Raw genomic sequence first — 115,343 nt, 5'->3', positions numbered from 1 at the left:
TTGCTGCTTTATGATATTTGAGAGCTTCACCTTTTTTTATTGGGCTGTCGTTTACTAAAAAGGCAGAGTCAGCAATTTCAACTCTTTTGATCAGAGCAAGTTCTGAAGCCGGCATGTTATCCAATTGGCCTCCATGTTGTGTATTATTGCAGGCCGAAAACAAAAGTAACGCAGGAATCAGTCGTGATAATTTCATGTTGTAGGTTTATTGATTTACGGTAAAATAAAATGCTAATTTTTTTGGTAAATATACTATTTATATAATATGGTACAAGCTATATTTAACAATTAATAGTTATCATCCCAGTTTTACCAATTCAACTTTTGTTGGTTGTCCCTTACGCCAACTGTCAATTTTATTAATGTAGTAGTAAGAACTGTCTTGTTCAAGGTATACCGGAATAAGCAGATCAAGTTCCAATATATCGCGTGACGTGAGCAAAAAATATCTGACCACCTTTTTTGTTTGTGTAAGTATTTTTTCGAGCTGAGGATAATATTGTGTTTTCAAACCTGGTAATACATTGCCATTGATCCCTGGCTTATCGCAAAAGCAGAGATTGAACTCTCCATCGGGTTTGTAAAAATAGGGCACGGATATAATATAATTTACCTCTACGGTCTTTTCTCCGTCGGTAAATTTTACAGTGGGCGAGTCTTTGAGATTGAGTAGGTTTAATTTCTGATCAATCAATATCCTTGGCGATGTATTGATACTAAAATCATTGCTATCACTGTCCGGATCAAGCTTTTTAATCTGGGCTATGGTTCCACCGGTAAAAGCCCGGTTAAGGGTAGGGGCAAACTGGCTTTCAAACAAATCTGCACTGGCGGGCAAGGTTTTATCTTTTACTATGATTTCAGAATCAGCTAATTTTTTAGGCAGTACGTTATCATCATCCCTGTATTTCATATAATTAACCTGCGCATAACCGCCGAGTTGAAAACTTATGGTTTTACCCTGATCAATACATTTAGTTGTCCAGTTTTTTGCGATAGGAATATTGTCAACAATATCTGCAAATGAGTTAAAAGAAACGGTTCGGCTGCTGTTGTCTGTTTGGCAAACTATCCCAAATCGTTGCAGCGTATCCTTCAATAAATCTTTCTGACTTATGTCCGGAAAAATACGTTCGCATTGAACCTGTTGGCCATACAAAACCGGTTTTTGATCAACATCAAACCTAAATGCCGCGCCCTTGTGAATAAATACCGTAGTGTTATAACGATGCAGGTGGTAAGTGATAAATACAGAATCGCCTTTGTTGAGTTCGAAATCGTACGTCAATTTTAAGTTTTTGACGGTTTCCGTACGTTCGCGGGTATTTGGCGGATATGCCTTATCGGTAAAGTTTATGGTTTGCCTGGTTGCCTCGCTTTCGTGCCCGCTGGCATCGCGATAATTGATAATGAGTTCAAAGTAGCCGTTGTCGCCCGTATTGGCCACACCATGCATGTCCAGGTCAAGAATAAGGCTCGCAGTACCATTAACCCGGTCGGTTGCATGGTATTCCTGAAATCCTATTGGCAATGTTCTGTCTGTATTATCATTGGCGTGCATACCTAACTGTCCGCCGTCAATTACAAGCTCCTTGTTGGTTACATACAATAACGAAGCTGATTTACTTAAACCATCAACAGAATTCTGAAAATCCGTACCATGTTCAAACTCGTCATTGGCAAACTGGCATATGAGTTTAGGATATAACTCGTTTTTAAGCAAAGAGCCGCTTGCCTTATAACCGGTATTGCCGATCATGAGTTCAATTGCTGTTTTAATGAAAAAGCCGGGGCGCATAGTATAAACATCCAAAGGTTTATCAAAGTCAATCTCATTGATCGACCCATAGTCAACAACAGGCCAGATCCAGCCTTCTTCTTTTTTTTGCGATGCAACAATGGTTTCCAGGTTCCAGGGATGGTCATAAACCTGCCATGGCAGGTTTTTTCCTAAATTAGTAACCGAGCTGGTGCTGTCGCCCATATCGTAAATTTTACCTTCCAGCGCGTCAAAAAAATCAACATTACCGCTTAAGATGGTTACGTTAGCCATATCTTGCTCAATACCGTTGAGCACAGCCAGTCCGTAGGGGATAATTTCGAGCCCATCTTGTATAACTTTTGCCTGGTAATTATCATAGGGCAGGGCAGAGGTAAAAGCTATATCATCCGGAAAGCCAAGGATTTGCCGGTTACGTTGCGTTAAAGGGAGTTGAAATTGATTGCTGGTATTGCCCTGCTGGTTTTTAACCTCGGCCAGGTTATTGATCTGGAAGGTAAGCGCTATAGGGCTATCATCGCTCAAGTCGACCAATTGATCATTAATATAAAGTTGAATCTGGTTCATAGGACTGTTAGTAGAGGCTGTTTAAAAACAATTGGTTTGTTATCAATAATTTATTAAGTTTATTTGTTGCTTCCGGCTCAGGGAGCAACCCTAAAATTGCATTTCAATGCATATGAAATTTTTCTTTGTGGTTGTTGCATTGGCGTGCTGCCTGTTATCATGTAAAAAGGACAATGGTGCCGCCAATCCTGAGGTTACTATTGTGGGCAAATGGTATCTGAAAAAATACCATACCCGCAGCTACAAGAACAACGAGCTGCTGAGGGATACAAGTCGGTCCAATTATAGCACTACTGATTTTGAAGTTTTTGATGCTGACGGCTCTGGATACACGTCAAATCTTACCCCAGCGGGCGAAACAGCCCTGATAAAATACAATTACACCTTAAATGGGAAAGTGTTAATAATAAGCCGTGATACGCCTGCTTTTTATGCCGGTACCTATACGGTTATTCAGCTTACAGAAAATACACTTGAGGTTACCTATGAAAGCTCAACCGTTTTTAATGGTGATCATTACCACGGAATTGATAACATACTTTTTAAAAGGTAGCCATTATTTACTGGGTTTGAATATTTATTGATGGCATATTGAACGTAACACTAAAAGGAGCCTGTCCGTTGCGTGTTTCATACTCACTGTAGGTTGCCGTATTGATTACTATGGTTTGCCATTTAACAGGGTTTTTATTCATCAACATTTGAACTTTTGGAGAATATTTTATGGATTGCAGCCCACGGATATCATTTACCGACAGGTCTTCGGCCATAACTTTCATTTTTTGCCCTGCGCTTTTGCTAATCACTTCTTCAATCCCTTGTTGGGTTTGCCAGTTTTGCACAAAGTTTTTGATGATGACCGCGTTCTGAACATCCAGGCTTACTTCCTGATTAAATACAAAACGATAGTAGTTCCAGGCGCCGCTCAGCCCGATCCATCTCAGATATACTGAGTTATCATCAACCGCGTCATCAATCCTAACGGTTTGTACCTGCGTTAAGGAATGTGTGCCCTTTTCATCGTCATACCTGATCTGGAGGTTGAAATAATATGCCTCAGTTGGAAAATTTGCATTGATGACTAACCGGTGCAAGCCCGCAAGACCTGTTAATGGCATTGTGAAAGAGGTTTGATTGCCGATGCTAAACCTGCTGCCATCTTCATTCAGGATCCATGAATTATCTTCATTTTGCAGATAATCCGGTTCTGAACCGCCGGGGAGTTGGTTCCGGTTGATATCAAGCAAAGTAAGTTGGCAATAGGGTTGAAGCGTTGACATCTCATCGGTATAAAGAAATCCGATATCAAATGGATATCCGGTGGAGTAAGCAGGTTCTTTAAAATCTGTTATCCACTGTGCGGGCGAATTGATATTGGGTACATAGGCGGCAAGGTTCCCCCCGTATTTATCTCCGAGCTGTTTGGCGGCATAAACTACGTAGTACGGATGCTGAATTTGGTTGAAGCTGCTTGTAAAACCTTCGGCTGAGCCATCATCATAATGTTGAGCATATTCAACCATAAAATCGGCACAGAGATTTGTATCGCGGTAATCAATCTGGTTGTAATTATTGCTGTCAAAAGGGCGTAATAGGCTTTGTAAAAAGTTTGACAGGTCTGCCTTAATCAGTCCTGCATTATCCGGGCGGTTTACTGATTTTATTGTAGCCGACACGTTAGTTAACGGATCGGTATAGATAATACGGGTATGCAGTTCGTAATATGGATACATGCTATTTATATTGATAAAGCCGGTATTATCGCTGCCTGTAAATGGTGTGTTAATCACAATGGTGCTTGTACCGATGATTTTCTCTACAACATAAACGCCTTTATATGTCGGCGTATTCAGGTAAACTTTATCGCCTGCCTTTACTTTTATCAATCTGGTATTAGGGTCGTCAAAATTTGCGTTAACGCTGATACTCGCGTAGCCTTTTTCACTATCGGCCGTTATACTTTTTATGGTAAGATCTTTCCGTTGATAGGTAAACACTATGGGATTAAATGCGGCGTTCCAGCGGGAAATAGATCTATCTGGTAGTGTTACTGAAGGATCACCGGTTAATAGGTTGGTAGCTGTTGAAATACTTACATCAGCAGTATCGGTGCAGCCCAGTGGATTACTGTCTTTAACCATTACATGTTTTAATCCACCGCTTAACCCTGTAAAAATGGCTGAACTTTGCCAGCTTACACCCATGTCAATACTATACAATATCGATGCAAAACTTGAGCTTGCATTAACTGTGATCTGGGCGTCTGCAGCTCCGGGAGCAGATTCGATCTTATTAATATCGAGATAGTTTATCTTCAGATCGCAAACAGAAGGGTTAACAGGCGGGGTGCTGCCTGCCTTTACAGAAATTAAAGTGAACGATACGTAATCACTTCGGATCATATCGCCCTGGGGACTGTATTCAAAATCCCTAATCACTCCCGAATAAAGTGGGAACGATTGCCCGGCCACTATAACCGTGTAATTACTTGTTACCCCGTTTTGGTTACGCTGATAAGTTACTTCGCAATTGTTGCCATTAGTAGGTTGCCGGGTGTCTGCGTCAATAATACTTATGAATACATCGCCTTGGTCTATTTGTCCGCCGTTTTGATCGGGGTAGGTTGTTGAGCTGATGATTTCATTTATTGTAGCTGTAATATTCATTTATTTACGAGTTTGTTTTAAGGAGGGAATTAATTAAAAAATGTCGAAGTACATGGTTGATAGTGTTATAGTTAAACCAACTCCTGTGGTATTAACATCAAACTTGTTATAAACCGGTACACATTTGGCTTTTTGCCCTGCCTTGATCCTAAAATATCTGCCCTCACCTTCGCGGTATTTGGAGGCCTTTACTACAAACTGATTGGCCATTTGCTGCGCCTGCGCTATGTAGGTTTCATTGTCGGCGGTATACTGTCCAAAATCCGTTTTAAACAGGAACTCCATATAAACGGTAAATGTATTATCGACAGAACCATTAACCTGCGGACTAACCTCAATGGGCTGTGGTGGATAAAGAAATACGCATGGAAAGGTAATGTCATCTGCAAGGGTATTTAATTCGGCCTGGGTACCGTAGGCAAATGACGGATGGCTGTTAAGTGTTTGTACAACAGCTTCTATTTGGTTACGCATAATAATTATAAGGCCCAAATCCCCGGTTTGGGTGGGTTAAATGTGTTAATAGCCTTGCCAGGGATAAGGCGCTTAAATTGAGGTTTGAGATAGTTCGCTGTACCGTTTTTGATACTCGGCCTCGGTTTTGTTTAACAGGAGTTTGGTGAGTACCCGCTCATACGGCATACTCATGATCAGGTGCCATTTGGTAATATCGCCACCGGCTAATGAGTTTACGGTATTGATATACTTGAATTTTTCGAACGATTGGATCCCCGCCCGTTTTTCAAGCGCGGTAGGAGCCGAAGCCAGAAGTTTGTTTTCGGTATCGATAAGTTGGGATAACATGTAAAAAAATGTTTGGAAATGGGCAGTGCCTCCGTTACCCTCAACTTTTTTACTTCATCCACAAAGCTTTCAACCTCATATTCATTGTATTGTTTGCCTGTTGCCCGGCAGTAAAAATATTGCGCCAAAACCTGGCAGCATGCATTTAGTGAAGGGTTAAATTGCTCCTGCCAATCATCTTCGCCATGGGTTTTTATATGCGTGTTTATTTCTTCGGTAATGATATCGCGTGCCGCCATAAAAGCGCCAGCCGGTTCAACCGAAAGGTTTTGCATTACTTTTACCATTGTTTCTTTGGGCGACGATCCGTTGATGCCTGGTAATGTGAAAGTTACCTCTTTCGGGATCACATTGCTACTGTATAGGTATTTGATCTGGTTCGACAATGAAAACACTGTGTCGCCAAACTGGTGCAACTCATCATAGTTTTTGATATTCTGAAGCTCAGGAACGGGTATACCGGAAAGTATGCTGATCGCTTCAATGTCTGTTATATCAGTCTTTGCCTGCAGGTACATCATTTGACCAAGGCTTATTTCATTTAGTTGCGTTGGCATCTGAATGCAAAGCTTACCCACTGTGGTTTTTACTATTCGTTCTATCATAATTAAAATTTGTATCGGTTTAGATCAAAATGCTCAGATCAGTCCGTGTAACGCGTTTGTTTGTTGGCTGCTTTGGTGTTGAGGCAGGCGCGATTGAAGTTTTCCGGTATTGCTTATTCTTAATTTATTAAGAGCGATATACCTTAAGGGATCTATCAAGTGGTTCCATGAATCAACCGGTTCATTAACGGTTTTGCCTGTTGTATCTACACGCCATTTGTAACGGTTAAGCTCATTACGAAGGTTTACACTGTTACGTGTTACATTTATTTTGTAACGCCTCAGGATATCAATAGAGTTCTTGACGCTGTCGGCGCCTTTTTTTGCGGCCGTGGTACGCCAACCCAGGCGTTTTAGTTCTTCAATTGATTTTGGTTCGGCGCTATCGGCAATGATCTCGTTGTTGATGCTTACCCCCGCTGCTTTTAATTTTGCAGATATATCGGTATTGGTTAAACCTGTTTCGTAAAACAATTCATTGGCCCACAACTCACCATTTTGCTGGTATAGCTCGATACAGCCGGTTTCATCATTGGTAAAACCGAAATCCAGGCCCAAGGCTATTAAACGTGCATCTGACGGGATAGATTCGCAGATATGCCAGTTGTCAAATATCAGCCCGGTTATTTTGCCGGTTAGGCCGCGGGCGTATACCTTCCACAGCTCAATATCAACGGTTTTTAAGGCTTCTATTTTGTCACGCACTTCCTGTGCTAAAAACGGGTTATGCCTGTGATCGGAGACAATAAGTTGTACCCCCGGTTTCCCGATCAGGTGTTCATGTACCCAAAAGCCTGAGTTAGGGTTATAGTCGATAAAAATGCGCTTTTTAGTACGAAGGGCCAGTTCGGTATATACATCCCATGTAAGGCCATTAGCTTCATTTATAAATAAATAGTCACGCTTCCCAGACTTAGCATCCTGGCTATTATCGTAACTTTTGAACTCGATTATGCTACCGTTAGCGAACTCAAAAATACGATCACTTTTATTATAGTTTTTAATTTTTGCCTGTAAAACCGGCGAGGAGTTGTATATATTCAACGCATCGCGCATAGCGCCTGCTTTAAGGTTAGGGATATCCTGGCCTACTATAGTGATTACCTGCTTGGGGCTTTCGCCGGCGATACAAAATAGAGCCTGTTCAATGGCAAATGTTTTGCCGCTGCTGGTACCGCCCTGATTAATCACTATGTGCGCGGTTGAAAGATAATTTTGTTTAAACAGGATTGAACACTGAAAACCTTCTGGTTCTTTAAGTGTAATTTCGGTACTTATTTCGTCATTGGTCATGATTGTTAATTGTTAATCTGCAGGCGGAGGTGTCCTTAGTATACAAGTGTTATAACTTTACATCTTTTTCGCTGCAGGCAGGGGGAGGACCGGAGTTAACGATCTCTACTTTGAGGGTATTTTCAGTTTCTGTATTCGCTGATGCCGGGTCATGTTTCTCGCTCCATCCCATGCTTTTTAACGCGAACATTGCGCCCGTTGTATTTTGATGTAAATGAGCTTCATAGCCTGCTTCTATACGCAAAATTCCCTGTTTAATAGCTTGGGAGAAACGGCCATGTTGCACATAATCCTGAAATTCCTGGCGGCTGTTAAAGCCAAGGGCGATGGCCAATCCAGAGAGGGTGGCAGGTTCAGGCTCACGGTCCCAAACTTTGTGTTCAATTGTTTCTGCATTGTCTTTGTTGCTTTTTAAAGGTTTTTGTTCGAGGTGATATTCACCTTTTATAGTGTCGAAATAATTATCAATAAGCCGCCTAACCTGGGCGACACTATTGCAGGAAGATATATCGGATTTCATTATGTTATCAATGCCGAATGGCATAAAAGAATAATCAAATGTCGGAAATATATTTTACAATTACTAATTTTATTGGTAATAATTTTTGTGCTGATAAAAGCCCAAATGGTAAGTGGTGATTATGAATAAATGTAAATATTTTCTTTTTTAATAGAAAATATTTACATTTGTATATGAGCAAAGCAATCAAACACCGTAGTACGGCTATCGAAGCCAGGCAAGGGCAGGCGGCATCCCGTCCTTATGTATTTACCGATGCGCCTATGCAGGTTTTTAATGATCTGCTGGTGCCTTATGAAACCTATTTTAAATCGCCTTTAGCTAAACTTGGGGCTATAAAACAAGGGTTGCATTCCAATTCCATCACCGATTTACTAAAAGTAACCGGCGCAACTCAAAGTGATATTGCCAAATGGCTGCATATTACTGAGCCTACCTTACGTAAGCATCTGCAAAGCGCCCATGAATTAAACCAGGGGCTTAGCGAGCATATTATCCAGCTTTTTGAACTTTTTGATAAAGGCCTTGATACATTTGGTGCCCTTGATCAGTTTAAAGGCTGGTTAAAACAATACAATCCGGGTATCGATGCTGTTCCTTATGACCTGCTTGATACCATAACAGGTATTAGTATTGTGATAAGTCAGCTGATCCGCATTGATTATGGCGTGCTTGCTTAATATTAAATATTGAATTAATGATTTAGTGAATTGTTGATTACTATCAACCGAACTGTATTTTTGATCACTAAATAGTTTATTAATCTATCCTTCTATCTTTTGAACGTTTACCGGATAAGTCAAACTAAGTATGCGCATGACCGCAAAGGTTCAGGTATTGACGGTCGCTGGAATTCATTGGGGCAATACATGATCTATACAGGAGGTTCCCTGGCTCTTTCATGTCTCGAAAAACTGGCTCATTCCCCTGGTACAGCTTTGTACGCCGGCGACTTTTCCGTAATTATATTTCAAATACCCGATACTCTGCCCATATTTGAGATCACTTTAAACCAGCTTCAAAAGCTTAATGCCAATTGGTATAAGGTAATCAATTACCCGGCTACCCAAATGCTTGGTGATACCTGGCTTCGTAAAATGGAAACAGCTGTTTTGAAGGTACCCTCGGCAATTATCGATCTGGAGTATAATTACCTGTTCAACCCGGCCCATCCCGATTACGACAAGATAACCATCAGCGCCGTAAATAAGTTCACTTTCGATCCCCGGCTCAAGGCGCAATAAGACTTTGCACAAACAAATAACTTAAATAATTATTTTATAATTGCACGGATATAACCTTTACACATCCTGCATCGAATAATTATAATGGGTATTAACAAAACAGGCATTTTAATATTTGCAGGCTTGCTCATAGGCATACGGGTGCATGCCCAAGATCAAAAATACATCCCCATAGGGCATACTAAATATAAGGATACAATACTTGTCACCCATCCCGATACCACCTTTGATAAAGATATTTTTGATGTTATAGGATCCATTTTTGGCGAAAGCAAGAAGCCAGGTAAGGTTGACTCTGTAACTTCAAAACCTGTAATATCAATTATCCCTGCCATAGGATATACTTTGCAAACCGGCCTGGCCGGTACCATATCCGGCAATGTAATTTTCAGGTTAGCGCCAGATACGCGTATCTCCACAATCACAGTAAATCCTGCGTACACTCAAAATAAACAGGTAATTATCCCCATACAATCAAACATCTGGTCAAAAAACAATAAGTATGATTTTATCGGCGATTTCAGGTTTTACAAATATCCGCAAAGCAGTTTTGGTTTGGGCAGTAATTCTGACAGGGATAATGAGAATCCTTTAGTTTATAGCTTTTTCCGTTTTCATGAGACTGTATTGCGCAATGTAACCGGAAATTTTTATGCCGGTTTGGGCTATATTTTTGATGATAGGTGGAATATGTACGAGAAAGGGCAGCTCAATGGAAAGGTATCGGATTATGAACGATACGGCCCCGTTAGTCATGCCATATCGACAGGGATAACATTTAGCGGATTGTATGACAGCCGCGATAACCCGATCAATGCATCGCGTGGGTTTTACAGCTCATTGCAGTACCGGGACAATTATACTTTTTTAGGAAGTACAACCGCCTGGCGTTCATTAATTGTTGACGTGCGTAAGTATTTCAGGTTTCCTGAAAGTTCAGATAACGTGCTGGCATTTTGGTCATACGATTGGTTGGTACTACACGGCCGCCCGGCCTACCTTGATTTGCCAGCCACCGGGCATGATCCAAGTTTTACTACGGGCCGTGGGTATATACAGGGCAGGTTCAGAGGTGCGCAAATGGTTTACCTGGAAAGTGAGTACCGGTTTAAAATAATGCGCAATGGATTATTGGGCGGCGTGGCCTTTGTAAACGGCGAATCGTTTTCGGCAGCGCCAGGTACGGTCTTGCAAACTATGCAGCCCGGTTTTGGCGCGGGTTTAAGAGTAAAGCTAAACAAAGTGTCTAAAACCAATATTGCCATCGACTACGGTTTCGGGCGTGAAGGATCAAAAGGCCTGTTTATTAATGTGGGCGAGGTGTTTTAATTGCTGTATATTAATTTGACTGACAGTGTATTGTATACACGTCGGATTTTAATTTTTGTATTTATTACAATTAAAAGTCCCTGAAAACGGCTTGTTGTTTATTTGTTTTTTGCATTTTTATTAAAAGTGCGTTGTGGCACAATAAAATAGCAACTTTTGCATGAATATTGACGTATATCATACAAAGGTTAAAAAAAGTTAAAAAATTAATTTGTTTAACTACAATTAATGAAATTTGTAATTATTTATTGCTATGTTTATTCGCCAATAAGCCTATGATCCGTACCAGTTTTACTAAATGGTTTGTTTTACTAAGTTTGTCCATTTCGGTGGCCTTAACTTCCTGCCAGAAAGATGAGGAGGTAAAGGATATTAACGCGGTTAAAACAGCTACAAGTAAAGACAGCGTATCATCAGTAAACATTATCAATACCCCGGGTAACTTCCTTGCAGGAAAAGGTACTTTAAAAGTTACTATCGAAGATTCAACTTACACCTTTGATGCCAGCCAGGATTCAATAGCTTTCATAAACGTGCATAACGGTGATGATAAATATTTTGGCATTACAGCAATAAACAAGGCACACAACATGAGTTTTGGTATCAGCTCGTTAGGGTTAGCTTCGGTAAAAAACAGCAGCGATGTAGCCGGAAGCCAGTTCCTGTTTAAAGTTGATGACAAAAAACCTTTATTGCAATACACACTTACCAGGTATGCAGGTCAGCAGGATTTTGGTAAGATAGATATGGATCAATATAATCATGACAACATCATCGCTAAAGGCACCTTCTTTACCTTTTTAGCTAAAGATGATAAATCAGACTCTCCGTTTTACCGTGTGGAGGGCAGCTTTGAGTTGCAGCTTAAATAAAATACCCTTCTGGTTTTGGGCTGATTTGAAAAGCTTTTCTTCAGTAATATTAAGGTAAAAAAGCCATTACCAAATTGTCATTAGTGCTTTAAAGGGCGGTAATACGGCTCTTTTTTTGTACCTTTACGCAAATTTTAAAAACATTGATGAAAGTATTTATTGCAGGTCTTCCTTTAGAAGTAGATGAGGCCGAATTAACAGCTGTTTTTGGTGATTTTGGGCCTGTTAAATCGCTCAGGATCATTAAAGATCGTGAAACAAAAGAGAGTAAGGGTTTTGGTTTTGTGGAGATGGTTAACGAGGATGAAGCGAAAGAGGCAATACGTTGCATGAATGGAGCAAGTTATTATGGCCGCAGGATCACGGTTAACATAGCCGAAGATAAAGGTCCTGGCTTTAACGGTGGCGGCCAAAAAGGTGGCTTCAGGCGTAATTAATACCAAATAAAACATTATTCTTCTTTTTCAAAATATTAGCCGGCATCGCCGGCTTTTTTTTTGAAGTATTAGGCCCGTATATTTCATATAAAATTGCTGATTGATTACGCTTTACCTGAAAAAACTTATTTTAGTATACTTACCAGTTGTTGATGAATTTTCGAATTAAAACAGATTATAAAAGCCTTACCCGCAATTAAATGCTCCGTTATTATCCTTATTGCCTTAATGTTTCCGGATGCCTGAACTTGTTTAACATTTAAAATAATAGTGTTGGGCGCTTTTTTGAAATCCGTAATAACAGCACTCGTGCTTTGGTTAGTTGCTTTTTCAACTTTTGCCCAGGCTATGGATCCTACTATTGTTGTAAGCGGTGCTGAGGGTAGTATAACCTCTTGTTTGGGCTCGGAATCGACAAGTCATCAGCAATTTACAGTAGGGGGTACCAATCTTATAAATGATATTATGATTAATGCCCCGATTGGTTTTTAGGTTTCATTATTTCCAGATGTAGGTTATGTCAGCGCATTACCACTTCAGTTAGCAACTTTAGATCCGGATGGGACCGAGATCTACGTACGCGTAGCGGCTACTGCTGCAGTTGGAGAGCATACAGATAAAGTTGTTTTAAAATCCGATGGTGCTATTGATGCCACGGTAACTGTGAGCGGCGAGGTAAAACCGATAGTTACACCAGCAGTGACTATTGCTCAACAGAATGTAGGTTGTCCTGGTGATGAAATGTCATTTACGGCAACTTCAACAGATGCTGTGCCGGGTTCAATTTATCAATGGCAGATAAATCATGTAAATACAAGCGAAAGTAATAGTACTTTCACCAGCAGCTCGCTATCAGCAGGCGATGTGTTAACCTGTATAATAAGTATTTCTTCTCCATGTTGTGTTCCGGGAAAAAGTAGCGATTTTGTAATTCAAACAAACGTAGCACCTGTTGTTTCGTTTAGCAGTGACGACGTTACCATAAAAAAGGGAGAAAGTATTACGCTGAATCCGGTGTTGCCTGCAGGGGTGTTTGTCTATAACTGGTCTCCGTCTTCAAGTTTAAATGACGGCGCTGTATCGAATCCAGTCGCCTCGCCAACACAGACACCAGCTACACTTTAAAAGTTACAAATACGGCAGGAGGGTATCCTGCATTTGCGAGCATCAGGGTTAATGTGGTGTCTCCTATGATTATTCCGAATGCTTTTACGCCAAACGGCGATGGGGTTAATGATACCTGGCGCATAACCGGACTTGCCGCCTACCCAAACTGCACCGTGAACGTGTTTAACAGGTACGGTGCCGGGATATTCCGTTCGGTAGGCTACAGCAAAGATTGGAATGGATCTTTTAATGGATACGTGTTGCCTTCAGGTACCTATTATTACGTAGTTGACCTTAAGAATGGCAGCAAGCCATTATCAGGATACGTTGTACTCTTGAAATAATCGTGAAGGAATTAAGAGGCCTGCGCCAGCGACACTTTGTCCGGATCGAGATTGTTAAGCAAATTATCCAGCTTAAGGTTAAATTCCTTTAATTGGATATCGCCTTTCTCAAAAGCTTTAGTTAATTGTGTTAGTTCTTCTTCAAGGTGCTGAACATCGGTGTTATTGGTGGTGGTACTATGCTTTTGATGGTCTTCAATAACTTCTATTTTATATTCGGCAGCTTTAAGCAGGTATGCTTGTTGAACATCAAAAGTAATATGACTGTTATCTGTCACTTTTGCTTTTTGTTGTTTATTAAATTCTACTAAAATTATAGCAGCAATAATAGCAGCAATTACCAGCATCATTATAGGATCCATCTTCTTCTCTCTTTATTGTTACAGGTTTATGATTCCGGACTCAGGGCCGGCGGCTTATAATTGAACTAAATATACCTGAATAAAAAATAAACTAAAAGGCAATTGTTGAAAAATTGCTCATTTGTGAATAACTATTGAGAAATGACTGTATGTTTTGTGTAAAAGTGTGAAATTTCAAAAGAAATAAAATGGGAAATTTCGTGCAAATACTTTCTTTATCGTTAATTGTGGTTTATCCGTTTTTCATAACACAAAAATCTTAGCCCGGGTCTTAAATCTAAGTTGATTTCTCCCGCCAAAACGTAGCCTAATTTGGGGAATAGTTTTTGAGTTGCCTGATTGGCGATATTGGTGTCAATTCGTAATGTATTAATTCCACGCCTGATGGCTTCTTGTTCGGCTTGTATTAAAAGCGCTGCCGCAACACCGCGACCCTGGTAATTGATGTTTACAGCAAGGCGATGTGTAACGATGGCGGCTTCGGTGATGTCAAGCCCGGCCTGGGCATATTCGGTATCCTGATCGGTAGTGATGGCAGCTAAACCCGCAATAGCGCTATCAATTTCGGCTACCCAAAGCTGATTAAGGTCAATATCTTTAGTAAATACCTCTTTATTGGGATAGTCATCATCCCATTGAAAGTTACCCGCTGCTTTCATAGCTGGTACTACGTCCGAAATAAGTGTTAAGATCTGTGGTATATCGTTGAGGGTGGCCAGTCTGATTATCATTCTATCTGTCGAAAAAGACGCCGCTAAAATATGGAAGTTTAAGGCCGGAAGATTTGCATTTTGCAATAAATTTTATCTGCTACTTCAAAGCGCGGCGCTTTCTAAGTGTAATTTTTGAAGGAGATTGTATTTGTCGGATAACTGTACAGAATAATAGCAGGAGCAGGGTATAAAATGCAAAGTTTTGTACCCAGTTGCCAACACTGAGTTCATTAACTATAAGTTTTAACATCTCACTTTGCATCGCTTAAAAATTTAGCCTTGCTTAATACTATAATTTTGATTCGCGGCATCTTCAAACGTTTAAAAGTGCTGCGGAATAATAAGCAGGGCGTAGATAAATTAATATGTACTACATTAACCGTATGCGCGTAAGAATGTTGTTAGTTATATGATGTTTTTAATATTAATGGCGGAATAATGACAGCTGCATTTTATTGCTGTAATAACAAAATGCAGCTGTTATGAGTATTAGTGGTTGTGCTTTTTGTGGATATCTTTAACGAGGCAAAGCTTTTTGATATCGGCTACTTTTATAATGAACGGCGCGTATTTTAACCGGTTGCCTACCATTTCGGTTGTATTATCTGAGTGGGCAATTACCTCGTCGGGGCTGTCGCCGGCAAGCAGGCGTTTGTACATACGATAGTCTCCCCATTCAATATAATATACCTCTCCTGGCAGGATCTTTTTATCATGGATTATTTTTAGCGCCACCCAGCATCCGTTTTCAAGATATGGATACATGCTATGCCCCCAAACCGGCAGCGCGAAATCGCAATCCTCGATACCCGGGAAATTCATATGGCCAACGGGCTGGGAATCATTAATATCATTATATACTTCCACGCCGGAAGCGGTAGCAGAAATTTCATACATCGGTATGCCTTCGCTGTGTTTGGATACAGGTTTTGATTCAGAATAATTCTGGTTTTTTTCTCTAGATATGTATTCTATGTATTTTTCTTTAAAAATACGGAGTTTTTCTGGATCTATGTTTTGTCTGCTCTTTATTATCTCTGTGATTGAGCTTGGAGAGTTAAAGCCCAGGGTTTCGGCTAACTGTGCATTGCCGTTAAATGCCTTTCCTTTAAGCTGATTGTAAAGGATGATGAACTCCAATGTTTCTGGACGTACAATCTTTATTTTGTTGGGTTTTGATCCGTCTTCCATGGTTAAAAATAATTAAAGATTATTCTTGATTTTGATAAAGATTATTCTGTATATTTGTTCCGTTGATAATTGCTAATGTAAGTCAAATTATTCACAAATCAAAATATAGAACTTTGTTTATCAAGAGTATTCTTTTGTTGAACTATGGTATTCTGTATTTTAAAATCAAGAAAAATATAGATAATAATCAATAATAACGGAACCATGTATATAGCATTTTCGGCGCTCAGGCAAACAGCGCAAGGCAGTATCGACGAATATAAAACTGAGGTAGTAAATGAGCAGGAGGCATTGCAACGCATAGAAGGGTACAGGATGGCATGTGAAAAGTACCAGAACGAAATTGCCGCTATTCAAAAATATATGCCCGGATGGCTGCCTTCATTTACGCGGTAATAACACGCCATAAACCTTATTGAATTAAAATAATATACTAATTACCATGATAAAAATTTCTCAAAAACTTAGAAGCCAGCTTTGGTGGCTTATTATTTCAGTTGATTATGACTATAGCAGGATCACCATAGCCGATCATGACTTGACAGATGAAGTACTTACTTTATGGCTGGAGGATAAACAAGATTTCAAAAATTCGATTGATGAATGCCTGCAGGTAGATATCCGCGTGCGCGATATGGCCCGCATAATTAAGACTGAAAACCTGAATAGTTATGAAGGTACCAGGTTGCACCCGACTAAGAACTTTGCTTATAAAACCCGCATAGAAATTAATACACCTGTGCAGTGGTACAGGGATGATGCATCAATACCAGAACAGCAATGGACGCGCGAGGCTATTTTAAAAGCACTGCTTACTCAGCTTGTAGAAGCAGGTGCTGCAAGTGATTACGCCTATTGAATCAGATTTTAATTATGCTTATTGGCATTTATTTCATAATAAACAAGGTGATAAAATATGCTTTAAATACTATTTAACGGTGTGTGAATTAGTTAAATCTGATTAATAGCCTGTTGTAGAAGCCTGTTAAATTCAACCGGTTTTTCAACCATAGGGAAGTGCCCGGTGGCATGTATCTGTAAGAGTTGATAGGGGATACCGGCCTTAATAAACCCTATGGTATCATTGGGCGTATAGTCGCTGTTAATGAGATGGAGTTTTATTTTGGTGGCCTTAAGTTTGGCTACGGTATTAAAGCCATTATCTTCCATACTTGCTATGGCTATGGCGCTATCCGCATTAGCCACATCTTTGAGTATTCGTTTCCTGATGGCAGTGTCTGTTGTTTTATAAAAAAGGTCCTGGTTAAAATATGCTGTAGTAACCGCCTTAAAATGCTTTTTCAATTCGGCTATTGCTTTTGCATAATCAGCTTTTGCTTTCGCGCTTTCAGGTTTTCCGTCAAAGCCTTTAAAGTTATCAATACCAACCAGGCCTATAACTTGGCGTGGGGCATTGAGCTTGGCTTGTACAATAATTTCGCCCGCCATGGAGTGGCCAATAAGTATAACGTTTTTTAACTTAAGCGTATTTATTACAGCGGTTACATCGCCTGCAAAATCATTTGTTGTCCACGAGTTGCGGTTTTTACCCGATTGGCCGTAGCCTCCCAGATCCATGGTAACCACCCTGTATTTTCTGCCGAAGTACTTTACCTGGTTGTCAAAATAGCTTTTATTAATGCACCAGCCATGCACAAAAAGTAACGTAGTATCACCTTTGCCGGTATCTGTATAAGCGATGTTAACACCATGATTGCTGACTTTTAAATCAGATCGAAGAGTCATTTTTTTGTTTTGAGGATGTTGGACACAGGCATACCACAAACCAATTGATGCTAATAATGAAAACAGCGCAGGTAGCTTTTTCATAAACGGATATTTATATACGGCGGTTTCACTATATAAATATCGGTTTATGAACGGGTTACGCCAAATGTTTAACTTATTTTAACAATGCAGGTATTGCGCCAAGGGCAACGCCGGGCGCAGGTAGTACTGTTACTTTGCTTTTACCTACTGCTGTTCTTTTTCATTTGGCTCAACAAGTAAAAGTTCTTCGTTAACTTCTTCTTGTGCCTGCTGAGTAGCATAATTTAATTTCCTGAAACGCCATTGTGCAAAAGCCGGTTCCTGGAAACGGTTTATCAGTTTGAAGAATTTTGGGAAGTTGTGTACCTCTTCCAATAGTAAGCCGGTTACTATGCCATTGTTATCAAGTATTTCGCGTATGGTGTATTCCTTGTCTTTGGTGATCCATATCTCGAAGTCCTGACGTATTTCGGCCATCTTTTCAGGGTCTATTTTGTCATTTATACAAATTACCTTATCGCCCGGTTTCATAATAATTTCAATTTTAAGTGTCCCTTTTGTTAAGAGATTGTAAACGTAAAGTTCGGCTTTTTAAGCATATTTTAAAATTTATGCGTAACGTAATTTTTAGGCAAAAAAATATTCGAAAAAGTTTTAAATATTACGCAACTTTATTTTATCGGCTTCGTATTAAAATGTATAATGAACCTTTAATATCAGGACGTTATAACTGCTCGCTGCTTTAACCTAAGCTTATTTTTATTGTCATATATAGTTTTTGTTGGTTAGTTTTACTTTAAGGTCATTTGCTGTTGGGGCATTTGACCTTTTTTATTTTCTGATACTTGTCAATAAAGTAATTATATGTTGCATGGATAAACAAAATGATTATTATTGCAGTCACTTATGTCTGACGAAGCGATTATAAAACGGTTAAAGGTTGTTGTGAAAGAGCACGGCGGTCAGCTGGGACTTGCCGGAGCTATTGGTGTTGACCAGGGTTTTATTAGTAAGGTGATCAATAAAAAGCAGGATATCAGCTATTATCTAATCCGGAAGCTTTGTTTTCAACTTAAATATTCGCCCGAATGGTTGATCCTCGGCACCGGCGAAAAAATGATCAATAAGCCCGAATCGGCTAAACTAATTACCGAAATACAGATGATGCGTACCGAGGTTGATATTTTGCAGGCCCGTATGCGTGCCTACGAAATGGAATTAAAGGAACTGCGCGAGCAATTGCATATAGAGGATAAGAAAGCGGTATAACCGCATTAAAATCCGTTTAAATGTAAAAGCCCCTTTCGGGGCTTGGTTGTTACTTATAGATCAGTTAATAGTTACTTATTTTACGAATATTGTAAATAAAAAGTTATACTTATTTGCAATATTTTGATATTAAATCCGGTGCTTCCTTCGAGCCCATGCTTAACGCTTTGTTCATGTCGGCGCAGCCCTCTGTTTTATCGCTGAGCGCTAATTTGGCAAGGCCTCTTTGTAAATAAGCCCTGCTGTTTTTCGGATCGAGGCTTATAGCAGTGTTGCAATCCAAAACAGCCCCGTTGGGGTCTTTTAAATTTATTTTGGCAATTGCCCTGTCAATATATAAATCCGAATTGTTTGGCGCTATTTTAAACGCGGCGGCAAAATCATCTTTTACGCCCTGGGCATCGCCAAGGTAACTTTTAGCAATTGCACCTCGGGAATACGCTTTTATGCTGGTATCGTTCATGTAGGCCGCGTTATGAAAATCATCTGCCGCGCCGGCATAATCTTTAATAGCCATTTTAACATCACCTCTGATTAAGAAAGTTTCATCGTTAGAGTAAATGGATACAGCACGATCAAGATCAGCAAGGGCTCCTTTGTAATTTTTGAGTTTGGCTTTTACAAAACCCCGTGCCTGCCATACCAATGCGGTAGAGTCGGACAAAGAATCGATTTTGAGAGCATTGCTCAGGTCGGCAATTGCGCCGTTGTTATCTTCGGCGTCGACTTTGGCTAAGGCTCGTTTTAATAGCAAGGTAATATTTTTAGGGGCTTTGAGTACGCCTGCGTTATAATCGGCCATAGCCCCTTTGGTGTCACCGGTGGCCGCTTTTGCCTCACCACGGTAAAGATAGAAATCAACGTTTGCAGGGTTGAGGGCTATTGCCGCAGTAAACAGCTGAACGCCGTTACTGGTATACTTATAAAAATTATTGATTTTGCCCAATCGCGCGTAGGCATTTTGCTGCTGAGGCGAAATGCTGATCAGTTTTTCAAGATCTTTTACCGCTCCCGGATAATCGCTTAATTTGTTTTTTTCAATAGCACGGTTTAAAAAGGCATAAGTATAAACAGGGTTTATGGCAATGGCCTTAGTGTAATCATTAATAGCCGCCACGGGAACACCCAAATCGCGATAGGCATCGCCGCGCGCGAGGTAAGCCTCGTCGCTTTTGCTATTGAGGCTTATTGCTTTGGTTAAATCGGCAATAACCCCAACGGTATCCTTCATGGCCATTTTAGCTTTACTTAAGCTTATGTATGCGCTAATGCTATTGGGATTAATATCAATTGCCGATTGGGCATCATCTTTTGCACCTTCATTATCTCCTAATGCCAGTTTTGCAAATGAACGGCTTTGATAGGCCTCGCCGTTTTTGGGGTCGAGTTCAATAGTTTTATTAAAATCGTCTAAAGCACCCTGGTTGTCTTTCTTGCCACTTTTGATAACTCCGCGCGACATATACAGGTTGGCATTTTGAGGCGATTGCGCGATAGCTTTATTGAAGTATTCAAGCGCGGTATTGGTATCTCCCGTATTGCTTTGCGCATTGGCCATATAAAGCAAAAGATTTTTAAGGTTAGGGTTTATGGCCGCGGCTTTCTTATAATCTTCAATAGCACCTTTATTGTCATTTAATTTAGCCCGGGTATTCGCCCTGTAAAAATAAGCTTCGGCATTATTAGGGTTAAGTGCGAGCGTTTTGGTATAATCTTCAATAGCGCCATTATAGTCATTTAGGCTGGCTTTGCTGCCTGCCCGGTATTGATATACCTCGGCGCTGTTGGGGCTAAGTTTTATGGCCAGGCTATAATCTGTAATAGCACCGGTAAAATCGTTGTTATTGTTTTTGGCAAGTCCCCTGTATTTGTACAGTTCGGCATCGTTAGGCGTAAATTGAAGCGCGGTTGTAAAATCAGCAATAGCGCCTACATTATCGCCCATATTACTTTTGGCATTGCCCCTGTAATGGAACATGTCTGCTGTTTTTGGCCCCCGTGCTATGGCCTTATCAAAATCGGCGATAGCTGCCTGGTAATCCTGTACGGCTGCTTCTGCGTTAGCCTTGTATAGGTAGGCGTTAGTTAGTTCGGGCTTTAGCGCAAGGGCCTGGGTATAGTCATTGATAGCCGCCTTGTAATCTTTGATATTACCATAAGCATTTGCCCTGTAGTAAAAAACTTCAGCGTTTTGATTGTTAAGTTCTATGGCGCGCGTAAAATCCTGGATGGCCCCCTTATAATCTTTGGCGTTGGCTTTTGAGTTGCCTTCCTGGATGTATGAGCCCGTAGTTTGGGCGAGTGAGTATAGTGGCAGAAAAAGTAGAAATAGAATTTTTTTCATGAACGCGATAGCGGTTTACCAAATATCAATAAAAAAACTATTATTGAACATGGCAAAACCTATACCATCATGAAATACTGTATAACTAATAAGAAATTAAGGGTAATATTGTGGGGCTTTAAAGTAAAATTGGGGCATAAAAACCCCAATTTTAAAGCAGGCTTTAAAAGCCCAACCTAAATACTTTTATTTTTTGTATAGACTGTTCAGGAAAAAGAAGCTTCGTTAGCTGGAGCTTGATTACGTTTTTTTCCGTATGCAATAGCCGCGGTGCAAAGTGAAATGCAAAGTAATAATGTTACTTCAATCACCATATGAGCTACCGGAATTTTGCCCGGGAAATTTGATAATAAAATGCCGGCATCCGGAAGCAATAAACCCACAAGCGGGAAGCAGAAGAACATTCTTAATATTATTAATTTTTCCATAATTATTAACATTTAGTATGACAATGCTAAGGTAATGATTATTTCTTTATAGTTTAAGTAAAAATAATTAATTATTGTTTCGAAACTCGAAATCGCTTATTTAAGTTGCTTCATCGTCGTTTTGTAAAGATGGTATCCATTGTTGGTAATTATTAGTTAATCAGAGTAAGAACAGGTGATTTAGATTATTGTTTTTAAGGGAGATGGCTTTTATTGAGGTTACACGGTTAAGTTGTAGGATTTAAGTAATTTAGGCGTACAAAAACCTTATTGCAAATAATGATGGAAGCTCAAAAATTTAAGATTGGTCAGGCAGGGTATGAAGAGTCGAAGAAAAACACATTAATTTGGTCGATAGCAACCATTGTTATTGTTATAATGGGCTTAGGTTATTATACTTACGAGCCTCGTAATGGAGCCGATACAACCTGGATTGGTTTCCTTGTTTTTTTAACGCTGGTTTACATGTTTCTTGTTTACCGGATATTAAAAAAGCTGAAAGTAGCATATGACAGCTATATTATTACTATCGACGACTTAGCAATCACCAGTGAGCGAAAAAATTTATTGCCAAGATCAATTCCTCTTGCTGATATAACAGCTATTATAAAAAGTACTAACGGCGCTTTTACGATCAAGGGTAAAAGTAATGCCCCGGCCGATATAATAATTATATCTAAACTGGTAGACGACCGGGAGCAGTTAGAGTTATTATTAGACGATATAATGCCGATAACTATTAATACTCAACCCACGTTTAAAGAAAAATATGGCCGGTGGGTTTCCATTGTTATTTTAATTCCACTCATAGGTGTATACCTTACAGATAATAAAGTAGTGGTCAGTATTTGTGCCGCTTTCTCGGTGGTATTGTATGTAGCGGCTTTTTTCAATGTGCTCAAAAATAAGGAAGGGGTAAGCAGGGCCCAAAAGGCGTTTGGCTTATATAGTGTGGTTGCTGCTGTTGGTTTTAATTATATCTTACTTTAAACTTATCGCGTAGATAATCTCCACTCAGGAAAGCATGATTGTTAACGCTTGTTTAAAATATTTATTTTTAAATAAGCGAACGCTCACTTATATTTGTATTGAAATGAGACCCCGCGACGAACATAAAGAGCGACAGATACGTCAGAAAGCTATTGAAATGATAGTTGCCGAAGGGCTTGATGGCTTTGGTATCAATAAGCTTGCAAAGGCTGCTGGGGTATCGCCGGCAACTATTTATATCTATCATAAGGATAAGGAAGAGCTAATCAGCAGCCTTTGTGTTAGTGTAGCGGAAAAGATGATGGCTTTTAGCCTCCAGAATTTTTCGCCCGATATGGATTTTGCAGAGGGATTAAAGGTGCAATGGCGTAACCGGCTTGAATATTTTATGGAATGCCCGTTGGATATGGAGTTTATCGAAATTATGCGTTACACTCATTTTTATGAGAAGGTAACAGCCATGCTTACCGTCAGCTTCGGGCAAATTTTAGGCGTGTTTATGCGTAACGCCGAAGAAAAACAACAATTGGTGCCATTACCTTTTGAGGCGTACTGGGCAATTGCTTATGCGCCGCTTTATCAGCTCATCAAATTTCACAACCAGGGTAATAGCTATGTTAACAGCAGTTTTACGCTTGATGATAAACTGATGGAGCAAACACTTGGCCTGGTATTAAAAGCATTAAAACCCTCATAATTATGTCCATTACCAATATTAAGCTTAATCACATCAATTTGCCGGTAACGGATGTGCAGGCAAGTTCCTTGTTTTTTGAGCAATACTTTCAATTTAAGTGCACCGGCGTAAAGGGCAATAATATGCTGGCTATATTGGAAGGTAAGGATGGGTTTATCCTGGTGCTTATGGCCGATACCTTTAACCGTAATGGCAACAACAGTTATCCCGATGCCTTTCATATCGGTTTTTTAGTTGATAGCCATGAACAGGTAACCGAGGTTTACGATCGCCTGGTTGCAGGTGGGATTAATGTGACGCAGGCCCCGGCTTCTTTGCGTGGCGGCTACGGGTTTTATTTTAACGCTCCGGGTAATATCCTTACCGAGGTTACCTGTTTGGCTTCATAGGTTTAGTAATTAAATATCTGCGATAAGAAAAACAATTTTATGGTACATGCATCAGCCTATAAAGATCCGCATCACGTGATGCTGTTTTTTGAAGAAATTAGCAACGCCACCAATAGCCAGCAATGTTTAACCGATAGGGTAGGTTATTATGATGAGCTTAAAAGCAATGGCAAAGTGGTTATAAGCGGTAACTTCTGGAACCAGGATAAAAATTTTGTAATTGTTTCAGTATCAAATGATGATGAGCTTCTGCATATCATCGAAAATGATCCGGCAATTAAACAAAATGTACTTGAACTGGTAAAAGCAATGCCTTTTTAACCCTTTTAAATAGGTATAAATACGTAGTGCAAAATGGGTGAAAATACGGGGTGTATCCGGCTTGCATAACTTGTATATTGCGCAATAGTTTTGTGTAACTAATGCCTATGGAACCTTTTGAACTAAAAGTTAATACGCGAACTTATAAAATTATTCCCTCAGTTGCTAATCACACTACCTTTAGTGTGTTAAACTACTCCGCTTTTTACACCATAACCAGGTTAACAAAAGGTTATTGGGAGATCATTGAGCACCGTTTTGGGGATCATTTAATTCCTTTGCAGGAAATTGGCCGTTCAATAGAAGAGTACTATCAACTCTGATCCATTCAAGACCGGCAAGAAGATATTTTTAATCATATCGAAAATAAATGTTTACTAAAAGGAAATATTTATTTTTTATTATTCGCAAAAGTTGTAAATTAGACGTATTAACTGACACCTATCTCTTATGGAAAAATTAGCAATTTTAAGGTTGTTTGCAGGCTTTCCATTGTTTGGCTTGTTGCTGCCTGATATCGCCACTTTTATTGTTGGCTCTTTTAAAAACATTTCACCTTTTCATATTTACATTGAGTGCTCTTTGCTGGTTTTTATAATCGCCTGCACACTGGGCATAGCTTACCTGCGAAAGTTGAGGGATACAACTGATTCACAGTTGCAATAGTAATTTGTCGGCTTTAAGCTGATACAAACAGATCATTATAAACCTATATATAGTTTAGTACCCCTTAATGCGCCATTGCCCGGTTTACAAAGCCGGGCTTTTTTGTGGTTTTGTATTGTTATGAAATTAATTTAGTGTTTCTGATTAACTTAATTTTCTTATTTTTACGGGTAAATGACCCCTAAACACCATTATCCAAAATCTCCCCAAAGGTTTTCCCTGCTGCTCATGAAAAATCCTGTTTTCTTTTTTAAGCTATCATTAATAGTTGTTTTGTTTTTGTGCTTTAGTAATGCCATTGCTCAGCATCGGTCTAACCGGGCTTTAACTTATGGCGGCGGCGGGAGTGGTGCTGTTAACTTTAGCGATGGTTGGGGTATAGCAGTGGGTACGGGGGCCGAGATACCTACAGGTAGTTTTAATTCTACTTTTAAATCTGCCATTAATTTTAATGCCAGCGTTTACAGGTTTTTGGGCCCGTTAACTGTGAGCTTAAACGGTGGATACACCAATTTTAGGCCGCACGAATATTTTATTTCTGAAACAGATGAAGCAAGCGGAGTAACTGCCAATACCTATTATGCCGATATGCCTGTAATCTCCATTTATGCAGGAGCGGCTTATAACATTGATATAGCAGATAACTTCAGGGTTTATGGTGGCGCTAATTTAGGGGTGTATTTTACCGATTTTGCGGTAGCTTATGAAATTGATGGTATCGATCCTTTTGTTTACGATAAATGGTCGCAGTCATTATATTATGCTCCAAAGGTGGGGATAGCATTTCCTTTAACGCCTAACTTGGGTATCAATATTGAATCTAAGTATAACTTCTTTTCTCAGAAACTAACTTTGGGCGATGCATCCGGCTCAACAAACTGGAACTCGCTTTCGCTTGGTGCCCAAGTGGTGTTTAAGTTTTAATATACAAGTTTTAAACGGACAGCGTAACAAAGCGGGAGCTGGTGTGTTATGTATCTCAATTTATTGATATTATGCACCATAACATTTTGTATTAATGAAAGGCTTGCGTACTGTTTCGTTCCTGTTTATATCCAACACCTTCATGACATTTGCCTGGTACGGACACCTTAAGTTTAAGGAGTACGATTGGGGTAAAAACCTGAGCTTGATAGCCATTATACTAATAAGCTGGGGGCTGGCTTTTTTTGAATACCTGTTCCAGGTGCCGGCCAACGAGGGTGGCTTTAAGGAAAACGGCGGACCTTTTACACTGGTTGAGCTGAAAACTATTCAGGAGGCTATTACGCTTACCGTATTTATGATATTTACCACCTTGCTTTTCAAAAACGAAAAACTGGGCTGGAACCACCTGGTTGGTTTCGGACTTATTGTGCTGGCTGTGTTTGTCATTTTCAAAAAATGGTGATCAGGCTATACTAATTATTCCTGTAAAGTTATTTCCATTTCATTTCGGCTGGACTACCTGCTTTATTAATTCTGGCGTATTGGTGTAGTGCAGTTGCTGCTTACATTTGATGTATAAGCAGGTAAACAAATAAACAGCAATATGGAAATAAATTACAAAACAGGAACAATACCAACAGCCCAACAAGTGATAGAACTTTATGATACCGCCGGACTGAAACGCCCAACCCACGATGCAGAACGAATTGCCAAGATGTACCAAAATTCAAACCTGGTAGTAAGCGCATGGGACGGCGATAAACTGGTAGGCATATCGCGCGCACTAACTGATTTTTGCTATAGCTGCTATTTATCAGATTTGGCGGTTACTAAAGATTATCAAAAAGAGGGCATTGGGAAAAAACTTATCGAATTAACCAAGGAGGCTATAGGGGATGAAACCATGCTTTTGCTACTTTCGGCTACCACGGCTATGGAGTATTATCCTAAGGTAGGTATGGAAACCGTTCATAACGGGTTTATTATCCACCGTACAAAATAAAATGAGGGCAGGGCAATGACAAAACTTTTATTGCCTTGCTTAGAATATTTACATTTCCAGATTAAGTAAAGCGGAATAAGGATCACCAATTAAACCAAGCGCCTTTGCAAATGCCGGTTCGGTTTTATAGCCTTGGTTTTTCAGATCCACTACGTGTTTCCTGAATAATTTCCCTTTTTGCTGAAGTAGTTGATATTCTACTATCATATGCCGATAAGCCATTTGTTGTTTTACCGGGATGTTTTGTCCGAATATTTCAATTGGCCAACCATCTGCTGTAAATGAAGCCAATATGGCTTGTTCCTGGTTTATCAGCAGTTCCTGCAAACTAAAACCCGTAAATGTCGAAAAGTGTTGTATTAAACATGTCCTGAAATCATCTTTACTTTTATAATAGCAAATAATGTCAAGATCGCTGCTTTCAATATCAATGTTAAGGGGAATTGTACCTGCTAATAGGGGAGAGAACCCGGAGAGTAACTCTATAAACCGGTAGTTTGTAAGCAATTGGTAGGCTTCCTGCTGGCGTACGGTTCCATCGGCCAGATAGGTGATGGTGTCAAATTTATCGGTTACTGTAGTTGTCAAGGATCAGTTTCCTTCCAGGTTATTACGATATTGCTTTAAGGCAGTTAATATCGAGCGTACAATTTCATTTTGCCCGCTGGCCGAGTTTAGGTATTCTTCGTCCGACGGGTTATTGATAAAGCCGGTTTCAACCAGTACTGCAGGCATACCGCTTTGAGCTAACACTAACACTCCCTGCTCTTTTACACCCAAACTATGCCTGCCGTTGGTTTTGCGGAATTGGTTATCTACTAAATCGCCAAACTGGATACTCTGTTTACGATATTTTTGTTGAAAGGCGTTTAGCACTATGGTGTTCACCGCTGCGTTATCGCCATATCCATTGTATTTTTCCTTATAATCCTTTTCAATAAAAATCGAAGCGTTTTCGCGCAAAGCCTCGCGCTGTTCCTGGCTACGGTGAAAACCGTAAACAAGTAAGAGTGTACCCCTTGATGATCCTTTGCGCTGAGGCGAGGAGTTGCAATGGATAGAAATAAACAGGTTGCCGTTATTATCGTTAGCAATATCGGTACGTTTATGCAGCTCAATGAAAACGTCGGTACTGCGGGTCATAACCACTTTAATACCGCCCATTTCGTCGTTTATGGCATCTCTTAGCTTTTTGGCGATGCTTAAGGAAACGTTTTTCTCCTTTGAGTAAGCGCCGTGCGACCCCGGATCTTTACCCCCGTGTCCGGCATCAATAATTACCGTTTTAAACTTAAAATGATTGGCTGATGTGGCGGCATTTTGCTGGCCAAAACAATTACCCGTTGCAAACAGGAATATCAGTAAAAAGAAGGGAGCAGTTATTAAAAGTTGCTTAGGAAAGGCTGCAGGCATGAACAATATATGTATACGGTTTATAAACATTTCATTCTATAATAGTTACAGGTATGATATTGTTTTGACCGTATGGTTTAAAAAGTACTTTTGTTAAAGTGCACAAATATAATACATGTTTGATTTACAGCATTATCTAAAAAATAATTAAAGTACACTGCAACCGGTGGCCGAATTGTACATTATAACTGTATATTTAATGAACTTAAATCGGGCCGATCATGATATTAAAAAAGCTATTGTTAGTAGTATTGGTATGCCAGGCGTTTATGGCCTGCAGTCAGCAAAAAGGCATTGTTTATGGCGATAACGTTGCTGCCGGTAAATATTACGACGTTAGGGGGATAAAACTTTATACGGAGGTTTATGGCAAAGGCAAACCTTTGTTAATGATACACGGCAATGGTGGCAGTATCAACGCTTTTGAAAAAAATATACCCTATTTTGCTAAAAAATACAAGGTGATAGCTGTCGATAGCAGGGCACATGGCAAATCAACCGATCCGCGCGACTCGCTTACCTTTGAAATGATGGCCGATGATTTTGCCGCTTTACTCGATGTAATGCATATCGATTCGGCTTATGTAATAGGCTGGAGCGATGGCGGCATCAACGCGTTGGTATTGGCTATGAGGCATCCTGAAAAGGTAATAAAGCTGGCTTCTACAGGTGCTAATCTATGGCCCGATTCTACAGCGCTTATCCCTTCGTTATGGAAAGATATGGAGAAGGAGTATACCGCTAAAAAGGACTACCATTTCACAACCGCTAAGGAAAAAAACGACAGGAAGATCTTTATGCTTGACTATAAGGAACCCAATATCAAGCTATCCGCCCTGAAAGCTATTAAATGCCCTTCGCTAATTATTGCGGGCGATCATGACCTTATCGTAACTACACACACTGTTCAAATAGCTGAAAATATTACTAATTCCTATTTATGGATCCTGCCCAATTCAGGCCATGGCACCCTGGTTGAACATGCCGATGAGTTTAATAAAAAGGTAGATGAGTTTTTTGAGCAGCCATTTCATCGCCATTAAGGTAACCTCAAAAAAGATAGCCCGACTTTTACGCCGGGCTATCGTGCATAATTACTTTAATTTTTGGTAAAATCTCAATTATAGCTAAATAACAACCGTATTTGTTTTAGGTTTTATAAAATTTAAGTTACATATGTTTTTTTATCTAAATGCCTTATAATAATAAAGAAGGAGCGTCGTTTTCACCATATTCAATTATAAGCTAACCTGCGGCTTTTACTGTTTTTAATTAATAGTAATATGGAATCAAAAAAACAAAGGTTGCTTGTTGACACGCTTTTAGCCATCTCTTTTCTGTTAATAATTTTACTTGCCGTAATTATGGTGCTTCAGCCCGATATATTGCCCCAGTAAATGTTATCTTTAGCCGTAAATCAACCGATACCAAAGATCATGCTTAAAGCTGGCGAACATATTGAAGGTACCCCTGCCGAATTACAGGTACTGCTTGACAGCGATGCAGAAGCCAACGAGTTTTTTGAGAACCTGGCTAAATCATACAAACAAGGATATTGCGACTGGGTAGGTTCGGCCAAGCAGGAAGCTACCCGAAAAGTAAGAGCTGATAAGGCCATGACCATGCTCCGAAACAAACAAAAGACCTTAAAGACCTAAAGGCAAAAACTCCTCAAAAATTGCTGATTAAGCTTGCATATTCTACTAAATTGGTAGTATATTGTCATCCGATTTTAATAAAAAGATGTTTAAACATCTTTTTTGTTTGAAGTCCCGATCATTTGTATACTTTTGAACCATAAATCAAAAACAAAAAAGAAATTTAAAGATTAAAACAATGAAAAAGATTCTTATCCTGTTAGCAGCAGCATTCACTTACACAGCAGCATCAGCACAAACTACCTGGTCGGTAGACAAAGCGCATTCAAACGTTAAATTTACTGTAACCCACTTAATGGTATCTGACGTTGACGGTATATTTAAAAACTATGATGCAACCATCACCGCCGCTAAGCCGGATTTCAGCGATGCTAAATTTCAGATCAGCATACAAACAGCTTCAGTAACTACTGACAACGATCAGCGCGATAAACATATCACCAGCCCTGACTTTTTTGATGTAGCTACTTACCCAACCATTACTTTCACCAGCACTGCTATCACCAAAACATCTGATAAGCACTACAAACTTACCGGTAACTTAACTTTACACGGTGTAACTAAACCGGCTTCATTTGATTTATGGTACCGTGGTACTATCCAAAACCCAATGAGTAAAGCTGACGACGCAGGTTTCCAGTTAACCGGTACTATCAAACGTTCTGACTTTAACTTCGGTTCAAAATTCGGTAACGCTATGGTAAGCGACGAGGTAACTATTAAAGCTAACGGTGAGTTTGGCAAAGCCAAATAATCTGAAAAATATATTAACAGGAACGGCGCGGATAACCCGCGCCGTTTTTTTGTTTTATTAAGGTATGGGACGTCCGGTTTTAGGAACGCTGGTACTGAACTTTCAGGTCCTGTTTTTTTTGACGACGGATTATCAATGTACAAATACCGATGATGGCAACAAGGGCCGCTCCGGAAACGATATGAATAAAAGGTATTTTAAAGTCAGGGTTAATAAACGTTTCGGTAATATCCGGAATAATGATGGCGATGAGGGGTAAACAAGAGAATAGCCTCAGGAATCCGAGTTTTTTCATAAAAAGTGATAATAGGTGTTAAGTGCAATTCAGCATTGCAAATATGCCATTATTCATACTTTTATGAAATACCTGTAATGAGGTATATTCACAACCTGTATTGCTAAACTGTTGATTAACTGAATGTTTTGGGAACGCTGTTTTCGACGCCCGGGAGAAAATAGCTTCAATTAAGCGTTGCGGGATACCAATTGTTTCAGGATATTAAACCAAAGCTGGTTTTTTGCGCCAAAAAGGGTATGGTCAACAATAAGATATAATGTCTTTAATTCTTCTTTAAGCCTGTAGCGCAACCTCAGTGGTTGCCAGAATAAACCGTTGCTGCGCACCATCGAGCGTTTGTAAAACTCATCGAATCCTAAGTACAGCTGCTCCAGGCTGTCGAGCGGGATATGCTCATAGCCATCGCCATCAAGTACAATACTTTTAGGGGTAAGTATAATTTCGCCGGTATGGTGATGTGGCGGTGCGGTAAATGCAAATAATGCGCCTCCGTCGTTAGCCACCCCTAATGTGCCCAGGTCATAATCATGACTCCACATTACCTTTCCTATTCTCAATATCTGCATGTTATAAACTTCGGCAATATAAACGGCAATTGCAATAGATTGTTATCATCATAGTTTCATTTTGTTACAATAATGTTAATAAAGCCCGGCATTACTGTTTTTATATGCTAAACGTAAATTCCCTATCTTTGGTTTCCGGGAAAAACTTTCCTCATAAATAATAATATGGCTACAGAAGTTAAGTGTCCAAGTTGCGGTTTCGGTTTTCCGATAGAAGAGGTAATGGCCGAAGAGTATAAAAAACAACTCAGGGTTAAAATGATGGATTATACCCGTCAAAAAGAGGAGGAATACCGCAAAAAGGATGAGGAGTTTTTAAACAAGGAGCGTCAGCAACAGGTTGCTTTTGAACAACGGCTTAACAACGAAAAAAAGCAGTTGCAGCAAACACTTGAAGATAACCTGCGCAAAACCATAAGCGAGGATTTTGAGAACCAATTGCTTTTACTCAAAAACTCAGCTACTGAAACTGAAGAAAAGCTAAAGCAAGCCCGACAGAAGGAACTGGAGTTTTTACAGCGCGAAAGTCAGTTGAAGCAGAAGGAAGAAGAGATGGAACTGGCTGTACAACGTAAACTGCAGGAGCAACGGAACGAACTTACCGAGCAGATCCGCAAGCAGGAAGCCGAACGCCATAATATAAAAGATACTGAATATCAGCTGAAGGTTAAGGAACTGGAGAAACAACTCGAAGACCAAAAGAAACTGGCCGACGAAATGAAACGTAAAGCCGAACAGGGCTCGATGCAGCTGCAAGGCGAGGTTCAGGAACTGATACTGGAAGAAGCGCTGCGTAATTATTTCCCGTTTGATATCATTAGCGAGGTAGGGAAGGGCGTGCGTGGTGCCGACTGCGTGCAAACGGTACGAAATCAATTTGGGCAGGAGTGCGGCAAAATCATTTACGAAAGTAAGCGTACCAATGCTTTTTCGATGGATTGGATCGAGAAACTGAAGAAAGACATGCGCAGCATGGGCGTTGACGTAGCCGTTATTGTAACTCAATGTTATCCTAAAGGAATGGATTGCTTTGGCGAACGTGACGGTGTGTGGATCTGTAGTTTTGACGAGGTGAAAGCCGTGTCGTACATTTTAAGGGATGGGGTAATGAAGCTCTCGAACCTTGCTAAATCGCAGGATAATAAAGGCGATAAAATGCACTTGCTATATGATTACCTTACCAGCAGTGAATTTTCGGAACAATGGAAAGCTATTCGTGAAGGCTATATGAGTATGCGCCAGTCTATTCAACGTGAGCGTGATGCCATGGAGAAACTCTGGAAAGCCCGCGAAAAGCAATTGGATAAGGTACTGTTAAGCGCGGCCCACATCCGCGGCAGCATTGAAGGTATAGCAGGCAACGATACTATTCAGCTTAATCTTACTGATGATGAGGATGCGCTGTTGCTGGAATAATGTTGCTTTTATGTCAAACTATCATAATCGTTGATTAATACCATTGCTTACCTGAAAAGCACCATAGTTACAGGTTACTAACTGCTAATTTTGACTAAAAAAGAAAAGCAAAATGAACAGAGTAATCGCCACTGAAATCATCATCAGGCAGATCAAAAATAAACAGGTTAAATACCAGGCATTGGCCGATGCCATTGGTCGGAGCCTGGTATGGACAACCCTTGCATTGCACGGGCAGGCTGTAATGGAAAAACACGAAGCCGAGAAGATTGGCGAACTGCTTGACCTTGATGCCGAAATTATAGCTTCTTTACAGGAGATTCCGGACAGGGGTTCGTTAGACCAGATGCCGCCTAAGGATCCAACCCAATACCGTTTTTATGAATTGCTGCTCGTGTATGGCACAACGCTGAAAGCTATCATCAACGAGCAATTTGGCGACGGTATCATGAGCGCTATTGATTTTACCATGGATATCAGCAAGGTTGAAAACCCTGCCGGCGACCGTGTTAAAGTGGTTATGGAAGGTAAATTCCTGCCCTTTAAGAAGTGGTAAAAGCCTTCTGTTTGAGTGCTTAAACCTATTAGGTTTAATTTTTATTATACCGTTTGCTGTGAATGTGTTAATTTTACACAATAATTTCTGAGTGCCCCAAGCACTCATTGATTTGTGATAAGGTTTAGGTTTTAAAGCCCCATGCAGCGAGTGCTATGGGGCTTTTATTTTGACTTTACCACGTTTATTGATTGTACTATTCAATCAGAGTTTTCCGACAATGAAAAAGATATTGCCGCTTAAAAGCGCATTTGGATACGCGCTGATATTTATGATGATTGGCGCATCCCTTATATTTAACGATAAAGAAATTATACTGCCGGAAATGGCAGCGCTTGCCGTTGGCTGCCTGATCCATGAGCATCAGGCATGGTTAGCTAAACCGCTACATATTTTCCTTTTGCCTTCTATAACCGCCATAGGTGGCTTCATGATTAACAGGATGGATGTTAACCTTGCGGCAAAACTCATATTGGCTGTGATGTTTGTATTGTTAACGCTTCGGGTGTTTAAGAGCGGTCTGGCCCCGGCGTTGGCAACCGGTCTGCTGCCTGTTATCACCAATGCCACATCGGTGTATTTTATAGTCTCTATTCTGACGCTGACGTTCATACTGGCTATAAGTCTCTATGCAAAGCGCCAAGCATTGCCGGCTCCAATGGTTTCAAAGCGACAAAGACCGCAGGATAATATCCTATATATCATTTTTGTATCGGCCTGGGTGCTCATCTGCGCGCAAAATGGCTGGATGTATATTGCCGCTATTCCGCCGGTTTTGGTGGTGGGCTATGAATCAATGCATAAAGAGGAGTACACCTTCAAGATGTTTTATAAGCAGGTAATTTGCCTGAGCCTGGCTGCTTATATCGGCATTCAGAGCCTGTATTTTTTAAATAACCTGCTGTTGGCTGCATTGGTAGATATTATAGCCGTATCGCTTATGATGCGGTTGGTGTCGTTTAAACTAACGCCCTCGTACGCCATGTCGTTATTGCCGATGGTGTTACATCACCCATCGCACCAATATTTTTATTGGAATGTTTTGGTGATGGCAGTTATTGTTTTGGGTGCTATTTACTCCTATAAAAACTTCAGGTTACACGAGCAACTTCGGGTGAGGTTGGCCCGGGTAATTGATAAAGGTGAAGAGGTTTAGTTTGATTGAGACTATTAAAGGCTATTGCAAAAGCAGTAATCATAAGTTACTTTTATGCTATAAACCAAATCACAAATGAAACCTACCCGAAAAACGATTATCCTGACAATCGGTTTATTGTTACTAACGGCCTTTTTTGTATCGTCCAATTGTGGCGATGTTTATGCCTTGACGAGCGGCAAGCCACCGGCAGATTCAATTCTTGTTACGGAGAAAGTACGGCAAGTATTGATTTCGCAGCAATTATTTGTGGTGAAAATATCAAAGATTAAAACCACCAAAAAAAACACCCCCAAAAAAGTTAATGCCAACTTTAAAGCGGAGCTCAGGGACGCCTTTATGATAATACGTTACGATAACGGAAAATCCCATACCGAACAAAACTGGGCTATGTGTCCGAATGGCGTTTGTCCTGTTCCCGGCACGTACCGGTTTGGTACACCCGAATATAAGCAACTGGACGTGGCCATAGCGCAGGCTAAGCAGGCTAATATCAAATTTCAGAAGGAAACGGCGGCTTTAATGCAGTAATGTCAATGGTGTACAAAACCTCACTTATCTTTGGCTCCGGTAATTGATATGGGATACAAAAAGGAACAATTAAATGGCGGTTATATAAAACTTTCACTGGGTGGCTTTGATATTTATGATAGTCCTGATGACGTAATTAAGCTCAAGGATATCTTCTCAAATTTGTTTGTTGAAGGGGATACGCTGTTTTTCTTTTTGATGAGGGAAGAGGACCTTACGGCAGAAAATGAATTAATAAGGTTAAGAAAATCTGTAATCAATCATTTTGAAAGCCATGGGCAATACTATTTGGTAGATCAGCTTGACAGCAGGCGTTTCGCAAGCATAGCTGCGATTAAGTTTGATTCATCTATTCCGGACTTGATTATTGATAGCTGGAAATTGTTTTATGCCTGTGATTTTTTTGTCCCTCGTTTTCCGTTTTCATTAGATGATTATTTAACCTACCTGTTTGAGCATGGAAAAAGGGGTATAGATGGTATAAAACATCTGAGAAATGAGCTCACCGATATGTTTTGTATAAAAGGATATGATAGCGAAAGTCTTTACTTGTGTTATAATGAGGATTCGGAGGATGTAGCTGATCGTATAGCACGGGTATTAAATATGGCCATCTAATCGCGCGGAACAAGTGGGGAGGTTGGGAGCAGCTTTAGCCTTTAAACCTACGCTGCTACTCGTGCCAGTTGGACAAAAACGCTCTTCCCAAATGAATGTAATAAAATATTATCGATACTACCTGTTAATAAGGCCAGTTCACGTGAAGCGGTTTTGGCATCCATGGGTATTTGATTATCGAAAAGGAAAACGGAGAGCAGGAAATTAGCAGGTCGTATGCGCGTTTTTTAACTGTAAGTTCCCATCGTTCTTCAAATTCTCTAAGCAAACCTTCTCGTATCAGCCAGTTTCCTCTGAACCCCTCGATAGACGTGTTTCCTATTTCCGGCCAGTAGCCAATAATCGCTTGCATTAGGCTTTCAATTAGTTGTTGTTGCCCTTCGTTGATGTTGATCCCTGGTAATAAAGTTTCCGACAACTGAATCCCACATAACACTTTATTAACTGCCAATAAATTATCCTCCGTTTCTCCAAAGCCGGTCACTAAGAATTGCAGGTAATGAGGAGCGTCTGTACGTGCTGTATCATTAATAAAAGCCTTTTCTTTGGTGAGGCCAATACGTTCAAACAACATGGGGATATAGTTATTAAGCAAGACTATTCCCGCATTTTTCACAGATATGTATTCGTTTATATTTACGTTTTTCATAGTTTTCGATAAGGGTTTAAGAATATAACCTTCCCTTATAGCCAATCCTTTTTGATTTTCTGCCTCTGGGAGTATGCTAATGTCACAAGGCTAATTTAATCATAACATTTATTCCTTTCTATGCCGCAACGTTCCGGACGAAATTTATTGACCCATATATTCCGTTGCTGGTGCACGCGTGTCGCGTGTACTTTACTCATTTTGTTTTGAAATAATATTTAGCAAGATAACTTTATTTAACTGAGGTCAAGGCAAGTTTGAGAGGGACACGCGGCACGCGTGCACCAACGCTGTGCACCATCGAAGGGAAACTAACTACCTTTTCCTTAAATAATTTTTATACTCATCTTGTATCATCCCCGCCGGAACAAACCTGCTTTCTGAGGCCTCATATTTATCTATTGCAAAGATTAAGGCTTCATCTATAGTGCTAAATGAATTGATGATGAACGGTTCGTCAGGGTCTAACGGTGCAAATTCGTAGATATCTAAAAAGTCTTCATCTCCTTCATCAAAGCACTCCATATAACTCACACTATAGGTCGAGTCTTTTTCTTTATCAATCCTCAACCATTTTAAAATGGTATAGTCACTCTGCTTTTGGTAAGATAACCATTGTTCAATTGGCTTACCTGATGATAAATTGGTTTTTAGTTGTTCTGATGATAAATATTTCATTTTTGAGTAACAAATGTCATTCTATAGATCTAAGCAGCAGATCAAGTTCCGTATAAGCCTGTATCAATCCTGCACGATCATCAAGCAAAATGTTATAATAAACTTTAGGACTATCACATTGAAAGAACGGTGGATTTTCATTAATCGCATTGTAAGGTATATCATTAGCCTTTAAATAATCAATAATAGCAAGGGTGTCGCTATTAGCCGTGAAACAGATCAGATAAAAGCCTGCTTTATTGCATCTTCTTAACAGATCCGTCATATACCGATAACTGTTACCGGTACCATGAAAATCGTAAACAGTATTGTCAAAATCAAAAGCTACGATCAATGTGCCGTGCTTTTTGTAATCGTCAACTAAGCGCAGGTATGATTGATTGGGTTGTAGATATTGATCCATTTCTTTATTTAGTTTTGTTTTAATCTGGACTTTTAACATGATTTCTTAACTTCAAAAAGGCTGAAGTAAAAAATCTCTCCAAGCTTGTGCAATGATTTTTAAATGGTCTAAAGGGACAGTTTGTAAGTGTTCAAAATTAGGTAGGCCATAAAAATGGGCACCATCTGCTTGGACAATTAAAAAGTTGTCGATGCCCTCAATATTTGCATCAGTTTCATTCATAGGAGGGTTGTTACCGTCTATAAAATGCTGAAGTGTCGGAATTATAATTTCATTTAAATCTGCAACTGTTTTACAATAAACCCCAAAAAAAGATTCCATTTCGCCGCCGCCTGAAAAAACTTTCGTATTATAATTAGGATTCCCATTTGCAGATGGAACCAGGTAATTTATCATTTCTACCTTGTATGCCTTTAATATATCTTGTGTTGTCATTTTATTCATATTCAAAAGGCTTGGCTTATGGGTATATAACGACCGAAAATTCCCATTGCTGGTGCACGTGTGTCGCGGGTACTTTACTCATTTTGTTTTGAAATAATATTTAGCAAGATAGCTTCACTCAATTGGGCGTTCAAGGCAAGGTTGAGAGGAACACGCGACACGCGTGTACCAGCGGAGGAATTTATTGGTGAGTAATTTTATATGCGAAGTCTTTTAACTTTTCTGGGTTAGGATGGTTGTTTTTTATAGCTACAGCTATATTTTGATCAAAATTCCAATCAATACTTCTAATACCTTTACTTAATAACTCTTCAATTTTATTTTCTGCTTCTAATAAAAAATCCAAATAGTGGGCATATCTGTAATACCATATTTCAATTAGAATACCATTTTGGTTTGCGTAAATGATTGCCCTCTTTAAATAAGCTTCGGCTTCTTCCATTCTACCTTTTTCTAATAAGATTTGAGCATAGTTACAACTGTTAGCCGAGTTTGTGGGATCGATTTCTAAAGATCTTAAAAGGTACTTTTCAGCCGAATCAACGTCATTTTTAACATCTTTTAGGAAATCAGCATACGCAGCATTGCCGTTTACATCGGATGGAGCAAGTTCAAGCGCCTTTAAAAACATTTTTTCAGCGTCCGTGAATTTTTTTGCTATCCTATGTAGAAATATAGCATAATTTACAATAAAAGATCCCTGATCTTTATTTAATTCAAGGGCCTTGATGTAATAATTCTCAAGATCTGAATAATCGTTTTTATCGAAATGGAGAAAATAAGTAAATCTCCACCATAGCCAACCAGTTGTCGGATACTTTTCTAATGCTTGTAAATATATCTCTTTGCGTTTTTCCAAATCAGGTTCTGCGTTAGCTAAATTACCATATTCTAAGGCTGATAATTCTTTAGGTTTATCTATTGCCAACTGTTGTTCCGTGACTTTAACAGATGTTAATTGATTTAATTGTTCTGTTACTATTTGAATTCGCTGATTCGTTATTTCGTTTAATTCATCATTAACTGGTTTTATTTCATCAAATACCCAAAGCAGTTCGTGCATTAGCTCATCAAATCCTTTGATTTTAACGAAACTTCCCCCATGGCTTCCTATAAGGTCGCTGAGCCTCGGTATTATGTCGCTTTCATTTCTTATGCACCAAAAGAAGTTACTTGGCCTATTCATATTTTCAAAATAACTCATTAAACTACCGTCATTGCCACCATAACCAACCACAATTGGAATATGGGTGCTGAAAATGTGATCGAGAGGCTCTTTCCATCCTGCATCAAGTTGATTTATTTCGTCAGGATCACTTTTGGGTGATAGCAAAAGATCTCGATGTATTTTTATAATAAGAGGGTGAGTTTGAGATGGGCGAGCGTAGCCACTTAAAGATTCATGCCCGCATACCAGGGGGCTTTTATTAGTAAATTGATATACAGATGATTCTACTAAACTATCAAAATTGGTCGTAAGGACGCAATGACCTGGGGTACGACTCAGAATTTGGGCTATCACAATATGTCAAAAGCTTGGTTTTGCATTTTTCATTGCTTGGACTAAGAATTCATAACCGGAGGTTTTATCATTCTCAAAGCGCTTTCTGTAGACGCTCCCATAGGATATTGCTAAATTTTTTTTGTCGATTTTTTGCTCCTTAACCCAAGTTTCTAACTCATCACTGCTTAATCTATCTTTAATTTCTGAAAACCATTGTATTGCTAATTCACCTCCTGTTGGAATTCCACTTTTTCGACTCGTCCCCGCCCCCAAAACAAAGCAGAATTTGCGATTTTCGGTGTTTTTATGAATATCTTTAAGGGTATGTTTGAATGTTAGTGTGCTTATTATTTTCATGATTGGGATTTAGGTAAATGCAATTTAATTATTAAAAATATGATTAAATATTTTATGACAAAAGCATTTTTTATAGCTATCATTCAACTTCTACCCCTTCACCCACAAATCAACCCCGCCACAGTCCTCACTTCCACAAAATCATCATTTTCTAAGTCGCGGCAATTCACGTGCGTATCGGTACAAATCAGCTTTTTAATAGCCCCACAAGCTTTTAACTTGCCAATGCCATCGTTTACAAACAGTCCGTGGGTGGTTATTACATAAATATCCCCGGCACCGGCATTTTTATAAGTTAAGGCGGCGTTTACGATGCTGCCGCCCGAGCGGATCATATCGTCATAAATAATAACCGTTTTTCCGGCTACGTCGGCGTTGATGGCGCTTACTTCGGTATGGTCGCCTTTGAGGCGGCGTTTGAGGATGAAGGCGGCATTTACGCCCATGTCGTTAGCCAATGATTCCACCCATTTGGCGCGGCCTGCATCGGTACTGGCCATTACAAAGTTATCGCCGCCGTAGCGGGTGGCTGCTTCAATTACAATATCCTTGCAGTATACGTGTACAGGGTACAGGTCCTGCTCAAAATAGTACTGGATGCCCTCGCTATGCAGGTCGAACAGCATAACCTTATTGCCCCGGTTTGATTTGGGGATAGCCGAGAGCAGGCGGGCGCGGGTTTTGGCGGTCACAATTTCGCCGGGTTTTACGGCGCGTTCCATAGTGCTGTAACCAAAGTAGGGGATCACTAACGTAAGCGAATCGGCGCCATAGCTCACCAGGGATGAAGCCAGGTCGTACAATTCAAGCGTGGCGCTGTCACTCACGGTGCCGCCTATCAGCAGCACCTCACGGCCTTCAACGTTTGATAGGATGCGCTGGTAACGCTCGCCATCGGTAAAGTGGCTTACTTCAATTTCGCCGCGTTCGCAGGTGCCAAGGGCAAGCACTTTTTCGGCAAGGTATTCATAGTCGGTTATGGCAAAAAGTAATTTTTTCATTGTATCATAAAGCTAAAAGCTGAAAGCCAAATGCTTAAAGCTTTTTTCGGGTTACTTGGTTTATTGGTGCTGCAAGGTATCAATCACCTGCTCAAAAGTAAATTCTTTAATAATATGACCGTTCTCGAAAACGGTTTGCAGTTGGTCCGCCAGTTCGGGTTGTTCACCCTCATGAATGGTTTTATAGCCCTCTGCGGTTTTTACCAGTTTCAGCCTGCCGCCTTTGCTCTTTTTAAAGCTGGTTGTAATGTTACCATTGGCATCCATTTCGGCAGGGCTTTTCTCTACAGCTACCTCTTTACCATTTATCACGGCACTGCTGCATTTCAGGGCAAATTTTTGAGTGTCGCGGTCTACCTTTTGCAATAAGGCCCCGCCCATCCCCAGTACCAGGTTTTCGGCACTGATGCCGTTTGCTTTAAGGGCTTTATAAATTACGCTTATCTCGGTATAATTAACGCCGTCGCCCTGTATCACCCTAACCTGCGGCGGTAATACTTTATAACCTTTAGCATTGGTGGTAAAACCGAATTTATCAAACAGGATCTTAAAAATCTCCAGCAGGGTCATCACCGGGTCGCCGCTATCCGGGCGGATCACCAGTGTACCATCGCGTTTCAGGATCTCTTCTTTCAAATCCTCGCCCCAATATTCACTGCAGGCACGGAAAATATTAAAACTATCGCTCACGCAGGCTATAACACCGGTAGGGAAGCTGCGCAGCACGTGTTTAAATACTTCCAGTTCGCCCTCTTGCCCGAGCAGGGTGCAAATGCTGTGTTCGGTAGCTGGAATGCTCAGGCCATGTACTTTATCTGCATGGTAATATTTAATAGCCATGCCAGAGCCGGCCAGATTATCGCTGCCTGCAAAACTAAGCAGGTGGGCGGCTCCGCCCAGTTTAGCGCTCTCCACGCTGCTCACTCCTCGGAAACCAAAATCATTCAACACAAAACCAATCCCGCCAAAGGCTTCGGGTGTGGCGGTTTCCTCGTAATATTGGGTAACTACTTTTTTAACCTCGTGGCTCAGTGTGGCCACGGTACAGGGGTACCAAACCTGCATCAGCAGGGTTTCTAAAAAGTTGGTGAGCCAGTAACATTCAGGGTCGGTATTTTCAATGATCATGAGCACGTTGCCGGTGGGTACGCTGGTGCCCTCGGCTACGGCTTTAATGCGTACCGGCAGTTGGCCGTTATATTTATCTAATATGTACTGAAACTTGCTGCAATCAAATACATCATCGCGACCGAATACCTGTTTCATAAATTCGTCGGCCTCATCTAAATCAACCTGGTTAAAGGCTGGTCCCTGCAGGTATTCCTTCAAAAAATATTGCAGACCGAAAAAAACGGTTTCGTTGAACATTCCGCCGCGGCTTTCCAGGTAACTGTAAATATTGGTGGTGCCGGGGTAGTAAAACTTATGGTGGGCGTATTTATATGCGTCGGCTAAAAGAATCAAATTCTCTTTTTTCATGGCTTTAGTTTTTAAGGTATTTGCCGGTGATGAAATTAAACAATTCAATGTGTTCTTCGCTAATGGAGCCGTCTTTTATCATTAAAGGCAGATCGGTAAGCTTAAACCAGGCCAGGTCGGCAATATCATCCTGGGCCTTTGGCTCACCGCCAATAAAATCACAACTAAACAGCAGGGTAATGATCTTGTCGGCTTCGCTGCGGTAGCGCCAGTCATTTATTTTGGCCGATGTTTCGTACTGCATAGCGGTGGTTTGCATTTCACCGCATTCTTCGGCAAGCTCCCGTTCGGCGGCATCTTCGTAGCAGGTATCTTCCGGGTCGGTAAAACCGCCTACAAAGCGCCATTTATTGTTGATGGCTTTTTTGCCAAGCAAAATCTCGCTGCGGTTATTCCTGAACAGGGCTACATCAACCGTAGGGTATACCTTGGGATATTGATTGTAGTAAGCGTACAGGATGCCAGCGCGAAAATCGTTTGAATCAAAAACCTTATCGGCGTATTGTTTGCGAAGCTCGGTAGCGTTGTAATCGCCATGCTCGGGGAGTTCGATGGTTTCAAATTTGCCGCTGTAGTAGGGGATGAAACTATCGCGACTGCCGTACAAACAAAACTGCTCTGCATTGAAAACACTTTTCAGCAGGTTGTCCAGATTATCCGACCATATTTTATCGCTCGGGTTATCGCTGATGGGCAATACCACAATTTCAGGATAATCCTTTTTTATCATTTTTTCACGCGTGTAGTAGTCATAAGGGTTTTTGCGACTGCCTTTTATGGGGCTAACGCCCAGCAGTATAATCAGTTTGGCATGATTTTGCTTAACCTGTGCTATCAGTTGCCTATGACCCTCATGCAGGTACGGCGTTTGACAGCGTGCTATAATTACTCCTGTCTTCATTTCTATTTTGCGTTAATTACACACAAATATAAATATGTGTTTTTAATACGCAAATTATTTTTTTAATTTTTTTAAGCGATTTTTATGATGTTGGCAAACTAACCGTCATGCTGAACTTGTTTCAGCACCCCATAAGGAGAGGCGCAAGCATAGCGGAGATTTGGCAGGTGGGATTCCGAAATAAATTCGGGATGACGAATGTTGGGTATGGGTAACTTGTTTCAACACCCACAAGCAGGGCGGCTTGCGTAGCGTCCACTTAGCGTGTGGGATCCCGAAATAAATTCGGGATGACGGCAGAAGGTAGATTTAGAACCAGTTATATCTCAAAACTAATCCCCTCTTTTTGTAGCTGATAATACTTTTCCTCGTTAAAACGGAAAAGATTACCCGGGCGACCGGCACCTTCGAGGGCTTGTTTTTCGGTGGTTTCTTCAAGGAAGCCGTATTTGGTGATCTTCTTTTTAAAGTTCCGGCGGTCGATAGGGCGGTCGAGCACGGCGAGATAGAGCTTTTCGAGCTCGGAGAAAGGGAATTTCTCTTCAAGCAACTCGAAGCCTACCGGTTGATAAAGCATTTTACTTTTAAGGCGTTCTCGCGCCACACTTATAATAGTAGTATGATCAAACGCCAGGGCGGGAAGCTTTTTGATATTGAACCAGTTTACATCGCTGGCATCGGTAGCGGCTTTAACAACAAAGGCGTCGGGCCGTACCAAACCGTAGTAAGTTATGGAGATCACCCTGTTCCGCGGATCACGCTCTGGCTGGCCGAAGCTGTACAACTGTTCCAGGTAGGTGATATTTACGCCGGTTTCCTCCCTTAGTTCGCGCTGAATGGCTTCCTCTAACGATTCATGGTCACCCACCAAACCGCCGGGTAATGCCCAGCTGTTTTTAAAAGGTTCTATGTTCCGTTTTATGAGCAATACGGATAACCCTTCTTTTGAGGTATATCCAAATACTACAGCATCAACGGCAACCTTTATATTTTGGGTAACTGGCATATTACAAAGTTAGATATTGAGAAGTGGCGGGGCAAGCATTAGCGAAATTAATCAATCGTATAAAGCAAGCGTATCAAATACCATTTTCCGGTATTTAATCCCGGTAGTTGAAAAGTAACCTATTGTTAAGATTTAGGTAATATTTTATCTTTATAAAGTATCTTAATAAGTATCATATAAGGTTTCATATGATGTGGTAAACAGGCTAACCTCTAATCTCCAACCTCTATTCTCTCTTCTTGATCGTTCATTTCGTTCATTATGTAATAGGCGTTCACTTTGTTCATAACCGTTCATATGTGCTTGCAAACGGCTTTTCTGCCTTAACTTTCGGGTAAAATAATAGCGTAGTCAAATCGTTGCCCTGATCATTATAGCTGCTTATTATTTCTACTTATGGAACTGATAGCTTTATCGTGATTATTGGCATTTTAATAAATGTTGATATGGATAAATTGGACCTTTTAGCTGACAAGCTCGATTTCGTTTACAAAAAGGAGGAAGCCCCCGGCGATATTCGAAGCCTTGTTGCCATTTGCCTTAATTACTGGTACCTTTTCTGTATTGGTATAGTGGTGTGTGTTATAGCCACCTTTGTATATATCCAATACGAACCCAGTAAATGGAACATCTCCAGCAAAATTATTGTTGAGGATGAAAAAAACTCACCCACCAAAGCGCTTACCAATGGTGTAAATTCCGATCTGGCATCCTTGTTTGATATCAAGAGCAATGCCGATAACGAGGTTAAGGTGCTTAAATCGCGAAGCCTGATTAAAAGGGTGGTTTACCTGCTCGATCTTAATATCCATATCTATGATAACAACGGCTTTCGCAAAGCCGAGCTGTTTGATGAAGCCCCTTTCAAAATCAACATCGGTTACAAAACTGATAAGCTGGCGCTGGCCAATTATACTTTAGAGGTACTGAACAGCAATACTTTCAGGTTGGTAAATGATAAAAGCGCCGAAAGTGTTACCGGTAGTTTTGATAAGCCGGTAAGCCTGCACCAGTATAACCTTACTCTTCACAAAACGCAATACTTTAAGCCCGAAGGCGAGTACAAGATAGGCGTCCAAACCCCCAAACAGGTTGAAAAAGAGCTGGATGAAAACCTGGGCGTGGGCCTTGATGATAAGCAGGCTACCGTTATTGACCTTAATCTGAGTTACAGTAACCCCGAGCGTGGGCGGGTGATCCTTCAGAAGCTGATGGATGTTTATTTACAAAATAACCTGGCCAACAAAATTCGCATTGCCGACAGTACCATGAAGTTTATTGATAAACGCCTGGTAGTTGTTGGTGCCGAACTGGGTAAGGTTGAAAAGAACCTGGAACAGTATAAAGTTAAAAATGGCATTTCGGATATTAACGCACAGTCGAAAGCCCTGATTGAAGGTGCCAACGCCTATCAAAGTAAACTGAACGACAATGAAGTGCAGCTTGCCATAGCTAATGATCTTTATAAATATGTAAGTGATGAAGCCAACCCCCAGGTGGTGCCAAGCTCTTTAATTACTAAAGATATGGCCTTTGGTACCGCGATAAACGGCTATAACGAAATGCTGCTGCGCAAAGAGCAATTACGCCTTACGCTTACCGATAACAGCGTGATCATTAAAAATCTCGATCAGCAAATTGAGCTGGCCCGCCAGGCCCTGGTAACCAGTTTGAGCAATTATCGCAATAGCCTTCATGTATCGCAATCGGCATTCAAAAAGCAGAATGCTACTATCGAGAACAAAATTACAAACGCGCCGGTAAAAGAACGGATCTACCTGGATTATGCCCGCGAGCAAAGCCTTAAGCAGGATTTGTACCTGTTCCTCCTACAAAAGCGTGAGGAAACCGCTATTTCGCAAACCGCCACGCTTTCAAGCTGCCGTATTTTGGATGATGCCGATGCGGACGAGAAACCCTTCGCTCCAAAAAAATCATTGCTTTACCTTATTGGTGCAATTGCAGGCATTTGTATCCCTGCAGCCGGACTTAGTATTAAAGAATTGCTCAACACACGCATCAATACCAAGGCCGATATCAATAAACATACCAGCGTGCCTTTGTTTGGTGAGATAAGCCGGGGCGATAAACGTTCAAAATCGCTGGTTTATAATGATTCCCGTTCGGCTGTAGCCGAGGAGATCAGGGCGCTCCGAACCAGTTTAAAGTATGTTACCGATAATAAAAAAGGTTCAAACGTGATCATGTTTACTTCAAGTATGAGCGGCGAGGGCAAATCCTTCATCTCGCTTAATCTTGGTAATTCCATAGCGCTTACAGGTAAAAAGGTTGTGTTACTTGAGCTTGACCTGCGTAAGCCTAAGCTGCTTAAAAATATAGGAATGAAGGATGACTATGGCTTTACAAACTATGTCATATCGCCCGAAGGTTGTGTTGACTGCCTGGTTAAGCCCTTTGAAACTAATCCCAATTTCTTTTATATATCATCGGGCCCTGTACCGCCTAATCCGGCCGAGCTGCTGATGGATGGCAGGCTTAAAACCCTCATTGAAGATCTTAAGAAAAAGTTTGATTACGTGATTATTGATACCGCCCCGGTAGGACTGGTATCCGACGCACTGATCATTGAGGAGTTTGTTGATGTTACCTTTTACGTAGTGCGTCAAAACTATACCCTCAAAACACAACTGGGTATTGTAAATGATCTGCATCGCACCAAAAAAGCCAAACACATGTACCTCATAGTTAATGATATTGAAATGCGTACCAATACCATTACAGGGTACGGACACGGCTATGGCAGTTATGGCTACGGATCGCCCTATGAAGACACTAACAGCAGCAAAGTTGCAGACTGGTTGAAGAAAATTAAAATGAACGTTTGGTAGAGTAAGCTTTTTAATCTGCCTTGAATCCCCCTAAACCCATTTTATGTTGCAGGTATTAACAGTTGGTATTAACAGGTTTTTTAATAAAGGTCATGAACGCTCGGTAAGGGCGCGGAAAAATATTTTCCGTTCCATCATACTGAAGGGTGGTAGCGTGGTTATAACGCTGGTCATGATCCCGCTTACCATCAGGTATGTAAATCCAACCCAATATGGTATATGGCTTACGTTAAGCTCGCTCATAACCTGGGCAGCTTTGTTTGATATGGGTTTGGGTAACGGCCTAAAAAACAAACTGGCCCAGGCCATAGCCCTTAATGAGCCCGAAAAGGGACGTGTTTATATCAGCTCTACATACGCCATTATGGGCGTTATCGGGATACTGATGTTCGCGGTTTTCTACTTTATTAATCCTTTTATTAAGTGGACAAGCATTTTAAATGTTCCTGATGATGGCAGCGGTTACCTGAACCAGGTGGTGTTGATCATCTTCGGCTTTTTTTGCTTTCAGTTTGTGGTGCAGTTGATTAATACCGTGCTTGCGGCTAACCAGGAGCCGGCAAAAACAGCACAACTGAACCTTGTAGGGCAGGTACTTTCGCTGCTGGCCATATTAATATTGATGAAATTGATGCCAGGTTCGTTAACCTGGCTGGTGATGGTGATGGCGGGTGTGCCTTTGTTAGTAATGCTTGGGGGAAGTATGCTAATGTTTAAAGGCGATTACAGGTCACTGGCACCCGCCATCTCCGTAGTAAATTTTAAAAGCGCTAAACAAATGCTTGGCGTTGGCAGCACATTTTTTATTATCCAGATCTGTGCGCTGGTTATGTATGAGTCGGATAATATTGTTATTACCCAGTTGTTTGGCCCTAAGGAGGTTACCACGTTCAATATCGCCTACAAATTATTTTCGGTTGTGCTGATGTTTTTTGTGGTGGTGATAACGCCTTTCTGGAGCGCCTTTACCGAAGCTTATACTAAAAACGAGTATGAGTGGATCAAAAATGCCCTCGCCAAAATTAATAAGCTTTGGCTGGGCCTCAGTTTATGCACAATAGTGCTCACGGCGCTGTCGCCCTGGCTGTATGATGTGTGGGTTGGTAAAAGCGTTTCCATGCCGCTGAGCCTTTCAATAGCCATGTGCATTTATATTATAACGCTTATATGGCAGGCTATCCATGTGCAGTTTCTGAACGGCATAGGTAAGATTAGGCTGCAGTTGTATTTGGGTGTGGCAACATCGCTGGTGAATATTCCGCTTTCTGTTTTATTAGGGAAGCTTATAGGCGTGGCAGGCATCCCGCTTGCAAACGCTATCATTTTTGTGGTGATGGGAATAGTTTTCTCAACCCAAACCAACAGGATCATTAACCGAACGGCAACGGGAATTTTTAACAGGTAAGGAGAACAGTAAGATGACACCAGGCTATATCATCAGGAAATTTTACAGGGCTTTAAGGGTAGTTTACTTCAAATCGGCCAAAAATTATTCGCATGTGGTTACAACGTTCAAATTCTGGTTGAACGGGGTAAGTTTCAACAGTGATTTTACCGGGTACGGCATTCCTATTCTTGATATTAACATGAAGGGGAAATTCTCCATCGGAAAAAAGTTCTGGTTTAACAGCGGTAAATACCATGCCATGGGTGGACGTCAGCAGCAATGTTATTTTGTGGTAGCCGCCGGCGGCGAACTAACCATTGGCGATTATGTAGGCTGCACCTCGGTAGCCTTCATCTGCCACGATAAGATCAAGATCGGCAACCATGTAAAAATTGGTATCAATACCGTGATCTATGATACCGATTTCCACTCGCTGTACGCCGAAGCCCGTAATGATATCCCCGAGCGTTTAGACGGTTTACGCACCAAGCCGGTGATCATTAAAGACGGGGCTTTTATTGGCGGTCATACCACAATTCTTAAAGGGGTAACCATCGGAAGAAATTCGATAGTAGGAGCGGGTTCGGTGGTTTTTCAAAGCATACCTGATGAGCAGATCTGGGCCGGAAATCCGGCGGTTTATATACGTGATACTTATAAAATGGAGTTGGAAGTATGCAGCAGGTAAATCAAGCAGTTTATGCCCTTTTGTTTTTGGTGATGGTACTGGCATCGTTCTTCCATATGCAGGCACCTGTACTTGGTTTGGCTGTGCTTATTATCCTGCCACCGGTAAAGCATCAGTTTGCGGCTATTAAAATGGCCGGGGTTTTTGCTGTTTTACTTATTCCGGCCATACTTGGGTTAATTGTAGGTTATCGCAATAGCACTTATCTCATCTTTAAGGATTTTTATTATTTCTCGATACCCATATTATTTACCCTTGCGGGTATTATGCTGGCAAGGCGCATAGAGGTTGAATTGTTCCTGAAAACGGTAGTTATAGCGGGCGTGCTGGTTTCTTTTCTTGTAACAGGCATATCAATATCATATATGGGCGTCGGGGCGCTGACGGATCCGTATTCGGCGCATTACGCTATTGGGATCGTAGGCACACCTGCGCCTCCCATAGCATTGGCCTGTTTGCTATTTACCTGGAAGTTTAATATCAAGTTGTTTCAGCGCAATTTGTTCAGGCTCTTTTTAGGTGTTAATGCCTTTGGTGTTTATATGTTTGCTTCACGTACGTATCTTATTATTACCCTGTGTTTTGTGCTGCTGCTTGTTGCCGATAAGATAAAAAAGGTATGGATTTTTCCTGTTATATTTTTGCTGGGGGTATTTGTTATAGTAGTACCCTTTTTTACAATCAGCTTAAATTCTGATAGTACCTTCCTGAACAAAATCATGGGTTCATTTAATGAAGTGAGTGTAGGTAATTTCAATACCGAGCAGGACATTAATCTTCGTTATCGTGGTTATGAGTCATTTATGGCATTCAGGGGCTACCTGAGTGGTGGGCTGCCCGACTGGATATTTGGTGGCCTTGGCAAGCTTATCGATTTAAAAACAGTTGTACACCTTGGCGAAGATGCGGATCTGCAGTATATCCCGGTTTTGCATAACGGATGGCTCTATATCCTGGTTAAAACCGGGGCTGTAGGTGTACTGGTTTACATGAGCATATTTTTCGGGCTTATCGTAACCAAATGGCGCACCTATGCCGATGCGATGAGTAAGCCGATTATCCGGATTTTTTCGGCCTTTATTATTGGTTGTGTATTGAGTTTACTGCTCACCAATTATATCGTAACAGCCTTTTTTAACATGGAAATGAGCGTGGTTATGGTATTGCTTGGTTATAGCTACATGAATGTGCACGTATTGATGCACAAATTGAAAATAAGGGAGCAAGCTATAGAATTTCAATTGGCGGGTTTAAATATTTAATGAGGAACAGGATATGGAGCAAATTTACAAGCCACAAAAAGTAACCATCATCACGGTTGTATATAACGCGGTAAATACCATTGAGGATACTATACAAAGCGTTATTAATCAAACCTATAAAAACCTGGAATATATCATTGTTGACGGTGGATCGACCGATGGCACATTACAGATTATCGAAAAATATCGCAACCGGATAGATCGCTTTATCAGCGAACCCGATAAAGGTATCGGAGATGGCTTTAACAAAGGCATCTCCATGGCCTCGGGCGAGTGGATAGGCATGATCAATGCCGACGACTGGTATGCTGAAGATGCCGTAGAGAACATCATAAGCAATATAGCAAAGAGTGATTTTGTTTGCTGCGGTAATATCAGGCTGATAGGGAACAACGGTACCGAGCGTGATAAAAGGAGTAAGGTGGGCTGGTTAAATTTCGGTATGTACGTTATGCATCCAAGCTGTTTTGTACGCAGAAGCGTGTACCGGCATGTGGGGAACTATGATATCGGCCTGCGCATAGCCATGGATTTTGATATGTTTTTGCGGATCAAGAGATTGGGTTACAGTATTAAATATATCGATAAGGTAATAGCCTATATGCGTACCGATGGTGTTAGCAACGATACCGTTAAAATGCACCGTGAAGAGTTAAAGGTAATGAAGAGGCATCTTCGTGGCATCGACTACCTGTTATCATACCTGTTTAATTACCTGAACCGGTTACGCTGGCGCTTTTTTTACAAAGATCCATTCCGGAAACAAATGACATTACAAGCTTAAGGATATGAATAAGAAGATACTTATATCAGCCTACGCTATATCGCCAAGTAAGGGTTCGGAATATGGTGCCGCCTGGAATACGGTCATGAACCTTTCCACAAGGCACAAACTTTGGGTGATCTACGGTATGTCTGACGATCATATGGGCGATACCCAAACCATACGCTCGTATCTGTCTGAAAATAAAATTACCAACGTGAATTTTATAGAGGTACAGCCAGGTTTCTTCGCCAAAACTATCAACCTGCTTAATAAAGCAGGCCTGGGCTGGTTCTTTTACTTCGCCTATTATCTGTGGCAGAAGGAAGCATATAAGGCAGCGCAAAAATTGTTGGAAACTGTTGATATTGATGTGGTTCATCAGCTTGGCCCAATTGGGTATCGCGAGCCCGGCCTTTTATATAAACTGGGCAAGCCAATGGTGTGGGGGCCAATAGGAGGGATGATGGTTATTGATAAACGGTTAATGCGTAATAAACCCTTGACTACCCGTGTCAAGTTCTCGCTTAAGAATATCATTAACCGGGTACAGCTTGGCTATTCGGCACGGATAAAGGAAGCATTTAAACAAGCTGATGTGCTGATCTCTGCCACCAAAACCGGACAGCAAACTATCATGAGCAGGTTCGGTCGTGATAGTTATTACCTGTCAGAACAGGGTATCATCGGCAAGGTGTCATTGAACGAAACAAAGTTTGTCAGTGATGTTGTGCAATTGGTATGGAGCGGTACCCATATAGAACGGAAAAACCTGCAGCTATGTCTTGATGCATTGGCGATTGTAAAAAACAACAACTGGCGGCTTCATGTATTGGGCACAGGGCCGCTCACGGGCAAACTAAAACAGTATGCAACCAAGCTGAATTTACAGGATAAAATTACATGGCATGGCCACTTGAGCCGTAACGAAGCCATGACTATAATGGCAGCTTCGCACCTGCATATTATTACCAGCATAGCGGAGGACAACCCGGCCGTGGTTTTTGAAGCCATGAGCTGTGGCGTTCCTTCGCTTACTATTGATCATCATGGCATGGGAGATGTAATATGTAATAAATGTGGTATTAAAGTGCCGGTTGATGAATATCCTGTAATGGTTAAAAGTATAGCGGAATGTTTGGATGGATTACTTGTGAAGCCCGAACTGCTAAGGGGACTCGCCCTTACCACAATTGCTTATGCAACTGCCTTTAAGTGGGATAAAAGGCTGGATACACTTGATGAGGCTTATTCAAAAGCAATCAGGTTACGTGAGCAGAGTGCCAGTTACTTAATTGAAAACGAAAATTTAATTGCCTTGTGATATGAGTAACCAGGATTTGAAGATACGGGTTGGTATAGACGCAAAGTGGTATTTTGACGGGCCACCGAGCGGTCACATGGTGGTTAAAAATCTGGTAGACGAAATTATTAAAGCAGGCGATGACAGGGTTGAATTATGTCTTTTCCTGGTAAGTAAAAACAAGAAAAAGGCTAAAGCGCATTTTCCGGAGCGTGTAAGGCTCATTTTTCTACCTGGTATCCCCAACTTGTTATCAAACTTGTTCCTGCTGCCTTTCATGACATTGTTGTATGATATAGATGTAGTATTGTTTCAAAATTTTGGCAGTGCATGGCCGGCACGGGCGTTAAAGATAGTTTACATCCACGATGTGCTGTTCCTCGACTATCCGCAATACTACACCAAAGCCGAGGTGGGGTATTTTAAGCAGATGGTCCGCTTTGCTGCTAATGTTGATCAAATCATCACGATATCTAATTGCGAGAAAGAGCGCATGCATAAACATGGCTTGGATGCGCCGCTGGGTATCAACGTTGTTTATCATGGCATTAACGGAGCTTTTAAGCCACTACATACCTATAGCGAAGATGATATTATTGCATTGGAGCAGAAATACAATTTACCTCAAGCCTATTTACTTTATGTTGGCAGGGTAAATATCCGCAAAAATCTTATTGGTTTGGTAAGGGCATTAGCCCATTTGCCAAAGAGCGATCTTAAATTAATTATAGCCGGAGAACGTGGTAATTACCCCGAACTTGATGACTATATAGCCCTGAGGCAACTTGAGGATCATGTAGTTTTCACTGGTCATATACCCGAAACCGATTTGCATTTGCTTTACGCACGGGCAAGGATATTCTGTTTTCCGTCATATGCAGAGGGCTTTGGCTTGCCTCCGTTGGAAGCCATGCAATGCGGGGTGCCCGTAGTAGTTTCAAACCGCACTGCTATGCCCGAGATTTGCGGGCAGGCTGCCCTTTATGCCGATCCCGACGATGAGGGAGCAATCGCCGCGGCGATTGGTTCATTTTTAAATAGCAAAGATTTATATGATGAAAAAGTAAATCTCGGCATTACCCAATCACGCAAGTTTTCATGGAATAAAGCATCACAAGAAATATTAACCTTAATTATTGAAGCGTATGTTAGTAGAGAAAATTATTCGGAAGCTCAAACGCAACCCTGATTATAAATGGGAAAGCAAGTACACAATCGTAGACCTGGGTATCATACTGTCTGGTCGATTGGGGCAGATAGTAAGGGGAGGGTGGACCCGTTTGTTTTTGAAACGTGTTGAAGGCCTGTTGTTTATAGGGAAAAATGTAAAAATCAGGCACGCCTATCTCTTTTCTGCGGGCAAGAATTTAATCATTGAAGATAATGTATTTATAAACGCCATGTCTTACGACGGCATTATGGTAAAAGACAACGTATCTATAGCGCGTAATTGCACTTTGGTAGGTACAGGCATAATTTCTCAAAAAGGAAAAGGCATAACCATAGGAAATAATACAGGTATAAATAGCGGCGCCTATCTTGGCGGGCAGGGCGGTATTGAAATAGGAGACAATGTTATCATAGGACCGGGGGTACAAGTGTTTTCCGAGAATCATAATTTTTCAGATCTTAATACTAATATCAAAGATCAGGGGGTTTCACGTAATGGCGTAGTTATTAAAAACGATTGCTGGATTGGGGCAGGTGTTATCATTTTGGCAGGAGTAACTATAGGTGATGGTTGTGTAATAGCTGCTGGTAGTGTAGTAACCCGTTCAGTAGCTAACGATTCAGTGGTAGCTGGTGTGCCAGGTAAGGTTTTAAAAAATCGCAGAGTCATTAGTGTTGGAAATGTGGCTTAATCATTAAAATTTATTGTTATGAATTTGTTTGAACAAAATATTTTAAAAATAGCAACAGATCAAGTATCGGTTGCTACTGTGGCAACGCCTGTTCAGAAATTAATGGGTTCGCTTATTTATATCATTTGTGGCTTTATTGGTTATTTGCCTTTTCACACCCTGCGGATTGGCGGTCTACGTTTATTGAATGCAAAAATTGGTAAGCGTACTGGTGTTTATCGAGGGTTGGAAGTAAGGAGGCCGCGTTTTTTAACTATTGGAAATAGTTCGGTTATTGGTCATGGTGTGCTACTTGATGCCCGCTGCGGTTTAACTATAGGTGATAATGTTAACTTAAGTAATGAGGTGATGATCTGGACCTTACATCACGATTATAATGATAGCGGCTTTGGTCAAACCGGCGCACCTGTTTCTATTGGTAATTATGCCTGGATCTGCTCGCGGGCAATAATTTTACCCGGCGTTACCATTGGCGAAGGAGCTGTAGTTGCCGCCGGCGCGGTTGTTACCCGCGATGTTGCACCCTATACCGTAGTTGGTGGTGTACCGGCCAAAGTTATAGCTAACCGAAACAAGAATCTTAATTACGATTTGGGCAACGCCATTTTGCCAATTATCTGAGGTTTAATATTTCCAGGTTATATTTTCTTTAAGCACACGCATCGGGTTGCCTCCAAAAATACTTTTCTCGCCAACCAGCTTTTTAGTTACTAATGATCCTGCCGCTATAATACTTCCATTAGGCAGGTTGGCCCCTTTTAAAATAGTACAACGGCAGCCTACCCAAACATTGTCGCCAATAACAACCTCCTTGGGGTGATTAAAAACCTGGCCATTTTCATCAAAAATATGATGAAAATCCGTGTCCATCACCAGGCTTTCCCAGCTTATACCGCTGTTGTTGCCAATAGTGATTTTCTTTTCAGCAACCAGGGCACATTCGGTACTCATGTTAAAGTTCTCGCCAAAAATGAGCTGACCATTTTCGCCAACGTTTATTTTGCAGCCGTGCATAATAAAGGCGCGCCCGTTAAAAACAACTTCGCCAAACACCTGCCAAACACCCCGGGCCCTTTTAAAATCAGAGATGCCCACTTTGCCATAACCAATTTGTATCAACGCTGTTTTGATGGGGCCATTTATGGTAATCTTTCCTTTGGTTTCGTGAAGGTAAATGTTGTTTGAAATTAAAACAGGCAGTTTTATCGCTGTTTTAAACGGGAAGTATTTGAAATTAAAAACAATGGTTTTCAGGTTGATGCGCGAAAGCAGTTTTAGTGTTTTGCTCATTTATTATTAAGGTTAAATGGCTAAAAATATGTTTAAATATAAATAATCTAATAAACTCCCCAATCTGTAAGTCGTTACCCCCGCGCCGTTAAAAATTTCAGCTTACGTTTCAGCTTTGGAGCGGACTAAAGATAAGTAAAATGTCTGGTAAATAATAGTTTTATAATACTATTATTGCGAAATTATTATTTTGTTTTTGTTTCTTTTGTTCATGTCTGTTCGCTCTGTTCATTCTATTCATATCCCCTTAAAAAGCGTCAAAATTGCGTTTTTGTGCGTAATATTAGTCATTCGTTAGTTTTTAAAACTAAACCCTGAGTGGTTATTAAAGCTAATGTATTTTTTTAATTAATATTAATATAATATCAAAATTTTGGCTTATGCGTATTGCTATTATCGGAACCAGAGGAATTCCCAATCACTATGGTGGTTTTGAACAATGTGCCGAATATTTATCGGTTGGCTTAGTAAAAAAAGGGTATGAAGTTGTGGTTTATAACTCGCATAATCATCCCTATCAGCAAAAACAATGGAATGGCGTTGAAATAAGGCATTGTTATGATCCCGAATGTAAATTGGGTACCATTGGCCAGTTTTTTTACGATCTCAACTGTATCAGGGATCTGCGCCGTGGCAATTTTGATATTATACTACAGTTAGGATATACCAGCAGTTCGGTTTGGTCATGGTTTTTTCCGCGTAATACGGTTGTTACCACCAACATGGATGGCCTTGAATGGAAACGGGCTAAATATTCAAAGCCGGTACAGCGCTTTTTGCAGTTTGCAGAAAAATTAGCTGTAAAATACAGTGATCACCTTATTGCCGACTCAACCGAGATACAACGCTATTTAGGAAATAAGTACAAGAAGGAAGCCACTTTTATACCTTACGGAGCCGAGCTGTTCGAAAAACCTGATCCGGCAGTTTTGGATGATTATGGCGTTAAAGTTCATGATTACGATATGCTGATTGCAAGGATGGAACCCGAAAATAGCATAGAAACGATACTGGATGGTGTTGTAAGGGCCAATAAGGAGCGGCCTTTCCTGGTAGTAGGCAATACTACCAATGATTTTGGCGAATACCTGAAGCTGAAATTCGCGCCTTATCATAAAATAAAATTTGTAGGCGGGATTTATGATATGGCGAAACTGAATAATCTCCGCTACTATTCAAATCTGTACTTCCATGGGCATACGGTTGGCGGTACAAATCCTTCTTTGCTTGAGGCAATGGGCTCAAACAGCCTGATATGTTCGCACGATAATAAATTTAACCGGGCGGTATTGGGTGACGATGCCTTTTACTTTAGCACAGCTATGGATGTAGCCGAACATTTGCGGGCTGCAAACAAGAGTGACGATGCTTACGCGCATTTTTTGGCAAATAACACGGATAAAATCAAAACGGTTTATACCTGCGAAAATATCGTGAACCAGTATGCCAGCCATTTTGAAAGCATTAAACCACGTGCCGTTAAAACTCAGCCTGCACTACCAGGAAATGTAGAAGTAGCACTATATCTCGAAAACGCTTAAACAACAAATTAATTTTCCCCCCATAAAGATGATCAAATGTAATTCCCCCCTGCCATTAAAATTGGTTTTAATGGCATTTTTGCTGCTAAGTTTCTGCAGCTCCTGTTCTTATAAACAGAATCAGGCTTTCCTTGAACGAAAAGATGCAAACTCTCCCATAACGGGCTTCACAGGAAATGTTCAGGTTTATAAAATAAAGCCGCAGGATATTTTGCAGGTGCGAAACCTGCAGAGTATTAAATATATAGTTGATGACGTCCCTGCAGGTGCCGGTGCGGGCACCGGGGCTTCATCGTCGGGAGGAGGGGCGGCTGCCGCCGGCCAAAGCTATGAGGTAGCAGAAGACGGAACCGTTGCGTTACCTGTAATTGGCCGGGTAAAGGTTGATGGCTTATCAAGGCTGGAAGCTGCCAATAAAATCCAGGACCTGTATGGCAAAGATCTTATCAAAAATCCCATTATCGATGTAAAGATCATTAACCTTAAGGTGACAGTGCTTGGCGAGGTAAGGCGCCCCGGTAATTACCAATTAATAAAGGATAATGCCAGTTTAATAGATATGCTTGGCGAGGCCGGTGGTATTACCGACAAAGGAAACGAGAAACATGTTAAAGTTGTTCGTGGCGGTATTGTAAACCCGCAAATCATAGAGCTTGACTTAAGCGATGTGGCTTCGTTAACAAGTCCGGCTATGATTATGCAAAACAATGATGTGGTTTACATCGAGCAAAACAAGAAATCGTTACGTAACGAAAAACTGCAAAATTTTTCAACCTTAATACAACCTATATTGCTTCTGCTTAACTCGGCGCTTATCATAACAACAATAAAGTAAAAACTATTATTACGCTTAAAATGATTAACGCCCCGGCATAAAAGCCGGGGCGTTTTTTGTACATGGTAATTGAATAAAATGAACTGCTAAAAAACACAGGGTTATTGTATATCTTACAATAGTGAAACCTAAATATTGAATTTTTGAAAAAAAAGCAGCGCTTTTAGCGGCTTGCTGACCAGTTTATAATGGAAACTTCTGTTACCATAAGTGAAAAAGATAGCGCGTTTAACGTATTGTTTTACCAAAATCCGCTCCCCGCATGGATAGTTGAAACCAATACATTAAGGGTTATTGCTGTGAACGACGCGGCGGTGAGCCAGTACGGTTATGAGCGGGAGGAGTTTTTAAAAAACACCATCTCCCTGCTTAACCTGCCCGAAGAAAATGAAAGTTTTAATACGCTTTTAAAAAAGTTAGAACATAATCAAGCAGTAAAAAAACAACTTACCCATCTTAAAAAAGATGGCACACCTGTTTATGTTAATGTAACCTCATATAGCGTAAAGTTTTGCAATTGCTGTTGTGGCATGATCATGGTAAACGGTATTGCTGAAAAATGCCGGGGAGTTGATATGTTTAACGGGCATTTTACCGAGGTTGAAAACCTGGCATTTATCAATTCGCACATGATCAGGAAGCCACTGGCAAACATACTGGGGATTATTTATGCGCTTGAGGCCTGCGAACAAGACGAATGTGAGCTTGCAGAATCGATAAACATGTTGAAATTAAGTGCCGATGAACTTGATATGGTAATCAGGAAAATTAATTTACAATTGGAGCACCGTTTTATTTGAATACGAATTGATAGATTTTATCAGTACTGTTGAGGTACTATTAAACTTAAGGACTACTATATAATAAGCTGATGGGAAATGAACAAAACCTGCCTGGCATACAATACGTAGCTTCCTTAATAATTTTAGTAATGGTATATGTTAGTTAACCAATACCCCTTTTAATGGAAAACGAATCAGGTAAAGTATTTGCACCCTTAAACTCTGGCGCTGAAAAGCTGCAATCATTTTTTATGGAGCATCTTAACCGGCTTTATTGCGCTAAAGCGCATATCATTGAACGCCTGCCGGATATAGCGGATGCCGATTGTTTTAGAAGTATAAAAGGCACCATAAATGAAACCATTGAGCGTGCCGAGGTGCAGGTATACAAAATGGATCAGATCTATAGTTTATTTAAAACCCAATATTCATTTGATACCGTTAGTAACCTGGTTAGTTTTTTAGAAAAATCCTTTACTAATTTTCAGTGGAACATGACCGACCCGGATCTTGGGCTTATCATGATCCTCTCATATCTGAGCTTTATTGAATGTCTTGAAGGTGCTTCTGTGCACATATTAAAAATGCTCGCTATCAAATTGCAAAACGAAAAGCTTTCATTTTTATTAAGAGAAGATTTTGTTAATGTTGATAGTACGCTTGCCTCTCAACTGACTAATATGTATACCGAAACCGCCCACTACTAAGTTCCGGCTCTCTCAGTTTTAGATAAGATAATGAGTGTTTGTTTAACCAATAGTTATATCTCCTGGTCAGGATGTTCATTTTATGCAATATTGTTCATTCTTGTTCATTTTTTGTTTTAAAACTAACTGGAATATTATAAGCTGTTTTAAGTAAACTTAATAAAGGCATTTACGTAATATTGTATAAAGTTTCGCTGATATTATTATTACTATCATGGAATTTTTAAATAATTTACTAAATTATTAGTTAATAATTGAGCCGTATTTTCTACAGCTTACGTCCTGATATCAATTAATAATTTCCGTTTTTAGTTTGTTTTAAAAAGTAAAGTGTATATGACAGTTATTTCCCACGCTCATTATGATTTGTTAAAAAGGGAGATACTCACCGCTGCCGGATTCAAAAGCATCAGCCCGGCCGATTGCCGGGTAATATCTGCGCTGGTAACAAGTAAAACTAAACATTGCATAAGTGAAACCACCCTTAAGCGGATTTATGGTTTTGCATTAAGCAGGTTTAATCCATCGTCGTTTACACTTGATGTACTTTGTAAATACTGTAATTATAATAGTTGGAAGGAGTTTTGTGAGATTCAGATCCAGGATGACCTTGAGCCCTCAAACAATGATTTTAACTGGAACCAAATCCGAAAAAAAGCAGCAAGCATAAGCAACTTAACCTTGCAGGCCGCCAGGAACCGGGCCGGGATCCCTTATCATTATGTCATTAAAAGAGAACTTGTAAACGCTCACCTGAGCGAGTTTATACATTCGGCCTTTACAAATGCAATTTTATGCGCCCCGGCCGGGTATGGAAAAACAATGGCATTATGCCAATGGGTTGAAGATAGATTGGAGCTGAACGCAGCCAATTTACGCAATGACGTTATTTTGTTTATTAATAGTAACGCACTTATAAACGCTTTGCAAAGCAGGCGCAATTTGTTTGAATGGGTTTTAGCGCTTTTAGGCTGCAGCACCAATGAGCAATTGAAAGCGCTGGTTAATAAAAGGCAGGGTAACGGAGGTAAGTTTTACCTGGTGATTGACGGTTTTGATGAACATGTTGCGGGTAGCGATCAGTTTCAGGTTGTTTTGAATTACCTTTTAAATGGGCTGAGTATATGTAAAAATTACGAGTGGTTAAAGCTTGTACTGTCCCTGCGTTCATCAACCTGGATCAATTACAGGCATGAGCTACAGGCTGGTAATAATACCTGGTTTACGGGGTTTCATCCCGATAGCAGCAAGCATAATAATGTACCATTGCTTAGTCATAAGGAGGTAAATGAGCTTTGTCTCAAAATTAACCCTTCACTATCCAATACCATCAGTTTTGAAGCAGCTGAAACACTAAGCCATCCCCTGTTTTTTCAATATTATTATAAGCATTACCGTGGTAATTTTTCATTGAGCAGCCTAAATAATGTTTGCCTTTATGAGCTGTCTGCCTCATTTATATTAAATAACATTTACCTGGGTAAAAATGCTACTGAAAAAGTGTTCATTATAAAAAGCCTGGTTGAAAATATGGATATCAGGGGTGGTCATTTTGATGTTGAGAAAATCAATGTATTAAACCTGCTCAAACAACATAATCCGGCTTACCAGGAATTGCTGAGCATTGGCTTTTTAAAAGAGCTTAGTCATAACAATGGGCATAGCATCCACACTTGTATAATCTTTAGTAACAATTTTTTAGAGCACAGTATCGCAAAAACATTGCTGTCATATACCGGTAGCAAGTTTGATGATAGCTTCGCTCAACACTTTAATGATACTTTTACCCGTACGGGGAATAAACTGACCGTATTGAAATGGTGTTTGATGATTGCTATTAAAACCGGGCAGCAAAAAAGCCTTGAACACCTTACCGCTATAAATCTGAATTCGGCGGAGAAGGCGGAGCTAATGATGTTTATAGGTGATTTGCTGGAAAAGGAATGTTCGTCGATGAAAGAGAACGAACTTCTGCTTCAATATTTTAAGCAAGTGTTCAGCGAGAAAATGTTCGACTACTTTTTTAGCCTTGATCTGATCAACCCGGCCTATAAAAAAACACTTTTAACAATGCTTAGGTTTGAGCTTTCTTCAGACCAAAAAATACTTGTCCAAACGGCCTTAGGTATAATTGCTGTAATACAGCTAAACTTAAAAGAGGTTAATATCAGAATTGGAGAGTTAAGAAAGTTTGATCAGGCGGATATTGAAGCATTCGCTATCGATCCCTTAAACTGTCTGACTGCCTTCTACTCATTTTTACATGATGGCGCGATACCGGATGAGGCTTTTAATAAACTCGACCGGTTGTCGTTTTCTCCTGTATTAAGGCCAGATCAGTTAAAACCCTGCGTAGCAAACGATATGCTTTTTATACAGGGGGCTTACACGATGCTCATTTGCGGCGACTTATATAAAGTTGTGAGGTATGTAAATACGGTTAAAAATATTTACAAAACCGATGAAATAGAGCAAGCGGAAACCCCTTTTGCCTTTTTTATAAACCTCTTATTCGGCGAAGCCTGGCATGGGCTTGGTGAAACCGATAAAGCGCTCGGTATATATAATTTAATAGCAGGTACCTTTGGCGACAACGGTGAGCAATTGAGCCCCATTATTAAGGCCCGGTTTTACAGTCTGAAAATAAAACTGCTGATGAATACCTCCCGGGAGGACCTAATAATCGATGAACTGAGATGCGTAAATTCCATTGCTGAGGATTCGGGTAACAAGATTCTGAAAATGAGTGTACTAATGATGCTGCTAAAGCATAATGGCGTGCTTGATAAGTATCCTTTTTTTAAACGTCAGGCGGTACATGATCTCACTATGATCATCAATAGGAACGGTCTTAACCGTAATCGTTTTATTGTGCCGGATATGGTAGGTTAGCCCGGTTTATAGCAGGTAAAGTTTAAAAGTTTTTTTATTTAAAAATTTTCTTGTAAATATGCCTTTCCAATCAGTAAACCGATTTACCGCCTGCTTATGCTCCACGATAAGGAATTTCAAATATGGCCTGATGCCCGGTTATTGGAGCAATTAAGGCTTGATGACCGTAAGGCATTTGAAATTCTGTACCGTAAATATTCGTCGAAGTTGTTTTACGCGGCTTATAATATTTTCAGAGATAAGGATGTTTGTGAAGACCTGGTGCAGGAGCTCTTTATTGATTTATGGACAAAACGCAATCAGCTAAATATCACCTCGCTCGAAGCTTATCTTAAGGTAGCTATAAGGCACCGTGTGCTGTTTTATTTGCGTACTAAAAAAGCATCTGTGGATATCGCGGTAATTGAAACACTGGTCGAAAAATATTCGGCAGATAGCAAACTGTTCCAGGCCGATATTGCTCATTTATTGGAAGATGGCGTAGCTCAGCTACCTGAAAAATGCAGGCAGATCTTTACCTTGAGCCGTAAAGAGTATCTCAGTAATAAAGAAATAGCCACCCGGCTAAACATCTCTATCAAAACTGTCGAAAATCAGATCACCATCGCTTTAAGATATCTGCGTACCGGTTTAACTGATTATCTGCCATCTGTGGTGGCATTGCTGTTGCTTTATACCTTCGGTAAATAAAATCTTAAAAATATTTTCAATTGCTTTGGGGGTACCCCGGTTTTATTGCATCCTGCAGTTATAAACCAATGGCAAAATTCCCTTTCAGAAAAAAACAATCTGCTGCAAACGACAGGCAATTGCAGGAAGAGCTTGTAAATAAATATTTTGACGAGCTCGATCTCCGTGGCGTACAAAACGAAACCGGTGATGACGTGGAATTTAACGCCGATAGGGTGTACAGCAGGATCAATGCCGCATTAGATCATGCAGAGAGGAAAACTGTAGGCAAGTCAAAAAAATGGATGGTTGCCGCCTCAATTATTGCCGGTTTGTGTATTTCGGTAACTGCAGCCTATTATTACCGTTATGCCCTGCTTGATTGTTTTGATCCTATTGCCAGTAAACAATTGGTTGCCGCAAACGGGCAAACCGTAAACTTTACCCTTGCCGATGGTACCAAAATTTGGCTGAATGCAGGCAGCAAGCTTACCTATCCGGAAACTTTTCGTGGCGAAAAGCGCGAGATCAGGCTGGAGGGGGAGGCCTTTCTGGATGTTGCCCATGATCCGGCCAAAGCTTTCATTATACATACCGGTAAGGTGCGCACCCAGGTATTGGGCACCAGTTTCAACATTAAAGCTTACGCTAACGAAAGCTTTATTAAGGTTGATGTTTTAAGCGGAAAGGTAGGCGTGGTTACCCCTGCCGGTAAGACCAAAAGCACTACTACATTTTTAACCCCTGCCGAAGAGGTGGTTTTTGATAAAGACAAGCTATCAGTAGTTAAGAATAAACAGGTTGATGTAAACGTATTGAGCCGTTGGAAAGACGGAGAACTCGTATTTAAAAATATGGCACTGCCTGAAGTACTGGATACCATTAACCGCCACTTTAATGTAACGGTTAAAGCTGATGTTAACCTGGCAAGATGCTCCATCACAGCCAACTTTACCAATGTATCGCTCGAAAATATCATGAAGATCATGTCGAAACTGGTAAAGGGGAAAGCTATCCAGAAGGGTACTGTTTACCAGCTTAAAGGCCGCGGTTGTTAATGTTAAACCAATTAATACAAAGAGATATACCAATTATTAGTTAACCTAAATAACAAGCTATGATAACATAATTACAATAAAAAAACCCTGCTCAAAAAAGGCTTTTGACAGGGTTAAACTAAAATGCCGGGTTATTAATTAGTGCAGCGTTTAGAGGTCCAATTCAGAACGAAGCACTTGAATTTCAAACACTTTAATTTTCTCAAATCTATGAATATATCTCTATTTTCAAATGGAGTAATTCGTCATGTATTAATATTAATGAAAATTACCTCGCTTGCCTGCTTTGTGGTTTGCCTGATGTGCTTTACGGCCGTGGCAAACAACTCGTTTGGTCAAAGATTCCTGGAGGTATCGGTTACGCTCAAATTAAAAAATACCAAACTAACCGATGCGCTGGAAAAGATCTCGAACCAAAAGCATATCAAATTTGCCTATGCCGATAATGTACTTAAATCTACCTATGTTGTAAGCCTTAAGGTTAAAGACAAAAGTATAAAAGAAGTACTCGACCAGGTTTTAACTCCCTTTAACCTCAGCTACAAGATCATTGACGATGTTATTGTTATTGATGAAAAGCCAGAGATTGAAAGCAGCACCGGAGGCATACAGCAAGGCCCCAGGCAACCTATCAAAATCAAGGGCAAGGTTACCGACGAAAATAACCTCCCCATCCCGGGGGCCAGTGTCCGCGTTAAAGGCACAACGATAGGCACCGTAACCGATCTTAACGGTAATTACACCATCGATGCACCCGATGCGGATGGTACATTGGTTTTCAACTTTATTGGCTATACACCAAAGGAAATTGCCATTAGCAATGAAACTACACTGAATGTGCAGATGGTGCCCGAGCGTACGTCACTTAATGAGGTGGTAGTAGTGGGTTACGGTACACAACGCCGTGCAAATTTAATAGGTGCGGTTGACCAGGTAAGCGCTAAAGCTATCGAGTCAAAACCATCGGTTAATCTTACACAGGCTTTACAAGGAACATCGCCTAACCTTATTATACAACAAACCAGTTCGGAGCCGGGCGCTTATGCTACTGTTAACATACGTGGTGTAAGCACGCTGAATGATAACTCGCCATTGGTGGTTATTGACGGAATTACAGGCGGCGATATCAATTTATTGAACCCACAGGATGTCGAAAGCGTTTCGGTACTGAAAGACGCGGGTTCGGCTGCTATTTATGGTTCGCGTTCGGCTAACGGTGTTATTTTGGTTACCACCAAAAAAGGTAAAAATAATTCGCGCACAACGGTGAGCTATAACGGACAGGCCGGCATCCAAAGCCCGCATGTAGGTTACAAACCAGTGCATAGCTACGAAAATGCCATATTGCGTAACGAAGCCATGGTAAATGCCGGTTTGCAACCTATCTATAGCCCGCAGGATATCCGCAACTTTCAGCAACAGGGCGATCAGCAGTGGTTTCTGGATGCCATTTTAAAAGATGCCTGGCTGCAAAGTCATAACCTGAGCCTTACCGGTGGTACGGCTACAACATCATTCCTGGTATCGGCAGGCGTTACAGATCAACGCAGTAACCTTGTTGGTCCCGATTATGGCTTAAGGCGATATAACTACCGTATGAACCTTACCAGTAACTATGGTAAGTTGAAATTGACCAGCATTTTGGCTTATTCCCGTTCCGAAATCCGTGAGCACTCATACAATACAGGCACACTTATAGTTGATGCCGGTCGTACGCCTACTTATTATAAAATTAAGGATGATCAGGGCCGCTACCTTACCAACGACGTGCTTACCGAGTTTAACCCTTTGGGTATTTTAGAGCAAGGCGGCTATCGTACCCATGACGATGATAACCTGTTGGGTAATTTAAACGCCGAGCTTTCTGTCACCAAAGATTTTAAACTGAAAGCGGTTTTCGGTGGCCGGCTATTGTCCGATCATCAGTTTACCCGTGTTAAGCAGGTTAACTTTTATCCGTCAGGAACTTACGGTGCAGACCGTAACACCAACGATGATAACAATAAAACCTTATTCACCAATACACAGCTATTGGCCGAGTTTGCCAAAACCTTCAATAAATCGCACAATGTTGATGTATTGGTAGGTGTGGCTAATGAGTCGACCACAGCCAAATTGAATAGCATTCATCTTAAATACACTGATCCGGAATTAGGAACACCAACTACCGGTACCATTATTGATCCGGCTACTTCATCAGCATCTAACAATGGAACAACAGAAACAAGCCTCAACTCGTTATTTGGCAGGGCGAACTATTCGTACCAAAATAAATATTATGCCGAGTTTGATTTCCGTGTAGATGCTTCTTCAAAGTTTGCGCCTAACAATCGCGGGGCATTCTTCCCTTCGGTATCAGCCGGCTACAGGCTTACCGATGAGAAGTTTATGGGAGATTACCGTACCAAGGTAGGCGATCTGAAATTAAGGGCTTCTTACGGTATCCTGGGTAACCAGAGTGTGAGCGATTACCAATATCTGCGTACTTATGGTCCGTTTCAAAACGCCTATGGTTTTAATAATGTGGGCGTAGGGGGTACGTCGATCAATTTCGCTAATCCAGATCTGCGCTGGGAGCGCGCGGCAACGCTTAACATTGGTGCCGATGCTGGTTTCTTCAATAATACCTTAACGCTTGCACTTGATTACTTTAGCAAAACCACCCGCGACATACTCCTGCCACCAATAGTGCCGGGAACATTTGGTGCCGGCTTGCCAAGTTATAATGCCGGTAAAGTGGGTAACAGGGGCTGGGAGGTTACCGTTAATTATAACCTTATCACCCGCAACTTTAAGCATAGTTTCAGCTTCAACGTAGCCGACAGTAAAAATAAAGTAGAATACCTGGAGGGCGGCGATCAGCTAAAGAGCTACGATGAGATGCAGGTGATTAACCGGGTTGGTTTACCTATCGGCTCATACGTTGGCCTAAAACGCAATGGCTATTTCCAAAACCTGGATGATATTAAAAACGGCCCAAAACCTACCGGTTTGACAGTGTCACCCGGCGATAACCGCTACGTTGACGTAAATGGCGATGGTGTGATAGATGATAATGACAAGTTTGTTTTAGGCAATCCTTTCCCACGCCTGACTTTTGGTTTTACCTACAACGTTACATTTAAAGGGTTTGATTTTAACCTGTTTTTACAAGGCGTTGGCAAACGCAGCATGTTTGTACGCGGTGAGCAGGTTGAACCATTTCACGTAAACTACTCTCAGGTTATTTACCAGCATGAGCTTGATTTCTGGACCCCGCAAAACCCCGATGCCCGTTACCCGCGTCTTGCTGCCAGCGGCAGCCAGTCAAACGAGAATAACTTCAGGCGAGGATCGGATATGTATCTTTTTGATGGCTCGTACCTGCGTGTAAAAAACGTGCAATTGGGGTATTCATTACCGGCTACATGGGCCAAGAAGTTAGGTATGCAAAAGCTTAGGGCATACCTGTCTGCCCAAAATATTTTGACCTTCTCGGGCATGAAGTTCATCGATCCGGAGTCGACCGAGTTTAATGGTAATCTGAATGCTGGAGGTGCAAACAGCGCGCGCGCCTATCCAACGCCAATTTATTACGGTTTTGGTTTAGATGTAACCCTTTAATACTATCCATCATGAAAAAATACTCAACATATAAAACTGCTTTTTTAGTGTTGGTGGCAAGTGTAACAGCCTGTAAAAAGCTTGATCTGGCACCAACCGATAAATTTACCGACAGGAATTTCTGGACTACAGCCGATAAAGCCAATGCTGTACTTAATACGGCATATAACCAGATGTTCACCAACGATTATTTCTTTTATAACGAGGGCATGTCTGATAATGCCTATAACGGTCGTGGTGATAACCAGGGCGTGGCTTCGCTGGCTGCCGGTACTTATGACCCTTCGCTTGGGCGTATCAAGCAGGAGTGGGGATATCACTACGGCGGCATAAAAACCAGCAACATCTTTCTTGAAAATATTGACAGGGTGACCGATATGGATGCTGCCTTGAAAACACGTATGAAAGCGGAAGCCCGTTTTTTACGCGCGTTCCACTATTTTATGCTCGAAACATGGTGGGGCGATGTGCCTTTGTTTGATCATGACATCAGCATTGACGAATCAAAAACAATTGCCCGTACACCTAAGGCACAGGTGGTTGATTTTGTTTTAAAGGAGCTTGACGCCGTTGCCAATGATCTGCCTGTTAACATCGCTTATAAAGATGCCGACAGGGGCCGCATTACAAAAGGTGCTGCTATAGCGCTTAAAGCGAGAGTATTGCTTTATGAAGGCCGCTGGCAGGATGTGGCTACCACCTGCGAAAAGTTGATGAACGACAACAGTAATGGCACTTACAGCCTGTTTCCGTCATACGAGGGCTTGTTTTTGCCTCAGAATGAATATAACAGCGAGGTGATCCTCGACCTGGAGTTTGTTCCGGATGTGCGTACTTACAGCAACTTTTTTGATATGGCCCCGCTTGCCGTTGGCGCCCGTCTTAACGCGCTGGCCCCAACCCAGGAACTGGTTGACAGTTACCTGATGGCAAACGGCAAAAAGATAAATGATTCCGGTTCGGGCTATGATGAAAATAACCCTTACGTAAACCGCGATCCAAGGCTTACCAATACGGTAGTTTACAATGGTTATAAGTGGAAAAAACCGGATAACAGCGTTCAGGTAATTTATACCAAACCGGGCGATGATCCGGGAGCTACCAAACCGGATGAATATGCGCCGGGAAAGGTGAGTTCACCAACTGCTTATTATACCCGTAAATATTATGATCCGGCTTCGGCGGTTAACTTTCAGTCGGCTTTAAATCTCATCTTGATCCGTTATGCTGATGTACTGCTGATGTATGCCGAGGCAAAAAATGAGCTTAACCAGCTGGACGGTGGGGTATGGGATAAAACCATAAAAGCCCTCCGTACACGTGCCGGCTTTACCGATGCGCCTGCATTAAACTTTAGTGCCGTAGGACAGGCAGGCTTACGCGATATTGTACGTAATGAGCGCCGTGTAGAACTGGCTATGGAAGGCTTGCGCGTTTTTGATATCCGTCGCTGGCACACTGCCGAAACAGTGCTGAACGGTTGGGCACACGGCGCCAAATACGGCCCGGCTTCTGTTGATAACGGTTACATCAGGGCAAATCTGCGCTCGTTTGATAAAAGCAGGGGATACCTGTGGCCTATCCCGCGCGATGAACGCTCCGTTGATCCAAACCTGACTCAAAACCCAGGCTGGTAAATCATTAATTATTTATAAAAAAGACATTATAATCAATTACGATCATGAAAAATATTACATACTGCCTTATGGCAGGCATCATAGCCATTTTAGTAATTACAGGCTGTAAAAAAGATAAAACCCTTGAGCATACCAAAGTTTCTGCCGTTACAGATCTGTACACCCCGGCAAACAATAAATTCATTCAGCTGGAGACTGTAACCGGTTCTGCCACTTTTGAATGGGCCGAAGCTCATGCCGAAGATAACGGCCTGGTATTGTATGAAGTTGCTTTTGACAAAGAAGGCGGCGATTTCTCAAAACCTATCTACACCATTCCCTCAGATGCTAACGGACTTTACAACAAACTTACCATCTCCTACAAAGATCTGAACAAGGTTGCCGACCTGGCAGGTATTCAGCCACAAGCTACCGGCAAATTGAAATGGACCGTAATGTCATCAAAAGGCATTAACGTGGTTAAATCAAGCGCGTCAAGCATTATTGAAGTTCAGCGTGCAGCAGGCTTTACCGATATTCCTGCCGATTTATACCTAACCGGTTCAGCAACCGAAGGTGGTGATGACTTGAGTAAAGCAGTACACTTTAAACAAACCGCCGCCGGTGTATTTGAAGCCTGGACATCGTTAAAAGCAGGTACCTATCACTTTGCCGAGCGTAACACAGGCACACCTGCTACTTATTCTATCGATGGTATTAAGCTATTAAAAGATGGCAGCACTACAGTTACCGGTGACACTAAGGTTGAACGCATCGTAGTAGACTTTACCTCGGCATCAGCTGCGATAAGCGAAGTAACCGAGGTTGGTTTATGGTTTGCAGCCGATAACAAAGTTTGGTTCCCGCTGCCATACAAAGCTGGTGGCAAATGGGAAATTGACAATGCTTCAATCGTGTTCCACCAGGAATCATGGGGGCGCGATGAACGTTATAAATTCCGCTTTACGTTTAAGGACGCGGCGGGTAACAGTTCTACCCAGTTTTACGGTAGCAAAAACTCAGATAACAGTCGCCCGGATGCTAATACCGCTAAATCATTCTGGTACATGGTGCCGGTTAACGATGCGCAGTATGATTTCTGCTTCAAGTTTACGGGAGCCGCGGATAACCACAACGCGGATATCGTAGTTGATTTTAGCGCCGATGCTACCGCATACACCCATATTGTTACTGTTAAATAATTCACGATCAGCACCTGCCGCCCTACCATGGCGGTAGGTTTACCATAAATCATATTTTATGAAAAATAAAGTATTCAGAAATTTAGCTGTCATTGCTTTTGCCGGAGGCATGATAACAAGCTTTTCATCGTGCTTAAAAGATAAACCTTTCCCTTTGTACGGCAACAAAGCCTCGGCAAAGGTGGAATATAAGTATGCCGAAACAGCCGACTCTTTACAGGAAAAAACATATACCACCTTTATATCGGCAAACGGCAATTATTTTGTAGCTGATAACGCAGGCAGCACCACATTTAATTACTGGCCCAATGCTCATACGCTTGATATTTTTACCGATGCCTATCTGCGCAGCAAAAATGATATCTACAAACAAAGGATGAGTTCGCTTTTGGCGGGTATTAAAACAACCAACGGCGGTTTATCAAACAATTTTTATGACGATATGGAGTGGTTGTCGCTGGCTACCCTGAGGGCTTACAGTGCAACCAATGATGCCGCTTATTTAACCGCGGCACATACTTTATGGACAGATATTAAAACCGGTGAAAACAACAACCAGGGTGGAGGCATAGCCTGGCGTAAAAATCAGTTGGATTATAAAAATACACCTGCAAATGCCCCGGCCATCATCTTCGCCGCCCGCTTATATGCTTTGGAAAAGAATGAAGCAGACCTCGCGACAGCAAAAAGACTGTATACCTGGTTAAAGAAAACGCTGCTTGATCCATCAGGTATCATTTGGGATGGTATTAATGCCAATGGCGACGGCCAGATCAGCAAGTGGAAGTTTACTTATAACCAGGGTGTTTTCATCGGCGCGGCGCTGGAACTTTATCATGTTACCAAAGATGCCTCCTACCTTACCGATGCGGTAAACACTGCCAACGCAACAATTAATGACACTGAAATTTCGCCGGGTGGCATTCTTAAATCAGAAGGGCAGGGTGATGGCGGTTTGTTTAAAGGAATTTTGGTAAGGTATCTTACGTTGCTGGCCCTTGACGCTGATGTGTCAGAAGCAGATAAAACTAAGTTCATCAGCTTCCTGAAGTTCAATGCCGAAACCCTGTACACCCAGGGCATCGACCGCCCATCGCTTATGATCAGTCCGGATTGGAAAAAGAAACCATCAGGAACTACTGACCTAACTACCCAGCTGAGCGGTGTAATGATGGTTGAAGCCGCCGCAACCTTAAAAGCGGCAGGGAAGTTGTAGCATAGCAAAATCCATCGTCATGCTGAACTTGTTTCAGCACCCCACGAAAAAAGGTAGGCGATTTGCTTAGCATGTGGCTTAGCGAGTGAGGTGTTGAAGCAAGTTCAACATGACGACAATTTTTTATACCTCGTCATGCCGAACTTGTTTCGGCACCCCACGAGCCAGGTCTGCGATAAGTAGTTAGAGAGGTTTGTTTCGAATGCGGGATTCTGTTAATTTGGAGTATTAAACCAAATCACAATGCAAGATAAACAAGGTCACGTTTATATTATGACCAATGCCTATCGTACTACATTTTATATCGGTGTAACAAGTGATTTACGTGCAAGAGTTTGGCAGCATATTAATGGCGCAGGTTCAATATTTGTAAAGAAATATCGCTTGTACGATCTTGTTTATTATGAACACTTTCATCGAATAACAGATGCTATTGACAGAGAAAAGCAATTAAAGAATTGGCATAAGGATTGGAAGATCAATCTGATCAAATCCATTAATCCAACTATTGAGGATTTAAAAAAGGATTTGGAATTGGATTGATATTATTAAGTTGTTCAGTGCACATGTTTCTTAGCACGTGGGATGCCGAAACAAGTTCGGCATGACGGTTAAAAAAGCTCTCGTCATCCCGAACTTGTTTCGGGATCTCACCAGATATGTGTGCGATATATTTGTCTGCGCACTTCTTGATAAGGATCTCATTCCTTACCCAAACAAATTATTGGTAAACTCCAGCTTTATCCTTGTTTGAAAATTATCTATGGTCTTAAAAATTTCCTTTAGGGCAACTTTTTCAATTTTTGTGAGCTTATCGGGATCGATGTAATTGTCGGGCTCGGTGCGGTCCTGGATAATTTGGGAGGCCTGGTTGCGGAGGCGCAGGCTCATTAAAAAGTAGTACGACTGCATCAGCTCCTGAACCTCCTTTTCGTTAAATACTTCTTTTTCCTTTAGGGCTTTCAATCGCTCACCGGTGTTTACCTCAAAAATACGGTGACGCAGGGCGTACATTCGTACCAAATCAACAATAGGTGTCATCGACTTTTTAATATCGAAAACCTCCTGGCTGCCTTTGGTGAAAGTTTTAATGTTTTTAAAAAAGGTGAGAGGCGGCTCATACTGAAGCGCGTTCTTTGCCATATGAAAAAAGATCTTGCCCAAGGGTTTTTGCAGCTCTTCGTCCAAAAAACCTTTTAGCTCGTCCATAATGCTGGCTTCACCATATAAGTACCGGCAATCAAAAAAGGTAGAGAACTGGATCACGGTTTCGGGTACAGCCTCGGTCATCCAGCTTTCGTAGTTGCGTTTCCAGTGCGAAAGTGAATGTGTCCACTTAGGATTTTGGGCCATATAGCCGCCGGTGCAAAAACTAAAGCCAATATGGTCAAGCTTTTCGGATACCTGCTGGGCAAAGCTCAGGAAGTACTCGCGCACTTCTTCGCGGTGTTCGTTGGCTTTATCTTCATAAATAATCGCGTTATCCTGGTCGGTTTTAAAGGTTTGCTCTTTGCGGCCTTCGCTGCCAAGCACCATAAAAACAAATTTAGCAGGCGGTGGGCCCATGACCTCAATAACGCTTTCAATTACTTTTATGGCAATGGTATCGGCAATGGTGGTGATTACCTGGTTCACAATTTCGGCATTTACACCACGGCCAAGCAGCTGCGTAACCATCTGTGGTACCGATTCCCATTTACGCTTAAGCTCCTGTACGGATATAGCCTGCTTAACCGATTGAATAAATACCAATGGTGATTGTGCCTGCTCGGCCAGTAATTTATTCCTGCTGATACTGCCTACAAATTCATCCCCATTTTTAATGAGCAAATACCTTGTTTTGGTACGAAACATCATCAAAATAGCCTCATATACATAAGCATTGGTGCTGATGCAAACGATAGGGTTATCCATGATATTACCAACAGGTTGGGCGGTGTCGGCCTGTTTAGAAATCACATTATCGCGCAGGGTGATATCAGTTACATAGCCTACAATTTTGCTTTGCTCATCGCGGATAAAAATGCAGCTTACCTTGTGTTTGGCCATTAAGCGGGCGGTTTCATAAACCGGGGTGCTTTGCGGGCACGAAACTATCTCGCGGTATTCTATGCTTTCTATTTTGCGCGAGTACATTTGTTCGGAAGCTATATAGCTTTCCTCAAAAGTTGCCGGGCGCTTGTAAAAATGGGCAAACTCATCATTAAGCATGCGCTTGCCAAAATCGGCAGTAAAATACTGTACAAATTCCTCGTACGCTTTGCATAGCGACCGAAAATCTTTGCGGTGCAAAAAGAAAACGGTAGTGCCTTTCTTGGCAATTACTGTGCGGATAGACTGCTTGCGGTTAAGTAATACAGAAATGCCGCCATAACAATAGCCCGGGTAGTGATGCTCCAACAGGCGCTTATTTTGCTGTGTGTCGTAAAAAAAGGATTCGTATTCGCCCTCGGCAATAATATCTACGCCGCGCATTTTGGTTACTTCCTGCTGGTAAATAACCGTGTCTTTACTATAACGAATCTCCTGCAACTGGTCGGCAATTTCTTCCAGTACCTCGGCAGGGAGCAGGTTAAAAGGGGATACTTTGCTTAAAAATTCAAGACGTTGAACCATATAACCAAAAAGCTATGATGATGATCAATATTAAAACGATGGCTGCGGGTAAAAGGTATTTTTTTTCTGAACGGATTTTTTGCAGGTAAACCTCCTGATGCTGTATGCTTTCGTCATTAATGTCGCCGCGTTTCAGCATCTCAAAAAAGCATTCGGCAGTGGCTTCCGCGTCTTCAAGGGCGTTGTGCTGCCTGTCGAGTGTTTTGTTAAACAGTACTTCGTACAACTGGTTTAACCTTAAGTATTTGGCCTTGGGGTTTTGCACCCATTTGGTGGTTGCCAGCATGGTACAAAAGGTTTTTAAGTTTTCGAGCGGATTGGTGATACCTGTACGATAAAACTCCACACCGGCCACATTCAAGTCAAGCTCAATGAAATGACCTACAACCAGGGGCTCGTACTGAAGCAGATCATTTGCCAGCAAGCTCATTACATCCTTGCGCCACTCGCCGTGCTCAACCAAATATTCCTGCGTTAAACCATGAATCGCGTATGCTTTTGGGCTAATGGTGAAGTCGTTATCCTTAATATAATGATCTTCGCGCTTTACCTCCTGCATATCTTTGGTGTAAACTATCCATGACACCTGCAGCGCATAGGGCCAGTTGTCATTATCGCAGTAGGGCAGGTCCCACTTTTTGGGAAGGCCGGAAGTTTCGGTATCTATGAATAAAAGGTAATCTTGCACATGCTAAATTTATGAATTTATTTGAATGATGGTAGCACTGCATGTTCTGTAACCAATTTGAGAACCGTCTTCTTGGGAACTTACCACAATTTTGGCTTGTTATTGATCCGCACCATAGCTTTAAAGCGATAAACGGGCAGGCGATATTGAATGGGGCGCAGGTGAGGAAGGCGTATTAAAAAAAACTCTTGAGAGGGGGCGCGGAGGATAAGAGCCGGCGCAGGGGTGTGTTTCGTCTGCGTTTATTATCGCATGTAAAACACACTCCTACACCCCTCTCAAGAGTGGAATCGCACGGCCCGCCCTTTTTTATTCGGGCTTCACGGCGCCGTCAAAGTCTTCCTTACCACCGTATGTACACTAAAATACCCCAACGAACCTCCCTTGATGTTGGTTAGCGGGTTGGCAGGCGCAGCATTGTTGCCATCGCCGTTGGCGCTGTTGGTAAGACTGTAAAAGTATTTGTATACGGCCTGGTCAATGCTCATCATTTCAATGGTTACCTGGTTGCCCGGGCGGATGTCCCTCGCCGGATTGTCATTGTCATTGTTGAAATTGAGGCGGGTGTTTACTTCCTGTCCGTTGGTAAACTCATCATCATCGAGCAAAATAGATTCCTCCTTACGGTTATTAACGTACTGTACAAAGCGGTAGTAGTTTTTGGTAGATGCAGGGTCGTGGTATTGTACGGTAACATATTTGCGTGGTGTGCCATCCTTGTTGTTATTCAATTGGTCTTTAACCAAATAAATACTATCCAACGGAACAGCAGGGTGCATTATACAGCTTGACGTAAATGTTTTTCCGTTTACGCTCACGTTAAGGGAATAAGTATGACCGACCGAGCCTTTTAAAGTGGTGTTTTGATAAACGCCGGTGCTGGTTGCCGTTAACGGATATACATTGTTATTATCATCGGCAATGGTAATGGTAGCGCCGGCTATGCCATTAAAATCATTGTTATCGGTAAAGTTTTTGGTTTGGCTTAACAATACTTTACAGCCGCCTGCTTCATCGGTTAATACGCCTTCAACTACATATTGCGGAGTAGTATCTTTTAGTTTTAGGTCGATGGCCTTTTCACAACTGCTCAGGGCTGCTGCAAACAGGATAATGGTTATATATTTTATAGTGTTTTTCATCGGCTTAAAATTTAAAGTTATAGGTAACCGAAGGTACAAAGGTGAATAAAGTGGTGCGTACGGCTTCGGTACGGCTTGCATCCGTTTTGTTATCACGGAAAAATATGCGGTACGCGTTAGGGTTGCCATAAGCGTTATACAAGCTGAAAGTTAAATCAGATTGAAATTTAGCCGTTTTCTTAAGCTGCTTGGTAGCGCCCAGATCTAAGCGGTGATAAGCAGGCATCCTGTCGGCATTACGGTTGGTATAGTAATAGTAAGTTACGCCATCAACCTGGTATTTGCCGCTTGGAAAGGTGACTGCATCGCCTGTGTAATAAACAAAATTGGCCGAGAATGTCCATTTATCGCTGGCTTTGTACATAGCAACAATGGCTATATCATGCGTGCGATCTTGTCGGGCGTTGTACCATTGGTTATTGTTGATGCCATCAATCATCCGTTCAGATTTTGACAACGTATAGCTGATCCAGCCGCTAAGTCTGCCGGTTTTCTTCTTCAGCAAAAACTCAGCACCATAAGCGCGACCTTTGCCGTAAAGCAATTGTGTTTCGATAGGTTGGTTGGTAAAAACGTTGGCGCCATTACGGTAATCTATCTGGTTTTGCAGCCTTTTATAATAACTTTCAACCGTAAATTCATAGTTGTGCTCACTGAAATCCTTGTAGTATCCAACGGAGAACTGGTCGGCAATTTCGGGTTTGATGATATTAGTGCTGGCTACCCATTTATCCGTTGGCGAACCCGAATTGGAGTTAGAGATCAGATGCAGGTTTTGCGCGTTGCGGGCATATGATGCTTTAAGTGAGCTCACATCATTGAGCTGAAATGCCGCCGCAACACGAGGTTCCAGATTAACGTAGGTTTTAACCTCCTGTCCGGGAGTATAATGTTTTGAGCCGATAATATTTCCATCGGCATCAATGTCATAATAATCGCCCGATCCCAATATGGTAAAGGCCGACAGGCGCAGACCGTAGGTTAGGGTAAAGCGATCCGTAGCTTTCCATGTATTGGTAACATAGGCAGCGTTTTCAAGGGCGTACCTGTTTTGCAGGCTTTGCGATATAATGCCCGAATTACCGGTAGCCGAAATCTCGCCCGGTTTAATGGTATGATAGATGCTGTTTACACCAAAACTAATAGTGTTTTTATCGCCGGCATACCATTGCATGTCTTCCTTAAAATTAAAATCGCGGATCTGTGAGTAAATATTAAATTCGTTTACATCCTGCTTAATGTTAAGCTTATAATCGTAATTGCTGTAAATGAGCGATGTATTTGAAAAAAGCTGACTGTTAAAAATGTGGTTCCAACGGAGGGTAGCAGTAGTATTGCCCCAGTTAATACCTGCTATATCGGCGGCTTTAAGTACATCCTTCCCAAAATAGCCAGAAACAAACAAGCGGTCTTTATCGCCTAAAACATAGTTGGCTTTGACATTAAGGTCATAAAAATAAAGCTGGCTTTTTTTGGCGACGCTGTCCTTTGATAAAGCCAGGAAGGCGTCAGCATAAGTACGGCGTGCCGAGATCAGGAACGAAGATTTACCTTTTTGAATAGGCCCTTCGGCATTAATCCTTGCCGCTATCAGGCCTATGCCTCCGCTTACACCAAATTTTTGGTTGTTGCCATCGTTCATTTTAACATCTAACACAGACGATAACCGGCCGCCATATTGCGCAGGCATATCGCCCTTGTAAATATTCATGTTTTTGATCGCATCGGAGTTAAAGGTAGAGAAGAAGCCGAGCAGGTGTGAGGCGTTATAAACAGGAGCCTCGTCAAGCAAGATCAGGTTTTGATCAGTAGCGCCGCCACGCACGAAGAAGCCGCCGCTGCCTTCCCCAGCCGATTTGATGCCCGGTAACAACTGAATGGTCTTGATCACATCGCGCTCGCCAAGCAGCACAGGAATGTTTTTGGTTTCCTGGATGCTGAGATGCTCAACGCCCATTTGCGGGCTGGCCAAATCACGTGCCCCTGCGGGAGCGGCTTTGATAGTTACCTCCTGCAACAGTTGCGAATTATCTTCCAGGGCGATATCCAGTTTGAGGTTACCACTAAGTGATATTGGCATCATGATAGTTTTTTGCCCCATGGCGCTTATAGAAAGCTCATGATCGCCGGCAGGCAGGGTAAGCGAATAAAAGCCATACTCGTTACTGGAGGTGCCCGCGTTTGCATCGGTAACCTTAATACTTGCGCCGATGATGGTTTCGCCGCTTTGTTTTGATTTAATGGTGCCGCTTACCGTGTATTTGCCATCGGCGGCGACCTGCTTTTTTACTTTGCCTGCATCGTATTTGATCAGCACTTCGTTATCAAGCACTGTAAAACTAAAGGGGTGAGGAGCGAGGGCTTTGCGCAATACATCGCCCAATGGCTGATTTTTGGCATTGATACTGATCTTTACTGTGCTTTTAGCAACTGTTTCATTATAGGTAAACTTGATACCACTGGCGGCTGTGATTTTATCTAAAGCCTGCTTAAGTGGTTCGTTATTAATAGTTACAGTAACGGTTTTATCTAAGGGGCCCTGGGTTTGTGCGTGGCTTTGTACAGTTATCAAAAGTAACATCAATATGCCGAGTGCCGTTCGGAGGGGTGTTCGCGTTATCTCGCAAATCAGCATGGATAGCCATGCCGGTCTGTTGGTTTTCATAAATGCTTTAATTGTTGGTGTGGTTTTTCCTTTTAGGGGGATGTTTAAAAAAATGAAAAGGTTAATTGTTGGGAGGCAAAGGTTGCAGGTAGTAGCCGTTGTTAAGCTTACTCCAGCGCAGGTCCATTACAGCGCAAAGTTTATTAAGCGTTTTATCCACCGGCTCGTTAGTGTTGATATGTCCGTAAAAGCCCGATTGAGCAATGCCCGGAGCCAGATTTACGCGGATGCCATACTGGAGCGATAGGTCATCGGTAACGTTTTGCAGAGATGCGCCATCATAACTAAACAAACCGGTACGCTGCGACAGGAATTTTGACGCGTTGGGGTAATCCTGTTTAATCAACGATCTGTTGGTTTTGTTATAAACAGCACGCTGGTTAAGTACCATGATAGCCTGTTTGCTTTTAGGCAGATCATGCTCCTGCACAGCCACTTTTCCGCTGATGACCGTTACTTCAGATATGATCTCATCAGGGTAGGCTTTAACGTTGAAGCTGGTGCCCAGTACTACTGTTTTAAGCTGGCCTGATTGGATCACGAAAGGGTGGTCCTCATCATGTACCACATCAAAAAACGCTTCGCCTTCCAGTTTTACCAATCGCTCTTTGGCCCTGAACTTATCAGGATAGCTGATCTTACTGCCGGGATTAAGCCAGATGCGTGTACCATCAGGTAAACTGATTTGCCGGTGTTTGCCTGGGGAGGTTACCAGTTCAACCTGTTTGGCCGGATCAACAACTTCCAATACCTCGTTTTTGTAAAGCGCCGCGAATGTAACCAGCAATACCACAGCCGCTGCAGCAGCTATACTTCGCCATAAGGTAATTACCTTACGCGCGGGTTTCACCGGTGTTTCCATTCGTGCGGTTATCTTGTTCAAAATACTTTCCCGCAGCTGTTCGGGAGTTTGGTATTTTGAGGCCGATAACAAAACTTCCTCATCGCTAAAATTGGCGTACCACGCATCAAGCCAGATCTTTTCGTCCGGACTGATGGTGCCCTGCATTAACTTGTGAGCAAGTTCCTTTACGTTGTAGGTATTATTGTTTTCCATTGTAACTGATCTTTCAACCTTTTGCACATATAGTCAGAGATGAAGGCAGATACCCTTAGTACAAAATGAAAAATATTTTACAGCAAGGTTTTTTCTTTTTGGCGAGAAAGAAATCTGTATAGGTTATGTCGGTTGAAATTTGCTAATTTTAAAAAAAGCCAATTAAACCCGATCAGATGAGAAAAGTAATTTACGGTATTAACCTGAGTTTAGACGGATGCTGCGACCATACCAAATTTGGCGGTGGCAAGGATATATTGGAATATTTTACCCGGCTTATGGATGGCGTAGACCTGATTATATACGGGCGTAAAACCTACGAACTTATGGTTCCTTATTGGCCGGATGCAGCAAAAGATCCTAATTCAACCAAAGAGGAGAGCGAATTTGCATGGGCATTTGATGGGATTGAAAAACTCGTGTTTTCGCGGACATTAACCATTGCCGACGATAGAAATACAACGATTACCCACGCAAACCTTGGCGATGAGATCCGAAAATTAAAACAGCAACCGGGTGGCAATATTTCGATAGGAGGTGTAAATCTACCTTTGCAGCTTATTGAACTTGGCCTGGTTGATGAATTTAATTTTGTGATCCACCCTGTAATTGTAGGCGAGGGCAGAGGCTTGCTGGAGGCCACCGGTTTAAAAGAAAACTTGGGCTTAAAGCTAATTGAATCAAAGATTCTTGAATCAGGCTGCATTGCGCTTCATTACAAGAAAGTCTGACGGGCATTAAATTAAAGTACAGTGTTCTTAACTAAGCAGTAAAATCAGTACAGGTAAGGAAACACCAAGCGACTGCCTTAATGAACTTAAAGCTTTTGACATATGGGCCTCGACTGTTTTTTGTGAGATGCCAAGTTCTGACGCTATCTCGGCATAGGTTTTATTTTCATCGCGGCTCAGCAGGAATACAATGCGACATTTTTCGGGCAGTTGATTGATACTGTGGTCAAGCCGTTCGCGTAGTTCTTTTTCTTCCAGCCATTGAATTGTGGTGTCCTCAGTTTCGGTTGAGGTAAAAGCAAGTTCATCTAAATGCTGCTGCTTTCTGTATTGTCGATCAAGATGGTTGATCACTTTATATTTAACCGCAACCGAAAGATAGGTTGCCAGGGTATGGGTTAACTTGAGGCTTGCACGGCGTTGCCAGATACTTAAAAACACTTCCTGAACCACTTCTTCGGCTTCGTGCTCATCATCCAAACGGTGGTAGGCTACCGCGAAGGTTTTATCCCAATACCGGTTATACAGCTCAGTAAAAGCCTCGCGATTGTCGCCGGCTATGAGTTGTAGTAGCTGTTCGTCGGTATGGGTAATATGCTGATTGGGTGCAGGCATTCTTTATCTGCAATGCTAAGTTAAAGAATGTACAAAAAATAACTTTCGCACTTGTTTAACATGTTTTAACAGTTTGCAAGTTTAGAGTTTTATCGGCGGATAAAGTTACAATGCTTTTGATATTTATAAATTATCCCTAAAATAAAAAAGGCGCCCCGGAAAACCTGGACGCCTTAAGCTATGAGATCTGTCAGTTAATAGTTTTAAAATGTAAAGCCTACCCTTGCGAAAAAGCGGCGACCGTTTTGTCCCATTTGCACGGCATCAAACGGACCCGATGGCTCGTTATTAAAGGCGTAGCCCTTTGCGCCTTTTACATAAGCAAGATCGGGGTGTACGTTAAAAATGTTATCGGCGCCAATAGATAAACGAACAGATTTGGCCACTCTGTAAGCAAAATACAAGTCGCTTACAACTTTGCCACTGTAAATGTATTGGTCGGGCAGTTGTGCCGAACCATCATCAGTAGGCACCGTAGGGGTAAGTGTTGTACCATCGCCATAGCCATCAATTACTACTTTACCAAAGTAGGTAAAGCGGGTTCCTACCGTAAAGTTTTTATGGCTAAACTCAGGGTTCAGGTTAAGTTTTTGAGGCGGTGCCGATGCAAGGATGAATTTCTTTTCACGTTCGCTCAGGAAGGTTTCGCGCAGGGCAGCGGTAGTTCCTAAAATAGGGGGGTAGTTTACCTTGTCAATCTTCATGGTTTGGAAATTGCCAGTGAACAATACTCTGAACCTGTTTGCACCAATGGTTTTGTTATATTCAATTACTACATCCAAACCTTTGTTAGTAGTGTTAACCGCATTGGCAAAAAACTGGGCGGAGCTTACATGCAAATTTTTCAGGGCATTGGTAAATGTAGGATCGAGAGTTTCGTCGTCGGCACTGAACTGGCCCGAAAGCACTACGCGGTCGGTAACTTTAATATAATAGCCATCAACAGTAAAACTTAACTCAGGTATTGGTTTAAAGGTAAAACCCAGGCCGGCATTTTTTGATTTTTCTTGTTTAAGGTTAGGGATGCCAGCCGCTTTGGTGATAGGGCTATAGTTTGGCGCTATCTTAACTTCGGATATTACTGTTCCCTGTACATTGGTAAAGGTTGAACTGTAATTGATCTGTTGTAACGATGGCGCACGGAAACCTGTACCTAAGGACCCGCGGATATTAAAGTTATCGGTGATTTTGTAACGAGTAGCCAGTTTTGTATTAAAGTTTGAACCAAAATCGCTGTAATGTTCGTAGCGGTTGGCAAAGTCAACCAGCCATTGTTTGGTGATATCGCCTTCAAGGTCAACGTACACGCCTTCAACCGAGCGATGGGCACTTACCGCGTCGCTGGGCTGATAGCCGGGGAAGCCCTGCGCACCTGCCGCTTTTACACCCGTTGGGTCGTAGTTTTTGTACGATGCTTCTTCGCCCGAAAAGATCTTATAACGTTCGTAACGGTATTCGCCACCAAAGCCGAGGTTAAGGCCCTGCATTACATTGCCAAAATGTTTATTAATGTTCAGGTTGCTGGTGTTTTGTAAAAACTCCGAACCGCCATCATCAAAATTGGTTTTATCTGCGCCTAAAGAAGCATTAAAAGTTTTGTAGCCAAAAAAGTGGAATTTGTTATTGCCTATGTTGTTGCTCAAATCCCAGTCCCAGGCATCGCCCAAAGTGCCTTTTGCGCCTACTGCAACCGCGATATCGGTGTTGTGTGTGCGGATGATGGGGTTATAATAAGATTCGCCGTCGGGAGTATTAAAAATAATGCCGCTAACAGGAATTATGTTGCCGCTGTTATCGGTAGGGAAGCGTTCTGGTCTGCCGGAGAAATTACGGGTGAAGGCATAATCGTCGGATGCCTTATAGCTGTAACCTCCAAAACTGTATAGCGTGGTACGGGTGCCGGCAAGAGGCGACTCATGATTGAAAAAGAATGTACCGCTCTCGGCCGATCCATCACCATTGGCCCGCCTGTACGGATTTATAGGAAGCGCTTTAGGGTTTGAGGTTGTGGTATCATGCGTTTGGCGGAAGGTTTTGCCGTTTTTGGCATAATCGCCGGTAAAGTTGATGAAGCCGCCATTTTTACCAAGGGCTAAACCATAGTTGGCATCAATAGTAATGCCGTTGCCGTCAATTGCGCCGCCGTGCGGATATTGCGAAGAAACAACGCTTTTGCCGCTGTTAAAGGCAGGGTCGTAATAACCGGAGTAACCTACATTGGCGTTAAATACACCGGTGGTTTTCTTTAGTACCAGGTTGATAACACCCGCGATAGCATCAGAACCGTATTGTGCCGAAGCGCCGTCACGAAGGATCTCGATCCTGTCGATAGAAGCCGTTGGGATCGAACTCAGATCGACACCCGAGTTACCGCGACCGCGTGTACCAAATACGGAAACGAAAGCTGTGGAATGGCGGCGTTTGCCATTTACAAGAACCAGTGTCTGATCTGGCCCAAGACCGCGTAAGGTACCCAACTCAACGTGGTCGGCACCATCAGAGCCTGATTGTTTATTATAATTAAAGGAAGGGGCCGAATAATTAAGAATGTCTGTAATATCCATTCGTCCGGTTACAGAAGCGGCTTTGCCTACGTTAACAACATCAACCGGAACAGCCGTTTCCAGCTTTACACGCCCTGCCGAGCGCGTACCTATTAATACCACTTCGTTTAGCTGGGCCACATCGCTTACCAGGGAGATATCAATTTTACTGCGCCCGTTAATACCTACGGTAAGTGTTTTATAGCCGGTGTAACTTATTACCAATTCGTCGGTAGCTGCCGCCGAAATGGTATATACCCCTTTGGCGTTGGTGCTGGTGCCTAAGTTACTCCCTTTAATATGTACCGATACACCGGGCATAGGCGCACTGTTTGCAGCGTCGGTAACGGTTCCGGTAATAGTTTTCTTTTGTGCTAATGCCAGGAGGGATGACATGGTTAGCAAAATAAAGGTAAGTGGTAAAAATTTCTTCATAAAACGGTTGGTAAAGCTTTATTGATGCTGTTAATTTAATGTAAGTTAATAATTATTAAACTATTATCAATATTTACTATGTTTTATTGTGATTTTTCTACTTTAAAATTATGTTTTTTGATTTTTATATGAAATATTGTTTCGTTTTGTGGTTTTTTTATGTGTATTTTAAATTAAACTAAAAAAGCCAATTATTAAAGCGTTTATATCTTTAATAATTGGCTTTTATGGATTTAAAAAATAAACTAAATGTCTTTTTTGGGGTAGGTTTTTTAATTATAAAGCTTTTTCAGTTTCGGCAATTTTTGCTTTTTTGCTCACTTTTACCTTTTCAGGCGCAATTGCTTCGGCTGCTTTTTTCTCTTTTTTTACTTTCGGTTCAGTAGGAACGGCATGTACAACAGGGCTTAATTTGGCAGCCAATGTTTTTGCCAGGTTTTTAGCGGCTTTATCAATGGCTTTTTTTGCTTTATTTGCATCAGGGCCAAATTCACTTACCAGGGCTTCAATCTGAATTACTAATTTTTCTTTTAATTGTTTTTTAAGAGCTTTGCGGGCTTGTTTTGTAGCGGCCTTATCTTTTATGTTTTTCATGTGGATGGATTAAATCAACTTGGGGCGGTTTTTTTCTTCGCGATGCAAAGTTAGGTTAATATAGTGTGTTTTTAATATTATATTTATGTTAACAACCGTTATGTATGTTAAGTTTTTATAAACTGATAATCAGTGTTATTAGTTAGTGCTTGCTTATTTATTTTTATATTCTATAACATTGTAACTAATACCGCTTGCACTAATTTTTTGAAAGCCTTTTAGTTAATTCATAACTTAGCCGTTTATTTATCGCCCAAAAACAACATGATCAAAGATTTAAGCGCATTAACCCAGGTAGCCGAATTTCATACCACTTTTAAGCATCCCATAGTTGAAAAGCCAGTTATGCCCTCAAAAGCACGCTGCGATCTGCGTATCGAACTTATTGCCGAAGAATTAAAGGAGTTACAACAGGCCGTTATCGATAACAACATGGTTGAAGTGGCGGATGCCCTTTGCGACCTGCAATATGTATTATCGGGCGCGGTACTGGAGTTTGGACTGGGCTCAAAATTTAAAGAACTGTTTGATGAAGTGCATCGTTCAAACATGAGTAAAGCCTGCAAAACAGTTGAAGAGGCTGAAAAAACCATCGAACATTATAAAAACACAGCCAATACGGATGCGTATTATAAAGAGATAGATGGCTTGTACCTGGTGTATCGTACAGCGGATCATAAAACATTAAAATCTATTAATTACTCGCCAGCCGATCTGAAAGGTATCGTTGGTTAATTACATATCAAAACATTATCTCATTGTCAGCACAGGAATCCAACCAGCCCGAGGCTAAAACCAATATGCACCCACGCAATAAGCATCGCGAGGGATATGATTTTAAGGCGTTAATTAAAACTACTCCTGCTTTAAGGCCATTTGTGCGCACTAACGAGTACGATAACTTTACCATCAACTTTGCCAATCCTGAAGCTGTAAAAACGCTTAACAGGGCATTGTTGCAGCATTACTATGGTATTAAGTATTGGGATATCCCCGAAGGGTTTTTATGTCCGCCTATACCAGGGCGTGCCGATTATATCCATTACGCTGCTGACCTTCTTGCGTCTGTTAACAACGGTGTCATACGTAAAGGAAGAAAAGTGCGTGTACTTGATATTGGCGTAGGGGCTAACCTGGTGTATCCTATAGTAGGTGTCAGAGAGTATGGCTGGAACTTTGTTGGCTCCGAACTCGATCTGGAAGCTATGGCATCGGCACAAAGCATTGTTGAGCAAAACAGTCAGTTAAAGGTAGCTGTTGAATTAAGGCAGCAAAGCAAAAAAGCCGATATTTTTAAGGGCGTGATCAAGCCAGGTGAATTGTTTGACCTGACCATCTGTAACCCTCCGTTCCATGCTTCGGCTAAGGAAGCGGCAGCCGGTTCGGCGCGTAAATGGGATAACCTGGGTTTAGGAAAAGACAAACAGCCTGTTCTCAACTTCGGCGGTCAAAATACCGAGCTTTGGTATCCCGGCGGTGAAGCAGCTTTCCTGAAGCTGATGGCTGCACAAAGTAAACCATTTGAAAAGCAGGTTTTATGGTTCACCACACTGGTATCTAAAAAAGAAAATCTCAGGATATTGTTTAATGCCCTTCAAAAAGAAGGTGTAAAAGATGTACAAACCATTAACATGTCGCAAGGCCAAAAAGTAAGCCGCATCATGGCCTGGACTTATTTAACTCCTGAGGAGCAGCAGGCGTGGGGTAAACGAACAGAACCCTGATTCGTAAGATTAAAGGATTTTCTCGATATCTGAACCTTGATTTGTAGGATTTTAGCATAGCCTTGATGTTTTTAACTCATGGTCATCCTAAAATCCTTCTAATCAGGGTTCCTATACTCTCAAAAATGTCTTCTTGGTATACAAGTAATACAGAAACACCCATTTTACCATCACGTAACAAATAGCCATCACTACAATATTGTACGGATCGCCAACCAACTGGCCTATCCACCCAAAGAAGCCTTCGGTAGTATAATCCCATTTAATGAAGTGACCGGATACGTAGATCAGGATAGAGTTCATTCCTATCACCCGGAAATAAAAAGCCCATTTTTGATGTCCTTTTACGTCGATGATGTAGTAAAATAAGGCCATCAGCAATAAGCTTAAACCGCCTACGTGCAGCACAAATGAGCTTGTCCACAGGTTTTTATTGATTGGGAAATCAAGGTTCCAGATCTGGGCCAGCACCAGGAATATTACGCCAAATACAGCCATGGTAGCTACTTTGCGCATTTGGGTGATACCTCCTTTTTTAAGTAGGACGCCGGTAAGTATGCCTAATATGCCGGTACTGATAGCCGGGATAGTTGAAAAAAGACCTTCAGGGTCGTGAATACCCAAATACAACCTGCCGGGTAATATGCTACGGTCAACGTATGAAGCAAAGTTGCCTTTCATGGTCAAATCGCCCATCGGGAAGCCCGGGGCTGATGTGAATTTAAGCAGCAGCCAGTAGCCGATAATGAAAAAGCAAAACCAGAACATTTGCCAGCGCTCTTTACTGTACAGATAAATAATGTTGGCAAACATATAAGCAATACCAATACGACCGAGCACGCTTGGGAACCGGATCTCGGCAATGGGCATGATTTTTATCCCGTTGTTTACCACCAAACCAAGCAGCACTAAAATAAATGCCCTTTTTATAACTCGAAGCAGTAATTGCTGACGGGTTTTGCCTTTTTCCAGTTCACGCCCTACAGAGAATGGAGTTGAAACACCCGCCATGAACAGGAACAAGGGGAAAATCAAATCGTAGAGGTGAAAGCCGTTCCAATCTGGATGGGTAAACTGGTTGGCTATGGCGCCCCAAAATGGTGAGCCGGTGGCTTTAGCCATTCCGTGAAAGATCTCTTCGCCACCCATAATCCAAAACATATCGAAACCGCGAAGGGCGTCCAACGAAAATAAACGGGTAGGGGCTGCATTAATATCATCGGCCTGTTTGGCACTCGCCTGGTTTGCTGTAATAGCCATTAGTTTAATTGTATTTTTAGGTTTGAACTAAAGATATGAAAACCAATACTATTTAAAATTATTTTTTTACATCTGTGAACTTTTAAAAGAGGTTTAAAAAGATTTTGCATTCTTATGTAGAGACGCATCACATGCGTCTGCCGCACTGTGGGCCTTTTATATCGGGAGATGCATGTGATGCGTCTCTACAGTAGGAAAAGATTTTAGAAATAAATCCAAAATGCCGCCGTAAATTCGCGGTCTTATAATTATGCCGATGTTAGAGATCATATATCGTGACGAACACTTGATTGCCATCAATAAGCCGCATGGGTTGCTGGTACACCGTTCGTCCATTGCTGCAGATGCTTCAGAATTTGCCCTGCAACTGCTCCGTGATCAAATTGGCACGAAAGTTAACCCTGTTCATCGTATAGACCGTAAAACCGGCGGGATCCTTCTTTTTGCATTCAACAAAGAAGTTGAAATAGCCATGCAAAAAGCATTTATGGAAAACCAGGTAAGCAAAAAATACCTGGCGATAGTTCGTGGCTATACACCCTATACCGAGGATATTGATTATCCCCTGCGAAAAGAAAATGGCACCCTGCAGGATGCATTTACTACTTATACAACCCTAAAGCGTGCCGAACTTGATATTGCCTTCGGCAAACATCCTACCTCACGATACTCCTTAGTTGAGGCCGTGCCTACCACCGGGCGCATGCATCAATTGCGTAAACACCTGAGCCATATATTTCACCCTATTATTGGCGACCGGACACACGGCTGCAATAAGCAGAACAAGCTTTTTTTAGAGCAATGGGAAATGACAACTATGCTGCTTCACGCCTCTGAGTTAATGTTTAAGCATCCTGTAGGTGGCGAAGAAATAAAGATAGAAGCAGGTCTTCAGCCTGAATTTAAACGGGTGATGGAGATCATGGGCTGGTAACTGTATTAATCTTTAAGCAATTATTTAAACAAAACCGATCTGCTATTGTATTAATAGCATGGAAAAATTGGTCGTTTTTGATCTGGATACCGAGGATGGTACGCGCCGGATCAGTATTGAAGCGGTACACCAGCTAATACCAGGTAACCATGTATATGCAACCGGTGTATTCAGATTAAGTGAGGGTGAAACAGATTTGGGGGATATCGTTTTTGACGATAACCTGAAAGAGTGGGAATATACCTGTATGGGAAATTTAAATCACCACGAAGCAAAGAAAATAGCAAGGTTTATCAAACATAATTTTAGTACGGAAGTAGCTGGATAAGATTATGGAGTAATATAAAATACCCGTTCAAGCGTCTCTCGCTTGAATGCCCGTGAATAGGAGCGTCCACGCTCCCGATTTAAGTTAATCGTGGGCGCTTAAACCTGCGCAAATGATTAGCCCACCAGATTTTTACTGTATCTTTGCGCCTCAACTAACAAATCCCATATGATTGATCAGGCTCTGAGTAACCTCGGCATAACTGCCCTTAACCCTATGCAGCTTGCCGCGCTTAGTGCCGCTAAAAAAGGCGATGTAATTCTTTTATCGCCTACAGGATCGGGGAAAACACTTGGCTTTTTATTGCCCTTATTAAATTTGCTTAAGGCCGATATTGACACGGTACAGGTCATGATCCTGGTGCCATCGCGCGAACTTGCCTTGCAAATTGAACAGGTTTGGAAGGTAATGGGTACCGGCTTCAAAATTAATTGCTGTTATGGTGGCCACGCTGTAAAAGTTGAACGCAATAACCTGTCGCATCCGCCTGCCGTTTTAGTTGGCACGCCGGGGCGGATTGCCTTTCACCTGCGGGAGGAAAATTTTAGCACCGATACCGTTCATACACTCATACTTGATGAGTTTGATAAAGCGCTGGAGTTTGGTTTTCAGGAGGATATGTCGTACATCATCAGGCAGTTGCCTGCTGTTAAAAAGCGGATCTTGACTTCGGCCACTAAAATGGATGAGATCCCAGCTTTTACCGGGGTGGACAAGCCTGTTGAAGTAAATTTTTTGGCTAATGTAACTTCGGCTCCTGATATTAAGCAAAAAGCTGTGATATCTGAGGCGGCTGATAAACTGGATGCCTTGTTCGCGCTGATCTGCAAAATAGGAAATAAGGCAACGCTGGTATTTTGTAATCACCGTGAAGCCGTCGACAGGATCAGCGAACTACTTTGGTATAAAGGGCTTGAGCATGACATTTTTCATGGCGGTATGGAACAGGACGATCGTGAGCGGGCCCTGTTAAAATTCAGAAACGGAAGCCATCGCTTGCTGATCACTACTGATTTAGCCTCGCGCGGGTTGGATATCCCTGAAATAGAATATGTGGTGCATTATCAGCTGCCGCATAATGAAGAAGCTTTTTTACACCGTAACGGTCGCACAGCGCGCATGAACGCCAAGGGCACATCGTACCTGATGCTCACGCCCGATGAAAAGCTACCATACTTGAAACAATTACCTGAGATTGAACAATTGCCCGAAAAGCTGATATTTCCACCTGCATCGCCCTGGGTTACATTGTACATAGCCGCCGGGAAAAAGGATAAAGTTAATAAGGTGGATATAGTCGGTCTGTTACTTAAAAAAGGCGGATTGGCGAAGGATGATCTCGGCCTGATAGAAGTGTTGGATTATTCATCATACGCTGCCATCAAACGTGATAAAATAGAGGGCGTTGTAAAACAGGTAAAAGCCGAAAAAATTAAAGGCAAAAAGGTGAAGATGGAAATTTCGAGGTAATTTTGTTAAAAAGAAAGATATAATAATGAGCAATAACGATATCATGAAAAAGCTGCGGGTGGCTATGAAATTTACTGATGATGATATCATCAAGGTTTTGGCCCTGGTTAATTTCAGGATCACTAAGGCAGAAATAGGCGCTATTTTTCGTGCAGATGATCACCCAAACTTTAAACCCTGCGGCGATCAGATCCTGCGTAACTTCCTGAACGGACTTATCATTTACAAACGCGGCCCAAGAGAACCGAAACCGAAACCGGAAGCTGAGAAGTAAGGTTGTTGGAGGCAACTCCCACAACGGCTAAATGGCAACAATAAAGGGATTGTCATTGCGAGGAGGAACGACGAAGCAATCGCATGCTATACAGAGCGGCTCTGCTTCCGTGCGATTGCCACGCTATCGCTCGCAATGACATGAGTATTTTTTCAGTGCCCCTCCACAGGTTTTTCCTGTATTAGCTTGTATTTACCCGATTTAATGAGTTTTTGCTGTTGTGCCGAAAACGAGGTACGCCCGCCAAAATCCTGCACCCAGTAGGTTTTATATTCCGCTACGCCAACTTCTTTAAAATCGGGGTTCATGAGGTTGCGGCAGTGACCTTCGCTTTTAAACCAGCCTGCCATTACTTCGGCAATACTTAGTTGCCCTTGCGCTATGTTTTCGCCAATAGCAAAACTCTTAAAACCTTTAAATTTATATCCGGCGTAAACAATCCGGTCTTCCATGCTGCGTCCGTCTTTACTGTCGTGACTAAAATAGTTTTGGCGTGCCATATCTTTGGCGTGGCCTACGGCTGCATCCTCCAGATCGTTATTCCAGGTGAGCGGTGGAGCAGGAGGAAAATATTTGCTACCGCAATTACAGCCCTTTTGCCGGGTAGCATTAATACTGTTTAAAAACTCGGTCCTGAATTTTTTGCTGCTTTGCCCGTAAACGTTATCCAAAAACAACAGGGCAGCAAATAATAGCATCAACTTTTTCATCTTAGTGTTATGACACTTTTAAACGCATGTGGTTTAAATTATTGTTTCGGCCGCCTGATAGCTGAACGCCAGCGGCCGGTTTTCTTTCGCCTGTAAATAATAACAAGGGTTATAACGACGAGAACAAGAGTTGTGGCGATGAGAAAGATAATGAGGTTATGTGCCTGGCGTATCTTAGCATTGGCCTGCGCCTGGAGTTGCTGGTATATACTTTTTTTTTGGCCAATACCGAATCTTTCTTTTTGATCTTGATAGAATCTGCCGCGGCTACCTTTGCGATACTGTCAACCGTAACTTGGTTAAGGCTATCGTCTAAAAACTCGTGACGTTTAATGGCAGCAGCAGCTTTTTCAAAATCATTCATTTTGCGGTACAGTTCGGCATAACCCACCTGTACCACCGATTCCTTTTTAGGATCATGGGTTTTGAGCGAAAGGTTTAAAGCATCGTTCAGATCCTTCATGCTTAATTTATAGTCCTTGATATCGCTTTTAATAGCTGCTAGTTCAATTAACGAGGTAATGATATTAAGAGTATCCTTTTTTTGCCGCGATATGGTGTTCGACTGTAAAATGAACCATTTGGCCTGGATAAACTTTCGTTGTGAGCGGTAAACCTTCGCCAGCGCGTTAAAGCTTGTACGCTGGCCTAAAGTATCATTATATGTAGAATAGTAATGCAGCGCGAGCATGGTATAGTTAAGTGCCTCGGTCTGGAAATAGTATTTCATCCGCCTGGTTGATACAGTATCGTACGTTAAATAATAAGCGGCTATTTGGGTGTAGATAGGGCCTTTCAGCGAGTCGCCGGTAATCTGTAATTTTTGCTTAAGACTATCCAGATCACTTGCATGTGCAGATAATTTAAATGCGGCTGTCAGAATAAAAAGTAAGGTAAAAAGTCTCTTCATATAACAGATTACTCGAAAATACAATAATCTGCTTATAATTAGGCAAATAGCGTGCCTGTTTAACGTAATCTTAATGTAGTTTATATATGCAAGAGTACTTTTGATGCCATCATTAGCTGTGTAGGCTGTTTTTCAGGCTAATAGCGCAGCAAATATTAATCAACAATGGCAATGCCGTTTTCCACAGCGCGGGCTTTAGTACAGCAGATTGTATACAAAAGAAGATTTTGTACAGCAGCGGCTTCTTAGAAGCTCTTAAAATTTGATTGTTTTCTAATTGTAGAGACGCATAATTGCGTCTCCGGTGGGACAAGCAGCTTTGGATGTCATCTTGCTACAGTAAATTGCATGTGGGAGACGCAATTATGCGTCTCTACCCGAAAAAAATCGCGAATTGTTTTTAAACAGCTTTTTAGGAGATCACTTTTTCGTAACTGTTTAAGGCAGATTGTAAACCGGTAAATTTCTTTACCAATACGTTGTACAATGTTATACCTAAACAAGCGCAGGTAATGCCGGCTAATACGTCAAGTACATAGTGGTGACTTGCATATACAGCCGTGAACCAGATGCCAACAGTTACTATAGCAAAGAAGATATTAACAAGCCCCAGTCTGTTTTTTATGCCGTAGTAAAGCACGATAACCGGGTAAGAGGAGTGTAGCGATGGCATAGCTGCGAATACGTTTGAGCCTTTGGTGTAAATATTCTTAAAAATATCCGCATGAAAATAAGCGTCAAACCTGGCCAGGCCTGCAGTATTTCCCATGGTTAGCGGGATAAAATGGAATCCATGATATTGAACAAACCATGGTGGAGCGGCAGGGTAGGTATAATAAACTATAAAACCTAATATGTTCACCAAAACAAAAGTCAGCGAAAAATTAAGGAACTGTTTTTTGTTTTTGAAAAACAGGTAGGCGGCAAAACCAAGTGGCACCGGGATCCAGCACAAATAAAACAGGCCTGATATTACATCGATATAAGTTTTTGTATTGGCAAGCCAGTATTCGTTAGGAGTTAGCAATTTCCCATTAAAGTGGATGCCGAACAAATGTTTTTCTGCATTGTAAAGCTGCGCGATATGTACCGGGTTGTAGTTATAATTGGGGAAGGCCTTCATGTAATCAAAAATGATCCAGTACACTATAAAAATAGTGAAGCCCAATATAAACTTGCGTGTTATGGCCGACGCATAAAACAACACGTTAAAAATAACTACCAAAGTAAGCTCATCGGGTTTATAACCAATAAGGAAAGTGGAAAGCGCCAGGTAAGCAACGGAAAGCAGCGAAACAATAATTACCGACTTGATATTTACTGTTACACCGTTGTTGGCATTGGTCATTGTTATTTTTTTAAGAAATCTGAACGGAAAATTTTATCCCAGAAAGGTGAACTAACACCGTAACCCTTTTCAGGATCCTGGTAATGGTGCAGCATGTGATGCTGTTTTATCTTTTTAAACAAACCGCTTTTAAAGTTAAAGTGGTGCATGGCATAGTGTGATATGTCATAAAACAGGTATCCCAAAATAAAGCCAGGGAAAAAGCCCCAGATATAGTTTACAGGCAGCATCCATTTAAACAAAAAGAAAAAGCCGGTTGCCAGCGGAATGCTTAATGATGGTGGTAATACCAAACGTTTGGCATCGCTCGGGTAGTCATGATGTACACCATGCATAATAAAGTGCAAACGTTGTGCCCACTCCAGTTTTTCGCTTGGCTGGTAGTGGAAAACAAAGCGGTGCATGATGTATTCGGTAATGGTCCAGATAAACAGACCGAAAATGAACAGACCGATATAGCTTAATATATCCAACCCTAAATCAAAAAATTTATAGCTGCAATATCCAATAACAGGTACAAAAATGTACAGGGGCACAGTGTAATGTACTTTTGAAAGTCCCTCTAAAAAATCGCTCTTGAACATTCTCACAGATTCCTGTGAGTTGGATATATATTTCTTTTTCATGATATAATCAGGGTTAAAAATGCTTTACTATTTCTCTGCCTGTTTACGGTGTATTAATTTATTAAAGACGATTGGCCTTAAACCAACAAAAGGCAATTTTAGCAAAGATATTGCTAAGTGTAAATGCCTTTATTTTATTGTTGCGAAGATATGATATTTTGTCGGTTGTTGTAGCTAAGGTTACTATTCACTTACCAACCTGCCAACTGGCACTGCTTACTGCCAACTTATTTACCTTCTTCTTCCAATTTCATTAACGCTTTTTTAGCTTCTCTTAAGCGGTTAAATGCAGTGATATTGGTTAACACAGCAAGTATTACAATTGGAATAGTAAATATCGATATGGTTTCAAACACATGGAATTTAATGCCTGGGATAAACAATTTGTAATTACCACCAATATATTGTGCCACAATACCAGATAAAGCTGCAAACAAACCTATTGTTACCACACGTTCCGGCCTTTGCATTAAGCCACCTTTAATTTCAACACCTAAACCTTCGGCACGGGCACGTACGTAGCTAACCATCATTGAGCCGATAAGTGCGATAAAGGCAGCTATCGAGCTCAGGAAGTAGTGATGAGCTACCAGGTAGTAACAAATACCCAAAAACATGATCAGCTCGCTGTAGCGGTCAAGAACCGAGTCATATAGCGCGCCAAATATCGATTTCATGTTTCCTAAACGGGCTACCTGGCCGTCAAGCATATCAAATAAACCTGCAAAAAGTATCAAACCGCCTGCCCAGCCTACATAGCTCAGGTCGCCGCGGTTGCCTTCTTCGGCTCCTAAAATAAAGATACCGGCAACGCCCACGTTAAGTACAAAACCAATGGTAGTAACGGCATTAGGGGTTAAGCCTATTTTTATAAGGATCTTCACAAACGGATCAATAACCTTATAAATGCCTAATTGCAAGTTGGTTCTGAATGATCTCCTAAGTGTTGTTGTTTGCTGTTCCATATTTCTCTCTGCTTATTTAGGTGCGATGATTAGAAGTCGAATTTAACCCTTGTACGCAAACCCCATTGGGCAACGTTTGGCTGGTCAAGGTAAGTAAAGCGCCTTACAAAATCTATGCGTATAAATTTAAATATATTTTCGATACCAACACTACCTTCAACGTAAGGTGTTTTACCTATAGTATAGGTGATTGGCACGCCATCGGCGCCAACCGGAAGCTGGTACAATGACGGGTGTATTGAAGGATTATTTTGGTCAGATAAACCACCGTATAATACTTTTAACGATGCGGTTTCACGCCATTTCAATTTCTTTAACAACGGTATTTTGTTAAAGAAGAAACCGCTGAAGTGCTGGTCTATCCTGAAGCTTGCGTATTTATCGCTCACAAACTCCAAAAAGTTCATTAAGTTGTATGAGTCGATATCGTAAGCGTAAGTTTGGTTGGCCCTGTGTATGGTTAATAATGGGTATGGCACCGAACCGAAAATTTTGCCAGCAGAAACGTTTATATCCGCGTAACCTAACTGTGAAAAGTAAAAGCGTTTATCGGCACGGAAATCAAGCTTCTGATAGTTGTATTCGCCGTTAAAGAACCCTTTTATACCTTGAGCATAGTCAAGCTCAAATGCAGGATATTTGTTAGGGATAGGGATACGATAGATCTTGCCCTGGTAAAATTGCTCATGAGGTGCCCAGCGCACGCTCGCGGTAAGCTCGGTAGTAGTTAAATGGTGGATCGAGTTTGGCAGATCATTGATCACATTATCAAAATATAACGATCCTGCCGGCTCCTGGGTCCATTTTTTGAAGCCTGCTGCATATGAAAAGTGGCTTTCCAATTCATGCACATAATCAAACCTGTAAAAATCATTGTACAAGAATTTATCATTCACACCACGTTTGAATGATAACAGGAAGTTATCTTCTTGAACGAATTGAAGGCTTGCACCCGGAATTTTGGTATCGCGCTGAAAGCTTGCCCTGATATAGTTTTGCGGGAAACGATAAATAGATTTATCGTTAAGGGAGTAGGTAGCGCTTAAAAAGTATTTCCAGCGTTCATCTTTAAAACCATAAGCCGCATAAGTTTCAAAATAGTAACGTTTGCTCAATTCGGGCGTCGTACGACCTCCAATACGCAAACGCAAACCCTCAACTGGGTTAAAGCTATAAAATGTATTTGCAGGGCCTAATTCAAACTTACCAAAGCCTTTGTAACCCGCAAGCAATAAAGTTGCAATATCAACAGTACGCTTAAATGATGGCATATTGCGCAGGCTATCAATGTTTTTATAAACCTTTGATTCGGCCAGCGTTAATGTATCCGGTCTGTTTTCCTGCCAGAATGAATCAGGGCGATGTTTTACCTCATCGCTCAGCTCAGCATATTCCGAACCCTGGTAAGTAGTATCAGGACGTGGCTTGTTTACCACATAGTTGCTGTATGTTATAGCCCTTATACCAAATAAACCACTCTTAGCATCTTTTTTGGACGCACCAAAGTCGGCAATGGTAGTGCTTTTGCTCAGGTGGTAACGACCATCAGGGTTTTGCTGGAACTCCAGGTTCACGGTCATGGACCTGATGAAGTTGATATTGATATGTTTATTGATGGTGAGGTCACACTTTTGCACGGCGTAATTACCATCAAGGGTAATGTAAATACTACCTTCAAAAAGTACATCTGTTGTATTACGCGGGGTAAAATCAAGCTTTACCAGCTTGTTGTTATGCGCGTCAAGAACAGTATCGGCAATAAAGTATTTATAGTAATTAGGCGAGTTATCAGAGATAGGGCTCAGGAACTGGCTGGTTATTAAAAAAACGTTATTGGTATAAATATCAACCTTGTTGTAAAGGTGTTTAAAATACTGGGTAAGACCTTCGTTATCAATACCCGGGCCGTAGTTTACACTTTTCTGTCCTGTTATATTTTCCCTTGTTTTTTCGGGGTTTTTGCGGTAGTAAACCTGTTGCAGTTTTTCGTCAAGGTAGATAGGGAGTAATGATTTGCCCGGTACAAGCGAGCTATCGCGATTATCTAAAATGAACTTGTATTTACGGAAAAACTTCCTGTCCGAAAATTGGGCTGATACATTGCTCAACGCAAACATCATTTTATCGTATTCCTTGTATTCTACGTAGTTATAAGCTTCAGGACGGTTCTTTTCTTTATTTTCGATAACCTTACGGATCAGCTCAACTGCGGGATTGTCCTTATTACGGTATTTAGGCTTTTTGCCCGATTTTACCACAACCTCGTTAAGCTGTTGTGAAGCAGGAAATAATTTTACATTGATAACCTGTTCTTTACCAGGAATAACGGCTAAAAAAGCATCTTTATAACCTAAAAACGAAATTTTGATTTGTTTATAATCCTGATTGCTGGTTACAAGGCGATATTTACCATTAACGTCGGCAGTGGTGCCTGTTGTAGTACCTGTAAATGATATGCTAACAGAAGGGAGGGTTTGTTTATTACCTGCATCAGTAACAACACCCGTTATTACCGTTTGCTGTGCATATAATGCCGAAGCAGAAAAGAACAGTATTAAGAAAAATAAGCTTTTATAAAATTTTTTACAATCCATGTACTTAGTGCATTGTGCAAATACAAACTTCTTTTTTCGGCTTAACACTGTATTATTAGATAAAGAGGTATGTATAAGTTATTCAAATGTTTTTGACGGATTAATTATGCCCGCCCCTGTATGTTTTTCATTAGTCCACCGCCGAAATTCACCTTGCTTACCTCAATCATACACGCCCGGCAGTAGTTGTTACGGAGTTCACAATTAACAGGCCAAAGGTAAAAAAAATCAGAACAGACTAATGTGGTCAAAAAGTCAAATATTGTTTACAGCTATTTTACCATCATATTATGATAACCATAAGTAAATCCAAACAACGGTTTTAACATATGATTAGTATTCTCGCAATATCGGATTTTCTCTCTTTTTATTGCGTAATGTTCTGATAATTAAATGTTTTCTATAGAATTTAAATCCGTTTTAGAACGATACAAATAACATTATTTAACATTTTGTCTGTCATCGGTAAGACTATGATTTTAAAATAATGTTACCTGCCTATGATTATTTTACTTCATAAAAACAAAACAGCCGCAAAGCAGAGATTCAACTGCTTACGGCTGTTTTGACGGTATTTAGTGATTTAACGATTATTCAGCAGCGAACATATCGTCATAATAATCCAAACCAAGGTGAGTGATCAGATCTTCGCCCATCAGGTAACGAAGTGTATTCTCTAATTTGATCAATTGTTTGAAGATATCGTTTTCCGCATGTAAACCTGGTGCAGTTTGAGGCGATTTCAGGTAGAATGATAACCACTCCTGGATACCGCTCATGCCTGCACGTTTAGCAAGGTCACAGAAGATGGCAAGGTCAAGCGCGATAGGGGCTGCAAGGATCGAATCGCGGCAAAGGAAGTTGATCTTGATCTGCATTTTGTAGCCTAACCAGCCAAAAATGTCGATGTTGTCCCAGCTTTCTTTGTTATCGCCATGCGGAGGGTAGTAGTTGATACGGATCTTGTGGTAAATGTTACCGTAAAGCTCCTGGTTATCTTCAGGTTTGAAGATATCTTCCAACACACCCAGTTTTGAAACTTCTTTAGTTTTGAAGTTATCCGGATCGTCAAGAACCCAACCATCGCGATTACCCAAAATGTTGGTTGAGAACCAGCCGTGTACACCTAATGAACGCGCTGCCAGGCCTGGAGCCAATACAGTTTTCATTAAAGTTTGACCAGTTTTAAAGTCTTTACCTGCAATTGGAGTTTTGGTTAATTTAGCCAATTCAATCAGTGCAGGGATGTCAACGGTTAAGTTAGGGGCGCCGTTAGCGAAAGGAACGCCTAATTTTAACGCCGCGTAAGCGTAGATCATGCTTGGAGCGATCAACTTATCATCGTTTTTCAAGCCTTCTTCAAAAGCAGCCAATGACTGGTGTACAGCCGATGCTTCGTAGTAGATCTCGGTTGAACCGCACCATACCAAAACAACCCTGTCAAGGCCGTTAGCCTCTTTAAAGTTTTTGATATCTTCCATAACCTGCTCAGCAAGCTCAAGCCTGGTTCCGGTTTTAACGTGGGTACCATCAAGGTTCTTAGCATAGTTTTTATCAAAGGCAGCTTTCATTGGTTTTATAGCTTCCAATTCGGCTTTAACTGCTTGTAACAGACCTGGTTCAAGCACCTGCGCGTTTGATGCAGATTCAAATACGTTATCTTCATAAACGTCCCAGCCACCAAATACTAAATCGTTTAAGTTGGCGAGCGGAACAAACTCATTAATTTTAGGATTACGGTTTTCGGTCCTTTTTCCTAAACGTATGTGGCCCATTTGAGTAAGGGAGCCAATTGGCTGCGAGATGCCTTTTTTAACGGCTTCAACGCCGGCAATCAGGGTAGTTGCCACGGCGCCTAATCCTGGGATCAGGATACCAAGCTTACCTTTGGCAGGTGTAATGTTGATTTTCATTTATGTAACTATTATTTATTAAAATTAAGTGGCTAAAGCCATTTGTTGGCTTTATACCATTTTAGCGTTTCGGCCACACCGTTTTGCAGATTGTATGAAGGATAAAAACCCAGGTCGGATTTTGCTGCTTCAATATCACAATTCCAGTTAATGGCGGTTAATTCATTAAGCTTTTCTATATTCAATACCGCAGCCTTGTTGCTCAAAGAACTTACTTTTTCGGCCACTGCGGCTATTATTTTCACAAAATTTACAGGCAGATGAAACTTTATTGTTTTTAGTTTCAGCACCTCTTTGGTAATGTTGCCTAACTCATAACGGTCGTAAAAATTACCATCGCTCAAGTTAAATGTCTTGTTATTACCACCATACAAAGCCTTGATACTTGCCTTGGCCAAATCTTTAACATATATAAAGCTTAGCTTTTGCGGGGTACTGCCAATGTATGGCTCAATGCCTTTTACTACCTGTTTAAAAAATATAAATATGCCCGTATCCCTTGGTCCGTAAACTGCGGTGGGCCTAAGTATGGTATAGTTTAGGCCGGTTACCGTTTTCAGTTTTTCTTCGGCAAGCAACTTGCTCCGGCCGTAAGCTGTAACGGGGTGCGGAGTGGTTGCTTCGGTTATGGTACCGGTTAGTGAATTAAGCGGCCCAACGGATGCCAGGCTGCCAATAAGTACAAACTTTTTCAGATCGGGGCAGGCTTCATGAGCTGCCGATGCGAGGTTATAAGTGTACGTAGCGTTAATGCGGTTATATTCGGCTTCGGAGCGGGCGCTGGTTACGCCGGCTGCGTGTATAATATAATCGGGCTTTATTTCCGCAAGTTGTTTACTTAATGTTTCCCTATTGTTAAATTCGGGGTAAATATATTGAATATCTAAATCGTTTAAGTGACTTATTTTACTACTTTTTCTGACGGCTATAAAAACCTCAAGATTGTTTTGTAAAGCCTCTTCAATTAAATGATATCCAACAAATCCGCTTGCACCGGTTATTAACACCCGTTCCCTCATATTGCTTTTTGATATAACCTGTATTTTTTATATGGATCGCCTTTAATGGCTTCAATAGCCCGGTTCACCATGTCGTTGTGTTCCAGTGTCCAGCCAGCTTCGGCATGGGCATAGCCTTTGGCTTTATATTCGCGAATAATGGTACCGTATAAACAGGCCTCGATACCCATTTTACGGTAATCTTCTATTACCCCCAAAGCATAAATACGGATGCCGGTAATAGCTTTTTTGCCAAATAATAATTTAAAGATACCGGTAGGCAAAAGGCGACCACGTTTTATGGTTTTGAAAATATCGTTGTAGTTAGGCAAGGCCAGGCCAAATGCCACTATTTTGCCATGTTGCTCGGCTACAATTGCAAAATCCGGATCAAGGATCAGCTTCAGATCTTTAGCCAGGTAGTCAAACTCTTCATCTGTAAGGGGAACAAAACCGGTGTTTTTATCCCAGGCCGAGTTGTATACTTCACGAAGCTTAGCTGCTTCTTCTTTGAAGTTTTTAAGGTTGATTTTGCGGATGATAATGTCGCTGCGTTTCAAACGCTCTTCAAGCGAGTTCAATAAACGCACCGATTTATCGTCATAAGCCTGTCCATCCCAGTGCCATGCAATCAGGTCAACATCTTTGGCAAAACCAAAATTTTCGACCAGATTGGCATAATAGGCAAAATTATAGGTGTTCATCAAGAATGGTGAACTGTCAAAGCCTTCAATTAACAAACCGCAAGGTTCATTGGTTGAAAAGTTGGTAGGGCCTAATAATTTGCCGGTAACACCTTTTTCTTTGAGCCATTTGGTAACGGTTTCAAAAAGCACATTGGATATTTTGGTATCATTGATGCAATCAAAAAAACCAAAAAAGCCATCGTTAACATGGCTGTATTCATTATGGCCGTTGTTAAGGATGGCAGCTATACGGCCAACTATTTTATTGCCGTCATAAGCTAAAAATGGCTGTACGGTGTTGTGTTTATGAAAGGGATGCTTGGTTAAAAGATCTCTTTGGGCAATAAATAATTCGGGAACGTAATAAGGATCGTCCTTGTACAGGTCGTGCGGAAAATCAATAAATGAAGCCAGTTCTTTTTTTGATTTAACCGTTACAATTGTAATCATGTGTGGTAAATGATTGAATTAAAGCAAATAGGTATGCCTTAAAATAATAATGTGCATTTAGCTTACCTTAAAATAAAAGTAGCTAAATGCACAATTAGAGTTCTTCATTATATTTTTTCTTTAACAGAAGCGTTTACACCAACTTCTTTAAAGGCTTTTGACAGTTTTTCAACAGCTTCGTCAATTTGCTCAAAGGTATGGGTAGCCATTAATGAGAAACGAAGCAATGATGAATCGGAAGGAACGGCAGGGGATACAACCGGGTTAACAAATACACCAGAAGCTTGCAGGTGTTTGGTAACCGCGAAAGTTTTTTCGTTATCACGAACGTAGATCGGCAAAATAGGACTTTCGGTTGGGCCAAGGTCAAAACCTTCTTCCAATAAAAGCTTCATGGCATAATTGGTATTATCCCATAATTTTTCAATACGCTCTGGTTCCGATTCAATGATATCTAACGCTGCAATTACACTGGCTACAGAGCCTGGAGGCATACTTGCGCTAAACATCAATGAACGTGCACGGTGTTTTATATAATCAATAGTATCCTGGTCGCTGGCAATGAAACCACCTAATGAGGCTAATGATTTACTGAAAGTACCCATGATCAGGTCAACTTCATTGGTTAAGTTAAAGTGTGAGGCAGTACCTGCACCTTTATCACCAATCACGCCGAGGCTGTGCGCATCGTCAACCATGATGTTGGCGCCGTAAGTATCAGCAAGCTCAACAATTTTAGGCAATTTAACGATATCGCCTTCCATGCTGAAAATACCGTCAACGGCAATAATCTTCACGGCATCTTCAGGAAGTATGCTTAATTTGCGCTCAAGATCGGCCATATCATTATGGGCATACTTGATCACTTTTGAAAACGACAGGCGGCTGCCGTCAATGATGCAGGCGTGGTCATACTCATCAAGTATGATATAGTCATTACGACCGGTAACGCACGAAAGTACACCAAGGTTTACCTGGTAACCTGTGCTGAATAAAACAGTGGCTTCTTTACCTACATAGTTAGCCAGCCTGTTTTCAAGCTCAATGTGAATATCAAGTGTACCGTTCAAAAAACGTGAACCGGCACAACCTGTACCATATTTGTCAATTGCTTTTTTTGAAGCTTCTTTGATTTTTGGATGATTAGTAAGGCCTAAGTATGAGTTAGAACCAAACATTAATACCCGCTTGTTGTCAATAATTACCTCAGTGTCTTGTGCAGACTCAATAGGCCTGAAATAAGGATATAACCCTCGTTCACGTAGCATGTTGGCCACTTGAAACTGAGCGATCTTCCCATGTAGTTTTTTAACCATGTATATTAACTCTGCTTAAATTTTGTGTAAAAATACCATGAATAAGCATATAACTTATACGGTGTGTGTAAATTTTTTTAAAATAATGCCTATTAACGTATCAATACTACTTAAGAAGCACACAAATTCTTACAAGGCAAATTAATTAATTTTTTTATTTATATCAGGCCTATTATTTTCATTTTTTTGTAAAAAGCCCAAAAAGCTTACACTATCCCGAGTTTTTGTAAAATTTTAGGTAAAATTCTTGTTCCTGATTTTAATTTAGTAATATTAATTACATATTCGCATTCCTTCGTATAAATCCTGTACAAATTATAAAACTTTTCTTTATGATTTTTGCTTGATATACACTGTTATCTATAGCTACCGTATGAAAAAAAACAAGTACTTCCTTGCAATTCTTGTACTTAATTTAACATTTAATTTACATAGCAATAGTTATGCCCAAACAGCCGCCGACAGCATAAGTGGTCCGGTTACGCTGAAACAGGCTATTGACTTTGCTTTACGTAACCAGCCAACCGTAAGGCAGGCCTCCATTGATGAGCAAATTAATGAACGCGATATCAAAATTGGACTTTCGGCCTGGTTGCCGCAGGTAAACGGATCTGGGCTTTATAACTACTATTATAAAGGTAGTCCACAGGCTGGTGCATCCGGCGCAAATATCCCAAGTAATGCGGGCAGCATCCGTAACCTTTCAACTTTAGGGGTTACGGCCTCACAGGTTTTGTATAATAACGATGTGTTCCTGGCGTCAAGGGCAAAAAAATATTCGCGCGAGTATTATAAACAAAACACGTTGAGCAGCCAGATTGATGTAGTGAGCGACGTAAGTAAAGCCTTCTTTGATGTTTTACTTTCTGAAAAACAGCTTGACATTACCAACGAGGATATCATCAGGCTGCAAAGAAGTTTAAAGGATGCCAAAAGCAGGTATACAGCCGGTGTATCCGATCCTACAGATTACAAGCAGGCTACCATCTCATTAAATAATTCGTTAGCTACCCGCAAACAAACCGAGGAAGCTATTAAAAGCAAAACGGCTTTGCTAAAGCAGATCATGGGCGTGGGGGCGGCTGCACAGCTAAACCTTTCTTATGACTCTACGCGGTATGAGCAGGAAGCAAGTATTGATACCCTGCAACAGCTTAACATCAATAACCGCATCGAATACCGTTTGCTTGAAACAAGCAAGGCGCTCAATAACCTTAATGTAAACTATTATCGCTTTGGCTTTTTGCCTTCATTGTCGGCAGTAGGCAGCTATCAGCATGCATATTTCAGTCATGATTTTAGTGATCTGTATAACAATTCGTTCCCTACAGGCTATGTTGGTTTGACCTTAGCCGTGCCAATTTTCCAGGGAACTAAACGCCTGCAAAACCTGGCCAAGGCTAAGTTGCAGGTTGAACGTACCGATCTGGATTTGATCAATACCAAAAACTCCATTTTTACAGAGTATACCCAGGCATTAGCGGCATATAAAAGCAATTATACCAGCTATCAGCTCATTCGCGAAAATGTGAACCTTGCAAAAGATGTATATAAGGTAGTAAGTCTGCAGTACCGTGAAGGGGTGAAAACTTACCTGGACGTGATTGTATCGCAGGCCGACCTTCGTACCGCCGAACTGAGCTATTATAATGCACTGTTTAATTTGCTCAGCAGCAAAATTGATCTGGAGAAGGCATTGGGGATATTGCCTGTTCAGCAACCGTAAATCATCGTCATAAAAAACAAAAAACTACAGCAACTCAACGAACAACCTATTCTACATGAAACATACATATATATATTGGTTAGCCCCTGCAGCACTTTTAACATGGGCATCATGCGGTAAACCTCAAAAAGGCGGACCGGCCGCCATGCCTCCAACCCCGGTATACCTTGCCGAAGCTAAAACAGCCGAAGCGGTGTACTATGATAAATATCAGGGTATTGTGGTTTCGGTAAACACAGTTGAACTACGCAGCCAGGTTCCTGGTTTTGTAACCGGCATCTTTTTTAAAGAGGGTGACATTGTGCAAAAAGGCAAAGTATTGTATGAAATAGACAAACGCAAATACCAGGCGGCTTATGATCAGGCTAAGGCCAACGTATTAAGCGCCGAAGCTAACCTGGTTAAAGCGCAAAAAGATATAGACAGGTATAACATGCTCCTCAAGAGCGACGCGATTGCCCGTCAAACGGTTGATCAGGCACAGGCCACTTATGAAACCAGTAAAGCCCAGGTTGCTGTAGCCAAAGCCGCGCTTGAGTCGTCCCGTACCGATTTGTCGTACGCTACCATTACGGCACCTTTCACAGGTCGCATTGGTATTTCGCAGGTAAGGCTGGGTACGCAGGTATCTACAGGCACTACTTTATTGAACACCATATCTGCAGAGCATCCTATCGGTGTGGATGTTGTGATCAATGAGCAGGACATCAATCGCTTTTATAATCTGCAAAAATCAAGCACCGACAGTACATTTAAATTGGTACTGCCCGATGGAAGTAAATACGCAAAAGCGGGTAAGGTGCTGGCGATTGACAGGGGGGTGAATAATCAAACCGGTAGTATTAAGGTAAGGATCCAGTTCCCGAATGAGGATGATGTGCTGAAGGATGGTATGAGCTGTGTTTTGCAGGTGCTGAACAGTCAGTCGGGCAATAGGGTACAAATTCCGTTTAAGGCAGTAACCGAGCAGATGGGCGAGTTCTTTGTTTTCTCGACGAGGGATACCGTTGTTAAAGATACCGCGGCCGATAAAACAGTTAAGGACAGGCGCGATACTATTGCGAAACAAGTGAAGGTGAAATTAGGGCCGCGTATTAATAGCGATGTTGTGGTATTGGATGGTATTAAACAAGGTGATAAGGTAATTACCGATGGTTTCCAGCGTTTGCGCGATGGGGGCAGGGTAACTGCCGGATCAGCAGCACCGGCCGGAGCGGCTCCTAAAAAATAATTTTATACCGAAGGAATAAACTTAAGCTGAACAAGGGCACATCTACCCTGGAAACTTAATATAAAGAAAGAATGATCGCAGATACTTTTATAAAACGACCGGTTACCGCCATTGTAATATCATTAGTGATATTAATAGTGGGTATCCTGTCAATTACCAGCCTGCCGATAGGCCAGTACCCCGATATTACCCCGCCAACCGTTTCGGTTAGTGGTACCTATACCGGTGCCGATGCTTTAACCGTTGAACAAACCGTAGCCACTCCGGTTGAGGTACAGGTAAATGGTGTACCGGGCATGACCTACCTGCAAAGTAACAGCAGTAGTAACGGGCAGATGAGTATGACCGTTAACTTTGACGTTGGTACAGATATTAACATTGCCGCGCTTGATGTGCAGAACCGTGTGGGGATTGCCCTGCCTACTTTGCCGCAGGAGGTACAGCGTTTAGGTATGGTGGTACGTAAACGTAACCCAAGTATCCTGATGCTGGTGGCCATGTTTAGCCCAAAAGGCACACATGATGTTACTTTTACTGATAACTATACCAACGTATTTATAAAGGACGCTATTTTGCGTACCAAAGGTGTGGGTGACGTTGTTACCCGTGCCGACGACTTCAGTATGCGTATTTGGCTTAACCCGGATAAGCTTGCTGCCTTAGGCATGAGTGCGGCCGACGTAACCACCGCCCTGCAGGAACAGAACGCGCAGGTTGCGGCCGGTACAGTGGGTGCTACACCTCAGCTAAAAGGACAAACGTTTGAATATTCGGTAATTGTAAAAGGCCGTTTAGAGAAACCGGAAGAATTTGGCAATGTGGTGATCAAGACCCAGCCTAATAACGGCGGCATTGTACACCTTAAAGACGTTGCCCGTATAGATCTGGGTAAATTCAACTATTCAGGTAACTCATTTGTTGATGGTAAAAGGGCTTCTTACCTACTAGTTTACCAGGCTCCTAACAGTAACTCACTTGAGACTGCGGATAACGTATACGCTACCATGAACGAGCTTAAAAAGAGCTTCCCTACAGATATTGACTACGTGGTACCATTTGAAGCAGTAACTGTGGTGAAGGTATCTGTAAGCGAGGTGATTGATACATTGGTTATTGCGTTGGCACTGGTTATTTTGGTAGTATTCCTGTTTTTACAAAGCTGGCGTACCACACTTATCCCGGTACTGGCTATCCCGGTATCTATTATTGGTACGTTCATCTTTTTTATCCCGCTCAACTTTACTATCAATACGCTAACGTTGTTTGGTTTCGTATTGGCTATTGGTATTGTGGTGGATGATGCCATTGTGGTGGTGGAAGCCGTACAGCATTATATGGACGAGGAGGGGATGACACCCAAGGAAGCCACACAACACGCTATGGCCGATATATCCGCGCCGGTAATAGCTATCGCCCTGATCCTGGCGGCGGTGTTTGTGCCGGTAGGGTTTGTGCCGGGTATAGTAGGGCGATTGTATCAACAGTTTGCTATCACCATTGCTATATCAGTATTGATTTCGGCTTTTGTGGCGCTTTCATTAACACCTGCGTTGTGTACGCTGTTATTAAAACCGCACAAGATAGACGAAAACTCAGGTGGACTTAATAAGTTCTTTTTTAAGTTCAATAACTGGTTTACACGTGTAACAGGCAGATACCGTAATACGGTTGATAAGAGCATCAAAAATTCAAAATACATTATCATTTTGCTGGTATGTATTATCATAGGAGCGATTTTACTATTCAGAAGTAAACCGTCAGGCTTTATTCCGCTGGAGGATGATGGTCGTGTATACATCACATTTGATCTCCCCGAAGCATCATCAACGGGCAGAACAGTGGACGTACTGGGCCGAATGATGAAAACGCTTGATAGTGTACCCGAAATTGCGCACTACGCGGCTTTGGGCGGTTTGAACGCTATCAGTTTTGCAAGTAAATCAAACAGTGCTACCATATTCGTGCAGCTTAAACCCTGGGATGAGCGTAAAGAAAAGTCACAGCAAATAACGGCCCTTGTTGCCCGATTAAACCAAAAGCTGAGCAAATACAAAGAGGCCAACGTAGTGGTGATCCAACCACCGGCAATCCCAGGTTTGGGTAGTACAGGTGGTTTCTCGTTCATATTGGAAGAAAAACAAGCCGGCGGGGATATCAAGGTGTTTGAAAAAACGCTTCGTACATTCCTGGGGGCTATCAATCAGCGTAAAGAAATTGCAAGGGCGTTCTCGTTTTTCACAGCAAGTACCCCAGCATATCAGTTAACTATAGACCGTGAGAAGTCCAAAAAGCTTGGCGTAGCTATATCTGACGTGAACAACGCGCTGCAAACCTATTTGGGTAGTACCTATATTAACGACTTTACCATTTATGGGCGTAATTTCAGGGTAGTGGCCCAGGCCGATACCAGTTACCGTACCAATGTGCAAAACATCGGTCAGTATTTTGTGCGCAATACCGCCGGAGCTATGGTTCCGTTAAGTACCCTTACATCGTATAAGGTAATTGAAAATTCTCCGTTGATATCGCACTATAACCTGTTCCGTTCGGCTGAGATTAACGGTAGTACTAAGCCGGGTTATAGTAGTGGTGACGCTATTACCGCGCTGAAAGAAACAGCTGCACAGGTATTACCGCAAGGCTATGGTTACGAGTTTTCGGGTTTAAGCCGTGAGGAGTTATTATCCGGTTCAAAAACCGTATATATTTTCGCGTTGTCAATTGGGTTCGTATTCCTGTTCCTGGCTGCATTGTATGAAAGCTGGTCTGTGCCGTTCTCTGTATTATTATCGGTACCATTGGGTGCATTTGGGGCGATATTGTTCCTTACGTTCTGGCCAGACCTTACCAATAACGTTTACGCGCAAATTGGTCTGATAACGCTGATAGGTTTGGCGGCGAAGAACGCCATTCTGATTGTGGAGTTTGCCAAGGAACGTGTCGACGCCGGGATGGAGCTGGAGAAAGCAACCCTTGAGGCGGTAAGGCTTCGTTTAAGGCCAATCATCATGACCTCGATGGCCTTTATATTAGGTGTAGTACCATTGATGATTGCATCGGGCGCCGGTGCTGAAGCCCGTAAAACCATAGGTTGGACGGTATTTGGGGGGATGCTCACCGCTACATCATTAGCGATATTTATAGTGCCGGTTTTATTTTACCTGATCACCAAAATGGCTTATGGTAAAGAAAAACTTGCCGAGCTTGAAAAAAATTACGACCCTAAAAAGCACGGTCCTGAAGCTTAATAACATTGTTTGAATTTTGTAAAAAGAGAGGCGCGCGCCTCTCTTTTTTTGTTTTAATGCAGTTTTGGTATGCCATTCACGATTGATGAAATGATGTTTATCGTCACCAAATTTCGTGTTTGCATACACTTTTGCATTGTAAGCAGGGCAGTTTTTAACAAGATTTTTACTCAGGCAGATACACTTTTCCAGTGCGCGAATATGTGTTATGTCTCCTTAAAATGATGCTGATTTTCAATTACTAAGGTTGTAGTTATTGGATAAAATACGGTTGTTTTAATAGTTAAACTAATATTGGCAAAGGCAAACTGTTCCAACAATGGCAAAGTATTTGTTAAGATGGGGTTAATACAATGAAAAATTAAGATTTAACCATTGTAGAATTGACTAAAAAAACACAACTATGAAAACAATGACTAAAATGATAGCTTCGGCATTTACAGCAGTAGCTATTTTTATCGGAACAAATGTAAAAGCTCAAACAACACCCGCTAATGCCCTCCGTTTTGGAGTTGGCCTTGAAGCAGGTATCCCTACAGGTAACGCGCATGACATCTCAAAATTTGAATTAGGCGGTACCGCCCGTTTACAATACGGCGTGAGCAATGATTTGGCCCTTACACTTACCTCTGGTTACTACAATTTCTTCGGTAAAACTTATACCTCGTCTTTTTCTGATAATACCTCAACAACTACCGTAACTGTTAAAGGCAGATCGTTGGGTATGATCCCGGTTAAAGCTGGTATTAAAGCCTTTGTTGGTGATGGCTTTTACTTTGCCGGTGAAGTTGGTGCCGGTTTTGAAGTACACGAACCTGTTGCCGGAGCCGAGAAAAATACCAAGCTGATCCTTGCTCCTGGTATCGGTTATGCTACCAAATCATGGGATATCGGCGTTCGTTATGAAAACTTCTCAGGCCAGAGCAATAACTATGGTTTAGTAGGCTTGCGTTTAGCTTATGGCTTTGGTTTGTAAGCCAAGCAATAAAAACTGTTACAAAAGCCCTCTGTTTATGTATAACAGGGGGCTTTTATTTTTTTATACATTTGCCACCCCGTTAACAAAAAGTTAACAGGAGTTTAAATTACAGCTATATGAAAAATACAATTACAAAAGTTATAACCGGTGTATCGGTTGTTCTTGCATTGTTTACTGCCAAAAATGTTAATGCCCAAACCACATCGGCCGACAAATGGCGTTTAGGGATCGGACTTGAGGTAGGCAGGCCAATTGGAAACGCACATGACATTTCAAATTTTGAATTAGGCGGTACAGCCCGTTTGCAATATAGTTTAAGCAATAGTACTGCTTTAACGCTTACCTCTGGCTATTATAACATGTTTGGTAAAAACATTACCGTTCTTGACGCAAATGCAGCAGGAACTACGGTAAAATCTAAAGATCTGGGCATTATCCCTGTAAAGCTTGGCATAAAATCATTCCTGGCTCACAGGCTTTACTTCGGAGCTGAAGCCGGTGCAGGTTTTGAAACTACTTCTCTTTATGGCGATGGCAGCAAGGATACTAAGCTTATCCTATCGCCAACTATTGGTTATGCTACCAAGATCATTGATTTAGGCTTGCGTTATGAAGGCTTTTTCGGGCAAGGTAATAGCTACGGCTTAATTGGCTTGCGCATAGCTTACGGTTTCGGTTTGTAAATAGAACTGAACCCTGATTTTTAGGATTTGGGGATTACCTTGATTTTAGATAAAAGCGAATAGTTTCGGGTAATGCCAGTTTAATTTAACAACGAACCCCATGCCAATGGCACGGGGTTCGTTGTTTTTAACACTTTTTATATTTCATTAGTTAAGGTTTGTTAAACAGGCAGAGTTCATGAACTAATAATTAAGGAGTGCCGTTCATAAGGCATTAATCACACACTTAACTTAACCTTTATGAACACACAGATCAAAATCGTTTCTGCAATTGTTAGCTTCTTATTGTTAATGACCGGGCAACTGGTAAAAGCCCAAAAAACATCGGCGGGCGAAACACGCTTTGGTGTGGCCTTTGAAACCGGCTTGCCAACCGGCCCAAGTGCAAAAGAGTACAAGCTTTCCTTAGGTGGTACCGGAACCATCCAGTATGGAGTGAATAATCACCTGGCCTTAACATTTACATCCGGCTATTACAATTTTTTGTCGAAGACATTAGGTACGCCTTTTGCCCCTTACAAACGGGCTAATCTGCAAATAGTACCTATAAAAGTAGGCGCTAAAGTGTTTTTTTACGATGGATTTTATGCCGCTGGAGAAACCGGGATGGCTATTGAAGCTGTATCCGGCGGTGGAAGGAAATTTATTTTAGCCCCTGCATTAGGATACGCCACAAAGCAGCTTGATGTAAGCGTACGCTATGAAAACCTGTTAGGCGGGTTGGAAAATTATGGTTTAGTAGGGCTGCACACCGCCTACGGCTTTAAGCTTTAATCCCAAATGCAAAAAATCTCCTTGCCATCGGCAAGGAGATTTTTTTTGAAGTATGATTGTCTGAACTCGAATTAGATGAATTAAATGAATTTATCGAGTTTGCTGAGCATTTCTGTTTATTTTTTAATTCTATAAATTCCGGTTCAGACAAAATTAATCCGGTGCATATTAAGAAAGTTTACCCAAGGCTTCTTTCAATCTCCTCATAGCTTCAATCAGCTTATCTTCGGCAGCTGCGTATGATAAACGGATAGAAGACGGATCGCCGAATGAATCACCACCTACAGTGGCTACGTGGCCTTCTTCAAGCAGGTATAAGCTCAGGTCATCTGAATCATTGATTACACGACCTTCATAGCTTTTTCCAAAGAACGAAGTTACGTTAGGGAAAAAGTAGAACGCACCATCTGGCAGGTTCACGTTAACACCATCGATTTCGCTTAGTAATTTGTAAACGGTATCGCGGCGTTTTTTGAATTCGGCACGCATCTCCAATACGCTTTCCAAACCACCTTCATAAGCGGCAACACCTGCACGCTGGGTGATAGAACAAGTACCTGAAGTTACCTGGCCCTGCATTTTATCAAAGGCAGCGGCAAGTTCTTTAGTGCTGGCAGTATAGCCAATTCTCCAGCCGGTCATGGCAAAAGCCTTAGACCAGCCGTTGATGATCACAACGCGATCTTTAATATAATCAAACTGGGCGATAGATTCGTGTTTGTCAACAAAGTTGATGTGCTCGTAAATTTCGTCGCTCAGGATGTAAACCTGTGGATATTTTTCAAATACTTTAGCCAAACCCTCCAGCTCATCTTTGCTGTAAACACTACCTGTAGGGTTACATGGCGATGAAAACATGAACAGCTTGGTATTTGGAGTAATAGCAGCCTCTAATTGCTCTGGGGTAATTTTAAAATTGGTATCAACGGTAGTGTTGATGAAAACGCTTTTACCTTCGGCCAATTTAACCACTTCACTGTATGACACCCAGTAAGGGGTAGGGATGATCACCTCTTCGCCGGGATTAACCAAACATAATACCGCGTTAGCGATAGCCTGCTTAGCACCTGTTGATACAACGATATCGCCAAAATCATAGTCAAGATTGTTCTCGTTCTTCAGCTTGGCAACTACGGCTTTACGAAGTTCAGGGTAGCCTGCTACGGGTGTGTAGTAGGTGAAGTTCTTGTCCATAGCCTGCTTTGCAGCTTCCTTGATGTGTTCAGGAGTATGAAAATCAGGTTCGCCAAAGCTAAGGCTAATCACGTCGACACCTTTAGCGGCAAGTTCACGGCCCAGTTTGGCCATTTTAATTGTTGCAGATTCGGACAGGTTTTGTATCCGGGTACTTAATGCGCTCATATAAATTATGTTATCGCGGCAAATATAGAAAATAACTTTACTGCTACTTACGCTTGTTATTTTTTAAATTTGCGGCCTAATACCACCTTGCTTTGAATCAACAAAAAAGGATCATATTAATTTCGCTGATAACGGGGATTGTGCTGATGCTGGCGAAATTTGGCGCATACTTTCTAACAGCCTCCAACTTTGTATTAACCGACGCCGCCGAAAGCATTGTAAACGTTATTGCAAGCTCCTTCGCTTTTTACAGTATTTATCTCTCGGCCCTGCCGCGTGACGAAAATCACCCTTACGGGCACGGTAAGGTGGAGTTTTTCTCTGTTTTTATTGAGGGCGCACTTATCGGTATTGCCGGATGTGTCATCATCGTAAAATCGGTTTATAGCTTTTTCTTCCCTAATATCATCCATGACCTATTTACCGGTGCTATTATTATAGGTATCACAGGTGCGGTTAATGGCGCACTGGGTTATTATATGATCCGTAAAGGAAAAGAGCTTCGCTCAATGACGCTTGATGCTGATGGCCGCCATTTGCTTGCCGATACGGTTACCAGTGGTGGTTTGGTGGTTGGTTTATTATTGATTGAGTTTACAGGGATCTTATGGCTCGATAGCGCGCTATCCATACTGGTAGGTTTATACATAGTATACAGTAGCTATAAGCTGGTGCGTAAATCGGTAGGTGGGTTGATGGATGAAGCCGATTTTCAGGTGGTGACAGATATCATTAACGTTTTAAGCGAAAAACGACGCGAGGCCTGGATAGATGTACACAATCTTCGTGCGCAGAAATATGGCCACGAATTACATATCGATTGTCACATGACCTTGCCAAGCTATTTCGACCTGAACACGGTACATACCGAGATCTCGCTGGTGGATAAGATGATTAATAAGGATATGGGTATTAAAACAGAACTTTTTATCCATGCCGATCCTTGTTTGCCCGATTGCTGCCACTACTGCAGTATGCCCAATTGCCCTATCCGGTCGGAAGCACAAACAGAAACCATAGCCTGGACGCTGGAAAAAGTTGTACGTAACAAAAAACACTTTGAATAATGGAATACTTTAATGTGAGGGTTTACGGCCTGTTGTTAAATGATGAAGACGAATTGCTGATAAGCGATGAGCAGGAGTATGGCATTCGTTTTTCAAAATTTCCGGGCGGAGGCCTTGAACTTGGCGAAGGCCTGATTGATGGGCTTAAACGCGAGTTTATGGAAGAATGTAACCTGGAAATTGAAGTGGTTAGTCATTTTTACACTACCGATTTTGCGGTAAAATCGGCTTTCAACAATTCGCAGATCATCAGCGTGTATTATATGGTGAGAAGCCTTACCCCGGTTAATTTAAATATTAAAACTGTAGCGTTTGATTTTGATGGGGAAGGAGAAGTATTGCAGGCTTTCAGGTGGGTACCGCTCACCGCTTTAAGCACGGCCGATTTCGAATTTCCGACAGATAAACGGGTGGTTGAACTTTTACAAAACGAACTATGAACCTTACCGAAAGGGATTTACAAGTAATATGGCACCCTTACACCCAAATGAAAACCGCCCAGCCGCCGATAGGTATTGTGCGGGGAGAAGGGGCGTTGCTATTTGATGAAGAAGGAAAGCAATATATAGACGCGGTATCGTCATGGTGGGTAAACATCCACGGTCATGCTCATCCCTACATTGCAAAAAAAGTATCAGAACAGCTTCATAAGCTGGAGCACGTAATATTCGCGGGATTTACCCATGAAGGCGCTGTTGAACTGGCCGAACGGTTATTGGCCATTTTGCCTACAAATCAAACGAAAGCGTTTTACTCAGATAACGGTTCAACCGCAGTTGAGGTAGCCATAAAAATGTGCCTGCAATACTGGCTTAACGAAGGCGATCAGCGTACTAAAATTATCGCTTTTAATAACGCCTATCACGGTGATACCTTCGGCGCTATGGCCGTAAGTGGTAGAAGTGCATTTACCAAAGCTTTTGATAGTTTATTATTTGAAGTTGAATTCATCGATATACCTAACAAAGAGAATATCGAAAGTCTCAAATCTCAAATCTCAGATCTCAAATCTCAAACCGCTTGCTTTATTTTTGAGCCATTGGTACAGGGCTCGGCAGGGATGATCATGTATGAGGCCGAATACTTAAATGAGCTGATGGCGCATTGCCGCGGGGAGCAGGTAATGCTGA

114 protein-coding genes (2 of these 114 cut by a window edge) are annotated in these 115,343 nt (G+C 41.5%); 65 read left to right on the top strand and 49 right to left on the bottom strand.

The window, feature by feature from the left end; genetic code table 11:
• Positions 1–196 carry the 5' portion of a hypothetical protein gene (locus EAH55_RS18355; protein WP_121810893.1) on the bottom strand. The gene continues 374 nt to the left of window position 1, outside the view, so only the first 196 of its 570 coding nucleotides appear in the window; it begins with the start codon at positions 194–196; its stop codon lies off the left edge, out of view.
• Between the two features lie 102 nt (positions 197–298).
• Complete coding sequence (locus EAH55_RS18350) at positions 299–2,347, bottom strand: hypothetical protein (RefSeq protein ID WP_121810892.1); 2,049 nt, start codon at positions 2,345–2,347, stop codon at positions 299–301.
• 106 nt (positions 2,348–2,453) lie between these two features.
• On the opposite strand from EAH55_RS18350, the gene EAH55_RS18345 reads away from it, so the two are divergent.
• Positions 2,454–2,900: a lipocalin family protein gene (locus EAH55_RS18345; protein ID WP_162996940.1), complete on the top strand. Its 447-nt coding sequence runs from the start codon at positions 2,454–2,456 to the stop codon at positions 2,898–2,900.
• Positions 2,901–2,907: 7 nt separating this feature from the next.
• Here the strand turns inward: EAH55_RS18345 and EAH55_RS18340 are convergent, their stop codons facing one another.
• From EAH55_RS18340 to EAH55_RS18320, 5 genes are all read right to left on the bottom strand, one after another.
• A complete protein-coding gene (locus tag EAH55_RS18340) occupies positions 2,908–5,013 on the bottom strand; it encodes a hypothetical protein (RefSeq protein WP_121810890.1) in 2,106 nt (701 codons plus the stop codon).
• A 33-nt stretch (positions 5,014–5,046) separates the two neighbouring features.
• A complete protein-coding gene (locus EAH55_RS18335) occupies positions 5,047–5,487 on the bottom strand; it encodes a hypothetical protein (protein ID WP_121810889.1) in 441 nt (146 codons plus the stop codon).
• Positions 5,488–5,702: 215 nt separating this feature from the next.
• Positions 5,703–6,422, bottom strand: coding sequence for a hypothetical protein (locus EAH55_RS18330; protein WP_162996939.1), 720 nt, complete (start codon positions 6,420–6,422; stop codon positions 5,703–5,705).
• Positions 6,423–6,455: 33 nt separating this feature from the next.
• On the bottom strand, positions 6,456–7,715 hold the full coding sequence (locus tag EAH55_RS18325) for a PBSX family phage terminase large subunit (protein ID WP_121810887.1): 1,260 nt from the start codon (positions 7,713–7,715) through the stop codon (positions 6,456–6,458).
• A gap of 49 nt (positions 7,716–7,764) precedes the next feature.
• A complete protein-coding gene (locus EAH55_RS18320) occupies positions 7,765–8,259 on the bottom strand; it encodes a terminase small subunit (protein ID WP_121810886.1) in 495 nt (164 codons plus the stop codon).
• 149 nt (positions 8,260–8,408) lie between these two features.
• On the opposite strand from EAH55_RS18320, the gene EAH55_RS18315 reads away from it, so the two are divergent.
• The 7 genes from EAH55_RS18315 to EAH55_RS18280 all read left to right on the top strand — a co-directional run bounded on the left by EAH55_RS18315 (position 8,409) and on the right by EAH55_RS18280 (position 13,568).
• Positions 8,409–8,915, top strand: coding sequence for an antitoxin Xre/MbcA/ParS toxin-binding domain-containing protein (locus EAH55_RS18315; RefSeq protein ID WP_114940446.1), 507 nt, complete (start codon positions 8,409–8,411; stop codon positions 8,913–8,915).
• Positions 8,916–9,014: 99 nt separating this feature from the next.
• Entirely contained in the window at positions 9,015–9,479 is a 465-nt protein-coding gene (locus tag EAH55_RS18310) for an RES family NAD+ phosphorylase (protein WP_162996938.1), read from the top strand.
• 84 nt (positions 9,480–9,563) lie between these two features.
• Complete coding sequence (locus tag EAH55_RS18305; protein WP_121810884.1) at positions 9,564–10,808, top strand: BamA/TamA family outer membrane protein; 1,245 nt, start codon at positions 9,564–9,566, stop codon at positions 10,806–10,808.
• Between the two features lie 275 nt (positions 10,809–11,083).
• Positions 11,084–11,680 carry a hypothetical protein gene (locus tag EAH55_RS18300; protein WP_121810883.1) on the top strand — a complete coding sequence of 199 codons (597 nt, stop codon included), beginning with the start codon at positions 11,084–11,086 and terminating at the stop codon, positions 11,678–11,680.
• Positions 11,681–11,826: 146 nt separating this feature from the next.
• Positions 11,827–12,117 carry an RNA recognition motif domain-containing protein gene (locus EAH55_RS18295; RefSeq protein WP_112575243.1) on the top strand — a complete coding sequence of 97 codons (291 nt, stop codon included), beginning with the start codon at positions 11,827–11,829 and terminating at the stop codon, positions 12,115–12,117.
• A 663-nt stretch (positions 12,118–12,780) separates the two neighbouring features.
• Positions 12,781–13,242, top strand: a complete 462-nt coding sequence (locus EAH55_RS18285) for a hypothetical protein (protein WP_121810881.1) — start codon at positions 12,781–12,783, stop codon at positions 13,240–13,242.
• A gap of 65 nt (positions 13,243–13,307) precedes the next feature.
• Positions 13,308–13,568: a gliding motility-associated C-terminal domain-containing protein gene (locus EAH55_RS18280; protein WP_121810880.1), complete on the top strand. Its 261-nt coding sequence runs from the start codon at positions 13,308–13,310 to the stop codon at positions 13,566–13,568.
• An 11-nt stretch (positions 13,569–13,579) separates the two neighbouring features.
• Here the strand turns inward: EAH55_RS18280 and EAH55_RS18275 are convergent, their stop codons facing one another.
• The 3 genes from EAH55_RS18275 to EAH55_RS18265 all read right to left on the bottom strand — a co-directional run bounded on the left by EAH55_RS18275 (position 13,580) and on the right by EAH55_RS18265 (position 15,834).
• On the bottom strand, positions 13,580–13,930 hold the full coding sequence (locus tag EAH55_RS18275) for a hypothetical protein (RefSeq protein ID WP_121810879.1): 351 nt from the start codon (positions 13,928–13,930) through the stop codon (positions 13,580–13,582).
• Positions 13,931–14,151: 221 nt separating this feature from the next.
• Positions 14,152–14,661: a GNAT family N-acetyltransferase gene (locus EAH55_RS18270; protein ID WP_121810878.1), complete on the bottom strand. Its 510-nt coding sequence runs from the start codon at positions 14,659–14,661 to the stop codon at positions 14,152–14,154.
• A 471-nt stretch (positions 14,662–15,132) separates the two neighbouring features.
• Positions 15,133–15,834 carry a S24 family peptidase gene (locus EAH55_RS18265; RefSeq protein WP_121810877.1) on the bottom strand — a complete coding sequence of 234 codons (702 nt, stop codon included), beginning with the start codon at positions 15,832–15,834 and terminating at the stop codon, positions 15,133–15,135.
• 204 nt (positions 15,835–16,038) lie between these two features.
• Here EAH55_RS18265 and EAH55_RS18260 point away from each other — a divergent pair, with 204 nt between their 5' ends.
• Positions 16,039–16,230, top strand: coding sequence for a hypothetical protein (locus EAH55_RS18260; RefSeq protein ID WP_121810876.1), 192 nt, complete (start codon positions 16,039–16,041; stop codon positions 16,228–16,230).
• Positions 16,231–16,276: 46 nt separating this feature from the next.
• Complete coding sequence (locus EAH55_RS18255) at positions 16,277–16,693, top strand: hypothetical protein (RefSeq protein ID WP_121810875.1); 417 nt, start codon at positions 16,277–16,279, stop codon at positions 16,691–16,693.
• A gap of 92 nt (positions 16,694–16,785) precedes the next feature.
• On the opposite strand, the gene EAH55_RS18250 is transcribed toward EAH55_RS18255, so the two are convergent.
• Positions 16,786–17,664, bottom strand: a complete 879-nt coding sequence (locus EAH55_RS18250; RefSeq protein ID WP_121810874.1) for an alpha/beta fold hydrolase — start codon at positions 17,662–17,664, stop codon at positions 16,786–16,788.
• Positions 17,665–17,808: 144 nt separating this feature from the next.
• Entirely contained in the window at positions 17,809–18,135 is a 327-nt protein-coding gene (locus tag EAH55_RS18245; protein ID WP_121810873.1) for a hypothetical protein, read from the bottom strand.
• Positions 18,136–18,510: 375 nt separating this feature from the next.
• Between EAH55_RS18245 and EAH55_RS18240 the strand changes: the two genes are divergently transcribed.
• Entirely contained in the window at positions 18,511–18,873 is a 363-nt protein-coding gene (locus tag EAH55_RS18240) for a helix-turn-helix domain-containing protein (RefSeq protein WP_112575996.1), read from the top strand.
• A 109-nt stretch (positions 18,874–18,982) separates the two neighbouring features.
• Here EAH55_RS18240 and EAH55_RS18235 read toward each other — a convergent pair whose 3' ends face one another.
• Together EAH55_RS18235 and EAH55_RS18230 are read right to left on the bottom strand one after the other, a co-directional pair.
• Positions 18,983–21,217, bottom strand: coding sequence for a tetratricopeptide repeat protein (locus EAH55_RS18235; RefSeq protein WP_121810872.1), 2,235 nt, complete (start codon positions 21,215–21,217; stop codon positions 18,983–18,985).
• Between the two features lie 206 nt (positions 21,218–21,423).
• Positions 21,424–21,645, bottom strand: coding sequence for a hypothetical protein (locus tag EAH55_RS18230; RefSeq protein WP_162996937.1), 222 nt, complete (start codon positions 21,643–21,645; stop codon positions 21,424–21,426).
• A 279-nt stretch (positions 21,646–21,924) separates the two neighbouring features.
• Here EAH55_RS18230 and EAH55_RS18225 point away from each other — a divergent pair, with 279 nt between their 5' ends.
• The 9 genes from EAH55_RS18225 to EAH55_RS18185 all read left to right on the top strand — a co-directional run bounded on the left by EAH55_RS18225 (position 21,925) and on the right by EAH55_RS18185 (position 26,638).
• The gene (locus EAH55_RS18225) at positions 21,925–22,635 is read left to right on the top strand and encodes a hypothetical protein (protein WP_121810870.1); all 711 of its coding nucleotides are present in this window, start codon (positions 21,925–21,927) and stop codon (positions 22,633–22,635) included.
• A gap of 103 nt (positions 22,636–22,738) precedes the next feature.
• Positions 22,739–23,332 carry a TetR/AcrR family transcriptional regulator gene (locus tag EAH55_RS18220; RefSeq protein WP_121810869.1) on the top strand — a complete coding sequence of 198 codons (594 nt, stop codon included), beginning with the start codon at positions 22,739–22,741 and terminating at the stop codon, positions 23,330–23,332.
• A 2-nt stretch (positions 23,333–23,334) separates the two neighbouring features.
• Positions 23,335–23,721, top strand: a complete 387-nt coding sequence (locus tag EAH55_RS18215) for a VOC family protein (protein WP_244228240.1) — start codon at positions 23,335–23,337, stop codon at positions 23,719–23,721.
• A 39-nt stretch (positions 23,722–23,760) separates the two neighbouring features.
• Positions 23,761–24,042, top strand: coding sequence for a YciI family protein (locus tag EAH55_RS18210; protein WP_121810868.1), 282 nt, complete (start codon positions 23,761–23,763; stop codon positions 24,040–24,042).
• A 107-nt stretch (positions 24,043–24,149) separates the two neighbouring features.
• The gene (locus EAH55_RS18205) at positions 24,150–24,365 is read left to right on the top strand and encodes a hypothetical protein (RefSeq protein WP_114940430.1); all 216 of its coding nucleotides are present in this window, start codon (positions 24,150–24,152) and stop codon (positions 24,363–24,365) included.
• Between the two features lie 127 nt (positions 24,366–24,492).
• A complete protein-coding gene (locus EAH55_RS18200) occupies positions 24,493–24,708 on the top strand; it encodes a hypothetical protein (RefSeq protein ID WP_112576003.1) in 216 nt (71 codons plus the stop codon).
• 228 nt (positions 24,709–24,936) lie between these two features.
• Positions 24,937–25,632, top strand: a complete 696-nt coding sequence (locus EAH55_RS18195) for an outer membrane protein (protein WP_162996936.1) — start codon at positions 24,937–24,939, stop codon at positions 25,630–25,632.
• Between the two features lie 94 nt (positions 25,633–25,726).
• A complete protein-coding gene (locus EAH55_RS18190) occupies positions 25,727–26,098 on the top strand; it encodes a DMT family protein (RefSeq protein WP_114940428.1) in 372 nt (123 codons plus the stop codon).
• Positions 26,099–26,239: 141 nt separating this feature from the next.
• The gene (locus EAH55_RS18185) at positions 26,240–26,638 is read left to right on the top strand and encodes a GNAT family N-acetyltransferase (protein ID WP_121810866.1); all 399 of its coding nucleotides are present in this window, start codon (positions 26,240–26,242) and stop codon (positions 26,636–26,638) included.
• A gap of 48 nt (positions 26,639–26,686) precedes the next feature.
• Here the strand turns inward: EAH55_RS18185 and EAH55_RS18180 are convergent, their stop codons facing one another.
• Both EAH55_RS18180 and EAH55_RS18175 read right to left on the bottom strand, forming a co-directional pair.
• A complete protein-coding gene (locus EAH55_RS18180; RefSeq protein WP_121810865.1) occupies positions 26,687–27,226 on the bottom strand; it encodes a DUF4269 domain-containing protein in 540 nt (179 codons plus the stop codon).
• 3 nt (positions 27,227–27,229) lie between these two features.
• Positions 27,230–28,051, bottom strand: a complete 822-nt coding sequence (locus tag EAH55_RS18175) for an N-acetylmuramoyl-L-alanine amidase family protein (RefSeq protein ID WP_121810938.1) — start codon at positions 28,049–28,051, stop codon at positions 27,230–27,232.
• Positions 28,052–28,272: 221 nt separating this feature from the next.
• On the opposite strand from EAH55_RS18175, the gene EAH55_RS18170 reads away from it, so the two are divergent.
• The 3 genes from EAH55_RS18170 to EAH55_RS18160 all read left to right on the top strand — a co-directional run bounded on the left by EAH55_RS18170 (position 28,273) and on the right by EAH55_RS18160 (position 30,463).
• Entirely contained in the window at positions 28,273–29,094 is an 822-nt protein-coding gene (locus EAH55_RS18170; RefSeq protein ID WP_121810864.1) for an alpha/beta fold hydrolase, read from the top strand.
• A gap of 393 nt (positions 29,095–29,487) precedes the next feature.
• Positions 29,488–29,709 (top strand): YdeI/OmpD-associated family protein, encoded by a 222-nt coding sequence (locus tag EAH55_RS18165; RefSeq protein WP_162996935.1) that lies wholly within the window; start codon positions 29,488–29,490, stop codon positions 29,707–29,709.
• Between the two features lie 178 nt (positions 29,710–29,887).
• Positions 29,888–30,463: a YceI family protein gene (locus EAH55_RS18160; protein WP_121810862.1), complete on the top strand. Its 576-nt coding sequence runs from the start codon at positions 29,888–29,890 to the stop codon at positions 30,461–30,463.
• 79 nt (positions 30,464–30,542) lie between these two features.
• Here the strand turns inward: EAH55_RS18160 and EAH55_RS30995 are convergent, their stop codons facing one another.
• Together EAH55_RS30995 and EAH55_RS18150 are read right to left on the bottom strand one after the other, a co-directional pair.
• Positions 30,543–30,758, bottom strand: coding sequence for a hypothetical protein (locus EAH55_RS30995; protein ID WP_114940421.1), 216 nt, complete (start codon positions 30,756–30,758; stop codon positions 30,543–30,545).
• A gap of 170 nt (positions 30,759–30,928) precedes the next feature.
• Positions 30,929–31,327 carry a hypothetical protein gene (locus tag EAH55_RS18150; protein ID WP_162996934.1) on the bottom strand — a complete coding sequence of 133 codons (399 nt, stop codon included), beginning with the start codon at positions 31,325–31,327 and terminating at the stop codon, positions 30,929–30,931.
• Positions 31,328–31,492: 165 nt separating this feature from the next.
• Between EAH55_RS18150 and EAH55_RS18145 the strand changes: the two genes are divergently transcribed.
• The 5 genes from EAH55_RS18145 to EAH55_RS18125 all read left to right on the top strand — a co-directional run bounded on the left by EAH55_RS18145 (position 31,493) and on the right by EAH55_RS18125 (position 35,604).
• Positions 31,493–32,743: a DUF2130 domain-containing protein gene (locus EAH55_RS18145; protein ID WP_162996933.1), complete on the top strand. Its 1,251-nt coding sequence runs from the start codon at positions 31,493–31,495 to the stop codon at positions 32,741–32,743.
• A 112-nt stretch (positions 32,744–32,855) separates the two neighbouring features.
• Positions 32,856–33,299 (top strand): cyanase, encoded by a 444-nt coding sequence (cynS, locus tag EAH55_RS18140; protein WP_112576013.1) that lies wholly within the window; start codon positions 32,856–32,858, stop codon positions 33,297–33,299.
• A gap of 220 nt (positions 33,300–33,519) precedes the next feature.
• Entirely contained in the window at positions 33,520–34,455 is a 936-nt protein-coding gene (locus EAH55_RS18135; RefSeq protein ID WP_121810859.1) for a hypothetical protein, read from the top strand.
• Between the two features lie 75 nt (positions 34,456–34,530).
• Positions 34,531–34,986, top strand: coding sequence for a hypothetical protein (locus tag EAH55_RS18130; protein ID WP_121810858.1), 456 nt, complete (start codon positions 34,531–34,533; stop codon positions 34,984–34,986).
• A 48-nt stretch (positions 34,987–35,034) separates the two neighbouring features.
• On the top strand, positions 35,035–35,604 hold the full coding sequence (locus EAH55_RS18125; protein ID WP_121810857.1) for a hypothetical protein: 570 nt from the start codon (positions 35,035–35,037) through the stop codon (positions 35,602–35,604).
• A gap of 124 nt (positions 35,605–35,728) precedes the next feature.
• Here EAH55_RS18125 and EAH55_RS18120 read toward each other — a convergent pair whose 3' ends face one another.
• From EAH55_RS18120 to EAH55_RS18075, 10 genes are all read right to left on the bottom strand, one after another.
• Entirely contained in the window at positions 35,729–36,253 is a 525-nt protein-coding gene (locus EAH55_RS18120) for a contractile injection system tape measure protein (RefSeq protein WP_121810856.1), read from the bottom strand.
• Between the two features lie 315 nt (positions 36,254–36,568).
• On the bottom strand, positions 36,569–36,931 hold the full coding sequence (locus tag EAH55_RS18115; protein WP_121810855.1) for a hypothetical protein: 363 nt from the start codon (positions 36,929–36,931) through the stop codon (positions 36,569–36,571).
• 16 nt (positions 36,932–36,947) lie between these two features.
• The gene (locus tag EAH55_RS18110; protein ID WP_162996932.1) at positions 36,948–37,334 is read right to left on the bottom strand and encodes a hypothetical protein; all 387 of its coding nucleotides are present in this window, start codon (positions 37,332–37,334) and stop codon (positions 36,948–36,950) included.
• A gap of 51 nt (positions 37,335–37,385) precedes the next feature.
• Positions 37,386–37,778, bottom strand: coding sequence for a hypothetical protein (locus EAH55_RS18105; protein WP_121810853.1), 393 nt, complete (start codon positions 37,776–37,778; stop codon positions 37,386–37,388).
• 181 nt (positions 37,779–37,959) lie between these two features.
• A complete protein-coding gene (locus EAH55_RS18100; RefSeq protein ID WP_162996931.1) occupies positions 37,960–39,300 on the bottom strand; it encodes a tetratricopeptide repeat protein in 1,341 nt (446 codons plus the stop codon).
• Positions 39,301–39,306: 6 nt separating this feature from the next.
• Positions 39,307–39,639 carry a hypothetical protein gene (locus EAH55_RS18095; protein ID WP_121810851.1) on the bottom strand — a complete coding sequence of 111 codons (333 nt, stop codon included), beginning with the start codon at positions 39,637–39,639 and terminating at the stop codon, positions 39,307–39,309.
• Positions 39,640–39,737: 98 nt separating this feature from the next.
• Complete coding sequence (locus tag EAH55_RS18090; RefSeq protein ID WP_121810850.1) at positions 39,738–40,640, bottom strand: ribose-phosphate diphosphokinase; 903 nt, start codon at positions 40,638–40,640, stop codon at positions 39,738–39,740.
• A 60-nt stretch (positions 40,641–40,700) separates the two neighbouring features.
• Complete coding sequence (locus EAH55_RS18085; protein WP_121810937.1) at positions 40,701–42,119, bottom strand: nicotinate phosphoribosyltransferase; 1,419 nt, start codon at positions 42,117–42,119, stop codon at positions 40,701–40,703.
• Positions 42,120–42,123: 4 nt separating this feature from the next.
• Complete coding sequence (locus EAH55_RS18080) at positions 42,124–43,020, bottom strand: NUDIX domain-containing protein (RefSeq protein ID WP_121810849.1); 897 nt, start codon at positions 43,018–43,020, stop codon at positions 42,124–42,126.
• Positions 43,021–43,339: 319 nt separating this feature from the next.
• Positions 43,340–44,026, bottom strand: coding sequence for an NUDIX hydrolase (locus EAH55_RS18075; RefSeq protein ID WP_112576019.1), 687 nt, complete (start codon positions 44,024–44,026; stop codon positions 43,340–43,342).
• Positions 44,027–44,472: 446 nt separating this feature from the next.
• On the opposite strand from EAH55_RS18075, the gene EAH55_RS18070 reads away from it, so the two are divergent.
• The 9 genes from EAH55_RS18070 to EAH55_RS31460 are packed head-to-tail and all read left to right on the top strand — an operon-like array spanning position 44,473 to position 54,761.
• Positions 44,473–46,875: a GumC family protein gene (locus EAH55_RS18070; protein ID WP_121810848.1), complete on the top strand. Its 2,403-nt coding sequence runs from the start codon at positions 44,473–44,475 to the stop codon at positions 46,873–46,875.
• Positions 46,876–46,918: 43 nt separating this feature from the next.
• A complete protein-coding gene (locus EAH55_RS18065; protein ID WP_121810847.1) occupies positions 46,919–48,280 on the top strand; it encodes a lipopolysaccharide biosynthesis protein in 1,362 nt (453 codons plus the stop codon).
• A gap of 13 nt (positions 48,281–48,293) precedes the next feature.
• Complete coding sequence (locus EAH55_RS18060; protein WP_121810846.1) at positions 48,294–48,950, top strand: acyltransferase; 657 nt, start codon at positions 48,294–48,296, stop codon at positions 48,948–48,950.
• The gene (locus EAH55_RS18055; protein ID WP_121810845.1) at positions 48,938–50,212 is read left to right on the top strand and encodes a hypothetical protein; all 1,275 of its coding nucleotides are present in this window, start codon (positions 48,938–48,940) and stop codon (positions 50,210–50,212) included. Before EAH55_RS18060 ends, EAH55_RS18055 begins: the two co-directional genes overlap by 13 nt.
• A 13-nt stretch (positions 50,213–50,225) precedes the next feature.
• A complete protein-coding gene (locus tag EAH55_RS18050) occupies positions 50,226–50,996 on the top strand; it encodes a glycosyltransferase family 2 protein (protein ID WP_114940406.1) in 771 nt (256 codons plus the stop codon).
• Between the two features lie 4 nt (positions 50,997–51,000).
• Positions 51,001–52,299, top strand: a complete 1,299-nt coding sequence (locus EAH55_RS18045; RefSeq protein WP_121810844.1) for a glycosyltransferase family 4 protein — start codon at positions 51,001–51,003, stop codon at positions 52,297–52,299.
• A gap of 1 nt (position 52,300) precedes the next feature.
• Complete coding sequence (locus tag EAH55_RS18040) at positions 52,301–53,467, top strand: glycosyltransferase family 4 protein (RefSeq protein ID WP_121810843.1); 1,167 nt, start codon at positions 52,301–52,303, stop codon at positions 53,465–53,467.
• Positions 53,424–54,140, top strand: a complete 717-nt coding sequence (locus tag EAH55_RS31175; protein WP_121810842.1) for an acyltransferase — start codon at positions 53,424–53,426, stop codon at positions 54,138–54,140. Before EAH55_RS18040 ends, EAH55_RS31175 begins: the two co-directional genes overlap by 44 nt.
• Positions 54,141–54,158: 18 nt before the next feature.
• Positions 54,159–54,761, top strand: a complete 603-nt coding sequence (locus EAH55_RS31460; RefSeq protein ID WP_162996930.1) for an acyltransferase — start codon at positions 54,159–54,161, stop codon at positions 54,759–54,761.
• Positions 54,762–54,764: 3 nt separating this feature from the next.
• Here EAH55_RS31460 and EAH55_RS18025 read toward each other — a convergent pair whose 3' ends face one another.
• Positions 54,765–55,430 (bottom strand): acyltransferase, encoded by a 666-nt coding sequence (locus EAH55_RS18025; protein ID WP_114940403.1) that lies wholly within the window; start codon positions 55,428–55,430, stop codon positions 54,765–54,767.
• Between the two features lie 380 nt (positions 55,431–55,810).
• Here EAH55_RS18025 and EAH55_RS18020 point away from each other — a divergent pair, with 380 nt between their 5' ends.
• From EAH55_RS18020 to EAH55_RS17965, 12 genes are all read left to right on the top strand, one after another.
• Entirely contained in the window at positions 55,811–56,971 is a 1,161-nt protein-coding gene (locus EAH55_RS18020; RefSeq protein WP_121810841.1) for a DUF1972 domain-containing protein, read from the top strand.
• 70 nt (positions 56,972–57,041) lie between these two features.
• Complete coding sequence (locus EAH55_RS18015) at positions 57,042–57,806, top strand: polysaccharide biosynthesis/export family protein (RefSeq protein ID WP_162996929.1); 765 nt, start codon at positions 57,042–57,044, stop codon at positions 57,804–57,806.
• Positions 57,807–57,994: 188 nt separating this feature from the next.
• Positions 57,995–58,606, top strand: a complete 612-nt coding sequence (locus EAH55_RS18010) for a PAS domain-containing protein (protein ID WP_121810839.1) — start codon at positions 57,995–57,997, stop codon at positions 58,604–58,606.
• A gap of 164 nt (positions 58,607–58,770) precedes the next feature.
• A complete protein-coding gene (locus EAH55_RS18005) occupies positions 58,771–59,295 on the top strand; it encodes a hypothetical protein (RefSeq protein ID WP_121810838.1) in 525 nt (174 codons plus the stop codon).
• 336 nt (positions 59,296–59,631) lie between these two features.
• The gene (locus EAH55_RS18000) at positions 59,632–62,187 is read left to right on the top strand and encodes a hypothetical protein (protein ID WP_121810837.1); all 2,556 of its coding nucleotides are present in this window, start codon (positions 59,632–59,634) and stop codon (positions 62,185–62,187) included.
• Positions 62,188–62,283: 96 nt separating this feature from the next.
• The gene (locus EAH55_RS17995; RefSeq protein ID WP_121810836.1) at positions 62,284–62,877 is read left to right on the top strand and encodes an RNA polymerase sigma-70 factor; all 594 of its coding nucleotides are present in this window, start codon (positions 62,284–62,286) and stop codon (positions 62,875–62,877) included.
• Positions 62,878–62,945: 68 nt separating this feature from the next.
• On the top strand, positions 62,946–63,914 hold the full coding sequence (locus tag EAH55_RS17990) for a FecR family protein (protein WP_121810835.1): 969 nt from the start codon (positions 62,946–62,948) through the stop codon (positions 63,912–63,914).
• A gap of 261 nt (positions 63,915–64,175) precedes the next feature.
• Positions 64,176–67,517 (top strand): TonB-dependent receptor, encoded by a 3,342-nt coding sequence (locus EAH55_RS17985; RefSeq protein ID WP_162996928.1) that lies wholly within the window; start codon positions 64,176–64,178, stop codon positions 67,515–67,517.
• Between the two features lie 11 nt (positions 67,518–67,528).
• Positions 67,529–69,154 carry a RagB/SusD family nutrient uptake outer membrane protein gene (locus EAH55_RS17980; RefSeq protein ID WP_121810833.1) on the top strand — a complete coding sequence of 542 codons (1,626 nt, stop codon included), beginning with the start codon at positions 67,529–67,531 and terminating at the stop codon, positions 69,152–69,154.
• A gap of 44 nt (positions 69,155–69,198) precedes the next feature.
• Positions 69,199–70,335, top strand: coding sequence for a SusE domain-containing protein (locus EAH55_RS17975; protein ID WP_121810832.1), 1,137 nt, complete (start codon positions 69,199–69,201; stop codon positions 70,333–70,335).
• Positions 70,336–70,393: 58 nt separating this feature from the next.
• Entirely contained in the window at positions 70,394–71,551 is a 1,158-nt protein-coding gene (locus tag EAH55_RS17970) for a glycoside hydrolase family 76 protein (RefSeq protein ID WP_121810831.1), read from the top strand.
• Between the two features lie 243 nt (positions 71,552–71,794).
• A complete protein-coding gene (locus tag EAH55_RS17965) occupies positions 71,795–72,094 on the top strand; it encodes a GIY-YIG nuclease family protein (protein ID WP_121810830.1) in 300 nt (99 codons plus the stop codon).
• A gap of 165 nt (positions 72,095–72,259) precedes the next feature.
• Here the strand turns inward: EAH55_RS17965 and EAH55_RS17960 are convergent, their stop codons facing one another.
• The 5 genes from EAH55_RS17960 to EAH55_RS17940 all read right to left on the bottom strand — a co-directional run bounded on the left by EAH55_RS17960 (position 72,260) and on the right by EAH55_RS17940 (position 79,719).
• Positions 72,260–74,167, bottom strand: coding sequence for a DUF294 nucleotidyltransferase-like domain-containing protein (locus tag EAH55_RS17960; RefSeq protein ID WP_121810829.1), 1,908 nt, complete (start codon positions 74,165–74,167; stop codon positions 72,260–72,262).
• Positions 74,151–74,855: a 3'-5' exonuclease gene (locus tag EAH55_RS17955; protein ID WP_121810828.1), complete on the bottom strand. Its 705-nt coding sequence runs from the start codon at positions 74,853–74,855 to the stop codon at positions 74,151–74,153. Before EAH55_RS17955 ends, EAH55_RS17960 begins: the two co-directional genes overlap by 17 nt.
• A gap of 320 nt (positions 74,856–75,175) precedes the next feature.
• Positions 75,176–75,997 (bottom strand): DUF4249 domain-containing protein, encoded by an 822-nt coding sequence (locus tag EAH55_RS17950; RefSeq protein ID WP_162996927.1) that lies wholly within the window; start codon positions 75,995–75,997, stop codon positions 75,176–75,178.
• Positions 75,998–76,001: 4 nt separating this feature from the next.
• Positions 76,002–78,662 carry a TonB-dependent receptor gene (locus EAH55_RS17945; RefSeq protein ID WP_244228238.1) on the bottom strand — a complete coding sequence of 887 codons (2,661 nt, stop codon included), beginning with the start codon at positions 78,660–78,662 and terminating at the stop codon, positions 76,002–76,004.
• 61 nt (positions 78,663–78,723) lie between these two features.
• Positions 78,724–79,719, bottom strand: coding sequence for a FecR family protein (locus EAH55_RS17940; protein WP_162996926.1), 996 nt, complete (start codon positions 79,717–79,719; stop codon positions 78,724–78,726).
• 176 nt (positions 79,720–79,895) lie between these two features.
• Between EAH55_RS17940 and EAH55_RS17935 the strand changes: the two genes are divergently transcribed.
• A complete protein-coding gene (locus EAH55_RS17935; protein ID WP_121810825.1) occupies positions 79,896–80,450 on the top strand; it encodes a dihydrofolate reductase family protein in 555 nt (184 codons plus the stop codon).
• A gap of 27 nt (positions 80,451–80,477) precedes the next feature.
• Here EAH55_RS17935 and EAH55_RS17930 read toward each other — a convergent pair whose 3' ends face one another.
• The 3 genes from EAH55_RS17930 to EAH55_RS17920 form a co-directional block, all read right to left on the bottom strand.
• Positions 80,478–81,065 (bottom strand): RNA polymerase sigma-70 factor, encoded by a 588-nt coding sequence (locus EAH55_RS17930; protein WP_121810824.1) that lies wholly within the window; start codon positions 81,063–81,065, stop codon positions 80,478–80,480.
• A gap of 203 nt (positions 81,066–81,268) precedes the next feature.
• A complete protein-coding gene (locus tag EAH55_RS17925; RefSeq protein ID WP_121810823.1) occupies positions 81,269–84,043 on the bottom strand; it encodes a TonB-dependent receptor in 2,775 nt (924 codons plus the stop codon).
• Positions 84,044–84,319: 276 nt separating this feature from the next.
• On the bottom strand, positions 84,320–84,637 hold the full coding sequence (locus EAH55_RS17920) for a hypothetical protein (RefSeq protein ID WP_121810822.1): 318 nt from the start codon (positions 84,635–84,637) through the stop codon (positions 84,320–84,322).
• Positions 84,638–84,901: 264 nt separating this feature from the next.
• Between EAH55_RS17920 and EAH55_RS17915 the strand changes: the two genes are divergently transcribed.
• Together EAH55_RS17915 and rlmF are read left to right on the top strand one after the other, a co-directional pair.
• Entirely contained in the window at positions 84,902–85,372 is a 471-nt protein-coding gene (locus EAH55_RS17915; protein ID WP_208644875.1) for a pyrophosphohydrolase domain-containing protein, read from the top strand.
• A 23-nt stretch (positions 85,373–85,395) separates the two neighbouring features.
• Positions 85,396–86,361: a 23S rRNA (adenine(1618)-N(6))-methyltransferase RlmF gene (gene rlmF, locus EAH55_RS17910; protein ID WP_244228236.1), complete on the top strand. Its 966-nt coding sequence runs from the start codon at positions 85,396–85,398 to the stop codon at positions 86,359–86,361.
• Positions 86,362–86,472: 111 nt separating this feature from the next.
• Here rlmF and EAH55_RS17905 read toward each other — a convergent pair whose 3' ends face one another.
• Positions 86,473–87,621 carry an acyltransferase family protein gene (locus tag EAH55_RS17905; RefSeq protein WP_121810820.1) on the bottom strand — a complete coding sequence of 383 codons (1,149 nt, stop codon included), beginning with the start codon at positions 87,619–87,621 and terminating at the stop codon, positions 86,473–86,475.
• Positions 87,622–87,877: 256 nt separating this feature from the next.
• Between EAH55_RS17905 and EAH55_RS17900 the strand changes: the two genes are divergently transcribed.
• The 4 genes from EAH55_RS17900 to EAH55_RS17885 all read left to right on the top strand — a co-directional run bounded on the left by EAH55_RS17900 (position 87,878) and on the right by EAH55_RS17885 (position 90,627).
• Positions 87,878–88,555, top strand: coding sequence for a pseudouridine synthase (locus EAH55_RS17900; protein WP_121810819.1), 678 nt, complete (start codon positions 87,878–87,880; stop codon positions 88,553–88,555).
• 58 nt (positions 88,556–88,613) lie between these two features.
• Positions 88,614–88,883 carry a hypothetical protein gene (locus tag EAH55_RS17895; RefSeq protein ID WP_121810818.1) on the top strand — a complete coding sequence of 90 codons (270 nt, stop codon included), beginning with the start codon at positions 88,614–88,616 and terminating at the stop codon, positions 88,881–88,883.
• 168 nt (positions 88,884–89,051) lie between these two features.
• Positions 89,052–90,353, top strand: coding sequence for a DEAD/DEAH box helicase (locus EAH55_RS17890; RefSeq protein WP_121810817.1), 1,302 nt, complete (start codon positions 89,052–89,054; stop codon positions 90,351–90,353).
• A 25-nt stretch (positions 90,354–90,378) separates the two neighbouring features.
• Positions 90,379–90,627 carry a DUF1456 family protein gene (locus EAH55_RS17885; RefSeq protein WP_112576055.1) on the top strand — a complete coding sequence of 83 codons (249 nt, stop codon included), beginning with the start codon at positions 90,379–90,381 and terminating at the stop codon, positions 90,625–90,627.
• A gap of 152 nt (positions 90,628–90,779) precedes the next feature.
• Here EAH55_RS17885 and EAH55_RS17880 read toward each other — a convergent pair whose 3' ends face one another.
• From EAH55_RS17880 to spt, 10 genes are all read right to left on the bottom strand, one after another.
• Positions 90,780–91,337 carry a CAP domain-containing protein gene (locus tag EAH55_RS17880; RefSeq protein WP_121810816.1) on the bottom strand — a complete coding sequence of 186 codons (558 nt, stop codon included), beginning with the start codon at positions 91,335–91,337 and terminating at the stop codon, positions 90,780–90,782.
• A 109-nt stretch (positions 91,338–91,446) separates the two neighbouring features.
• Positions 91,447–92,247 (bottom strand): hypothetical protein, encoded by an 801-nt coding sequence (locus EAH55_RS17875; RefSeq protein ID WP_112574174.1) that lies wholly within the window; start codon positions 92,245–92,247, stop codon positions 91,447–91,449.
• A gap of 412 nt (positions 92,248–92,659) precedes the next feature.
• Positions 92,660–93,595, bottom strand: a complete 936-nt coding sequence (locus tag EAH55_RS17870; RefSeq protein ID WP_121810815.1) for a phosphatase PAP2 family protein — start codon at positions 93,593–93,595, stop codon at positions 92,660–92,662.
• A gap of 2 nt (positions 93,596–93,597) precedes the next feature.
• Positions 93,598–94,221 (bottom strand): sterol desaturase family protein, encoded by a 624-nt coding sequence (locus EAH55_RS17865; RefSeq protein WP_112574172.1) that lies wholly within the window; start codon positions 94,219–94,221, stop codon positions 93,598–93,600.
• Positions 94,222–94,448: 227 nt separating this feature from the next.
• Positions 94,449–95,186 carry a CDP-alcohol phosphatidyltransferase family protein gene (locus tag EAH55_RS17860; RefSeq protein ID WP_112574171.1) on the bottom strand — a complete coding sequence of 246 codons (738 nt, stop codon included), beginning with the start codon at positions 95,184–95,186 and terminating at the stop codon, positions 94,449–94,451.
• Positions 95,187–95,215: 29 nt separating this feature from the next.
• A complete protein-coding gene (locus EAH55_RS17855; protein WP_121810814.1) occupies positions 95,216–97,780 on the bottom strand; it encodes a DUF5686 family protein in 2,565 nt (854 codons plus the stop codon).
• Between the two features lie 590 nt (positions 97,781–98,370).
• Complete coding sequence (locus tag EAH55_RS17850) at positions 98,371–99,693, bottom strand: inositol-3-phosphate synthase (protein WP_121810813.1); 1,323 nt, start codon at positions 99,691–99,693, stop codon at positions 98,371–98,373.
• Between the two features lie 32 nt (positions 99,694–99,725).
• Entirely contained in the window at positions 99,726–100,712 is a 987-nt protein-coding gene (locus tag EAH55_RS17845) for an NAD-dependent epimerase/dehydratase family protein (RefSeq protein WP_121810812.1), read from the bottom strand.
• On the bottom strand, positions 100,709–101,827 hold the full coding sequence (locus EAH55_RS17840; protein ID WP_121810811.1) for a GNAT family N-acetyltransferase: 1,119 nt from the start codon (positions 101,825–101,827) through the stop codon (positions 100,709–100,711). Before EAH55_RS17840 ends, EAH55_RS17845 begins: the two co-directional genes overlap by 4 nt.
• 107 nt (positions 101,828–101,934) lie before the next feature.
• Positions 101,935–103,143 (bottom strand): serine palmitoyltransferase, encoded by a 1,209-nt coding sequence (spt, locus tag EAH55_RS17835; protein WP_114940367.1) that lies wholly within the window; start codon positions 103,141–103,143, stop codon positions 101,935–101,937.
• A 373-nt stretch (positions 103,144–103,516) separates the two neighbouring features.
• Here spt and EAH55_RS17830 point away from each other — a divergent pair, with 373 nt between their 5' ends.
• From EAH55_RS17830 to EAH55_RS17805, 6 genes are all read left to right on the top strand, one after another.
• On the top strand, positions 103,517–104,869 hold the full coding sequence (locus tag EAH55_RS17830) for a TolC family protein (RefSeq protein ID WP_121810810.1): 1,353 nt from the start codon (positions 103,517–103,519) through the stop codon (positions 104,867–104,869).
• 55 nt (positions 104,870–104,924) lie between these two features.
• Positions 104,925–106,100, top strand: coding sequence for an efflux RND transporter periplasmic adaptor subunit (locus EAH55_RS17825; RefSeq protein ID WP_121810809.1), 1,176 nt, complete (start codon positions 104,925–104,927; stop codon positions 106,098–106,100).
• A gap of 71 nt (positions 106,101–106,171) precedes the next feature.
• Complete coding sequence (locus tag EAH55_RS17820) at positions 106,172–109,348, top strand: efflux RND transporter permease subunit (protein WP_112574163.1); 3,177 nt, start codon at positions 106,172–106,174, stop codon at positions 109,346–109,348.
• A gap of 403 nt (positions 109,349–109,751) precedes the next feature.
• On the top strand, positions 109,752–110,324 hold the full coding sequence (locus EAH55_RS17815) for a hypothetical protein (protein WP_114940363.1): 573 nt from the start codon (positions 109,752–109,754) through the stop codon (positions 110,322–110,324).
• Positions 110,325–110,443: 119 nt separating this feature from the next.
• Positions 110,444–111,010, top strand: coding sequence for a hypothetical protein (locus EAH55_RS17810; RefSeq protein ID WP_121810808.1), 567 nt, complete (start codon positions 110,444–110,446; stop codon positions 111,008–111,010).
• Between the two features lie 240 nt (positions 111,011–111,250).
• On the top strand, positions 111,251–111,784 hold the full coding sequence (locus EAH55_RS17805; protein ID WP_162996925.1) for a hypothetical protein: 534 nt from the start codon (positions 111,251–111,253) through the stop codon (positions 111,782–111,784).
• Between the two features lie 168 nt (positions 111,785–111,952).
• On the opposite strand, the gene EAH55_RS17800 is transcribed toward EAH55_RS17805, so the two are convergent.
• Complete coding sequence (locus tag EAH55_RS17800) at positions 111,953–113,146, bottom strand: pyridoxal phosphate-dependent aminotransferase (protein ID WP_208644874.1); 1,194 nt, start codon at positions 113,144–113,146, stop codon at positions 111,953–111,955.
• A 92-nt stretch (positions 113,147–113,238) separates the two neighbouring features.
• Here EAH55_RS17800 and EAH55_RS17795 point away from each other — a divergent pair, with 92 nt between their 5' ends.
• The 3 genes in view from EAH55_RS17795 to bioA are tightly spaced (each overlapping or abutting the next) and all read left to right on the top strand, a layout consistent with a single transcriptional unit that may run on beyond the window.
• Complete coding sequence (locus tag EAH55_RS17795) at positions 113,239–114,213, top strand: cation diffusion facilitator family transporter (protein WP_112574159.1); 975 nt, start codon at positions 113,239–113,241, stop codon at positions 114,211–114,213.
• On the top strand, positions 114,213–114,653 hold the full coding sequence (locus EAH55_RS17790; protein WP_121810806.1) for an NUDIX domain-containing protein: 441 nt from the start codon (positions 114,213–114,215) through the stop codon (positions 114,651–114,653). Before EAH55_RS17795 ends, EAH55_RS17790 begins: the two co-directional genes overlap by 1 nt.
• On the top strand, positions 114,650–115,343 hold the 5' portion of the coding sequence (bioA, locus tag EAH55_RS17785; protein WP_121810805.1) for an adenosylmethionine--8-amino-7-oxononanoate transaminase. The gene runs 572 nt beyond the window's last position; the window shows 694 of its 1,266 coding nt (coding positions 1–694); its start codon is at positions 114,650–114,652; the stop codon falls past the right edge of the window. Before EAH55_RS17790 ends, bioA begins: the two co-directional genes overlap by 4 nt.

Origin of the sequence: Mucilaginibacter kameinonensis (assembly GCF_003675385.1) — a bacterium.
GTDB classification, from domain to species: domain Bacteria; phylum Bacteroidota; class Bacteroidia; order Sphingobacteriales; family Sphingobacteriaceae; genus Mucilaginibacter; species Mucilaginibacter kameinonensis.
The sequence above is the reverse complement of the archived record's forward strand: the minus strand, read 5'-3'. Positions and strand labels throughout refer to the sequence as shown.

Bases quoted from the DNA above. Each gene is read 5' to 3' on its own strand.
- EAH55_RS17990 (WP_121810835.1), top strand. From the start codon at position 62,946: ATGGCAAAATTCCCTTTCAGAAAAAAACAATCTGCTGCAAACGACAGG.
- EAH55_RS17855 (WP_121810814.1), bottom strand. From the start codon at position 97,780: ATGGATTGTAAAAAATTTTATAAAAGCTTATTTTTCTTAATACTGTTC.
- EAH55_RS17985 (WP_162996928.1), top strand. From the start codon at position 64,176: ATGAAAATTACCTCGCTTGCCTGCTTTGTGGTTTGCCTGATGTGCTTT.
- EAH55_RS17800 (WP_208644874.1), bottom strand. From the start codon at position 113,146: ATGAGCGCATTAAGTACCCGGATACAAAACCTGTCCGAATCTGCAACA.
- EAH55_RS18015 (WP_162996929.1), top strand. From the start codon at position 57,042: ATGGCATTTTTGCTGCTAAGTTTCTGCAGCTCCTGTTCTTATAAACAG.
- EAH55_RS18060 (WP_121810846.1), top strand. From the start codon at position 48,294: ATGACACCAGGCTATATCATCAGGAAATTTTACAGGGCTTTAAGGGTA.
- EAH55_RS18250 (WP_121810874.1), bottom strand. From the start codon at position 17,664: ATGAAAAAGCTACCTGCGCTGTTTTCATTATTAGCATCAATTGGTTTG.
- EAH55_RS18145 (WP_162996933.1), top strand. From the start codon at position 31,493: ATGGCTACAGAAGTTAAGTGTCCAAGTTGCGGTTTCGGTTTTCCGATA.
- EAH55_RS18275 (WP_121810879.1), bottom strand. From the start codon at position 13,930: ATGGATCCTATAATGATGCTGGTAATTGCTGCTATTATTGCTGCTATA.
- EAH55_RS17960 (WP_121810829.1), bottom strand. From the start codon at position 74,167: ATGGTTCAACGTCTTGAATTTTTAAGCAAAGTATCCCCTTTTAACCTG.
- EAH55_RS18165 (WP_162996935.1), top strand. From the start codon at position 29,488: ATGCTTAAAGCTGGCGAACATATTGAAGGTACCCCTGCCGAATTACAG.
- EAH55_RS18075 (WP_112576019.1), bottom strand. From the start codon at position 44,026: ATGCCAGTTACCCAAAATATAAAGGTTGCCGTTGATGCTGTAGTATTT.
- EAH55_RS18135 (WP_121810859.1), top strand. From the start codon at position 33,520: ATGAAAAAGATATTGCCGCTTAAAAGCGCATTTGGATACGCGCTGATA.
- EAH55_RS18245 (WP_121810873.1), bottom strand. From the start codon at position 18,135: ATGAAACCGGGCGATAAGGTAATTTGTATAAATGACAAAATAGACCCT.
- EAH55_RS18205 (WP_114940430.1), top strand. From the start codon at position 24,150: ATGGAACCTTTTGAACTAAAAGTTAATACGCGAACTTATAAAATTATT.
- EAH55_RS18115 (WP_121810855.1), bottom strand. From the start codon at position 36,931: ATGAAATATTTATCATCAGAACAACTAAAAACCAATTTATCATCAGGT.
- EAH55_RS18185 (WP_121810866.1), top strand. From the start codon at position 26,240: ATGGAAATAAATTACAAAACAGGAACAATACCAACAGCCCAACAAGTG.
- EAH55_RS18130 (WP_121810858.1), top strand. From the start codon at position 34,531: ATGAAACCTACCCGAAAAACGATTATCCTGACAATCGGTTTATTGTTA.
- spt (WP_114940367.1), bottom strand. From the start codon at position 103,143: ATGGTTAAAAAACTACATGGGAAGATCGCTCAGTTTCAAGTGGCCAAC.
- EAH55_RS18000 (WP_121810837.1), top strand. From the start codon at position 59,632: ATGACAGTTATTTCCCACGCTCATTATGATTTGTTAAAAAGGGAGATA.
- EAH55_RS18320 (WP_121810886.1), bottom strand. From the start codon at position 8,259: ATGCCATTCGGCATTGATAACATAATGAAATCCGATATATCTTCCTGC.
- EAH55_RS17805 (WP_162996925.1), top strand. From the start codon at position 111,251: ATGAACACACAGATCAAAATCGTTTCTGCAATTGTTAGCTTCTTATTG.
- EAH55_RS18150 (WP_162996934.1), bottom strand. From the start codon at position 31,327: ATGCAGATATTGAGAATAGGAAAGGTAATGTGGAGTCATGATTATGAC.
- EAH55_RS17790 (WP_121810806.1), top strand. From the start codon at position 114,213: ATGGAATACTTTAATGTGAGGGTTTACGGCCTGTTGTTAAATGATGAA.
- EAH55_RS18305 (WP_121810884.1), top strand. From the start codon at position 9,564: ATGGGTATTAACAAAACAGGCATTTTAATATTTGCAGGCTTGCTCATA.
- EAH55_RS18195 (WP_162996936.1), top strand. From the start codon at position 24,937: ATGAAAAATCCTGTTTTCTTTTTTAAGCTATCATTAATAGTTGTTTTG.
- EAH55_RS30995 (WP_114940421.1), bottom strand. From the start codon at position 30,758: ATGAAAAAACTCGGATTCCTGAGGCTATTCTCTTGTTTACCCCTCATC.
- EAH55_RS18215 (WP_244228240.1), top strand. From the start codon at position 23,335: ATGTCCATTACCAATATTAAGCTTAATCACATCAATTTGCCGGTAACG.
- EAH55_RS18315 (WP_114940446.1), top strand. From the start codon at position 8,409: ATGAGCAAAGCAATCAAACACCGTAGTACGGCTATCGAAGCCAGGCAA.
- EAH55_RS17965 (WP_121810830.1), top strand. From the start codon at position 71,795: ATGCAAGATAAACAAGGTCACGTTTATATTATGACCAATGCCTATCGT.
- EAH55_RS18125 (WP_121810857.1), top strand. From the start codon at position 35,035: ATGGGATACAAAAAGGAACAATTAAATGGCGGTTATATAAAACTTTCA.
- EAH55_RS17890 (WP_121810817.1), top strand. From the start codon at position 89,052: ATGATTGATCAGGCTCTGAGTAACCTCGGCATAACTGCCCTTAACCCT.
- EAH55_RS18050 (WP_114940406.1), top strand. From the start codon at position 50,226: ATGGAGCAAATTTACAAGCCACAAAAAGTAACCATCATCACGGTTGTA.
- EAH55_RS18005 (WP_121810838.1), top strand. From the start codon at position 58,771: ATGGAAAACGAATCAGGTAAAGTATTTGCACCCTTAAACTCTGGCGCT.
- EAH55_RS17975 (WP_121810832.1), top strand. From the start codon at position 69,199: ATGAAAAATATTACATACTGCCTTATGGCAGGCATCATAGCCATTTTA.
- EAH55_RS18065 (WP_121810847.1), top strand. From the start codon at position 46,919: ATGTTGCAGGTATTAACAGTTGGTATTAACAGGTTTTTTAATAAAGGT.
- EAH55_RS18120 (WP_121810856.1), bottom strand. From the start codon at position 36,253: ATGAAAAACGTAAATATAAACGAATACATATCTGTGAAAAATGCGGGA.
- EAH55_RS17900 (WP_121810819.1), top strand. From the start codon at position 87,878: ATGTTAGAGATCATATATCGTGACGAACACTTGATTGCCATCAATAAG.
- EAH55_RS18170 (WP_121810864.1), top strand. From the start codon at position 28,273: ATGATATTAAAAAAGCTATTGTTAGTAGTATTGGTATGCCAGGCGTTT.
- EAH55_RS18265 (WP_121810877.1), bottom strand. From the start codon at position 15,834: ATGGAAGACGGATCAAAACCCAACAAAATAAAGATTGTACGTCCAGAA.
- EAH55_RS18280 (WP_121810880.1), top strand. From the start codon at position 13,308: ATGATTATTCCGAATGCTTTTACGCCAAACGGCGATGGGGTTAATGAT.
- EAH55_RS17935 (WP_121810825.1), top strand. From the start codon at position 79,896: ATGAGAAAAGTAATTTACGGTATTAACCTGAGTTTAGACGGATGCTGC.
- EAH55_RS18235 (WP_121810872.1), bottom strand. From the start codon at position 21,217: ATGAAAAAAATTCTATTTCTACTTTTTCTGCCACTATACTCACTCGCC.
- EAH55_RS17880 (WP_121810816.1), bottom strand. From the start codon at position 91,337: ATGAAAAAGTTGATGCTATTATTTGCTGCCCTGTTGTTTTTGGATAAC.
- EAH55_RS18300 (WP_121810883.1), top strand. From the start codon at position 11,084: ATGATCCGTACCAGTTTTACTAAATGGTTTGTTTTACTAAGTTTGTCC.
- EAH55_RS18025 (WP_114940403.1), bottom strand. From the start codon at position 55,430: ATGAGCAAAACACTAAAACTGCTTTCGCGCATCAACCTGAAAACCATT.
- EAH55_RS18350 (WP_121810892.1), bottom strand. From the start codon at position 2,347: ATGAACCAGATTCAACTTTATATTAATGATCAATTGGTCGACTTGAGC.
- EAH55_RS31460 (WP_162996930.1), top strand. From the start codon at position 54,159: ATGAATTTGTTTGAACAAAATATTTTAAAAATAGCAACAGATCAAGTA.
- EAH55_RS17825 (WP_121810809.1), top strand. From the start codon at position 104,925: ATGAAACATACATATATATATTGGTTAGCCCCTGCAGCACTTTTAACA.
- EAH55_RS17885 (WP_112576055.1), top strand. From the start codon at position 90,379: ATGAGCAATAACGATATCATGAAAAAGCTGCGGGTGGCTATGAAATTT.
- EAH55_RS17905 (WP_121810820.1), bottom strand. From the start codon at position 87,621: ATGGCTATTACAGCAAACCAGGCGAGTGCCAAACAGGCCGATGATATT.
- EAH55_RS18225 (WP_121810870.1), top strand. From the start codon at position 21,925: ATGATGGAAGCTCAAAAATTTAAGATTGGTCAGGCAGGGTATGAAGAG.
- EAH55_RS31175 (WP_121810842.1), top strand. From the start codon at position 53,424: ATGTTAGTAGAGAAAATTATTCGGAAGCTCAAACGCAACCCTGATTAT.
- EAH55_RS18105 (WP_121810853.1), bottom strand. From the start codon at position 37,778: ATGAATAAAATGACAACACAAGATATATTAAAGGCATACAAGGTAGAA.
- EAH55_RS18210 (WP_121810868.1), top strand. From the start codon at position 23,761: ATGGTACATGCATCAGCCTATAAAGATCCGCATCACGTGATGCTGTTT.
- EAH55_RS18010 (WP_121810839.1), top strand. From the start codon at position 57,995: ATGGAAACTTCTGTTACCATAAGTGAAAAAGATAGCGCGTTTAACGTA.
- EAH55_RS18220 (WP_121810869.1), top strand. From the start codon at position 22,739: ATGAGACCCCGCGACGAACATAAAGAGCGACAGATACGTCAGAAAGCT.
- EAH55_RS17860 (WP_112574171.1), bottom strand. From the start codon at position 95,186: ATGGAACAGCAAACAACAACACTTAGGAGATCATTCAGAACCAACTTG.
- EAH55_RS18295 (WP_112575243.1), top strand. From the start codon at position 11,827: ATGAAAGTATTTATTGCAGGTCTTCCTTTAGAAGTAGATGAGGCCGAA.
- EAH55_RS17925 (WP_121810823.1), bottom strand. From the start codon at position 84,043: ATGAAGAAATTTTTACCACTTACCTTTATTTTGCTAACCATGTCATCC.
- EAH55_RS18110 (WP_162996932.1), bottom strand. From the start codon at position 37,334: ATGGATCAATATCTACAACCCAATCAATCATACCTGCGCTTAGTTGAC.
- EAH55_RS17980 (WP_121810833.1), top strand. From the start codon at position 67,529: ATGAAAAAATACTCAACATATAAAACTGCTTTTTTAGTGTTGGTGGCA.
- EAH55_RS18340 (WP_121810890.1), bottom strand. From the start codon at position 5,013: ATGAATATTACAGCTACAATAAATGAAATCATCAGCTCAACAACCTAC.
- EAH55_RS17815 (WP_114940363.1), top strand. From the start codon at position 109,752: ATGAAAACAATGACTAAAATGATAGCTTCGGCATTTACAGCAGTAGCT.
- EAH55_RS17940 (WP_162996926.1), bottom strand. From the start codon at position 79,719: ATGGAAAACAATAATACCTACAACGTAAAGGAACTTGCTCACAAGTTA.
- EAH55_RS17845 (WP_121810812.1), bottom strand. From the start codon at position 100,712: ATGAGGGAACGGGTGTTAATAACCGGTGCAAGCGGATTTGTTGGATAT.
- EAH55_RS17875 (WP_112574174.1), bottom strand. From the start codon at position 92,247: ATGAAGAGACTTTTTACCTTACTTTTTATTCTGACAGCCGCATTTAAA.
- EAH55_RS17915 (WP_208644875.1), top strand. From the start codon at position 84,902: ATGATCAAAGATTTAAGCGCATTAACCCAGGTAGCCGAATTTCATACC.
- EAH55_RS17850 (WP_121810813.1), bottom strand. From the start codon at position 99,693: ATGAAAATCAACATTACACCTGCCAAAGGTAAGCTTGGTATCCTGATC.
- EAH55_RS17950 (WP_162996927.1), bottom strand. From the start codon at position 75,997: ATGAAAAACACTATAAAATATATAACCATTATCCTGTTTGCAGCAGCC.
- EAH55_RS17920 (WP_121810822.1), bottom strand. From the start codon at position 84,637: ATGAAAAACATAAAAGATAAGGCCGCTACAAAACAAGCCCGCAAAGCT.
- EAH55_RS18085 (WP_121810937.1), bottom strand. From the start codon at position 42,119: ATGAAAAAAGAGAATTTGATTCTTTTAGCCGACGCATATAAATACGCC.
- EAH55_RS18330 (WP_162996939.1), bottom strand. From the start codon at position 6,422: ATGATAGAACGAATAGTAAAAACCACAGTGGGTAAGCTTTGCATTCAG.
- EAH55_RS17865 (WP_112574172.1), bottom strand. From the start codon at position 94,221: ATGAAAAAGAAATATATATCCAACTCACAGGAATCTGTGAGAATGTTC.
- EAH55_RS18055 (WP_121810845.1), top strand. From the start codon at position 48,938: ATGCAGCAGGTAAATCAAGCAGTTTATGCCCTTTTGTTTTTGGTGATG.
- EAH55_RS17945 (WP_244228238.1), bottom strand. From the start codon at position 78,662: ATGAAAACCAACAGACCGGCATGGCTATCCATGCTGATTTGCGAGATA.
- EAH55_RS17930 (WP_121810824.1), bottom strand. From the start codon at position 81,065: ATGCCTGCACCCAATCAGCATATTACCCATACCGACGAACAGCTACTA.
- EAH55_RS17840 (WP_121810811.1), bottom strand. From the start codon at position 101,827: ATGATTACAATTGTAACGGTTAAATCAAAAAAAGAACTGGCTTCATTT.
- EAH55_RS17870 (WP_121810815.1), bottom strand. From the start codon at position 93,595: ATGACCAATGCCAACAACGGTGTAACAGTAAATATCAAGTCGGTAATT.
- EAH55_RS18240 (WP_112575996.1), top strand. From the start codon at position 18,511: ATGTCTGACGAAGCGATTATAAAACGGTTAAAGGTTGTTGTGAAAGAG.
- EAH55_RS18345 (WP_162996940.1), top strand. From the start codon at position 2,454: ATGCATATGAAATTTTTCTTTGTGGTTGTTGCATTGGCGTGCTGCCTG.
- EAH55_RS18335 (WP_121810889.1), bottom strand. From the start codon at position 5,487: ATGCGTAACCAAATAGAAGCTGTTGTACAAACACTTAACAGCCATCCG.
- EAH55_RS18095 (WP_121810851.1), bottom strand. From the start codon at position 39,639: ATGAAAATAATAAGCACACTAACATTCAAACATACCCTTAAAGATATT.
- EAH55_RS17810 (WP_121810808.1), top strand. From the start codon at position 110,444: ATGAAAAATACAATTACAAAAGTTATAACCGGTGTATCGGTTGTTCTT.
- EAH55_RS18175 (WP_121810938.1), bottom strand. From the start codon at position 28,051: ATGCCTGCAGCCTTTCCTAAGCAACTTTTAATAACTGCTCCCTTCTTT.
- EAH55_RS18230 (WP_162996937.1), bottom strand. From the start codon at position 21,645: ATGGAAAAATTAATAATATTAAGAATGTTCTTCTGCTTCCCGCTTGTG.
- EAH55_RS18255 (WP_121810875.1), top strand. From the start codon at position 16,277: ATGATAAAAATTTCTCAAAAACTTAGAAGCCAGCTTTGGTGGCTTATT.
- EAH55_RS18270 (WP_121810878.1), bottom strand. From the start codon at position 14,661: ATGATAATCAGACTGGCCACCCTCAACGATATACCACAGATCTTAACA.
- EAH55_RS17830 (WP_121810810.1), top strand. From the start codon at position 103,517: ATGAAAAAAAACAAGTACTTCCTTGCAATTCTTGTACTTAATTTAACA.
- EAH55_RS17895 (WP_121810818.1), top strand. From the start codon at position 88,614: ATGGAAAAATTGGTCGTTTTTGATCTGGATACCGAGGATGGTACGCGC.
- EAH55_RS18045 (WP_121810844.1), top strand. From the start codon at position 51,001: ATGAATAAGAAGATACTTATATCAGCCTACGCTATATCGCCAAGTAAG.
- EAH55_RS17970 (WP_121810831.1), top strand. From the start codon at position 70,394: ATGAAAAATAAAGTATTCAGAAATTTAGCTGTCATTGCTTTTGCCGGA.
- EAH55_RS18090 (WP_121810850.1), bottom strand. From the start codon at position 40,640: ATGAAAAAATTACTTTTTGCCATAACCGACTATGAATACCTTGCCGAA.
- EAH55_RS18190 (WP_114940428.1), top strand. From the start codon at position 25,727: ATGAAAGGCTTGCGTACTGTTTCGTTCCTGTTTATATCCAACACCTTC.
- EAH55_RS18080 (WP_121810849.1), bottom strand. From the start codon at position 43,020: ATGAAGACAGGAGTAATTATAGCACGCTGTCAAACGCCGTACCTGCAT.
- EAH55_RS18020 (WP_121810841.1), top strand. From the start codon at position 55,811: ATGCGTATTGCTATTATCGGAACCAGAGGAATTCCCAATCACTATGGT.
- EAH55_RS18070 (WP_121810848.1), top strand. From the start codon at position 44,473: ATGGATAAATTGGACCTTTTAGCTGACAAGCTCGATTTCGTTTACAAA.
- EAH55_RS17995 (WP_121810836.1), top strand. From the start codon at position 62,284: ATGCTCCACGATAAGGAATTTCAAATATGGCCTGATGCCCGGTTATTG.
- EAH55_RS18040 (WP_121810843.1), top strand. From the start codon at position 52,301: ATGAGTAACCAGGATTTGAAGATACGGGTTGGTATAGACGCAAAGTGG.
- EAH55_RS17820 (WP_112574163.1), top strand. From the start codon at position 106,172: ATGATCGCAGATACTTTTATAAAACGACCGGTTACCGCCATTGTAATA.
- cynS (WP_112576013.1), top strand. From the start codon at position 32,856: ATGAACAGAGTAATCGCCACTGAAATCATCATCAGGCAGATCAAAAAT.
- EAH55_RS18160 (WP_121810862.1), top strand. From the start codon at position 29,888: ATGAAAAAGATTCTTATCCTGTTAGCAGCAGCATTCACTTACACAGCA.
- EAH55_RS18200 (WP_112576003.1), top strand. From the start codon at position 24,493: ATGGAAAAATTAGCAATTTTAAGGTTGTTTGCAGGCTTTCCATTGTTT.
- EAH55_RS18260 (WP_121810876.1), top strand. From the start codon at position 16,039: ATGTATATAGCATTTTCGGCGCTCAGGCAAACAGCGCAAGGCAGTATC.
- EAH55_RS18325 (WP_121810887.1), bottom strand. From the start codon at position 7,715: ATGACCAATGACGAAATAAGTACCGAAATTACACTTAAAGAACCAGAA.